Origin of the sequence: Pseudoalteromonas ostreae (assembly GCF_018069805.1) — a bacterium.
Taxonomy (GTDB): Bacteria; Pseudomonadota; Gammaproteobacteria; order Enterobacterales; family Alteromonadaceae; genus Pseudoalteromonas; species Pseudoalteromonas ostreae.
Genome location: NZ_JAGPYN010000010.1, coordinates 1 through 115,343, shown reverse-complemented (window position 1 = coordinate 115,343; position 115,343 = coordinate 1). Strand labels below are relative to the sequence as shown.

At 40.5% G+C, this 115,343-nt stretch carries 94 protein-coding genes, 3 tRNA genes and 1 pseudogene (1 of these 98 running past the window's edge); 32 read left to right on the top strand and 66 right to left on the bottom strand.

Annotation, left to right across the window (positions count from 1 at the left end; genetic code table 11):
- A protein-coding gene (gene gyrA / locus J7338_RS09965) for a DNA topoisomerase (ATP-hydrolyzing) subunit A (RefSeq protein WP_210796921.1) crosses the window boundary here: on the bottom strand, positions 1-1,172 show its 5' end (the start). Its footprint begins 1,528 nt before the window's first position; the window shows 1,172 of its 2,700 coding nt (coding positions 1-1,172); it begins with the start codon at positions 1,170-1,172; its stop codon lies beyond the left edge, outside the window.
- A gap of 179 nt (positions 1,173-1,351) precedes the next feature.
- Between gyrA and ubiG the strand changes: the two genes are divergently transcribed.
- The 5 genes from ubiG (at position 1,352) to yfaE (ending at position 6,901) form a co-directional block, all read left to right on the top strand.
- On the top strand, positions 1,352-2,062 hold the full coding sequence (gene ubiG, locus J7338_RS09960; RefSeq protein WP_210796920.1) for a bifunctional 2-polyprenyl-6-hydroxyphenol methylase/3-demethylubiquinol 3-O-methyltransferase UbiG: 711 nt from the start codon (positions 1,352-1,354) through the stop codon (positions 2,060-2,062).
- Positions 2,062-2,745, top strand: a complete 684-nt coding sequence (locus J7338_RS09955) for an HAD family hydrolase (RefSeq protein WP_210796919.1) — start codon at positions 2,062-2,064, stop codon at positions 2,743-2,745. Before ubiG ends, J7338_RS09955 begins: the two co-directional genes overlap by 1 nt.
- 401 nt (positions 2,746-3,146) lie before the next feature.
- A complete protein-coding gene (gene nrdA, locus J7338_RS09950; protein WP_210796918.1) occupies positions 3,147-5,429 on the top strand; it encodes a class 1a ribonucleoside-diphosphate reductase subunit alpha in 2,283 nt (760 codons plus the stop codon).
- Positions 5,430-5,498: 69 nt separating this feature from the next.
- Positions 5,499-6,629: a class Ia ribonucleoside-diphosphate reductase subunit beta gene (gene nrdB / locus J7338_RS09945; RefSeq protein WP_210796917.1), complete on the top strand. Its 1,131-nt coding sequence runs from the start codon at positions 5,499-5,501 to the stop codon at positions 6,627-6,629.
- Positions 6,629-6,901 (top strand): class I ribonucleotide reductase maintenance protein YfaE, encoded by a 273-nt coding sequence (gene yfaE / locus J7338_RS09940; RefSeq protein ID WP_210796916.1) that lies wholly within the window; start codon positions 6,629-6,631, stop codon positions 6,899-6,901. The genes nrdB and yfaE overlap by 1 nt, the downstream gene beginning before the upstream one ends.
- Positions 6,902-6,904: 3 nt before the next feature.
- Here the strand turns inward: yfaE and J7338_RS09935 are convergent, their stop codons facing one another.
- Entirely contained in the window at positions 6,905-7,432 is a 528-nt protein-coding gene (locus J7338_RS09935) for a YaeQ family protein (RefSeq protein WP_210796915.1), read from the bottom strand.
- Positions 7,433-7,582: 150 nt separating this feature from the next.
- Here J7338_RS09935 and J7338_RS09930 point away from each other — a divergent pair, with 150 nt between their 5' ends.
- On the top strand, positions 7,583-9,967 hold the full coding sequence (locus tag J7338_RS09930) for a TonB-dependent receptor (protein ID WP_210796914.1): 2,385 nt from the start codon (positions 7,583-7,585) through the stop codon (positions 9,965-9,967).
- Between the two features lie 70 nt (positions 9,968-10,037).
- Here J7338_RS09930 and J7338_RS09925 read toward each other — a convergent pair whose 3' ends face one another.
- From J7338_RS09925 to J7338_RS09895, 7 genes are all read right to left on the bottom strand, one after another.
- The gene (locus J7338_RS09925) at positions 10,038-10,655 is read right to left on the bottom strand and encodes a BamJ family beta-barrel-assembly machinery protein (protein ID WP_182717447.1); all 618 of its coding nucleotides are present in this window, start codon (positions 10,653-10,655) and stop codon (positions 10,038-10,040) included.
- 104 nt (positions 10,656-10,759) lie between these two features.
- Positions 10,760-11,146, bottom strand: coding sequence for a hypothetical protein (locus tag J7338_RS09920; protein ID WP_210796913.1), 387 nt, complete (start codon positions 11,144-11,146; stop codon positions 10,760-10,762).
- A gap of 49 nt (positions 11,147-11,195) precedes the next feature.
- A tRNA-Ser gene (locus J7338_RS09915) sits at positions 11,196-11,286 on the bottom strand.
- A 101-nt stretch (positions 11,287-11,387) separates the two neighbouring features.
- Positions 11,388-11,765, bottom strand: a complete 378-nt coding sequence (locus J7338_RS09910) for a hypothetical protein (RefSeq protein WP_210796912.1) — start codon at positions 11,763-11,765, stop codon at positions 11,388-11,390.
- A gap of 201 nt (positions 11,766-11,966) precedes the next feature.
- On the bottom strand, positions 11,967-12,515 hold the full coding sequence (locus J7338_RS09905; RefSeq protein ID WP_210796911.1) for an NAD(P)H nitroreductase: 549 nt from the start codon (positions 12,513-12,515) through the stop codon (positions 11,967-11,969).
- Between the two features lie 107 nt (positions 12,516-12,622).
- A complete protein-coding gene (locus J7338_RS09900) occupies positions 12,623-13,300 on the bottom strand; it encodes an HvfX family Cu-binding RiPP maturation protein (RefSeq protein WP_210796910.1) in 678 nt (225 codons plus the stop codon).
- A 64-nt stretch (positions 13,301-13,364) separates the two neighbouring features.
- Positions 13,365-15,326, bottom strand: coding sequence for an oxidoreductase (locus J7338_RS09895; protein WP_210796909.1), 1,962 nt, complete (start codon positions 15,324-15,326; stop codon positions 13,365-13,367).
- Positions 15,327-15,544: 218 nt separating this feature from the next.
- Here J7338_RS09895 and sppA point away from each other — a divergent pair, with 218 nt between their 5' ends.
- Both sppA and ansA read left to right on the top strand, forming a co-directional pair.
- Complete coding sequence (gene sppA / locus J7338_RS09890; protein WP_210796908.1) at positions 15,545-17,410, top strand: signal peptide peptidase SppA; 1,866 nt, start codon at positions 15,545-15,547, stop codon at positions 17,408-17,410.
- An 83-nt stretch (positions 17,411-17,493) separates the two neighbouring features.
- Positions 17,494-18,504 carry an asparaginase gene (ansA, locus tag J7338_RS09885; RefSeq protein ID WP_149982498.1) on the top strand — a complete coding sequence of 337 codons (1,011 nt, stop codon included), beginning with the start codon at positions 17,494-17,496 and terminating at the stop codon, positions 18,502-18,504.
- Between the two features lie 74 nt (positions 18,505-18,578).
- On the opposite strand, the gene gndA is transcribed toward ansA, so the two are convergent.
- Complete coding sequence (gene gndA / locus J7338_RS09880) at positions 18,579-19,952, bottom strand: NADP-dependent phosphogluconate dehydrogenase (RefSeq protein WP_210796907.1); 1,374 nt, start codon at positions 19,950-19,952, stop codon at positions 18,579-18,581.
- A gap of 402 nt (positions 19,953-20,354) precedes the next feature.
- On the opposite strand from gndA, the gene pyk reads away from it, so the two are divergent.
- Positions 20,355-21,788, top strand: a complete 1,434-nt coding sequence (pyk, locus tag J7338_RS09875) for a pyruvate kinase (RefSeq protein WP_210796906.1) — start codon at positions 20,355-20,357, stop codon at positions 21,786-21,788.
- 264 nt (positions 21,789-22,052) lie between these two features.
- Complete coding sequence (locus J7338_RS09870) at positions 22,053-22,832, top strand: thioesterase II family protein (protein ID WP_210796905.1); 780 nt, start codon at positions 22,053-22,055, stop codon at positions 22,830-22,832.
- Between the two features lie 133 nt (positions 22,833-22,965).
- Here J7338_RS09870 and J7338_RS09865 read toward each other — a convergent pair whose 3' ends face one another.
- From J7338_RS09865 to thrS, 6 genes are all read right to left on the bottom strand, one after another.
- Positions 22,966-23,790 (bottom strand): LytR/AlgR family response regulator transcription factor, encoded by an 825-nt coding sequence (locus J7338_RS09865; protein WP_210796904.1) that lies wholly within the window; start codon positions 23,788-23,790, stop codon positions 22,966-22,968.
- Positions 23,787-24,860, bottom strand: a complete 1,074-nt coding sequence (locus J7338_RS09860; protein ID WP_210796903.1) for a sensor histidine kinase — start codon at positions 24,858-24,860, stop codon at positions 23,787-23,789. The genes J7338_RS09865 and J7338_RS09860 overlap by 4 nt, the downstream gene beginning before the upstream one ends.
- A gap of 173 nt (positions 24,861-25,033) precedes the next feature.
- Positions 25,034-25,396, bottom strand: coding sequence for a 50S ribosomal protein L20 (gene rplT, locus J7338_RS09855; protein WP_008110477.1), 363 nt, complete (start codon positions 25,394-25,396; stop codon positions 25,034-25,036).
- A gap of 15 nt (positions 25,397-25,411) precedes the next feature.
- The gene (gene rpmI / locus J7338_RS09850) at positions 25,412-25,612 is read right to left on the bottom strand and encodes a 50S ribosomal protein L35 (RefSeq protein WP_004587840.1); all 201 of its coding nucleotides are present in this window, start codon (positions 25,610-25,612) and stop codon (positions 25,412-25,414) included.
- Between the two features lie 208 nt (positions 25,613-25,820).
- Entirely contained in the window at positions 25,821-26,384 is a 564-nt protein-coding gene (gene infC, locus J7338_RS09845; protein ID WP_215909054.1) for a translation initiation factor IF-3, read from the bottom strand.
- A 59-nt stretch (positions 26,385-26,443) separates the two neighbouring features.
- Positions 26,444-28,354, bottom strand: a complete 1,911-nt coding sequence (gene thrS / locus J7338_RS09840) for a threonine--tRNA ligase (protein ID WP_210796902.1) — start codon at positions 28,352-28,354, stop codon at positions 26,444-26,446.
- Positions 28,355-28,612: 258 nt separating this feature from the next.
- Between thrS and J7338_RS09835 the strand changes: the two genes are divergently transcribed.
- The 3 genes from J7338_RS09835 to J7338_RS09825 all read left to right on the top strand — a co-directional run bounded on the left by J7338_RS09835 (position 28,613) and on the right by J7338_RS09825 (position 32,087).
- Positions 28,613-29,626 (top strand): endonuclease/exonuclease/phosphatase family protein, encoded by a 1,014-nt coding sequence (locus tag J7338_RS09835; protein WP_210796901.1) that lies wholly within the window; start codon positions 28,613-28,615, stop codon positions 29,624-29,626.
- Positions 29,627-29,692: 66 nt separating this feature from the next.
- The gene (locus J7338_RS09830; protein ID WP_169021129.1) at positions 29,693-30,139 is read left to right on the top strand and encodes a DUF3010 family protein; all 447 of its coding nucleotides are present in this window, start codon (positions 29,693-29,695) and stop codon (positions 30,137-30,139) included.
- A 202-nt stretch (positions 30,140-30,341) separates the two neighbouring features.
- On the top strand, positions 30,342-32,087 hold the full coding sequence (locus J7338_RS09825) for an AMP-binding protein (RefSeq protein ID WP_210796900.1): 1,746 nt from the start codon (positions 30,342-30,344) through the stop codon (positions 32,085-32,087).
- Between the two features lie 82 nt (positions 32,088-32,169).
- Here J7338_RS09825 and J7338_RS09820 read toward each other — a convergent pair whose 3' ends face one another.
- The 5 genes from J7338_RS09820 to J7338_RS09800 all read right to left on the bottom strand — a co-directional run bounded on the left by J7338_RS09820 (position 32,170) and on the right by J7338_RS09800 (position 41,451).
- A complete protein-coding gene (locus J7338_RS09820) occupies positions 32,170-33,099 on the bottom strand; it encodes an alpha-E domain-containing protein (protein ID WP_210796899.1) in 930 nt (309 codons plus the stop codon).
- Position 33,100: 1 nt separating this feature from the next.
- Entirely contained in the window at positions 33,101-34,555 is a 1,455-nt protein-coding gene (locus J7338_RS09815; protein ID WP_210796898.1) for a circularly permuted type 2 ATP-grasp protein, read from the bottom strand.
- A 43-nt stretch (positions 34,556-34,598) separates the two neighbouring features.
- Positions 34,599-35,477, bottom strand: a complete 879-nt coding sequence (locus tag J7338_RS09810; protein WP_210796897.1) for a transglutaminase family protein — start codon at positions 35,475-35,477, stop codon at positions 34,599-34,601.
- Positions 35,474-37,993 (bottom strand): circularly permuted type 2 ATP-grasp protein, encoded by a 2,520-nt coding sequence (locus J7338_RS09805; protein ID WP_210796896.1) that lies wholly within the window; start codon positions 37,991-37,993, stop codon positions 35,474-35,476. The genes J7338_RS09810 and J7338_RS09805 overlap by 4 nt, the downstream gene beginning before the upstream one ends.
- Positions 37,994-38,139: 146 nt before the next feature.
- A complete protein-coding gene (locus tag J7338_RS09800) occupies positions 38,140-41,451 on the bottom strand; it encodes a transglutaminase family protein (RefSeq protein WP_210796895.1) in 3,312 nt (1,103 codons plus the stop codon).
- Between the two features lie 580 nt (positions 41,452-42,031).
- Between J7338_RS09800 and J7338_RS09795 the strand changes: the two genes are divergently transcribed.
- Both J7338_RS09795 and J7338_RS09790 read left to right on the top strand, forming a co-directional pair.
- The gene (locus J7338_RS09795; protein ID WP_210796894.1) at positions 42,032-42,826 is read left to right on the top strand and encodes an SHOCT domain-containing protein; all 795 of its coding nucleotides are present in this window, start codon (positions 42,032-42,034) and stop codon (positions 42,824-42,826) included.
- A gap of 86 nt (positions 42,827-42,912) precedes the next feature.
- Positions 42,913-44,088, top strand: coding sequence for a zinc-binding metallopeptidase family protein (locus tag J7338_RS09790; RefSeq protein WP_210796893.1), 1,176 nt, complete (start codon positions 42,913-42,915; stop codon positions 44,086-44,088).
- Between the two features lie 106 nt (positions 44,089-44,194).
- On the opposite strand, the gene J7338_RS09785 is transcribed toward J7338_RS09790, so the two are convergent.
- From J7338_RS09785 to J7338_RS09765, 5 genes are all read right to left on the bottom strand, one after another.
- On the bottom strand, positions 44,195-44,665 hold the full coding sequence (locus tag J7338_RS09785; protein WP_210796892.1) for a hypothetical protein: 471 nt from the start codon (positions 44,663-44,665) through the stop codon (positions 44,195-44,197).
- Between the two features lie 14 nt (positions 44,666-44,679).
- The gene (locus J7338_RS09780) at positions 44,680-45,111 is read right to left on the bottom strand and encodes a hypothetical protein (RefSeq protein ID WP_210796891.1); all 432 of its coding nucleotides are present in this window, start codon (positions 45,109-45,111) and stop codon (positions 44,680-44,682) included.
- A gap of 216 nt (positions 45,112-45,327) precedes the next feature.
- Positions 45,328-46,725 carry a M28 family peptidase gene (locus J7338_RS09775; RefSeq protein ID WP_149982512.1) on the bottom strand — a complete coding sequence of 466 codons (1,398 nt, stop codon included), beginning with the start codon at positions 46,723-46,725 and terminating at the stop codon, positions 45,328-45,330.
- A gap of 203 nt (positions 46,726-46,928) precedes the next feature.
- Positions 46,929-48,281, bottom strand: coding sequence for an NADP-specific glutamate dehydrogenase (gene gdhA, locus J7338_RS09770; RefSeq protein WP_210796890.1), 1,353 nt, complete (start codon positions 48,279-48,281; stop codon positions 46,929-46,931).
- 334 nt (positions 48,282-48,615) lie between these two features.
- The gene (locus J7338_RS09765; RefSeq protein WP_210796970.1) at positions 48,616-49,089 is read right to left on the bottom strand and encodes a YehS family protein; all 474 of its coding nucleotides are present in this window, start codon (positions 49,087-49,089) and stop codon (positions 48,616-48,618) included.
- 135 nt (positions 49,090-49,224) lie between these two features.
- On the opposite strand from J7338_RS09765, the gene J7338_RS09760 reads away from it, so the two are divergent.
- Positions 49,225-49,569 carry a class I SAM-dependent methyltransferase gene (locus J7338_RS09760; RefSeq protein ID WP_210796889.1) on the top strand — a complete coding sequence of 115 codons (345 nt, stop codon included), beginning with the start codon at positions 49,225-49,227 and terminating at the stop codon, positions 49,567-49,569.
- A gap of 54 nt (positions 49,570-49,623) precedes the next feature.
- Here J7338_RS09760 and J7338_RS09755 read toward each other — a convergent pair whose 3' ends face one another.
- The 5 genes from J7338_RS09755 to J7338_RS09735 all read right to left on the bottom strand — a co-directional run bounded on the left by J7338_RS09755 (position 49,624) and on the right by J7338_RS09735 (position 54,318).
- A complete protein-coding gene (locus J7338_RS09755; protein WP_210796888.1) occupies positions 49,624-50,157 on the bottom strand; it encodes a DUF924 family protein in 534 nt (177 codons plus the stop codon).
- Between the two features lie 9 nt (positions 50,158-50,166).
- Complete coding sequence (locus J7338_RS09750; RefSeq protein ID WP_210796887.1) at positions 50,167-51,411, bottom strand: lipoprotein-releasing ABC transporter permease subunit; 1,245 nt, start codon at positions 51,409-51,411, stop codon at positions 50,167-50,169.
- Positions 51,401-52,099 (bottom strand): lipoprotein-releasing ABC transporter ATP-binding protein LolD, encoded by a 699-nt coding sequence (gene lolD, locus J7338_RS09745; RefSeq protein ID WP_210796886.1) that lies wholly within the window; start codon positions 52,097-52,099, stop codon positions 51,401-51,403. The genes J7338_RS09750 and lolD overlap by 11 nt, the downstream gene beginning before the upstream one ends.
- A complete protein-coding gene (locus J7338_RS09740; RefSeq protein WP_210796885.1) occupies positions 52,092-53,309 on the bottom strand; it encodes a lipoprotein-releasing ABC transporter permease subunit in 1,218 nt (405 codons plus the stop codon). Before J7338_RS09740 ends, lolD begins: the two co-directional genes overlap by 8 nt.
- A 139-nt stretch (positions 53,310-53,448) precedes the next feature.
- Complete coding sequence (locus tag J7338_RS09735; RefSeq protein WP_210796884.1) at positions 53,449-54,318, bottom strand: LysR family transcriptional regulator; 870 nt, start codon at positions 54,316-54,318, stop codon at positions 53,449-53,451.
- 117 nt (positions 54,319-54,435) lie between these two features.
- Here J7338_RS09735 and J7338_RS09730 point away from each other — a divergent pair, with 117 nt between their 5' ends.
- Together J7338_RS09730 and fghA are read left to right on the top strand one after the other, a co-directional pair.
- The gene (locus J7338_RS09730) at positions 54,436-55,557 is read left to right on the top strand and encodes an S-(hydroxymethyl)glutathione dehydrogenase/class III alcohol dehydrogenase (protein ID WP_210796883.1); all 1,122 of its coding nucleotides are present in this window, start codon (positions 54,436-54,438) and stop codon (positions 55,555-55,557) included.
- Positions 55,558-55,616: 59 nt separating this feature from the next.
- Positions 55,617-56,462 (top strand): S-formylglutathione hydrolase, encoded by an 846-nt coding sequence (fghA, locus tag J7338_RS09725; protein ID WP_210796882.1) that lies wholly within the window; start codon positions 55,617-55,619, stop codon positions 56,460-56,462.
- 95 nt (positions 56,463-56,557) lie between these two features.
- Here fghA and J7338_RS09720 read toward each other — a convergent pair whose 3' ends face one another.
- From J7338_RS09720 to J7338_RS09690, 7 genes are all read right to left on the bottom strand, one after another.
- Positions 56,558-58,069, bottom strand: a complete 1,512-nt coding sequence (locus tag J7338_RS09720; RefSeq protein WP_275074473.1) for a BCCT family transporter — start codon at positions 58,067-58,069, stop codon at positions 56,558-56,560.
- 130 nt (positions 58,070-58,199) lie between these two features.
- Positions 58,200-59,810 (bottom strand): ABC-F family ATPase, encoded by a 1,611-nt coding sequence (locus tag J7338_RS09715; protein WP_210796881.1) that lies wholly within the window; start codon positions 59,808-59,810, stop codon positions 58,200-58,202.
- 265 nt (positions 59,811-60,075) lie between these two features.
- Positions 60,076-61,632, bottom strand: a complete 1,557-nt coding sequence (locus J7338_RS09710) for a SulP family inorganic anion transporter (protein WP_210796880.1) — start codon at positions 61,630-61,632, stop codon at positions 60,076-60,078.
- Positions 61,633-61,755: 123 nt separating this feature from the next.
- A complete protein-coding gene (locus J7338_RS09705) occupies positions 61,756-62,214 on the bottom strand; it encodes an Lrp/AsnC family transcriptional regulator (protein WP_169020487.1) in 459 nt (152 codons plus the stop codon).
- Between the two features lie 89 nt (positions 62,215-62,303).
- A complete protein-coding gene (locus J7338_RS09700; protein WP_210796879.1) occupies positions 62,304-62,945 on the bottom strand; it encodes an MBL fold metallo-hydrolase in 642 nt (213 codons plus the stop codon).
- Between the two features lie 3 nt (positions 62,946-62,948).
- Positions 62,949-64,751: a M14 family metallopeptidase gene (locus J7338_RS09695; RefSeq protein ID WP_210796878.1), complete on the bottom strand. Its 1,803-nt coding sequence runs from the start codon at positions 64,749-64,751 to the stop codon at positions 62,949-62,951.
- A 184-nt stretch (positions 64,752-64,935) separates the two neighbouring features.
- Positions 64,936-66,843, bottom strand: a complete 1,908-nt coding sequence (locus J7338_RS09690) for a beta-ketoacyl synthase (protein ID WP_210796877.1) — start codon at positions 66,841-66,843, stop codon at positions 64,936-64,938.
- A 126-nt stretch (positions 66,844-66,969) separates the two neighbouring features.
- On the opposite strand from J7338_RS09690, the gene J7338_RS09685 reads away from it, so the two are divergent.
- Positions 66,970-67,983, top strand: coding sequence for a GlxA family transcriptional regulator (locus tag J7338_RS09685; protein WP_210796876.1), 1,014 nt, complete (start codon positions 66,970-66,972; stop codon positions 67,981-67,983).
- A gap of 113 nt (positions 67,984-68,096) precedes the next feature.
- Here J7338_RS09685 and J7338_RS09680 read toward each other — a convergent pair whose 3' ends face one another.
- The 6 genes from J7338_RS09680 to J7338_RS09655 all read right to left on the bottom strand — a co-directional run bounded on the left by J7338_RS09680 (position 68,097) and on the right by J7338_RS09655 (position 73,459).
- The gene (locus tag J7338_RS09680) at positions 68,097-68,588 is read right to left on the bottom strand and encodes an MgtC/SapB family protein (protein WP_169020483.1); all 492 of its coding nucleotides are present in this window, start codon (positions 68,586-68,588) and stop codon (positions 68,097-68,099) included.
- Between the two features lie 14 nt (positions 68,589-68,602).
- Positions 68,603-69,709, bottom strand: coding sequence for a GNAT family N-acetyltransferase/peptidase C39 family protein (locus J7338_RS09675; protein ID WP_210796875.1), 1,107 nt, complete (start codon positions 69,707-69,709; stop codon positions 68,603-68,605).
- Positions 69,709-71,103, bottom strand: coding sequence for a RimK family protein (locus tag J7338_RS09670; RefSeq protein ID WP_210796874.1), 1,395 nt, complete (start codon positions 71,101-71,103; stop codon positions 69,709-69,711). The genes J7338_RS09675 and J7338_RS09670 overlap by 1 nt, the downstream gene beginning before the upstream one ends.
- Before the next feature lie 257 nt (positions 71,104-71,360).
- Positions 71,361-71,837 carry a GreA/GreB family elongation factor gene (locus J7338_RS09665; protein ID WP_210796873.1) on the bottom strand — a complete coding sequence of 159 codons (477 nt, stop codon included), beginning with the start codon at positions 71,835-71,837 and terminating at the stop codon, positions 71,361-71,363.
- 154 nt (positions 71,838-71,991) lie between these two features.
- Positions 71,992-72,660, bottom strand: coding sequence for a DUF2987 domain-containing protein (locus J7338_RS09660; protein WP_210796872.1), 669 nt, complete (start codon positions 72,658-72,660; stop codon positions 71,992-71,994).
- The gene (locus tag J7338_RS09655) at positions 72,653-73,459 is read right to left on the bottom strand and encodes a glucosaminidase domain-containing protein (RefSeq protein ID WP_210796871.1); all 807 of its coding nucleotides are present in this window, start codon (positions 73,457-73,459) and stop codon (positions 72,653-72,655) included. Before J7338_RS09655 ends, J7338_RS09660 begins: the two co-directional genes overlap by 8 nt.
- Positions 73,460-73,635: 176 nt before the next feature.
- On the opposite strand from J7338_RS09655, the gene J7338_RS09650 reads away from it, so the two are divergent.
- The 6 genes from J7338_RS09650 to purB all read left to right on the top strand — a co-directional run bounded on the left by J7338_RS09650 (position 73,636) and on the right by purB (position 80,896).
- Positions 73,636-74,922 (top strand): anti-phage deoxyguanosine triphosphatase, encoded by a 1,287-nt coding sequence (locus tag J7338_RS09650; protein ID WP_210796870.1) that lies wholly within the window; start codon positions 73,636-73,638, stop codon positions 74,920-74,922.
- Between the two features lie 19 nt (positions 74,923-74,941).
- Entirely contained in the window at positions 74,942-75,253 is a 312-nt protein-coding gene (locus J7338_RS09645; protein ID WP_210796869.1) for an Mpo1-like protein, read from the top strand.
- Between the two features lie 113 nt (positions 75,254-75,366).
- Positions 75,367-77,214, top strand: a complete 1,848-nt coding sequence (locus tag J7338_RS09640) for an ABC transporter ATP-binding protein (protein WP_210796868.1) — start codon at positions 75,367-75,369, stop codon at positions 77,212-77,214.
- A gap of 576 nt (positions 77,215-77,790) precedes the next feature.
- Positions 77,791-78,891 (top strand): tRNA 2-thiouridine(34) synthase MnmA, encoded by a 1,101-nt coding sequence (mnmA, locus tag J7338_RS09635; protein ID WP_210796867.1) that lies wholly within the window; start codon positions 77,791-77,793, stop codon positions 78,889-78,891.
- Positions 78,891-79,493, top strand: coding sequence for a high frequency lysogenization protein HflD (gene hflD / locus J7338_RS09630; protein ID WP_210796866.1), 603 nt, complete (start codon positions 78,891-78,893; stop codon positions 79,491-79,493). Before mnmA ends, hflD begins: the two co-directional genes overlap by 1 nt.
- A 32-nt stretch (positions 79,494-79,525) precedes the next feature.
- Positions 79,526-80,896, top strand: coding sequence for an adenylosuccinate lyase (purB, locus tag J7338_RS09625; protein ID WP_210796865.1), 1,371 nt, complete (start codon positions 79,526-79,528; stop codon positions 80,894-80,896).
- Between the two features lie 55 nt (positions 80,897-80,951).
- On the opposite strand, the gene J7338_RS09620 is transcribed toward purB, so the two are convergent.
- Genes J7338_RS09620 through J7338_RS09610 form a run of 3 tightly spaced genes read right to left on the bottom strand, consistent with a single transcriptional unit; the run spans position 80,952 to position 83,862 of the window.
- Positions 80,952-82,163: an NAD(P)/FAD-dependent oxidoreductase gene (locus J7338_RS09620; RefSeq protein WP_210796864.1), complete on the bottom strand. Its 1,212-nt coding sequence runs from the start codon at positions 82,161-82,163 to the stop codon at positions 80,952-80,954.
- On the bottom strand, positions 82,160-83,551 hold the full coding sequence (locus J7338_RS09615) for an FAD/NAD(P)-dependent oxidoreductase (RefSeq protein ID WP_210796863.1): 1,392 nt from the start codon (positions 83,549-83,551) through the stop codon (positions 82,160-82,162). The genes J7338_RS09620 and J7338_RS09615 overlap by 4 nt, the downstream gene beginning before the upstream one ends.
- Entirely contained in the window at positions 83,548-83,862 is a 315-nt protein-coding gene (locus J7338_RS09610) for a 2Fe-2S iron-sulfur cluster-binding protein (RefSeq protein WP_210796862.1), read from the bottom strand. Before J7338_RS09610 ends, J7338_RS09615 begins: the two co-directional genes overlap by 4 nt.
- A 347-nt stretch (positions 83,863-84,209) precedes the next feature.
- Here J7338_RS09610 and J7338_RS09605 point away from each other — a divergent pair, with 347 nt between their 5' ends.
- Together J7338_RS09605 and J7338_RS09600 are read left to right on the top strand one after the other, a co-directional pair.
- Positions 84,210-85,355, top strand: a complete 1,146-nt coding sequence (locus tag J7338_RS09605; protein ID WP_210796861.1) for a ribosomal protein uL16 3-hydroxylase — start codon at positions 84,210-84,212, stop codon at positions 85,353-85,355.
- A 12-nt stretch (positions 85,356-85,367) separates the two neighbouring features.
- The gene (locus J7338_RS09600) at positions 85,368-85,826 is read left to right on the top strand and encodes a GNAT family N-acetyltransferase (protein ID WP_210796860.1); all 459 of its coding nucleotides are present in this window, start codon (positions 85,368-85,370) and stop codon (positions 85,824-85,826) included.
- Positions 85,827-85,912: 86 nt separating this feature from the next.
- Here the strand turns inward: J7338_RS09600 and J7338_RS09595 are convergent, their stop codons facing one another.
- The 5 genes and pseudogenes from J7338_RS09595 to J7338_RS09575 form a co-directional block, all read right to left on the bottom strand.
- Positions 85,913-86,377 carry a DUF4826 family protein gene (locus tag J7338_RS09595; RefSeq protein ID WP_215909053.1) on the bottom strand — a complete coding sequence of 155 codons (465 nt, stop codon included), beginning with the start codon at positions 86,375-86,377 and terminating at the stop codon, positions 85,913-85,915.
- Positions 86,378-86,517: 140 nt separating this feature from the next.
- Positions 86,518-87,296: pseudogene (locus J7338_RS09590) on the bottom strand (SDR family oxidoreductase).
- A gap of 19 nt (positions 87,297-87,315) precedes the next feature.
- Positions 87,316-87,819 carry an Mpo1 family 2-hydroxy fatty acid dioxygenase gene (locus J7338_RS09585; RefSeq protein WP_210796859.1) on the bottom strand — a complete coding sequence of 168 codons (504 nt, stop codon included), beginning with the start codon at positions 87,817-87,819 and terminating at the stop codon, positions 87,316-87,318.
- 88 nt (positions 87,820-87,907) lie between these two features.
- On the bottom strand, positions 87,908-88,327 hold the full coding sequence (locus J7338_RS09580; protein ID WP_210796858.1) for a hypothetical protein: 420 nt from the start codon (positions 88,325-88,327) through the stop codon (positions 87,908-87,910).
- 80 nt (positions 88,328-88,407) lie between these two features.
- Positions 88,408-89,085 carry a Crp/Fnr family transcriptional regulator gene (locus J7338_RS09575; protein ID WP_210796857.1) on the bottom strand — a complete coding sequence of 226 codons (678 nt, stop codon included), beginning with the start codon at positions 89,083-89,085 and terminating at the stop codon, positions 88,408-88,410.
- A gap of 51 nt (positions 89,086-89,136) precedes the next feature.
- Here J7338_RS09575 and J7338_RS09570 point away from each other — a divergent pair, with 51 nt between their 5' ends.
- Both J7338_RS09570 and J7338_RS09565 read left to right on the top strand, forming a co-directional pair.
- Positions 89,137-90,447 (top strand): amidohydrolase, encoded by a 1,311-nt coding sequence (locus J7338_RS09570; RefSeq protein WP_210796856.1) that lies wholly within the window; start codon positions 89,137-89,139, stop codon positions 90,445-90,447.
- Positions 90,448-90,667: 220 nt separating this feature from the next.
- Entirely contained in the window at positions 90,668-91,834 is a 1,167-nt protein-coding gene (locus J7338_RS09565; protein ID WP_210796855.1) for a DUF3103 family protein, read from the top strand.
- Between the two features lie 309 nt (positions 91,835-92,143).
- Here the strand turns inward: J7338_RS09565 and J7338_RS09560 are convergent, their stop codons facing one another.
- The 9 genes from J7338_RS09560 to J7338_RS09520 all read right to left on the bottom strand — a co-directional run bounded on the left by J7338_RS09560 (position 92,144) and on the right by J7338_RS09520 (position 109,119).
- Positions 92,144-93,007, bottom strand: coding sequence for a PhzF family phenazine biosynthesis protein (locus J7338_RS09560; RefSeq protein WP_210796854.1), 864 nt, complete (start codon positions 93,005-93,007; stop codon positions 92,144-92,146).
- A 164-nt stretch (positions 93,008-93,171) separates the two neighbouring features.
- Complete coding sequence (gene blaCARB / locus J7338_RS09555; RefSeq protein WP_182734283.1) at positions 93,172-94,038, bottom strand: CARB/PSE/RTG family carbenicillin-hydrolyzing class A beta-lactamase; 867 nt, start codon at positions 94,036-94,038, stop codon at positions 93,172-93,174.
- Between the two features lie 135 nt (positions 94,039-94,173).
- Positions 94,174-96,147, bottom strand: coding sequence for an exodeoxyribonuclease V subunit alpha (gene recD / locus J7338_RS09550; RefSeq protein WP_210796853.1), 1,974 nt, complete (start codon positions 96,145-96,147; stop codon positions 94,174-94,176).
- Entirely contained in the window at positions 96,144-99,764 is a 3,621-nt protein-coding gene (gene recB, locus J7338_RS09545; protein ID WP_210796852.1) for an exodeoxyribonuclease V subunit beta, read from the bottom strand. The genes recD and recB overlap by 4 nt, the downstream gene beginning before the upstream one ends.
- Entirely contained in the window at positions 99,751-103,059 is a 3,309-nt protein-coding gene (recC, locus tag J7338_RS09540) for an exodeoxyribonuclease V subunit gamma (RefSeq protein WP_210796851.1), read from the bottom strand. The genes recB and recC overlap by 14 nt, the downstream gene beginning before the upstream one ends.
- A 167-nt stretch (positions 103,060-103,226) precedes the next feature.
- Positions 103,227-104,291 carry an alkaline phosphatase D family protein gene (locus J7338_RS09535; RefSeq protein ID WP_210796850.1) on the bottom strand — a complete coding sequence of 355 codons (1,065 nt, stop codon included), beginning with the start codon at positions 104,289-104,291 and terminating at the stop codon, positions 103,227-103,229.
- A complete protein-coding gene (locus J7338_RS09530) occupies positions 104,288-105,415 on the bottom strand; it encodes an alkaline phosphatase family protein (RefSeq protein WP_210796849.1) in 1,128 nt (375 codons plus the stop codon). Before J7338_RS09530 ends, J7338_RS09535 begins: the two co-directional genes overlap by 4 nt.
- Positions 105,416-105,481: 66 nt before the next feature.
- Positions 105,482-107,851: a TonB-dependent receptor domain-containing protein gene (locus J7338_RS09525; RefSeq protein WP_210796848.1), complete on the bottom strand. Its 2,370-nt coding sequence runs from the start codon at positions 107,849-107,851 to the stop codon at positions 105,482-105,484.
- Between the two features lie 224 nt (positions 107,852-108,075).
- Positions 108,076-109,119, bottom strand: coding sequence for an alkene reductase (locus tag J7338_RS09520; RefSeq protein WP_210796847.1), 1,044 nt, complete (start codon positions 109,117-109,119; stop codon positions 108,076-108,078).
- A 145-nt stretch (positions 109,120-109,264) separates the two neighbouring features.
- On the opposite strand from J7338_RS09520, the gene J7338_RS09515 reads away from it, so the two are divergent.
- A complete protein-coding gene (locus J7338_RS09515; RefSeq protein ID WP_210796846.1) occupies positions 109,265-109,846 on the top strand; it encodes a TetR/AcrR family transcriptional regulator in 582 nt (193 codons plus the stop codon).
- Positions 109,847-109,918: 72 nt separating this feature from the next.
- The gene (locus tag J7338_RS09510) at positions 109,919-110,314 is read left to right on the top strand and encodes a DUF2750 domain-containing protein (protein ID WP_145233101.1); all 396 of its coding nucleotides are present in this window, start codon (positions 109,919-109,921) and stop codon (positions 110,312-110,314) included.
- Positions 110,315-110,396: 82 nt separating this feature from the next.
- Here the strand turns inward: J7338_RS09510 and J7338_RS09505 are convergent, their stop codons facing one another.
- Positions 110,397-110,909: a gluconokinase gene (locus tag J7338_RS09505; RefSeq protein WP_275074474.1), complete on the bottom strand. Its 513-nt coding sequence runs from the start codon at positions 110,907-110,909 to the stop codon at positions 110,397-110,399.
- A gap of 150 nt (positions 110,910-111,059) precedes the next feature.
- Between J7338_RS09505 and gntU the strand changes: the two genes are divergently transcribed.
- A complete protein-coding gene (gene gntU, locus J7338_RS09500) occupies positions 111,060-112,403 on the top strand; it encodes a gluconate transporter (RefSeq protein WP_210796845.1) in 1,344 nt (447 codons plus the stop codon).
- Positions 112,404-112,446: 43 nt separating this feature from the next.
- On the opposite strand, the gene gntR is transcribed toward gntU, so the two are convergent.
- The 4 genes from gntR to J7338_RS09480 form a co-directional block, all read right to left on the bottom strand.
- On the bottom strand, positions 112,447-113,466 hold the full coding sequence (gene gntR / locus J7338_RS09495) for a gluconate operon transcriptional repressor GntR (RefSeq protein WP_338052511.1): 1,020 nt from the start codon (positions 113,464-113,466) through the stop codon (positions 112,447-112,449).
- Positions 113,467-113,686: 220 nt separating this feature from the next.
- Positions 113,687-113,776 (bottom strand) — tRNA-Ser (locus J7338_RS09490).
- 148 nt (positions 113,777-113,924) lie between these two features.
- On the bottom strand, positions 113,925-114,965 hold the full coding sequence (gene nadA, locus J7338_RS09485) for a quinolinate synthase NadA (RefSeq protein WP_210796843.1): 1,041 nt from the start codon (positions 114,963-114,965) through the stop codon (positions 113,925-113,927).
- A 208-nt stretch (positions 114,966-115,173) separates the two neighbouring features.
- Positions 115,174-115,249 (bottom strand) — tRNA-Lys (locus J7338_RS09480).
- Positions 115,250-115,343: the final 94 nt, after the last annotated feature.

The window sequence follows — 115,343 nt, the reverse complement described above, 5'->3', positions numbered from 1 at the left end:
TCAATGTTAGCAAGTGCAATTGCTAAGCCTTCGAGCATGTGTGCACGGTCGCGGGCTTTACGTAAGTCAAATACCGTACGTCGGGTAACAACTTCACGGCGGTGAATAATAAACTCTTCAAGCATTTCTTTTAAGTTGAAACACTTAGGTTGATTATTAATTAATGCAACCATGTTCATACCAAACACAGTTTGTAACTGAGTTTGTGCATAAAGGTTGTTTAAGATCACTTCGCCTACGTCACCACGTTTGATCTCGATAACGATACGCATACCGTCTTTATCTGATTCATCACGTAATGCACTAATGCCTTCAATCTTCTTATCTTTAACAAGCTCAGCAATCTTTTCGATTAAGCGGGCTTTATTTACTTGATAAGGGATCTCGTGAACGATGATCGTTTCACGATGGGTTTTTTCGTCAACTTCAATTTCCGCACGTGCACGCATGTACACTTTACCACGGCCTGTTAAATAGGCTTGTTCAATGCCTTTCTTACCGTTGATAATTGCCGCAGTTGGAAAATCTGGGCCCGGAATATAATCCATTAGTTCATGAATGGTTAATTCTGGGTTTTGAATAAGTGCTAAACAGCCATTTACAACTTCAGTTAAGTTATGAGGAGGAATGTTTGTCGCCATACCTACCGCAATACCCGATGAACCGTTCACTAATAAGTTAGGAACTTTGGTCGGTAATACGTCAGGAATTTGCTCTGTACCATCGTAGTTAGGTACAAAATCAACCGTCTCTTTTTCAAGATCAGCCAAAAGCTCATGAGACATTTTCGCCATACGGACTTCGGTATAACGCATCGCAGCTGCCGAGTCACCATCAACAGAACCAAAGTTACCTTGGCCGTCAACTAACATATAACGTAAAGAGAATGGCTGAGCCATACGTACGATTGTGTCATACACCGCACTGTCGCCATGGGGATGGTATTTACCTATTACGTCACCAACCACACGGGCTGATTTTTTGTAAGGCTTATTCCAATCATTATTAAGCTCGTTCATAGCAAACAAAACGCGGCGGTGAACAGGTTTTAAACCATCACGTACGTCTGGTAGTGCTCGTCCTACAATTACGCTCATTGCATAATCTAAATAGGAGTTTTTTAACTCGTCTTCAATATTGACTGGCAGAACTTCATTGGCGAAATCAGTCATTTGATATCACATTCCTTCAGTATTGACCCACGAAAGTGCCACATACGGGCGCTTGCGGGGATTTAGTTATTATTACCAAGTCATGCTACCACAATTAATTTAAATTTACAGGCGCTAAATCTTTGCGATTTATTAATTTACCCCTATATAATGGCCTGAGATTGACGAGGAAGTTTTTTATGACCGAACATCAGAATGTAGATAGTGCAGAAATTGCAAAGTTTGAAGCCATCGCTGAGCGATGGTGGGACCGCGATGGGGAATTTAAACCCCTTCATGAAATTAACCCATTACGATTAGATTTTATTGCCGACAAGGCCAACGGCTTATTCGACAAAGAAACTCTAGATGTAGGCTGTGGTGGTGGCATCCTCAGTGAAAGTATGGCGCGAATGGGCGCACATGTGACTGGTATCGATATGGGCCAAGAACCATTAACGGTTGCTAAACTACATAGTTTAGAAACCGGTGTGAAAGTAGAGTACATAAAAATACCTGCCGAACAGTATGCAGCAGAGCACCCTGCTCGCTTTGATACGATTACGTGTATGGAAATGTTAGAGCACGTTCCAGACCCTGCATCTATCATTCATGCAGTAGCAGAATTAGCGAAGCCTGGTGCCGATGTATTTTTTTCCACACTCAATAAAACCCCAAAAGCATATTTGTACGCAATTATCGGGGCAGAAAAATTATTGAAGATGGTGCCTGATGGAACCCATGATCACAAAAAGTTTATCAAACCAGCACAACTCATTGCATGGGCTGAACAAGCTGGATTAAAAGTACGTGCAAGTGCTGGGCTCAGTTATAACCCGCTATCAAAGCAGTACAGCTTAAATACTGACGTTAGCGTTAATTATATTCTCCATTTTGAGAAACTTGCGTAATGGCTGATTTTAACACAGCAACATCAGTAATTGACTACGACGCCTTTATTTTTGACCTTGATGGCACTTTACTGGATACTGCAGGTGACCTTGGCGCTGCACTAAATAGTGTATTATCAGCGCATGATCAGCCTACTGTTAGCGCCAATGTTTATCGCCCTGCAGCATCGAATGGTGCTGTCGCGCTGCTAGAAGCGGGATTTGGCCAACACTGGCCCGCACATCCGCAACAAGATGCTTTGCGCCAACAGTTACTCACGGCCTACGCTGATAATATTGCCACTCATAGCCAATGCTTCTCTGGCATCGCACAATTATTAATTGCCCTTGATCAGCAACAGATCAAATGGGGGATCATGACCAACAAGCCTGAATTTTTGACTACTCCCTTAGTGGCTGCAATCTCTGAATTAAGTGATGCGCAAGCAATTGTCTGTGGTGACACACTAAACGTGGCAAAACCCTCACCATTACCTTTACTTCATACAGCGCAACTATTAGATGTCGACCCGAGTCGCTGTTTGTATATTGGTGATGCGCAGCGCGACATTATCGCAGCTAAAGCTGCGAACATGCACAGCGCTGCTGCGTTGTGGGGCTACATCCCTAGTGAAGCTGAGGCATTAAGTTGGCAAGCCGATTTTAATTGGCATTCACCTATTGATGCATTTAACCATATATAGTGCCATGTTAAATTTTAACCACTACATATTGTGATTGTGTTACTTTTTGCACATTGTTTGTTGATAAAAAAAGCAGCCAGAATTTATTTTTAAAATGCGTAAATTTAATCGATCATGAGTTGATTTTTATAAATTTCATTTTAATCAGATGGTCAAAGGTTAATGGCTACTAACACAAGCATGTTATCCCAACGTTATCCACAATGTGGGGCGTTTATGCCCCTTGCAAATGATCGCATACCACACTATCTTGTGATCTAGAATTTGATGAACACCAGATGTTGTGGCTAAATGTTATTCAATTAAATTCGCGCTAATACAGTTTTATTGCAATAAAAAATTTATTTTAAGAAAAATGTGTCACTAAAAAATATTATATCCCAAGGAATACAGGCAAAACTATGAACCAACAGCTATCTGTAAGCAAACGTGACGGCCGAAAAGAGTCACTTGATTTAGATAAAATCCATCGCGTTATTGCTTGGGCCGCCGAAGGTCTAAATAATGTGTCTGTCTCACAAGTTGAGCTAAAATCACACATCCAGTTTTATGATGGTATTCGTACTGAAGACATCCATGAAACGATTATTAAAGCGGCCGCTGATCAGATCTCTAAAGAATCGCCTGATTACCAATATTTAGCCGCCCGATTAGCTGTATTCCATTTACGTAAAAAAGCTTATGGTCAGTTTGAGCCACCGCGCTTATATGACCATATCGTTAAGTTAGTTGAAGATAAGCGTTACGATGCACATTTATTAGCTGACTACACCGAGCAAGAAATTGATCAACTGGATGAATACCTTGATCATGGACGTGATTTAAACTTCAGCTATGCTGCGGTTAAACAGCTTGAAGGTAAATACCTAGTACAAAACCGTGTAACGGGTGAAATTTATGAAAGCGCACAGTTTTTATATATTTTAGTTGCGGCAAGCTTGTTTTCTGATTACCCAAAAGAAACGCGTTTAGATTACATCAAGCGCTTTTATGATGCGGTATCAATGTTTAAGATTTCGTTGCCTACGCCAATTATGGCGGGGGTACGTACTCCTACGCGCCAATTCAGCTCATGTGTATTAATTGAATGTGGTGATAGCTTAGATTCAATCAACGCAACCTCATCTGCGATTGTAAAATACGTATCACAACGTGCAGGTATTGGTATTAATGCGGGTCGTATTCGCGCGCTTGGTAGCCCTATTCGTAATGGTGAAGCGTACCATACGGGCTGTATCCCATTTTATAAGCACTTTCAAACAGCAGTTAAAAGCTGTTCGCAAGGTGGTGTACGCGGTGGTGCAGCAACCCTGTTCTATCCACTATGGCATTTAGAAGTTGAAAACTTATTAGTGCTTAAAAACAACCGTGGGGTTGATGATAACCGCGTTCGTCACTTAGATTACGGTGTACAGTTTAATAAACTAATGTACGCCCGCTTGATCAAAGATGATTACATCACATTATTCAGCCCATCTGATGTGCCTGGTTTATATGATGCATTTTTTGAAGATCAAGATGAATTTGATCGTCTTTACGTACAATATGAACAAGACGAGTCAATTCGTAAAAAACGTATTAAAGCTATTGAGCTGTTTTCAATGTTTGCACAAGAGCGTGCCAGCACTGGCCGCATCTATTTACAAAACGTTGACCACTGTAATACACACAGCCCGTTCATTGCTAAAGTGGCTCCAATTCGTCAATCTAACTTATGTTTAGAAATTGCATTGCCAACAAAACCACTTAACAATGTTAATGATGAAGAAGGTGAAATCGCCCTGTGTACGCTATCAGCCTTTAACTTAGGTGCCATTGAGTCATTAGACGAACTTGAAGAGCTTGCAGAACTTGCGGTACGTGCACTTGATAACTTACTGGATTTCCAAGACTACCCAGTACCAGCTGCACATAATGCAACAATGGGCCGTCGTACGCTAGGAATAGGCGTAATCAACTACGCTTATTACCTCGCTAAAAATGGTAAGCGTTATTCTGATGGCAGTGCCAATGCATTGACTCACAAAACATTTGAAGCAATACAGTATTACCTAATGAAAGCCTCGAATGAGCTTGCTAAAGAGCGTGGTGCATGCCCTAAATTTAACGAAACAACGTATTCGCAAGGTATTATGCCAACCGATACGTACAAACGTGATTTGGATAAAATTTGTGATGAACCATTGCATTTAGATTGGGATACATTACGCGCCAATATTAAAGAGCATGGTATGCGTAACTCAACGTTATCTGCGTTGATGCCTTCAGAGACATCGTCGCAAATTTCAAATGCAACGAATGGTATTGAGCCACCACGAGGGCATATTAGTGTTAAAGCCAGTAAAGACGGTATCTTAAAACAAGTTGTACCTGAATATGAACGCCTTAAAAATAATTATGAATTATTGTGGGATATCCCATCAAATAAAGGTTATTTAGAATTAGTGGGTATTATGCAAAAGTTTGTTGACCAAACAATTTCTGCCAATACTAACTACGATCCAAATAAATTTGAAGGTGGTAAAGTACCAATGAAGGTATTACTACAAGATTTATTAGGCGCATATAAGCTTGGCGTTAAAACCCTTTACTACCATAACACCCGTGATGGTGCATCTGATGCACAAGATGATACACCAGAAGTGGAAGATGATGATTGTGCAGGCGGTGCGTGTAAAATCTAATCGGTAACAACTATAAATTGGAAGCGGGCTATACGCTCGCTTTGCCCTGTTCGTTTTTTGAGTGATCTTATGTCTTATACTACTTTTAGCCGAAACCATAATAACCAACTACAAGAACCGATGTTTTTCGGCCAAACCGTTAACGTATCGCGTTATGATCAACAGAAGTACCCTATTTTCGAAAAGTTAATTGAAAAACAGCTATCGTTCTTTTGGCGCCCTGAAGAAGTCGATGTGAGCAAAGATCGCTTAGATTTCCAAGCCTTACCGGATCACGAAAAGCATATCTTTTTAAGTAACTTAAAATATCAAACCCTGCTTGATAGTGTGCAAGGTCGCTCTCCGAATGTGGCACTGCTCCCTATTGTATCAATTCCTGAACTTGAAACTTGGATTGAAACGTGGGCGTTTAGTGAAACCATTCATAGTCGTTCATATACACATATCATTCGTAACGTAACGCAATCACCTGAGCTTATTTTTGATGATATAGTTAGTAATGACAAGATCAGCGAACGTGCTGATGCCGTAACTAAATATTACGATGAGTTAATTAATAAAGTTGCGGTATATAACTTATACGGTGAAGGTAAGCATGAACTTAATGGCGAAACAGTTCACATCAGTTTATTTGAACTTAAAAAGCTTTTATATCTTGCCATGATGTCAGTGAATATCTTAGAAGCGATCCGTTTTTATGTCAGCTTTGCCTGCTCATTTGCGTTTGCAGAGCGAGAATTAATGGAAGGTAACGCTAAAATTATTAAGCTGATCGCCCGTGATGAAGCGCTTCATCTGTCTGGTACTCAGCATATTTTGAATATTATGCAAGATGGTAAAGACGATCCTGAAATGGCTATCGTAGCAGCTCAGTGTCGTGATGAAGCGATCAAAATGTTTGTTGATGCCGCTGAACAAGAAAAAGAATGGGCTGAATACTTGTTTAAAGATGGCTCAATGATTGGCTTAAACAAAGATATTCTATGTCAATATGTTGAATACATTACTAACGCACGTATGAGTGCGGTAGGCTTACCGACGCAATTCAAAACCAGCAGTAACCCTATTCCATGGATCAACTCATGGTTGGTATCAGACAATGTGCAAGTTGCTCCACAAGAAGCGGAGATCAGCTCATACCTTGTTGGTCAAATTGACTCTCAAGTTGATGCATCTGACTTTGGTGACTTTGATCTCTAATGAGCAGCAACAAAACTGCAAAGGTTCACTTTGCAGATAACAGCCAGTGTGTAGAATTTACCACTGGCTGCCATTCTCTTTTAGACTGCCTTGAACAACAGCAATATGATATCCCTTTTCAATGCCGAGAAGGCTACTGTGGTGCTTGTCGCGCTATACTGAGCCAAGGGCAAGTGATCTACAATGAAGAGCCACTTGCGTTTGTGCGTGACGGCGAAGTGTTACTATGCTGCTGTAAACCCGATGGCGATATTACCCTCAGCTTTAAATAAACTTTAATGCCAATCAAATTGTTTTGTTTCATAACAATGTACTTTGTCAGTGATCATTAAACTGCTCTCATCTATGGTCACATTCCAATTTAAACTACGTGTTAAGTCCGTTTGAATATCGTCCACAAATTGCTGATCAATTTCGATAATATGGCTATTTGAAAATAACTTTAACCGTGACTCAGATTGCGCTAACCATTCACTATTACCCATTGTTAAAATTAATAATTCGTCCACTTGCTTTGCTATTTTGAGCAGCTGATCAAGGTTGGGCTGATCCACACTTAACCACGTTTTATAATGCTCATCCAGCGCCTTTATACCGACATCTGGTTGCAGTCTATCTGAAAATTTATTTAGCACTGCATGGCTGTCATAAGATAAAAGGCAATATCCTAATAGCTTTAAAACAAAATGCTCTAGCGTTTCATTTTTTGTTAAAGCCGTGGTAAACACCTCTTGATGATTTCGCTGCTGACGCAAGTCTGCAATGCTAAATCGTGCTTTAAAGATACGTGCTTTATCAGACATAACATTCACCAAACTAGTGATTATTTCTACTTGAGTATAGCGCTTACTAATGAAAATGCGTTTATTTTAAAGTTATGGTATAACATTATTGATTGGCTTAAATGATGGTGTTATATTATATCACAACATAATAACCACGATGTAGTAACCATGATCCGACATTCTTTAATATCCACAGCAATAATTACTGCTCTAAGTTCTTTTTCTGCTCATGCCGCAGTGGTAAAAGGTCAAGTTTTAGATGATAAAAATCAACCGATCAGCCAAGCCGACGTCCATGTACACGGTAAAGCGCAATCAATAAAGACTGACAACGATGGCCAATTTAGTATTAATATCGATGCGAATAGTCAGTTACATATTAGTAAAAATAATTATGTTGATGCTAGAGTTCAAGTAACTGAAGCCAGCTCAGCTCTAAATATCACCCTTATACCTACGTCAGTTGAATCAGTCGTTGTGTACGCCTCTGCCCTGCATAAAAATAGCTTAGAGATGATTTCACCAGTGAGTGTGCTCAGTGGTGATGAGCTACGCAATAAAGCAAAACCCACGTTAGGCGAAACACTTAAAGGCCTTCCCGGTGTTAATGCCAGCTATTTTGGCCCTGTTTCTTCAAGTCCTATAATCCGTGGCCTAGATGGCCCCCGTGTAAAAATAACTCAAAATGGTTTAGACAGCAGCGATGCATCACGTATTGGCCCTGATCACGCCACCTCTAATGACAGCCTAGCAGCTGAACAGATTGAAGTTTTACGTGGCCCTGCCACCTTACTTTATGGCTCTGGTGCAATTGGCGGTGTTGTTAATGTGGTTGATAACCGTATTCCTACTGATAATATTGAACAATTGACCGGCGCAGTTGAATACAGTCACGATACGGTATCAAACGCCAACACCTATGCCGCCAAGCTTGAAACAGGCCATAACAACTTTAATTTCCATTTTGATGGTACCAAACGCACTGGTGATGACTACCAAACTCCACGTTTTAACTTACCTGAAGAAGAGCACGAAGATCATGAGGGCCATGACGAAGAAGAGCATGAAACAGCAACGTCAGTTAAAAATACCTTTATTGATAGCCAAACCGTAAACTTTGGTACTAGCTATGTGGGTGACCATTTAACGTTAGGCGTCTCTTATGGCCGTATAGAAACAGATTACGGTATTCCAGCACATAGCCATGAACATGGCCATGATCACAAACACGAACATGCCCATGAAGAAGGTGAAGAAGAAGCCGTTTATGCACGTGTTGAGCAAGATCGTTGGCAAGGTTTAATGAGCTATGCATTGCATAACAATTGGATTGAAACCATTAATTTACGTCTTGGTTATACTGATTATCGCCATGCTGAAATTGAAGATGGCGCGATCGGTACTATCTTTAGTAATGAAACCACTGAAGCACGTTTAAATATCGAGCATAAGTTAGGTAATTGGCATGGTATGGCTGGTTATCATTTTAGTGAATCTGATTATGATGCCGATGGTGAAGAAGCCTTCACACCCGCTAGCAAAACGACTACTCATGCATTATTTATCCTCGAAGAAAAACAGTTTGGCGACGTGACATTAGAATTAGGTGCGCGTATTGAAGATTATAATATTGATAGTAATATCGGTGCTGCTGCGCATGACCATGAAGATGATCATACTGATGAACACGCCAATGAAATAACGCCTTACAGTAAAAGCTTTACTAATCTGAGCGCTTCAGCAGGCGCTATTTGGCAATATACACCCGGACAAAGTATTGCGCTGAGCGTGTCACACTCTGAACGCGCACCGTTATCAGCCGAGCTATTATCAAATGGTGTCCATATTGCAACTGGCACCTATGAGCTTGGTTTAGGCTACGCGATAGAAGACGGTGAAATTCACTTCGAACCTGAAAATATCAAACAAGAAACATCAACCAATATTGATTTTGGCTTTAGACGCTTTAGTGGCGATTTTGGTTATACGGTTAACTTTTTCTATAACGACATTGCCAATTTTTACTATCAGCAAAACACGGGGTTAATGTTTGATGAAGAGCACGGCCTTGAAGCTGCAGAGCCTGGCCACGATGATGGTATGGCTGTTTATCAATTTGTCAGTAAAGATGCGAAATTATACGGCATTGAATTTGATGCACATTATCAATTAAATTCAAATGCGATGGTAAAAGTATTTGGTGACTCAACCACTGCAAAACTTGCTGATGATGAAGGGTATTTACCGCGTATTCCGGCAAATAAGTTAGGTTCAGAATTTCAGTATAATATCAGTGATTGGCAGTTCAGCTTAACTGGCACACACTACTTTGAACAACGTGATATTACGGCTTATGAAACCGCAACTGATGGCTATACACTGTTTGATGCGCAAGCAAATTATCAATTAAGTGTCGGTCCGGTAGATACACAGTTTTATATCAACGTTGATAATATTACGGATGAACTGGGTTTTGTACATAGTTCATTTATTAAAGATGAAGCGCCACTTCCTGGGCGTAACTTTAGAATTGGTCTACGTGGTTATTTCTGATCTCAGTAAATAACCATAAAAAAGCCGCGCTAATAGTTATTAGCGCGGCTTTTTATTACTCAATTTCTAATTAAAGAATTTCGTGTAGCTCAACGTCAAATACCAGTGTTGAGAATGGTGCAATTGCAGCACCGGCACCACGTTCTCCATAAGCAAGCTCATGAGGAACATAGATACGCCATTTGGTGCCTTCAGGCATCATTTGTAATGCTTCAGTCCAGCCTTTGATCACGCCACCAACTGGAAACTCAGCAGGTTGACCACGCTCATAAGAGCTGTCAAATACAGTACCGTTGATAAGTGTACCGTGATAATCAACACGCACTGTTGACTCAGCAGTTGGCTTGTTGCCTTCACCTGTTGCTAGTACTTCATATTGAAGACCAGACTCAGTCACTGTGATTTCAGCACGTTTTGCATTTTCTTCTAAGAATGCAATGCCTTCAGCTGCAAGTACTTTCGCCTCTTCTTCACGACGTGCTTGGATTTCAGTGTTGATTTTTTCGAATGCAGCTTGGATCTCAGGGATCTCAACTTGGAAATCGCCGCCCACATACGCATCTTTCATGCCTGCAAATACTGAATTTAAGTTTAAACCTTCGAAAGGGTTAGCTTTAAGTTGCTCACCCATCTGTAGGCCAATACCGTAACTTGCTTTTTCAGCATCTGTAGTAAAATTATCTGACATAATATGTTTCACGTTTTGTTTATACCAAGCTTAATAACGCTGGTATCAGTTAAAAGACGCGCCTATGCTATCATAAAAAAAAGCCCTTTTGGGCTTCTTTAGAGCTAGTTTTTAGTGAGTTTTCGCTTTATTAAGCGCACAGCAAAAGTCAAGATTGGCAAGCTGATTAAAATACCAGCAAGTAATGGACGACTCAGTAATGCCTGCGTACCAACTAATAACACCGGCACGACTAATAAACCGATACAACCAATAAATATTGCCGCAATTTCTGGCCAGTATTTATCATATTTAGTAATTAAATGCCCAGCTAATAGATTAAAACCTAGGCAGTAAAGCATAGCTGTGAGCAATACATGCTCTGGTTGTGCATCCATCGCCATTTTAACGAGTAAGTTAATAGCACTGTGATAACAGTAGCCAAACACCGACCATAACAGTACGTGTTTTAGCACCCGCTGTGTGGTGTTTAATTGATTGTGTTGTGACATCTTAAACTCCAGATAGCAAAAAGCCGCCCATAAGGCGGCTTTTTAAATATGGTGGAGAGATAGGGATTTGAACCCTAGAGGGGCTATAAACCCCTGCCGGTTTTCAAGACCGGTGCATTCGACCACTCTGCCATCTCTCCGTACGGCGCGGATAATAGGGGTTACTTGCCTTGTTGTAAAGCCCTAAAAGTAAAAAAGTTTAAATTAATCGTTACAATTACTCAAAGCGCTTAAAAATACATCAATAATACTGTTTTGGACGTTTTGCTAGCCACGAACACAGCAAGCAGACTAATAAGCTAAAAGTTACAAAACTTAAGCTCTGAAAGATTAAATCAAAACGGTTAAGATCATCACTTGGTACAAGTACCAAGACAAAGGCGGGTAAAATACTCACAAACAATACATAACAACACACTTTAAACGCTCTACCAAAATCAAATCGTCTTGTGCGTTGCATCCACCACGCTAAAATAACCACACTAGCAGTTGATGAGATCGCGATTAAATGAGGAGTCTGTGTACTAAATGCTGTGTAAAGAGTGATAGCCGCACCAACAAAGCCCCATAAGGACCACGTTAACCATTTTTCTTTTTCACGTAAAAATAAATTTCCCATTATCCTCGTCTTCTTGTTGTTATTCTAATTAAGACATTCCATACATTAACAAACTGCAGAAAATAACAAACCATTGTATTGAGGGTTATTGCATCCAAGCGCTTCAGACAGTCAAACTACCTGATGATAATAACAAAGGTAGCCTTAATGCACTCTGACTAAAATAAGAAGATAAAGTTCCAATTAATTACGTTTTGGCAACTATAAGTGTGTGAAAAAGTGTTCTGGGCTATGACGAACAGCCTTCTTACAGTCCATTTCTGGAGTGCCTAAATACAGATAACCGACAATCTCATCTTCATTATCAAGCTTTAACGCCGTCTTAACCGCCTCGCTTTGTGCAAAGTAGCCAGTACGCCATACACCACTAAGTCCTTGCGCAAAAGCTGCTTGTTGCATAGCTAACACAGCACAACCAGCGCTTTGTACTTGTTCGATGCGCGGTACTTTTGGGTGCGCTTGATATTTTGCAATGGCGATGATGATCATCGGTGCACGCAGTGGTAATTCCTTGGCACGATTAATGACTTTTTCATCTTGTTGTTCTGCAACTGCACTTTGATAATAAATTTCGCCGAGTCGTTCACGCGCATCTTCTGCGACAACAATAAACTGCCAAGGTGCAAGGCAACCATGATCAGGCACACGAAGCGCTGCTTGTTTAATAATATCAAGTTGACTGTTGTTTGGGGCAGGTGCAATCAGTCGAGGATCTGACTGACGAGTCAATAAAAGCTCAATGGCGTCCATAGCGATTCTCTAATTAAAAAAAAGAAACTAGCATAGCATTGTAGGGATTGCTAAGAAACTTAGAAAGTTTGCGACGGACGTCGCAAACTGACAGGTAGAGATTTAGATTATTCGAATCTTTTCCGTAACCAGTGATCAAGGCTAACAAAACGGCCACCCCCGGTAAAAAATAAACTCAATAACATCGCAAAATAAATTGCTGAAAACTCAATGCCATTATTCAAAATGGACGGTTTGCCCTTTTCATAAAGGTAATCTGGGAAACCATGCTCTTGTACAAGCCCTCGAATTTTCTCAATCCGTTCTTTTACTTCACGGGAGTTATCTAAACTTTCTTTCGCACCGGGGATCGCCAACCAATCAAGTACTTGTGCAGCACTGGTATCTGGATCTGTCGGCGCAATCGCAAACCAGCCATTGTGCCAATGTACAGAGGTTGCGGCAACGACCATAGTAAACATCAGCGGTATGCTAACCAAACGGGTTAATAAACCAACTAGGAGCAGCCAGCCACCGAGAAATTCACTCCACCCAGCTAAAAAAGCCAGTAAATCAGGAAAAGGTAAGCCTAAGCCCCAATCTGGGTTACCAAACCAAGCAACAACATCTGGAGAAGCTAAAAAGAATTCAAAAAAACCATTACCATCACCACTGATATTTAGCTTGTTATAACCTGCGATGATCATAACTGGCGCCAGTATCAGTCTAAATAGTAAAGCAGGGATACCATCAAAAATGGCTATTTTTTGTAGAGAAGTTTTATAGAAAGTGATTAATGTATTCATCGTAGCAGTCTAGTCTTTTGAAATGTATTAAACAAAGACCGCTACGATTAGAAGTTTATTTCAGTTAAATTTTACGCGCGACCTGAAGCGCTTCATAAATAGCTCGTTTTGCATCAATTGCTGATGCTAATTTGGCCCCGCCAATTACATGTACTTTAGAATTATCGATTAACCCCGACATTAATTCGTTATTAGAGACTTGCCCGATACAGGCGATCACTGTATCAACAGGTAGCACCTGCTCCTCTCCTGCCACAGTAATTTTTAGACCTTGCTGATCAAAATGATGATACTGACAATCAGCGATCTGATTTACACCATGTTGCTTTGCAACTTGACGATGTATCCAGCCCGTTGTTTTACCAAGCTCACTGCCAAAACGCCCGGCACTGCGTTTTAGCATAAACAATTGACGATTATCTTTATCTGGACTTGGCTGACACTCAATTCCCCACTGCGATTTAAAATCAGCAATACTTTGATCTTTATGTTCACTTAAAAAAGCAACCATATCAAAGCCAATGCCGCCGGCACCTAAAATTGCAATCGATTGCCCTAATTCAACTTCACCACGAATAACTTCATCGTATGAAAAAACACGTTTATTATCCGCGCAGGTAAAGTTTGCCTCACGCGGGCGCACACCCGTTGCAAACACCACGTCATCATATTGCTCAAGCATTTTATCGGTAAAAGCAGTATTGAGTGTTACCGTGACCTTTAGGCGTTCAAGTTCATTAATAAAATAACGCAAGGTATGATTGAAATCTTCTTTACCAGGAATTCGCATCGCTAAATTAAATTGGCCGCCCATATCTGTATTTTTATCAATCAGCGTTACCGTATGGCCTTTTTGCGCTAAGTAGCAACTGGCAGATAAGCCCGCAGGCCCAGCACCTACAACCAACACATTTTTAGCCTTGTTGGTCAGCTCAAGAGGATAATCTAGCTCAAACCCCGCTTGAGGATTCACTAAGCATGTTGCTCGTTTACCTTTAAATACATGATCTAAACAGCCCTGATTACAGCCGATACAAATATTAATGTGTTTACTTTGTTGTGCTTGGTATTTATTAAAAAATTCTGGATCGGCTAATAGTGGTCGTGCCATCGAGATCATATCGGCATCCCCTGCGGTTAAAATTTCATTGGCAATCTCGGGGGTATTAATACGATTTACAGCAATGACAGGAACCGCTACCACTTCCTTTAAACGTTTTGAAGCTTCTTTAAATGCACCTGCTGGCACCATACTCGCAATAGTAGGTACTCGTGCTTCATGCCAGCCTATGCCTGTATTTAAAATATCAACTCCAGCCTGTTCTAACGCTTTGGCTTGGATCGTAACCTCTTCAGGTGTTGACCCATTCGGAATTAAATCCATTACCGATAATCGAAAGATAATTAAAAATTCTTTATTTACTTTTGCCCGAACCGCGTTGACAATCTCTAATGCTAAACGCATACGGTTTTCTAAGCTACCACCATATTCGTCCGTGCGTTTATTGGTATGCGGTGCCATAAACTCATTAATCAAATAACCTTCTGAACCCATTACTTCAACGCCATCGTAGCCAGCCTTTTGTGCTAAATAAGCGGAATGAGCAAAGTCTTTGATGGTTTTTTTAATTGCACTGAGCGACATTGCTTTGGGTTGATATGGGTTAATAGGTGCTTTAATTGCACTGGGTGCTTGATTAAATGGATGATACGCATAACGTCCAGCATGTAATAATTGTAAGCAAATCTTACCGCCGTGTTGATGGACAACATCAGTGTATGCACGGTGCTTAAACACATCATAATAGCTATTAAAAGACGATGAGATTGGGGTTAATTTGCCACGCAAATTAGGACTGTAGCCCCCCGTAATGAGCATTGCAGTACCACCTTTAGCGCGCGCTTCATAAAAAGCACGCAGGCGTTTTCGGTTATGCCATCCCTCTTCAAGCCCCGTGTGCATTGAGCCCATTACCAAACGGTTACGTAGCTTTGTGTGTTTCAATTGTAATTGTTGTTCTAACATCCTCTGCCCCAATGAACTGGTCTAACCTCTATACATTAACCAATTTTGCTCGATTGGCAAGCAATAAGCAACAAAAGCGATAAATTAGCTAATATTTTCACATTCTCACGGTTAAAACCTTGCTCATAAATACTTAGTTACGATTTAACAGTTAAATTAATTTTTATTCTGGGCTAAGATGGTGACAGATATAAGTTGTACCAGACTAAGGATTTATTTTGATTGCAAAGCTATTTAAAGGACTGTGGGCAGGAATTAACTTTTCTCGTCGTTTAGTCCTCAATTTTTTATTTGTGTTACTCGTTATTCTTTTCATTGTTTCAATCGCAAGCGATGACAATGAAATCAATGTAGCTGACACATCGGTGCTCAGGCTAAACCTCAATGGTCCAATCGTAGAAGAAAAAGTTTACGTCGATCCAATTGAAGCTGCCATCAATGATGCAACACAGAGCAACGACGAGCCGGCTGAAATTTTACTTGATGATATTATCGAAGTAATTGATCAAGCCACTGAAGATAAACGCATTAGTGTGATTTTGCTAGATTTACAAAAAATGCCTAGCGCGCATTTAAATAAATTAAAACAAATCACTCAAGCGTTAGAGCGGTTTAAAGCGAGCGGTAAAAAAGTAATTGCCTCTGGTTATTATTACTCACAAGCACAATATTACCTTGCTGCGCACGCTGATGAAATATCGATGCACCCTTATGGCGGTGTAGAGATCCAAGGCTTTGGCATGTACCCATTGTATTTTAAAGATGCCCTTGAAAAACTCGGTATCACTCAGCATATTTTCCGTGTTGGTACATTTAAATCGGCTGTTGAACCGTTTATTCGTAACGATATGTCAGATGCAGCAAAAGAAGCTAATAATGTATGGCTAGGTGCATTGTGGAAAGAATACAAACAAGACGTTGCCGCTGTGCGCCCATTTGATGAAGCAAACTTTGACGAAACAATGGACGTGTTTCTGGCAAAAATGCAAGCAGTTAATGGTGATTCAGGTAAATATGCATTAGAACATCAATGGGTTGACTCTTTAAAAACCAATCAACAAGTGCGTCAAGAGTTAATTGCCTTAGTAGGCACTGAAGAAACAGGTAAAACCTTTAACCAAGTATCATTTAAAGAATATCTCTCATTAGTTAAACCGCCGCTTGAGTTTGATAACCCAATGACAGAAAAAGTCGCTGTTGTGGTTGCTCGCGGTACAATTTCTGATGGTGAACGCAAAGCCGGTGAAATCGGTGGTGACTCTACAGCCGCACTACTTCGTAAAGCACGCTTAGATGATAAAATAAAAGCGGTTGTACTTCGTATTGATTCAGGCGGTGGCAGTATGTTTGCCTCTGAAGTTATTCGTGCTGAAGTGCTTGCTCTTAAAGCAGCTGGTAAACCAGTGGTTGCTTCAATGAGCTCAGTAGCAGCTTCTGGCGGTTATTGGATTGCCTCAGCAGCTAATGAAATTTGGGCCGCACCTAGCACCATTACTGGTTCAATTGGTGTATTTGGTAACTTTATGACCTTTGAAAATACTATGGCTAAATTAGGTGTTTATTCAGATGGCGTTGCCACAACTGAAATGGCAGGCCTATCAATCGCTCGCCCCCTTAATGAAAAAATGGCGCAGGTCATTCAACTAAGTGTTGAAGATGCTTATCAACGTTTCTTAGAAGTTGTTGGTGAAGCGCGAAACATGACCCCTGAGCAAGTTGACAGTATAGCACAAGGCCGTGTTTGGATTGCAAGTCAAGCGCAAGAGCTTGGCTTAGTTGACAAATTAGGCAATAAGCAAGACGCTATCAAAGCGGCAGCGGAACTGGCTAAGCTTGATTTTTATGAAGTTAAAACCATAAAACAGAGTCTATCGGCGGAAGAGAAATTAATCCAGGATATTTTTGGAAATGCATCGATTAGATCGCTGATTGGCTCACAAAGTACGCTACAAAATGCACTCTCAAACCAAGCATCTATCAATGGTTTAGTTAAGCAATTAACAACTGAGGTTGAAGGTCTAAAAGATTACAACGATCCGCAAGGCATTTACGCACGTTGTTTAGTGTGTAATATTTCACAATAAGTAGTGTATAGGCTTTAATCGCAGGCTGTAATCACAGCAACTAACCGTTATACTAAGCCCAGTTTTTTTACTGGGCTTTTTTTATGAAACGTAAACGTATTTATATCGCATACACTGGCGGTACGATTGGGATGAAAAAATCGAGTCGAGGCTATATTCCCGCTGAAGGTTTTTTAACACAAACCGTAGAAAACAATGCAGAGTTTAATCGTGATGAAATGCCCTTATTCGATATTCATGAGTATTGCCCGCTGATTGATTCGTCAGACATGTCCCCTGCTCATTGGCAACTAATTGCTGACGATATAAAAAGTAAATACCAAGATTATGATGGCTTTGTCGTGCTTCATGGCACTGATACCATGGCGTATACCGCATCGGCTTTGTCCTTTATGTTTGAAAACTTAACAAAGCCAGTGATAGTGACAGGCTCGCAAATTCCACTGTCGCAATTGCGCTCTGATGGCCAAGTGAATTTACTTAATGCGATGTATTTAGCGGCTAATTATCCAATTGCTGAAGTCAGTTTATTTTTTAATAATCAATTATTTCGCGGCAATCGTGCGACAAAAGCACATGCCGATGGCTTTGATGCCTTTGCATCCCCTAATCTAGACCCATTAGCACTGTCAGGAATTAATATTCAATTATTAAAAGGCCAATTGAGCCCGTATGTTGAAAATGAGCTACAAGTCACCAACATCACGCCGCAACCTATTGGTGTTTTATACTTGTATCCAGGGATCAGTCATGCTGTAGTTAAAAGCTTGGTAAACGACAATATCAAAGCCCTCGTATTATTGAGCTTTGGTGTGGGCAATGCACCACAAGATCCAGACTTTTTAGAGATCCTCTCCAGCGCAAGTAAGCGCGGTATGGTGATCGTTAATTTAACCCAGTGCTTAAAAGGGCATGTAAATATGGGCGGCTATGCAACTGGTAACGCATTACTTAACATTGGTGTGATCAGCGGTTACGATATGACCTTAGAGGCATGCTTAACTAAATTACATTATTTATTTAGCCAAAAGCTTGAAATTGAAACTATTCGCCATTTAATGCAAGACAACTTGCGTGGTGAGTTAAGTAGATAAGCTGAACTCTGGCAACTTTTAAACTAAAAAGGCACACTAAATAGCGTGCCTTTCATTTAAACCTAGTGGTCTAATTAACGTACTTTCGCGTCAATCTCTACTAAATCAGTTAAATGGCAAACTTCACCACTATGAGTTTTAATGCCATGCTCACCAAAATAATCTCGCTGTGCTTGTACTAAATGACCATTGCTTGGTGTCGTCAACGTCGCAAAATACGTTTGCGTTGAGCTAAGTACCGGAAATGCTAATCCAGTCATCATTGCTTGACCTGTTATTTTACGCAGCGCTAATGACTCTTTTTCTAAAGTGTCGATAAACTCAACACCTTCAGCGATATTATCTAAGTAATCAGCGCGGATAATACAACCAGCACGCCATGTTTGCAGTGTTTTAGATAAATCGACTTTCCATTGATGTGCTCGTGATGCACCTTTTATCAGCGCAAGACCTTGACGATAAGCCAGTAAACTTGCAAACAAGAAGGCATCTTTAAGTTCATCTAAATCTAATTCAACCTGTGAAGTTGATTTAGCTGCATACGTCATTTCTTTCGCTGCATGTGTGTCACCCGTATTGGTTAAGTGACGCGCTTGCACAGCTGCAACCAATGAAGGAACGGCGATACCCAGCTCTAATGCATTTTGTGCCGTCCACAAACCCGTGCCTTTAGCGCCTACTTTATTATCAATCAAATCAACTAACGCTTCACCCGCATCGGTTTCTAACGATAAAATATGACTTGAGATAGATAATAAATAGCTATTGAGTGCGCCTTCAGACCATTGATTAAAAATCTCTGCAACTTCATGTGGTGTACGGTTTGTACCTAAACGCAGTAATTGATACATTTCAGCAATTAGTTGCATTAACGCGTATTCAATACCATTGTGTACCATTTTTACAAAGTGACCACTGGCTGATTGACCAACACGGGCAAAACACGATTCGCCTTTGTAGCTTGCCGCTACTTTTTCAAACCATGGCTCGACACGCTCCCAGCCACCTTCTGAACCACTTGCCATCATCGCAGGACCATGACGCGCGCCTTCGGCACCGCCAGAAATGCCCATAGTGGCAAATTCAAATTTATTTTGATATTTAAGTTTACGCGATATGCCGTCTTTATAATTACTATTGCCGCAATCAACAATAATGTCGTCGCAATCAACGCCCGCTTCAACTAATTCGTTACACACTTTATCAACTAACTCACCTGCTGGTACTAATAACAAAACTGAGCGAGGCGGCGTAAGCCGTTTTACCATATCACCTAAATCAGACACAATGTGCAGACGATCTGCCATGCCTTGTAATTTAGCACAGCTTAATAGCTCTTCGCCCGCGTCTGGGTTTTTATCATAAGCTACTAGCGTCATACCCTGTTCTATCAAGTTCAGAGCAAGATTTTTACCCATAACGCCTAACCCGACTAATGCAACTTGCATTTAGTGTCCTCCTCGGTAACAACTATTGGTTAGTAAATGAAAATAATACCGCGCGCATTATATACCCAAGCCACGTAAAAATGCGAGCCTAGACAACAGATACAACGCTTTGCGCAAGACAAACACGCAAGATACAGTGATTATATCAAACAACCGTTCCCTCGGGCGATAAATTTTCCTGATATGGATTACTGGGTCGAGCATTGACGAAAACTGACACCGGTGTCATAATGAAGTTATAATTTTTTTGTATAAAATAATGGCAGCATGGTAAATTACATTACTTTCAACAATCTATTAGCTGCCTGTAAACTGTATTATGCGTGTTAGTTAAAATGGCACCTATTAATAACGAAAAACCGTCAACCTGCTTACAATTTAATAAGCCTACAGGAGAATTTGATGCTTAGACGCACAAAAATAGTCGCGACCCTTGGACCTGCAACCGATCGAGATAACAATTTAGAAAAAATAATTCGTGCCGGTGCAAACGTAGTGCGCTTAAACTTCTCACACGGGATTGCACAAGATCATAAAGATCGCGCTCAAGCTGTGCGTGACATTGCCAAAAAACTAAGCAAGCACATTGCTATTTTAGCTGACTTACAAGGCCCCAAAATTCGTGTATCGACATTTAAAGATGGCAAAGTAACGCTATCTGTTGGTGCAAAATTTATTCTTGATGCAAAAATGGAAAAAGGCCTAGGCGATATCAACGCCGTAGGTATCGATTATAAAGAATTACCACAAGATGTTGCCCCTGGTGACTTACTGCTTTTAAACGATGGTTTAATTCAATTAACAGTAGTAAATGTTGAAGGCCATTTAGTGCATACCACAGTAACTGTTGGTGGCGTGTTATCTAACAATAAAGGCATCAACCGCTTAGGTGGTGGTTTAACTGCTCCAGCCTTCACTGATAAAGATAAAGAAGATTTATTAACTGCAGCAGAAATTGATGTTGATTATATCGCAGTATCGTTCCCACGCAGTGGCGACGATATGCGTTATGTGCGTTCACTAGCTGAAGCGGCAGGCTCTAAAGCACAGCTTTTAGCTAAAATTGAGCGTGCTGAAGCCGTTGAAACGGTGGAAGCAGTTGATGATATTATCCTTGCCTCAGATGCGGTGATGGTTGCTCGTGGTGATTTAGGTGTTGAAATTGGTGATGCTGCCTTAATGGGTAAACAAAAACTCATTATTCGTCGCGCTCGCTCACTTAATCGTACCGTGATCACAGCAACACAAATGATGGAATCAATGATCGATAACCCAATGCCAACCCGTGCCGAAGTTATGGATGTTGCTAATGCTGTACTTGATGGTACTGACGCAGTAATGCTATCGGCTGAAACAGCGACTGGCGATTATCCAGAAGAAACGGTGGCAACAATGGCGCGCGTTTGTTTAGGGGCAGAATCACAAAAAGAAACTCACGTTTCTAAACATCGCTTAGACAGCCGTTTTTCATCAAACGCTGAATCAATTGCATTGTCAGCTATGTATGCGGCAAACCATTTAGATTCAGTAAAAGCGATTATTACTTTAACTGAATCAGGTAGCACAGCAAAATTAATGTCACGCATTAGTTCCGGTTTACCTATTTATTCATTGTCTCGTCATGCCAGTACGCTTGGTCAAACAGCCTTATATCGTGGTGTTTACCCGGTATTCTTTGACTCAACACAATGTGAAAAAGAGAGCATGGTAAAAGATGCTCTTAACACTTTAGTTGCAGCAGGTTCATTACAATCTGGTGATACCGTTATTATTACTCACGGTGATGCTATGGAAACGGTTGGTGCAACCAACACCATGAAGATTGTCACTGTATAATCGTTGACGAGGGTAACATTTCCTGTTGCCCTCTCTCCTTTTATCATTCAACTTCCAGAGGAATAATCTACAAGTAAATAGATTAAACCCCGTCCCAAGGGGCGTGATCACTCGAATATCATAAGTTGATTTGTCACCATGTCTACTTACAATATTAGCAAAGAATCCATCCAACCAAAACTCACAATAGATTTCTTTTTTTTCGATAACACGATAGACTATAAACATATTTTAAAACCCAATAATTCGAAAAAGGATATTAAAATGAATTACTTATCAAAAAGTCCGTGGTTATATATCCCAAAACCCAACGTTAATGCACACGTAAAGTTAATTTGCTTTCCCTATGCAGGTGGCAGTACCAGATCATTTAGCAATTGGGTTAAGATTCTACCTGACTACGTCGAGTTAATAATGATCGCAATGCCTGGCCGTGGAAGCCGATTTAGTGAGGCGTCAGCAGATTGTATGGATACGTTAACAGATACATTGCTTAACGAATTAAGTCCTCATCTGAGCCATGAGACTATATTTTTTGGTCACAGTTTAGGCGCCAGAGTCGCTTTTGAAGTGTACCGCAAACTGAAAAAGTCTGGCGTCCAAGGCCCTTGTCATTTTATTGCCTCAGGCAGTGCAAACCCAGGTAAAGACAGAAGTGCAGAAAACACCCACTCGTTAAGCGATACTGACTTTATAAAAAAATTAAGAAACCTTAATGGTACACCACCAGAAGTTTTAGAAAACGAAGAGTTAATGACCCTCTTTATACCTGTTTTGCGTGCTGACTTTAAACTCGCTGATACTTATTGTTACAACGGCTCAGAACAACTTCCTTGTAATGTAACTGTATTTATGGGCCTAGATGATGAGATCTCAGAGCAAGAGCAACTAGCATGGCAGCACTTCTTCAGTGGTCAATTGACATTCAAAAAGTTTAATGGCGATCACTTTTTTATAGATAGCCATAATGAAATTGTTGGCAATGCTGTGTGTGATCTTATTCAAGAAATATTCATAGATAAAACATTAACACATGTTGGCTAAGCGAAAGTCTGTTAAAGGTTTAAAAGGCTCTTATTTATAAATGTCAGTTTGACGAGTAGCACAACTCGTCAATTTGCTATCAAATCAAAAATACACTAATTAATAGCAGTTATCCTGAATCTGTTGCAAACGCTTAATTTGCTAATGCAGCTTTAACCTTATCGCGATAGCTGCGACTTACTTTTAACTCTTGACCGTTATCAAGCACTAATAAATACTCACCGCTTACCTGAGTAACAAGCTTGCTAATTTGCTTAGTATTTACAATCGCACTACGGTGGACACGAACAAATAGCTGTGGATCAAGCTCTTGCTCTAGTTCTTTCATGGTTTTTCGTAAGATATGCGTTTGGCCATCTTGACAATGTAAACACATATAGTCACCTGCGGCATCAACCCATTGAATTGTCGCTACAGGTACACGAATTATTTCACCCTGCTCTTTCACCGCTAAAGATTCTGGGTAGCGGCGATCTGTTAATGTATCGCCTGTTGCCAGTTTTTTCAAAATCTCTTCACAATTATTACCAGTAATTCCAGCTACAAAACTCGCCAATTTCTTTTTATGGGCGTTGTCTTGTTGCGTCTTTAAGTAGGTATGCACTTTTTCTACCGCCTGTTTTAGTCTGTTGTCGTCGACTGGTTTAAGGATATAATCTAAAGCATGGATCTCAAATGCTTTGACTGCGAACTGATCAAATGCGGTTACGAATACAATAGCAGGTAAGGCTCTGACACTTTCACTAAGTGCTCGGGCAACCTCAAATCCATTCATTCCAGGCATTTGAATATCTAAAAAAACTAAATCTATTTTACCTGCTTGGCATGCATCGATTGCCTCTTGACCAGAGTTACATAGTTTAATGACTTCGATATCATCAAATTCCGCCAACCTTACAGCTAACCCTCTACGGGCTAATGGTTCATCATCGACAATCAGGGTCTTAATCTTGCTCATTTCTTCACAGCCTTCTCAAACGGAACGCGCAGATTCACTTTCAATCCACTTGGCGTATTATGTGATAATACAAACGAATAGTTATTTTCATACAAAGTTTTCAGGCGGTCTTTGGTATTTGCCACCCCGACACCTTGTGAATTAACTAATTGGCCATTAAGTAATTCAGTACCAGGGCCATTATCGCCTACTTCCAGTAATAGTTCATTAGCAAAAACTTGTGCTTTAATATCAATCACCCCACCTTCGCTCAGATGAGCTATCGCATATTTAATCGCATTTTCGATGATCGGTTGCAATATTAAACTCGGCACTAATGCATTTTTTGCTTCATCACTGATTTGCACATTCACTTGCAACCGTTCATCAAAGCGTACTCGCTCTATTTCAAGATAAAGCATCAGTGCATGCAACTCTTGTTCAAGTGGTACTTTTTTTATCGGATCGGTATTGAGTGTATAACGTAAAAAGTCACTCAATTTCGACACCATTAAATTAGCATCTTTATTCTCTTTTACCAAAATCAACGTAGATATAGCATTAAGAGTATTAAATAAAAAATGAGGGTTTAACTGATAACGTAACATTTTCAGTTGTGCTTCATGCGCCATCGTTGTTGCTTTAAGGGCTTTTTGGCGCTCACTTTGCAATAGCTGATAATATTTAATGCCAAAATACAAACCACTCCAACAAAGAATGATATAAACCGAATCTAAGCCTTGTTGCAGATAATAAAACCATTCTGTGGGACGATAACCATGGCGATAAATCTCCCATAAATTAAACTTTTGTATTACCGCCCATAAAGTACCAGTAATGTACGAAGCACCGAACACCACTAACATTAAAACCCAAGGCGATGCATTCCAAGCTTTGCGATACATATAGCGCAATGGCACAGTCATTAAACATCCGGCGTAAGCGTTGAGTACGATCACAAACACATAAATATCGCGCATCTCAAAGACTTTAGAGCCAATGTAGTTAACAAGTGCATAACCGACCCAACCCGCAATCTGTAATACCCAGAAAAAGCGTTGGCGGTTATCAACTAAGGATTGCCAATTCAAAATAGTTAATTACCTCATTTATTTGTAATTATTATATAGTGTTAGCGCGGTCGGGATCACTACCGACTATCTCGCTTTTCACGAGCCTTACCGCAAATAATTGTTGCTGAAAACTTTATTTTAGCCACAAAAAAAGGAGCCATAGGCTCCTTTTTAATACTTATTTTAAAAGCTTAAGCTGCCGCTAGGCCTTCTTTTGCTTTTGCAACAAGCGCTGCGAATGCAACTTGGTCATAAACAGCGATATCTGCAAGGATCTTACGATCGATTTCTACAGATGTCTTTTTAAGACCATTGATAAAACGGCTGTAAGACAGACCATTTTGACGTGAAGCAGCATTGATACGTGCAATCCATAATTGACGGAAAGTACGTTTCTTCGCACGACGGTCACGGTAAGCGTATTGACCCGCTTTAGTAACAGCCTGGAAAGCTACGCGGTAAACACGTGAACGTGCTCCGTAGTAACCTTTTGCTTGTTTTAAAACTTTTTTGTGACGTGCACGTGCGACAACGCCGCGTTTAACTCTTGCCATTTCTAAAAACCCCTATTAAGCGAATGGTAACATACGTGAAACTAGACCATGGTCGTTCTTATGAACCATCATCTTAGGACGTAGGTGTAACTTACGCTTAGAAGTTTTCTTAGTCAGAATGTGACGAAGATGCGCTTGTTTACGCTTGAAACCGCCAGAAGCAGTCTTTTTGAAACGCTTAGCTGCGCCTCTGTGACTTTTTAGCTTATAAGCCATTGCAATAACTCCAAATGTATTGCTTTAAAATTAGTAAGCAGGCGTGAGATATATTGCTATAGCTCCACTTTTAGGCCTAACTTACTGCCATATTCCGGTGAAAACCCAACATAAATGCTGCAGTTTTACTTTAATACCGGTTAGCACAGGTGAATATTTTCATATTACTTGGTGACCTGAGCTAAATTCGCTGCGTATCTTAGCTTGTTTATTGCTTTTTAGCAACAGGCGCCATCATCATAACCATTTGGCGACCTTCAACACGATTAGGGAAAGACTCAACAACTGCAAGCTCTTCTAAATCGCCTTTGATACGGTTTAATAATTCTATACCAATTTCTTGGTGGGCCATTTCACGACCACGGAAGCGGATGGTAATTTTAGCTTTATCGCCAGCTTCTAAGAACTTACGTAAGTTGCGAAGCTTAACCTGATAATCACCTTCATCCGTACCAGGACGGAATTTGATTTCTTTTATCTGGATTTGCTTTTGCTTCTTCTTCTGCTCTTTTAGTTCTTTGCTTTTTTCAAAGATGAACTTACCGTAGTCCATGATTCTACAAACAGGCGGCTCAGCATTTGGGCTAATCTCTACTAGATCAACACCAGCGGCATCAGCCATAGTTTGCGCGTCTTTTAATGACTGAATTCCAGCTTGCTCGCCTTCGATGTCAATTAAGCGAACTTCTTGAGCTGTAATTTCTTCGTTAATACGATTTTTTTGGGCTGTTTGTTGCCCTTTCTTGCCGCCTCTAATAGTACGTTCCTCCAAGAATATCAAATAATAAGCGTGTAGTTAGCAATTAAATGTATGCCCTACACGCAGAGTTTTTATAGTCGATTTTTAATTTCTTCGCTAATTTTAGCGACAAATTCATCAACATTAAATTTGCCCAAGTCTTCACCTGTGCGGGTACGTACAGCAACTTCTTGTTGTTCAACTTCTTTATCACCAACAACAAGTAAATATGGGATACGTTTTAATGTATGTTCACGGATTTTAAAGCCAATCTTCTCATTTCTCAAGTCAGCAGCGGCTCTAATTCCAAGTTTATTTAATTTTTGTACAATTTCCTGCACATAATCCGCTTGTTTATCAGTGATATTCATAATCACCACTTGCTTAGGTGCAAGCCAAGTCGGGAATAAGCCCGCATATTCTTCTGTAAGAATACCGATAAAGCGCTCGATAGAGCCCAATATTGCACGGTGGATCATAACAGGTGTACGACGTTCGTTGTTTTCAGCAACATAAGTTGCCCCTAAACGCCCTGGTAATGCAAAATCTAGTTGCACTGTACCACACTGCCACGCTCTGTCTAAGCAATCGTACAAAGTAAATTCAATTTTTGGGCCGTAGAAAGCACCTTCACCCGGTAAATAATCAAATTCGATGTTATTTTCTTTCAGTGCGTCAGCTAAAGCAAGCTCTGCTTTGTCCCACATATGATCTTCGCCAATACGCTGTTCAGGGCGTGTTGACAGCTTAACCACAATTTTTTCAAAGCCGAATGTTTCGTACGTATCGTAAACCATTTGGATACACGCAGATACTTCGTCCATGATTTGCTCTTCAGTACAGAAGATATGCGCATCATCTTGAGTAAAGCCACGTACACGCATTAAGCCATGCAATGCACCTGATGGCTCATTACGGTGACAACAGCCAAATTCAGCCATACGCAGTGGTAGATCACGGTACGACTTTAAACCTTGATTAAAGATCTGTACGTGACCTGGGCAGTTCATTGGTTTGATCGCATATTCACGCTTTTCAGATTCAGTGGTAAACATTGCCTCTGAATATTTTTCCCAGTGACCTGATTTTTCCCACAAAGAACGATCCATCATCATTGGACCTTTTACTTCTTCGTACTGGTACTCGCGTAACTTTTCACGCACAAACTCTTCAAGCTCACGGTAAATGCTCCACCCATCGTTGTGCCAAAATACCATGCCTGGTGCTTCTTCTTGCCAGTGCCATAAATCAAGTGCTTTACCAATACGACGGTGATCGCGCTTTTCGGCTTCTTCTAAACGTTGTAAGTAAGCCTTAAGTTGCTTTTTATCGCCCCATGCAGTGCCATAAATACGCTGCAACATTTTATTATCTGAATCGCCACGCCAGTAGGCACCTGCTACTTTCATTATTTTGAAATGTTGGCAAAAACGCATGTTCGGTACGTGTGGGCCGCGACACATGTCGATGTATTCTTCATGATGATATAATCCTGGACGGTCATCTTTAGCGATGTTTTCGTCAAGGATTTGAATTTTGTACATTTCGCCACGCGCTGCAAATGCATCACGGGCTTCTTGCCAGCTTACGGTTTTCTTAACCACGTCGTAGTTTGTTTTAGCAAGTTGCAACATGCGCTTTTCAATAGCTTCTAAGTCATCTTGACTCAGAGAATGTTCCATATCAATATCATAGTAAAAACCGTTATCGATGGTAGGACCAATTGCCATTTTTGCCTCAGGAAACAATTGCTTGACTGCATGACCAAGCAAGTGAGCACATGAGTGACGAATAATTTCAAGGCCGTCATCATCTTTTGCGGTAATGATTTCAAGGCGAGAATCGTCTGTAATTAAATCGCAGGCATCAACACGGGTGCCATTAACACGACCAGCAATGGTTGCTTTGGCGAGGCCTGGGCCAATATCGTTGGCTACATCAAGAGTGCTTACTGGGTTTTCAAAACTACGCTGACTACCGTCAGGGAGAGTAATAACTGGCATTATAAATCCTTACTACAGTGGTGACGCCTACAATGCATCACATGTATTTATTAAATTAAAGTGAATAACTCTACAACGCTTTTACGAATAAGCATTGTTAATTTTAACCATCACAGGTTAATGTATTTGTTGAGTCTTACCAAACACAAGCAGTTATTGTCGCGTTTGGAGCCACTAAATACAAGTATTTAGCCAGACAAATTGACAAATAACCCTCGCATTTCATACTTAATTTAATTTCAGCTGTTGGATCACCTAATGACCACGCCTAATCGTATCCGTTTTGCCACGTTAAATTTACTTAATTTTGCGGCGCCACCTTACTCTTTTTATCAATTGCATGAGCGTTACAACGCCACACAATGGCGACAAAAACAGCAATTCATTACTGACTTTTTACAGCAAAGCCAAGCAACGGTGGCCGCTTTCCAAGAAGTGTTTAGCCCCAAACAATTAGCAACTTTGTGTAAAGAACAAGGCTATGATTACTTTGCTACTGTTGCCAGTCCGCGCAGTGATAGCCTCTACCCACAGGTGTTATTTAACCCTGTGGTGGCAATTGCCGCAAAAATCCCTTTTCAGGCGTGCCACGAACTCACCCCGTGTCCAGAACTACTTGAGTATTTAAATAATCAAAATGAATTTAAATTTAATCGCACGCCTATTAAATGCAGTTTTGATGTACCTGAATTTGGTGATTTAACTTGCTATGTGGTGCACTTTAAATCACAACGGGTGCATTCAATGGCGCATATTTTGAATATTCACAACCAAGACGATCCTTTATTAAATCTATTACAACAAACCGTTGGCATGATGCAATCGCAAATATCACGCTCATTGGAGGCTTCTATTGTTTATTATGATGCGCTAAAAACCCAACGTGAAAAAAACTGTGCAACATTAGTAATGGGAGATTTTAACGACAATATTGATAGCCCAGCGCTGTCATTTATGACCCAAGGGTTTCACCCTACTCGTTGCGAACCCTGTTTAGAGCTTGAACAACCCATTGTAGGGTTAACAGATTCGTTTGAATTAAGTAGCGAAGCGGCAAATGGTAAAATAAAACCAGCGACACATTACTACCAAGGTCGCGGTAATGTGCTTGATTATATTTTAACCTCAGGACACTTTAATGCTAATTGTGCATTATCACGAATAAAATCGTTACACTATTTAAGTTTTGATAAACACTTAAATCCAAACCAAATTGATGAAGATATCTGCGTAAGCGATCACAGTGGCATTGGGATTGAAATCGGTTTTTAAAATGCACTGTTTTTAAGGCGTTTAATTGATATAATGCTGCTCAAATTAGTTATTTAGAGAATGACAATGAGAACATGCGGTGTAGAAATTACCGGTAGTGACGTACTACTGTGTATTTTAACAAAAGATAACGATGTATTTGATATACGAGATATTCGCCAAACTCGCTTTACCTTAGGTAATGGTAATGACACTGAAGTAATGCGTAAATTCCAATTTGATTTTGCAAAACTGATGCAGGACTATCAAATTGACTCCGTTGCTATTCGTCAACGTGCCCCAAAAGGTAAGTTTGCCGGCAGTGCAAACGGCTTTAAAATGGAAACCGCGATTCAATTAATTAAAGAACTCGACGTACACTTATTCACAGTGACCGAAATTAAAGAGCAATTAAAACGTAATCCTATTCCTATTGATTTCGCTGAAACGGGGCTTAAAAAGTACCAAGAAAATGCGTTTGTAAATGCATATGTACATTTAATGAAAAAAACCTACCGCAGCGAAGAGCTTTAATTTTTAATTAGAGTTCGATTTATAATCAGATACTACGCTAGTGTGTACTGCAATGTTTTTGTTGTAGCTACAGCTAGCGTTTTTTATTGCCTAATATTTATCATTTTTATTACTACATTGGTCGTATAGCGCTTTCATTTGTCGACAATTTGTGTTTTTCTAATTGAAGTAGACTCTCACAATATTGACACGGAGACCGTACATGCAAATAAGTAACAATAATACAACTGCAATCGATGCGAATAAAACAGTCAAAGATACAACGGGCTTAGAGCATAGCTACTATAAAGGAGCACAAAGCCCAGCATTGATCAATAAAACCATAGGTGATTACTTTGACTCCATTGTCGACAATAACCCAGACCACCCTGCAATAGTGCTGCATCATCAAAACATTCGTTTAAGCTATAAAGAATATCAGCAGCAGATCAACCAGCTGGCAATGGGGTTACTGGCTTTAGGTGTAAAACCAGGTGATCGTGTTGGTATCTGGTCACCTAACAACCTTGAGTGGTGCTTAACCCAATTTGCGACCGCCAAAATTGGCGCCCTCATGGTCTGTATTAACCCAGCGTATCGTCCAAACGAACTACAATTTGCACTAAATTCAGTCGAGTGTTCAACTCTTATAACGGCTTCGAGTTTCAAAGCCAGTAATTACCTAAGTATGCTCAATGAATTACTGCCTGAACTTGCCGCTGCAGAAGCTGGACAACTGCAAGCAAAAAACCTCCCCTATTTAAAAAATATTATTCGCATTGGTGATGAGCCTGCCGCTGGCATGTTTAGTTTTAGTCAAGTTATGGCAATGCCAACTGCCGTCCACCGCGTTGAACTCAACGCCATTGGTGCAGCTTTGCAACCAGATCAAGACATCAACATTCAGTTTACCTCCGGCACAACAGGCAACCCTAAAGGCGCTACGCTCTCCCATAAAAACATTTTAAATAATGGTTTTCTTATGGCTAATGCAATGCGCTTAACTGCAGACGATAAGCTGTGTATTCCAGTGCCGTTATATCACTGTTTTGGAATGGTATTAGGTAATTTAGTATGTATAAGTAAAGGAGCTACGGCAGTATTTCCAGGAGATTCTTTTGATCCAACAATCACGCTTGAGGTGGTTGAAAAAGAACGCTGTACTGCACTGCATGGCGTACCTACGATGTTTATTGCTGAACTGGAACTAAAAGATTTTGCTCGTTTTGATCTATCAAGTTTACGTACCGGTATCATGGCAGGCTCTACGTGTCCTGAGCAAGTAATGCGTAAAGTACAATCGCTGATGCATATGAATGAAGTTGTTATCGGTTACGGCCAAACGGAATGTAGTCCAATCAATAATGCCACGGAGATTGACTCATCCATTGAAAAACAAGTTACTACCGTCGGTCGCGCGCTGGCGCACACAGAAGTAAAAATTATTGACGAAGTGGGTAATATACAAAAAATAGGGCTTGCTGGCGAAGTATGCAGCCGTGGTGCGGGTATTATGCGTTGCTATTGGAATGATGAAGAAAAAACCGCCGCAACTATCGATAAACAAGGCTGGCTACACTCTGGTGATTTAGGTGTAATGGATGCGGAAGGTTTTGTTGCAATAGTGGGCAGAATTAAAGATATGATCATTCGTGGTGGCGAAAATATCTACCCGCGCGAAATTGAAGAAGTACTTTACACTTACCCTGGCGTGCAAGATGCTGCTATTTTTGGCATCAGTGACGACAAGTACGGCGAAGAAGTATGTGCTTGGGTGAAGCCTAAAGATGATACCGTGTTAACAGAGCAAGAAATTCGCAGCTTCTTAAAAGATAAATTAGCTTATTTTAAAATACCAAAACACATTCAATTTGTTGAAAGTTACCCTATGACGGTTACCGGAAAGCTACAAAAGTTTAAAATGCGCGAACAAATGCAAACACAATTAAAAGACAACGCGTTTTCATAATTAGCCAAAGCTCATATTAGTTAATAACGCCCAATGTAATTTAAAACCTTGGGCGTATTATGAGATTAATAGCTTAACAGGTCTATTCTGGCGGTTTTAAAAAATACGTTTGCGCTAATGCATTATGAATGCCCGCTAATTCAATTTGGATTTGATCCATATAATTGTGTAAATGACCATTTTTAAGTGCTCTTACATCTTCAGCTTTCAATTGTTTTATTACTGCTTCTATTAAATTAATAATATCCGTAGAGTTTGGCAAAGGTGAAATCAGCGTTTTCAGCTCTATTAAGCAAAACAAAATTGACCGTGGAAATACTTCACTGTGCATCACAAACTCTAATACATCGGCACGCTGTACTCGAACCCCCATCTCTTGTCGATACATTTGATAAGCACTAAGCGAGCGTAATAAGCTGATCCACTGAATATTTTCATAAGGTTTTGCTTCATCACTGGTGATCAACGTTTCTGAACGAATGTCTAATATTCGTGACGTCATATCAGCACGTTCTATTAACGATCCAAAGCGAATAAACGTAAAACCATGATCATGATTAATGGTCGCATCTAAGGCACCAAATATTTGATGGGCTGATTCGATGATTTTCTTTAGATAAGTAAATCGGCCACGCTTAGCAAGTCCTTCTTTTTGATTATCTTTTACATAGTAATAAAGGGAGTTAATTTCTTCCCATACATCGCGAGGCATCACGTCTCGAATGGTTCGCGCGCTCTCTCTTGCATAGATAATAGAATTTAAAATAGACGAGCCATTATCACTGCCAACAAGCAAATAACGCAGCGCTTTTTGCTCTGTGTAATCAGCGTGTTTATCTTGATACGCCTGACGCGCACCAATAATATCTATTAATGGCTCCCAGCCTGTACATACGCCTTTAGGTAAATCCAACATCAGCATGTTGTTGACATTAATTAACCGTGCAACATTTTCTGCACGTTCAACGTAACGAGCTACCCAATATAAAGTTTCACCTACTCTTGATAACATATTATTTAGCCTCTTCGTCAACAATCCAGGTATCTTTACTACCACCGCCTTGAGATGAATTTACCACTAATGAACCTTTTACCATCGCAACACGGGTAAGGCCACCTGTAGTGATCTGTGTATCTTTACCTGACGACAATATAAACGGTCTTAAATCAACGTGACGCCCATCTGGCTCAGTGCCGTCAAGGGTGGGAACCGTTGATAAAGCAAGGGTTGGTTGGGCTACCCAATTCCGTGGATCGGCTTTTATTTGTGCAATGGTTGCTTGTTGCTCTTTTTTAGTGGATTTAGGACCAATCAATAAGCCATAGCCTCCCGACTCGTTTGCAGGTTTGACGACTAGTTTATCGATATTTTTAATAACGTAATTACATTCTTTAGGATCTAAACATTTATAGGTTGGCACATTTTCTATCTTGGGTGCTTCATCCAGGTAATATTTTATTATATCAGGTACATAGGCATAAACCACCTTATCATCCGCAACCCCTGCACCGGGGGCATTGACTAACGCCACATTACCTTTCGACCATGCTCGCATTAAACCGGGTACACCTAATTGTGATTCAGGTAAAAAAGCGTCGGGATCTAAGAATAAATCGTCGATGCGTCGATAAATGACATCAACGCGTTGCAAGCCTGTAATTGTGCGCATATAGACACAGTCGTCTTTTTCGACTACTAAATCGCGCCCCTCTACTAATTCACAGCCCATCTCTTGAGCAAGGTAACAATGTTCAAAATAGGCGGAGTTAAATACACCGGGTGTTAATACAACCACTTCAGGTTTATCGTCTGGACGAGGTGACATTGCAGCTAACATATCAAACAATTGTGAAGGGTAATCATCAACAGGTAATATTGATACTTGTTCGAATAACTCAGGGAAAACACGTTTCATCACTGAGCGGTTTTCAAGCATGTATGATACCCCTGATGGCACGCGTAAGTTATCTTCGAGTACAAACATAGTGCCATTTGCATCGCGCACTAAATCAGAGCCACAAATATGTGCCCATATATTATTTGGCGGAGTAATTCCAACGCATTGAGGGCGAAAGTTAACTGACTTTTCGAGTAAGCCTTTTGGAAAAATACCGTCTTTTATTATTTTTTTATCATGGTATAAATCATGTATAAACAGATTCAACGCTTCAACACGCTGTTTTAAACCTACTTCAATAGTTTGCCATTCTTTTTTACCAATAGTGCGCGGAATAATGTCAAACGGCCACGCTCTATCGATCATATTGCCTTCATTATAAACAGTAAACGTAATGCCCATTTCTTTTATGGCTAAATCTGCAACAGCTCGGGCTTTAACTAATTCTTCTTCAGATAAGCTAGAAAAAAACTGTGCTAACTGTTTACCGTGCGTTCGAACATTTCCTTGTGCGTCTATTAATTCATCAAAAAAGCCATTTGTTTGATATGCTTTCCAGTCAATTTTCATACATCCTTCCGCCTTATCCATAATTAATATTGAATTGTTTTAATCACTCCAATCGAATCATATCAACCGCTACATCAAGCAATTGTGTACCACCACCAAAAACAACACCTTTCAAAGGAGTAACATCAGAAAAATCACGCCCAACAGCAAGTGTTATATGCTGATCATTAGGCATAACATTGTTTGTTGGATCAAAGTCTACCCAACCAAACCTTGGCACAAACACAGAAAACCATGCATGGGTCGCATCTGCACCTTCTAGTTTTTCTTCACCTTCGGGAGGCATTGTTTCTATATACCCGCTAACATAACGTGCCGCTAAACCCATACTACGTAAACACGCTATAGCAAAATGTGCAAAATCTTGGCAAACACCCCTTTTTTGTGCAAACACAACACTCAAAGGCGTACTGATCGTGGTAAACCCAGGATCATACTGAAACTCATGAAAAATCCGCGCCATGAGATCTTTACAGCCACAAATCAAGCTAATATCAGCTAAAAACGACGTTAAAGCGTATTCCTTTATCCCCTGCACAAAAGGAGTATATTGAGATGGTAAAATAAACTCCGATATTTTTAACAGCTGGTAAGTATTTGGCTTTGCAACGATATCGCGAGCCTCTTGCCAAGGCATATCAGTGTCGGCAAGGTTAATATTGGCACTTAATAAAAGTTCCACTTCACTGGTCATAGTCACTTTCAATTTTTTATGTTGTGTGGCTATTTCAAACGCTGTTACTTTATTATCAAAATAATCCGTAAATTCTTGTAGATAATTTACTGGCGGCTCAATATCTATACGGCTACTGTGGCATACCTGAGCACGATTTGTTTTTGGTGTTAACCGTGCTTGATTTTGGCACAGACTAACAAAATCGGCATAACTGTAAGTTGTAGAATGCTTTATTTTATATTTCACGATTGAGCTTGCCCAATATTAGTCCAATTCAATTTATTCGCCGTTTGTGTATGAGAAAAATACTGCAACAATAATACGTCACAAAAGGTATTTAAGTTCAGACGAATATTATGGTTAAACTCGATTAACTGTTTTCGAATTCCAGCGTCTGTCCTTTGCAGATAATCTTTTTCTGTGACGTAGCAACTAGTTTTAGAAAGTAAAATTGCTTTTTCATGTGCTGCTATCACTCCCTGTCTGCGTTTAGTCGGTAAATGCTTGCATAACTGGTTTATTTGCTCTAACTGAAAAAGCAATGAACGTGGATATTCGGCATCAAGTAATAACAGCTCAAGCCCAGTCCCTATACTTTGATACATTCTGTAGCGGCGCTTATGGGTCACTAAGCTGACTTGACAGCTCAAAACCGCTTCGAGTAAACCAAGCTCTTCAGCTTGCTCAAGTTCTTGGGTTAATAATGCCCCTGTTAATGAGGTAATTTGTAAGCTTCGCTCAACTCTGCGACCCATCTCAAGTAAAAACCAGCCATTGCTGTTTGGCATACAATCCACTAACGAGCCATTAAAGGCCATGATCAAACCAATCACTTTATCTAAAATACTTTGCATCGCATGTGATGAAATATTGATATTGATATGCTTTAGCACTTTAACTTGTTCATTGATTTCATCAATAATACGACGACTATCATGGGACAATAATTCTTGGATCTGTACTGATGCATTCGCTAAATAATGCAACGTATTTATTATGCTACCCGCGCGTAGCTCATCAGCGAGTAAAGCAAACGCTGTTTGCTTAGACACTGCGCTGTCAAATTCTTCAAGCTTGATAGCTTGCTCTACATAAGGGTAAACAATATGCTGAGCGCTGATAGCAGCCAATAAACGAGCAACAGTACTGCGGCGTATTAAATCTGGATAAATGGCCAGCTCAGTGTAGCGATCAATAAAGATACGTAATATTCTTATGGTATTTTCACAGCGCTCTAAATAACGACCGAGCCAAAATAAATGTTCTGCAGTACGACTTGATATAACCCCTTCAAGTAAGCTTACATCCATTCTTTTTTTAATTGGTGTTGGTACACTTGGCTCAGTTAAATCAATATCTTTACTGGTATTTATCCAAGTATCTTTGAGCCAACCAGCCCCCTTAACGTTAGCACTATTTTGATAAGAGAAACACAGTGCCGATGGCAGCACTTCGATGTCATTTTCTGTGATTAATACGTAACACCTAAATACCACCGGTTTTGCAATTAACTTACCGTCATCCCAAAATGGTGCGCTACTAAATGCGGGCTTATCTTGAAAATAATAATCGCTAGGTTGCTTAGTTATAAGTTGTTTAATTTTATCCGCGTCTAAATGGCCATCAAGTGTTAGTTTAGGATCTTTATAACTACCAAACACTAACTGTGACCAATCCGATGATTTAACATCTTCAATGCTGTGGTACTTAGGGCAATCTAGTAATAATGGTTGTTGTAAAAGTTGCTCTGACAGCTGGGCTAAATTACATTGTATTGCCGGTGATGAGAGTACCCCGCTACCAAAAGGATTTAATACTTTTACTGAGCCCTCACGTACAGCTTGTAATAAGCCTGGAATACCATGTAACGAGTACTGTGTTTGTTCAAGTGAATCGATGCTTTGATCTGGGATCCAACGTAAAATCACATTGATTTTCCCCAACCCTTGTAATGACTTTAAACACACTTCGCCATTACGGACAGTTAAATCAGCGCTTTGCACTAAAGTATAGCCAAAGTAAGTAGATAGAAACGCATGCTCGTTGTAATTTGGATCATCGATCCCTTGAGTTAAAATAACAATGCGAGGATCATCCATATAATGAATAAACTCGTTAATGCCTTCTTGAAAAAAATTCAAAAACTCTTTAATTTGTTGCACGTTGCATTCAGCAAATTCTTCAGCCATAACGCGCCTAGCTATAATGCGGTTTTTAAGCAATAGCCCTAGACCTAACGGACATTGGCAATGATCAGCTAAGACTTTAAATTCACCCGATGGTGCGCGATACACATCAACTGCGGTAAAAAACAATTTAAGCTCATCACTTGGTAAGCTAAATCCTTCACGTAAGTAATGATTATTTTGGTACAGCTGCTGCGGTGATATTTGCCCACTCAAAAGCAGCTTTTGCTCAGAATAAATATCTTTTTGGATCTTATTAAGTAATAAAGTTCGCTGTTTTATACCTTGCTCTAACGTATTCCAATCTGCTCGAGAAAACATAAAAGGCAGTGGATCGAAGTGCCACTGTTGATTATTCTCACTTTTAATATTGCCATTTTGCAAAAGTTGCGTAATTTCAATGGCACGACTACTGACATCTTCAGCGGTTAAACTTGCTAAACGATTAAATAAAGTATCCCAGTGCTCAGGATTTAAGCCACTGTGATCTGCCAATTCATCATGACCGTGGCGTTTATCAAGGTATAAAGACAACCAATTAGGCAACTCCGGCATCGCATTATTATTAATGTACAAGCTAAAAGCGCTCCGCTATGAAAAGTAAACTATCATTCTAGTCCTATTTGCTAATAATTATATTAACAAATACGTCTGTTAAATAATGACTCTACTTTGCGTAATGTCAAAGTGGAGCAATACCATTAACAACCCAACAATATGATTTATTTGAACTTAGGTTGTCTCCTTAAATCGAGCGTATTAGGGTAATCTGAATTAGTATTTTCTTCATCGGGAACAACAAATTCACTCACCGATTGTGCTGATTCAAAGCTTCGTGTCGCAGCCGATGGGCTCCAACTAGGCTGATCAGATGCTAATAATGATGGTGTGTGGCCATGCTCCCAAAATCGTGCAACTCTTCGCCCTTCAGCTTCAAATGCATTAACGGGTAATGTTTCTGGATTTCGCCCACCAGCATGACTAACATGGTAGACAAAACCACCCATTGAACGGCCTTCCCAGGTATCGATCAAATCAAATACTAACGGTGCATGTACACCAATGGTAGGATGCAGCGCTGTTGGTGGCTGCCATGCACGGTAACGGATCCCAGCAACCATTTCATCTTTCGCTTTGCCTTTAACAATTTTAAGCGGCACGCGTCGGCCATTACACGTAACGATATAGCGGTCACTCATTGTGCCAATTACTTTTATTTGCACGCGTTCTAATGACGAATCAACATACCGAGCAGTACCAGATGCACTAGCTTCTTCACCAAGTACATGCCAAGGTTCAATCGCGGTTCTAAGCTCTAACGTCACATCATCGAGTTCTCGGGTGCCGCAAACAGGGAACCTAAACTCAAAAAATGGGTTTAGCCAACTTACTTGGAATGCAAAACCAGCTTGCTGCAGATCTCTAACAACCTCAGCTAAATCATTTTCTACGTACTGAGGTAATAAAAATTTATCATGTAATTCGGTGCCCCAACGGATCAACGGTTTGTGATAAGGCTTTTTCCAAAACCAAGCTAATAAAGTCCGTAATAACAACATTTGCACTAAGCTCATTTGTGAGTGAGGTGGCATTTCAAATCCCCTAAACTCGACAATGCCTAGTCGTCCTGTTGCTGAATCGGGTGAATATAGCTTATCAATACAAAACTCAGCCCTATGCGTATTACCTGTCAAATCAACAAGTAAGTTGCGTAACAAACGATCAACCAGCCATGGCTCAGGCACTTCCCCTTCAGGCATATGTGAAAATGCGATTTCAAGCTCATAGAGCAACTCATCACGTGCTTCATCCACACGAGGTGCTTGGCTTGTAGGGCCGATAAATAAACCTGAAAATAAATAAGATAATCCAGGATGGTGCTGCCAATAAGTAATAAAACTTCTTAAAATATCTGGGCGGCGTAAGAACGGGCTTTGCTGCGGTGTTTCACCACCTAAAGTGACATGATTCCCCCCCCCGGTGCCAGTATGACGACCGTCCGCCATAAACTTATCTGTGCCTAAACGTGTTTGTTTAGCTAGATCGTAAAGTGTCGTTGTTCTATCAACTAATTGCTGCCATGACGAAGATGGGTGGATGTTCACTTCAATGACACCTGGATCAGGTGTCACGGCGTATTTTTCTACACGACTATCTTTAGGCGGGCTATAGCCTTCAATAACAACCGGGATTTGCAGGGCTTTTGCGGTGTTTTCAATCGCATTTAATAGCGACATATAATGTTCAAAATGGCTCGTTGGGGGCATAAAGATGTACAACCGCCCTTCTCTTACTTCCAATGCCATTGCGGTTTTGATCATCTGTTGACCAATAAAGCCTTTTTGCAGTTTTTTAGCTTTTGTAAAATTATCTGGAATATCAAACGGATCTCGCTCAATAATGTTGTTTGTCCACTCAAGGCTATCAAGCGGTAATCTATAACCAAGGGGTGATTCACCTGGTAATAAAAAACAGTATTCGCGTTTAAATTCCCATTTACATGACTGCCAGCAATGTTTCACTTGATTAAACTGCAGCGGCAATGCATAACCAACAGGCTTTTCAATACCTTGTTCCATTTTAGCTAAAAAGCCTTTACGGCTCATTGCACTAAGAAGTTCAGGCTGTTTAGGCCCCACCTCTTTGGGTAACGATGCCTCTTGCCATAAATGATATAAAATATCTTCATAGGCTGTAGTGATAGCTTTGGTTTCAAGGCCTATTTCTACACATAACTGCTCTGTAAAACGCTTGGTATCTTTATGATCTAATTTATAATCTTTATTCGGATCAGCTAATAAACTGGCATCTTGCCATAAAGCTTCACCGTCTTTTCGCCAATAACATGCATATTGCCAGCGAGGCAGTGACTCTCCCGGATACCATTTACCTTGCCCATAATGTGTAAAGCCACCTTTGGTATATGCTTTGTTCATCGCAATAAATAAGGTTTGTGCTAGCACTCGTTTTTCTTTACCGTCGGCTGCTGTGTTCCATTGGGGATGTTCCATATCATCAATAGAAATAAACGTCGGCTCACCGCCCATTGTTAAATGAACACCTTCCTTAACATATACATCATCAACTTGCTGACCCAAGCGGTTTATTGCAGCCCATTGTGTTTCTGAATACGGCTTTGTAACACGAGGGTCTTCATGTACCCGTTTTACTTTGTTATAAAAACTAAATTCTGATTCGCACTTATCTATGCCACCAGAGACAGGTGCTGCTGAGCTAGGTTCAGGTGTACACGCAAGCGGAATATGGCCTTCGCCAGCAAATAACCCGGAAGTAGGATCAAGCCCGATCCAACCTGCGCCGGGAATATATACTTCCGTCCATGCGTGTAAATCAGTAAAGTCTTCATCAGGACCACTTGGGCCATCAAGTGATTTTTGATCTGATGTAAGCTGGATTAAATAACCAGATACAAAGCGAGCAGCCAAACCTAAATGACGAAACAGTTGTACTGACAACCACGCAGAATCTCGACATGAACCGGTTTTTTTTGTAATGGTTTCGTTTGCTGTTTGAACTCCAGGCTCTAAACGAATGCCATAGCCAACAAGATTATAAATTGACTGATTGACCGCAACTAAAAAATCAACACTTCTGATTGGTTTTTCTACACGTAACGAATCAATCAATTCTAAAAACTTAGGACTCGCCTTACGTTTTTTTAAATAGGGATTAAGCTCAGCCTTTGCGACTTTATCGTATTCAAATGGAAACTCTTCAGCGTAATCTTCTAAAAAGAAATCAAACGGGTTAATTACCGTCATTTCAGCCACTAAATCAACAGTAAAACTAAACTCAGTTGTCGGGCTATTAAACACCACTCTTGCCTGATAATTACCAAAAGGGTCTTGCTGCCAATTGATGTAATGATCTTCCGGCACTATTTTTAATGAATAGCTTTTAATTTTAGTTCGGCTATGCGGTGCTGGACGTAAGCGGAAAATATGCGGCCCCATATTTACTGGACGGTCGTACTTATATTGAGTATGGTGCGCTATGCCAACAGTAATTGTCATCAATTAATCCCTCTTTAATTTTTGTATAGCCATTTCTGTAATACTCACTACATCCGTTGCTTATTTGGGCAATATATTCCACTAGATTACATAGTAAGATTAGGCTATTAGCCTAAACTTTGGTCACTATTGACTGTTTAAAATCAAAGAGCAAACACTGTGAAAAGTTATTTGGTACATGATGCGCATCAAATTAGCACCAAGCTAAGCATTAAAAACCATACAATGCTTACTATTTATTGTATGCAATTCATCAATAAAGCATGTCTGCTTTTTCTAGCGATTAAATGGCAAAGAAAAACACTCCCGACTAACCACAACACCACTTAAATGTTTTGCTAAAACAAACTCAAAAAATAGTTCATAATAAAATCACGAATAAGCGTGATAACAGTGTTATAGTAGCTTGATTTTTAATCAACCTGAAAGACAAACTAGCAAGCTTAGTACCTTTAAACAAGTAATGTTGGCATTTTATTGTACTAATTTATGATTAGCATCAATGCTTAAGGTAGATTATTCACAGTGATTTCATGACGTAATACACATCCCGCCTATTTTCATATTAAGGACGCTATTTATGCAAACATTAACAAACATTGGTGACAACTTGGTTAAAGGGATATCTGCCCGTTATGGTTTAAGTTATGAGGCAGTAGTACATATGTTAGTTGCAGTAAATAATGGCGGTGGTTCAATGGCTCAGTTCAATTGCCCAGAGCTTGGCGGCTCAGGTCAATGGATGCGCGGAGGAATGACCATGGTAGGCGACATGTTCAATAACGGCTTGAAAAACACCGTTGATAACTTATGTAACGAACTTGCCACTATTTTAGCAAACAACCACGTTTTCCCTGTCATTCCTGCCGGTACTTTAGGAAGCAACCAATGGTGGCCAATTAATTTAGGGAACCCATCAAGTACCGGGTCACAAAACAACACCCGTTATGCTGTTTTCCCTAATCGCTTAGCCGTTGAAAAAAATGGTCAAATCACAGTTTATGATACCCTAGACCACCAAATTAGTGGCGTAAGCCAACAACAAGGAAACAATGAATCACTGACCTTTAATAGCCAATGGGGGAATATCAGTGTTAATAGTTTACCAATCGTTACAGAAAATAATTACTCTCATACAGAATCAAATCAAACCACTAATTTTGCCCAGTCAGATGACCTAGCAAAACAACCTACAACAGAGGTTATTGCTCCTGACATAATGACTAATAACACATCTACTGCTATTAATGCTTCGCAATACTCAGTGAATGAAACCCTCGACATTATTGAAAAATTAGCACAACTACGTGATTTAGGGGCACTCACTGATGCTGAGTTTAATGAGAAAAAATCAGCTTTATTGCAACGAATTTAATGGCTAGTACGCTCAGGCTGATTAGTTTTATAATTTGCTAACTTTATAATTTGTCATTGTATTTATCAACGGATACGGTAAAAAATATGAAAACGTTTATATGTAACTGCAAAGATAATCAAATATTGTTTTTTGAAAGTAGTCACTGCCTTGCCTGTGGCAAAACTGTTGGTATTGATGACTATTTTAACCTTGTAGAACCCTACGAATTTAATGACACAACAGGCTTATATTACAAAGCGTCAGCCCCTGATGTGCCTTATCAAAAATGTGATAACAATACACACTATAAGGCATGCAATGGCATGGTTGATATTGACAGTTTTGTACCAGCGCCAGACACTGAAGAAGTGCTGTGTTTCGCATGCCGCTTTAATGAAACAATCCCAGATCTAAGCATTAAGCAACACATTCCACTATGGACCAAAATGGAAACAGCAAAACGCCGAGCATTGTATACGCTTAAAGCGCTTTCTTTACCATTAAATAACCTCAGCCAAGATGCCGAAGGTGGCCTTAGTTTTGATTTTATAACCGACCGCAGTGTTAATGACCATTTTGTGACTAAATTAGCAGGTCAAGAAAGTGTTTTTACTGGCCATAACTGCGGTCATATTACTATTAATTTGGCTGAAGCTGATGATGTCGCTCGCTCACAAACAAAGCATGCTATGGGTGAGCGCTATCGCACTTTGCTTGGTCATTTTCGTCATGAGTTAGGACATTATTATTTTGACCAGTTAATTGCAAATTCACCGCAAAAACATGCTTTATGTAAGCAATATTTTGGCGATGATTCTTTAGATTACCAACAAGCGATTGATGCTCATTATAAAAATGGCGCTCCTGCTAATTGGCATGAAAACTATATTAGTGAATACGCCACCATGCACCCTTTTGAAGACTGGGCAGAAACTTGGGCGCACTACATGCATATTATTGATACCTTAGAGACCGCAAAAAATTTCTCTATTACAGGTTCTACACTTGGTAATGAATATGAGACTGAGGACACTGATGAGCTAAGGCTACCACAAAACTCGTATTACTTTAATAGCCAAACATCAATCTCAGTAATGTTGGATAGTTGGATGGAATTTTCGATTATTTTAAACTCGTTAAATCGCAGCATGGGTTTAGCTGATGCTTATCCATTTGTTTTAACACAGGCAGTACACACTAAGCTCTCATTCGTTCATCACGCGATCCATAACAGGCTTCACCTTATACCAGATTTAAATATAAAAACGGGGAACACATAATTAATAATTTAATTTCGTTAAATGCTACAGAGCGTATTGGTTTTCAGATTAAAAGCATTGACCGAACTAACATATAGCAAAGCGCAGTACGTTATATACTTAGGTATTATAAACTAAAGCTTGCCTGATACTTAGTTGAAATTAATCGTACTCGTTCAAATGGCCAATGCTCAGCGAGCCAATGTAAGATGCATAACCGTAAGGTATTATTTAATTCCTGACTATCATTACGTAGCCAAAAAGTAATCTCACTATCAAATTCATTGTTTACCCCAGGATCGATATACACAGAGCCTAGGCAGCGTGTTTTTTTCGGATTTAATATTGCATAAGCAAATGCTTTTTTTTCGTTAAACTCTGCGGCATGTTGAGCTAAGCTTTGACGATTATCTTCAAGGGTCATATCAGCTTTTGGCCAATCAGGCTTGGGGGCGAATATACCTTTTAGCTGCGGCACACTTGACATAACAGCTGTAAAATCAAGCTCGACTACCTGCTCATTTAATGGGGTAAAATAAAACGCAGTTGTTTGCAGCGCTTCTGGGGGGTTAAAATCCGTCGATACAAATAAAGACATTGCTTCCTTCCTTGCTAATATTTAACTGATAAAACCAGCCATTGTTGTTTTAATCCTATAAAATGAAAGCCGCCAATCAGTAAACAAATGATCGAGCTCCAAAGCCAAAACATCTCACTGCGTCCTAGCGGATTAGTCATTAAATATAATCCTGCAATACCGCGAAATAAATAAATCGCAGTTACCACAACTAACACAAAGCGTATGAAAGGTAGCTGTTTGAACAAACCCGCGGCTGAAAAAGCATATAACGACCAAACGCTTAATACAAAAGCGATGAAGAAAGTGATCAGCGAAGGCGTCGACTTGCCCTGCTCTGCGAGCATTGCCATGTGCTCACCAGCACCGAAAAAGCGATACCACGGCGCACCAAAAACAATACAACCAAGGTGAGCGAGTGCGGCTAAAGCACTCAAGCTGCCTGCAATCAGCAAAAATAGGTTCATACACTGTCAACTAATTCACATTTAATTCCACCATAATACGAAAAAGCCATTAATTTCAAGTATTCACTGAAATTATTGTGTAAAAAGTGTACTTTTATAAACTAAGGTCAACATAAAATACAACTATTGCTGTTCAATTGCGAAGCCCGCTACTAAATTGTCTTGCCTGATATTCAAGCGCAACTGTAATTACACTTGAATATCAGACGCTACACATTACTTTAGTGTTTGCTCAAACGCACCTACATCGCCAGGGAAAACCACCGGTGATTCAATACCGTCTTTATTAACCGCAGCAACCCCAAAATAATAATTATCAATGACTACATTTTTAAGAGTCGCTTCACTTACATCACCCACATAGCGGCTAAACTGCCATTGTGGTTCACTGGTATAACGCCAATAGAGTCTGTACCCCGTGGTCGTTTTATCATTATTTTTTTGCCATTTTAAGGTCGTACTAGGTTGCACAGCACCTGATATTTCAACGTTATTAGGTGGTGCCGGTGCCCATGCCATTGACGCTAAACTTACCGCATTAAGCGCTGTTAATTTTGCGGTATAATCAAAATCAACGCCATCAATGGTATCACCATAAACAATACCATCCTCAGTGCGTAAGTCTTGATGTTGATGGTTATAATTTTCGTTCGTTTCCATTACTCTTACAGCAGCATAACCCATGTCGTTAAACGGGCGATGATGCCCTCCTCGACCAAAGCGATCGAGTCGATAAACTAACAATGTGTCAAGATTGGGAATATAGCGATCGGCAATGGTATCGATATAACGGGCTAAATTACGACTAGCTGAATCGACCTCGCCACCGGTAAAACGGCGTTTATGCGCTTGCTCTTTAGTTTCGATAACCCGCGTACCTTCAGAGAAAATACGTGCAGTCGTGTTATCAGTAACGCCATTAATACCAGTAATATTACCAATCATGTCATTATTGAGTACACCGTGTACTTGCCAGCCTTGCTTTTGTGCATAGTCGGCTAAAATTTTACCACCAAAAAGTCCTTGCTCTTCGCCTGAAAGCGCGGCATAAACAATTGAGCCATTAAATTTATATTTAGATAACACGCGAGCTGATTCAATCACCCCAGCAACACCCGATGCATTATCATTCGCCCCTGGTGCGTCGCTGGTAAAATCCATTACATCGCTGACCCGTGAATCAATATCGCCCGACATCATCACCATCCGGTTTGGCTGATCAGTACCGCGTTGAATAGCAATAATATTCACCACTTCAACAGGATTTGGAATACGCTTTTCGCCAGAAATGGTATCTTTAACTTCTATTACTTCTAAACAGCCACCGCATTGCTGAGAAATTTTCTCAAACTCAGCCTTGATCCAACGCCGAGCTGCACCAATTCCTCGGGTGTTTGATTTTGTATCTGATAACGTATGACGAGTGCCAAAATCAACAAGTGTTTGAATATCACTGCCAATACGTGTTGCTGAAACATCAGCGGCAATATCATGAAGCTTGGTTTGATCTTGATAATTTAGCTCAGCGGCCAAGGTGCTTGTTGAAATAAACAATGTAGTTATTAAAATTGCGGGCTTGAGGGTCGAGAGCTGATAGGTTTTATGATCAGACATAGTGTTGATGCTCTTTATTATTTGATAAATATACAATACGTGAGCAGTTACCTGCTGCAAATAATTTTGAGACCAATACCTGTTTAACTCGTTCAATCACTGATTGGTTAGATAAACGGGATAATAATCGCGGTATGAACAAATATACGTCAATAAAAAACCCACCAATATAGTGGGCTTATGCATAGTAAAACTATCGTATGTTAAACAACACCTTGCTCAATCATAGCATCTGCTACACGACGAAAAGCAGCAATATTTGCACCTAACACTAAATTACCAGGTTGATCAAATTCAGCGGCTGTATTACTTGCAGTATCAAAGATATTTTTCATTATTTGTTGCAGCTTAGTATCGACCTCTTCGAACGTCCACATTTGCATACTGGCATTTTGCGCCATTTCTAATTGGCTCGTCGCAACACCACCCGCATTAGCTGCTTTGCCAGGACCATAGGCTATTTTAGCAGCAAGCAACACATCGACCGCTTCTTTAGTACTTGGCATATTTGCGCCTTCACAAACTAATATACAGCCATTGCTTATTAACGTTCGCGCATCAGCTTCAGTTAACTCATTTTGCGTCGCACAGGGAAAAGCGGCATCAGCAACAAAACGCCATACCGCATGTCCATCACTTGGGTAATCTGCACAAGCAATATACTTCGCATCGCTGTGGGTTTCTAAATAGACAACTAAACTTTCACGCGCACCTTCTTTAAGCTTTTTAACAAGCGCAACATCAATACCTGATTCATGATACAGCGTACCGCTTGAATCACTGCAAGTGATAGGTGTTGCCTCTAATTGATAAAGTTTTTCCATTGCGTAAATTGCCACGTTCCCGGCACCAGAAACTAAACAGCGCTTACCTTTAAGTGAGTCATCATTGTCTTGCAACATGTAATTGGCAAAATAAACAGCGCCATATCCTGTCGCTTCTTTTCGAGCCAATGATCCACCCCACAATAAACTTTTGCCGGTAAACGCACCGTCGTAACGTCCGGTCAACCGTTTATATTGACCAAACATATAGCCTATTTCGCGTGCCCCAACGCCAATATCACCCGCAGGCACATCAGTGGTTGGGCCGATATGACGATACAGCTCGTTGATAAATGATTGGCAAAAACGCATTATTTCGCTGTCAGAGCGACCCTTAGGATCAAAGTTTGCGCCGCCTTTACCACCACCAATCGGTAAGCCAGTTAACGCATTTTTAAAAATTTGCTCAAACCCTAAAAATTTTATGATGCTGGCATTTACACTTGGATGGAAACGTAAACCACCTTTGTATGGACCTAAGCTTGAGTTAAATTCAATTCGATAGCCTTTATTGACATGAATGTTACCTTCATCATCAACCCAAGGGACTCTAAACATAATTTGACGTTCAGGTTCAACTAGACGTTGAATAATCGCATTTTTTTGATAGTCGGCTGAGTTTTCAAGAATAGGTTCAAGTGATTCAAGCACTTCTTCAACGGCTTGATAAAATTCGCATTGTGCTGGGCTAGTTTGTTTTAAATGTGCAATGGTATCATGGATATAATTCATAATTATTCTTCCGTGTTAAAAGTTATGCTTGTCTCAGATGTTAAAATAGACGTGATCAAGTTTATGGGTCACCTAGTTAAGAGCCTTAAAAATTGTAATATTTTTAACACTGTAACATGATAAACCTATATATTTAACGTTCGATAACGTGAATTATTTTTGAGTTTATACGCAAGAGCAACAATTAACGCTCATTAAAACAGAATATAAATTTATGAAATGTGAATAAATAAAAATTTAAATACTAACGCAGAGAGCAGCTTAAAACACCGATGCTTAAAGTGGGGTTAAAAATCATATCCGTACGATATAAATACGGATATGAACACGTAAATTATTCGCCGCTTGCCTCTGGACGAAATTGTAGCTGTAAACCAGTTAAAAAGTTACGTAATATTTGGTCATTACATACACGATAATGCTTGTTATCGGCTTTACGAGAAAACGCACTTAACTCATGCTTACTCAAACTAAAATCAGTTAAGGCAAGGACATCGATCACGTCTTCCGTTTTCATATTTAATGCGATACGTAATTTCATTAAAATAATATTATTATTTAATTTACTTTCTGGCGCTGGTTGCTCACCGTCGCGCTTACCGCGCTTTGTATTAATAAAACCATTTAAAAAAATGGCAAACTCAGTATCACTTGGATCTACGTAACCCTCTTCCCCTTCTCTGGTTAGCCAACCAATCACTTGTTGTTGAGTCACGTCATGATCTGCTGCAGCAAAAATTTCAATCATGGTAGTATCAGCTAAATAAAAGGTATAGCGAAGGCGGCGTAAAATATCATTATTAGTCAAAGTAAATTCCAGAGTAAGATAAGACAACCAAGCAGGTATTGCTGGCTTATGAGTAGCCATACAGTTTAGCAGAGTTAACAAGGTCACCCTATTGATTTTTTGTTTTGCTCGACATCCCCATTATGAAGGAACGGCATGATTGATTTAACGTCATTTACTACCGATGCATACCTAGTAGCAACGATCCAAAGTAAGCAAGACACGCTAAAGGTTTTTGAAAATGCTGATTATCGTTGGCTTACACTCGGGGATGAGCTAACTTTACAAGGTGTAATGGAAAAGTCACAACCGCAGCAAGTATGCAATCCGGTAAATCAAGCTATGCTGCTATTTTTGCTTTGTAGCGAGCCTTCCTCACAGATATTAAATTTAGGTTTAGGCAGCGGTTGTTTTGAACGAGCAGTGACTAATAAAGCCGGATTTGAATTAACGACTGTAGAAATTAATCCGAATGTAATTAAAGCAGCACAACGATTTTAGCTCGCCTGATTTAGCTGCTGAAATTAAACAATTACTTTATATACCTAAGCTTGATTAAAAATGTGAGCCTGGTTGAGCTAAAAACGCAACTTCCTCGGCGCTCGACTGACGCCCTAAAGTAGCATTGCGGTGTGGGTAGCGACCAAACTGATCGATAATATTTTTATGGGCAAGTTCATAATCTTCATTACTCAAACCTTTAAATAATACCATCGCCTGTTGGTGTATAAAGCTCGATTCGCTGTGCATAAACGGCATATAAAAAAACACCCGCTGCTCAACAGGTAATAATTGATCAAAGCCTTTTTCGATTGCCAACTGTGCCAATGTTAACGCTTGCGGATCTTGACTAAACGCGTGAGGGGTATCCCGGTAAATATTGCGAGAAAACTGATCAAGCACAATCACTTCAGCTAATGCACCTAAGGCAGTCACTCGCCAAGACGCATACTCGCCTTTTGTAATAGCTATCAACAGATCACTAAATGTATCTCGTATCTTAATATCTGTAGCATCAGATTTTTTATACCAACCAGATGGACCGAGTTCATCAAACCAGTAATCAATTACTACTTGATAACTAAACATAAATTTCCCTTAGTTGCCTAATACCTTGGCTGGATCCACTCTTGTTGCCTGCCATGCAGGGTAAATAGTGGCTAATACTGCCAACACAAAAGTTACAATAACAGTGATCACAATATCTTGCCATACCAGCTTACTGGGTAAAAACTCAATAAAATACACCCCTTCCAGCGGGTTTGAGCCTAACAACTGACTCAGTAGAGTAAAAAGCTCACTGATGTTCAGCGCCAGTATCACACCTATAAATGAGCCCAGTACCACGCCAAAAAATGCTTGGCTAAGTCCTTGTAAAATAAAGGTCGCTAATATCGTACTGTCTTTAGCGCCCATGGTTTTTAATATCGCTATGTTGGCCTGTTTTTCACGTACTTCCATCACTAATGACGAAACAATATTAAAACTTGCCACCGCAATGATTAAAAACACCACAATATAAACAATAGTTCTGACCATTTGTATATCTTGGTACAAGCTACCTTGGGTTCTAAACCAGCTAGAGATATAAACATAATCATCAATTGTTTGGCCTACCCGTAGCCCAATTTGATGCGCTTGGAATACATCGGTTACGGCTAAACGAAGCCCTGTTACTTGCTGCTGTTCGTAGCCAAGCACAGACTGCGCTTTTCTTAAATGAACAAATGCCGCGCTACTATCAATTGGCCCACTCATTTCAATAATACCGGCTAAGGTTAAAGTCACCCTTTTTGGCGCTAATATTTCAGTACTGGTTTGATTTATTTGGGGGATCAATAGCGTAATTAACTCACCTTGCTTAACACCTAACTTTTTAACAATTTGTTGGCCTAAAATAATTTCGTCTTCACTTATTTGGCTGACCAACTTGCCATGGGTAAACTGATTAACCGCCGATACGTCACTTTCTAGAGCAGGATCGACACCGCGTACTTCAACTGCTTTAAGTTCACTGTTGTATTGCGCCATGCCATTGACACTAATAAAAGGTGCTGCACCGGTTACACCGGGTTGCTCTGAGAGCTTTTGGACTTTTTCAGGCCAGTTATCAATAGGACGATTAGGCGCAACATATTCAACTTGTGGCACAACGCTTAATAAACGATGTACTAGTTGTTGTTCAAAGCCATTGATCACTGATAAAGCAACGATAAGCACAGCAACACCGAGTAAAATACCAATGGTGGATGCTTTGGCAATAAAACTTACAAAGCCATTTTTTTCATCACTGCTGCCGGAGCTTGCTCTAAAACGTTTACTTAAATAGGCACTAAGCAACATGGCTGGCCTCTTTAATTGCCAATTTCCCATCATCAAGGTAAGCAATTTTACCCAGCTTATCGGCTAATTCTAGGTCGTGCGTCACCACCACAAAACTGGTATTCAAACTGCTATTAAGCGCTTTGATCAAATCGTAAATTTTAATCGCATTTTGTTTATCTAAATTGCCTGTTGGTTCGTCAGCCAATACCAGATCAGGCTCTGTTACTAATGCACGAGCGATTGCCACGCGTTGGCGCTCACCACCTGATAGCATTGATGGTTTATGACTACTACGATGAGATAAGCCAACTTTTTCAAGCATTGCTAGGGCTTTAACATTAGCCTCTTTAGCAGTTAGTCCTTTTATTAATAAAGGCATCGCAACATTTTCTACCGCATTAAATTCCATCAACAAATGATGAAACTGGTAAATAAACCCTAAATGATCGTTACGAAACTTAGCTTGCTCAGCACGAGATAATTTAGCAACTTGCTGGCCTTTGATTTTAACAACACCAGCAGTTTGTGAATCCAAGGTGCCTAATATATGTAACAAGGTGCTTTTGCCAGAACCAGAGCTACCAACAATTGCCAACATTTCACCTTGCTGTAAGGTTAAGTCTATCCCTTTTAATACCTCTACTTGACTGGCACCATCTTGATAGACTTTGCTTAACTGTTCACACTGGATAACTAAATCATTCATAACGCAATACCTCTGCGGGGCTAACATTGGCAGCTTTACGTGCCGGATATAAAGTGGCTAAAAAGCTCATGGTAATACTGCCAACGGCAATAATCGATAAGCTCATTACGTCAAATTTTACTGGTAAGGCAATCCCTTTTAACAAGTTTAAACCTATGCCTGCCAGCACTTCGTTGATATAAGCACTGAGTAATAAGCCAAGAGCTGCACCTATACTAGTGCCAATCAAACCATTGTATAAACCTTGGATCATAAATACTTGCTGCACTTGTGCCGGCGTTAAGCCAAGCGTTTGTAAAATAGCCACTTCACTTTGTTTTTCGCTCACCATCATGGTCAACGCAGAGACAATATTAAACACGGCCACTAGCACAATAAGCGCGAGCAACATAGACATAATGCGCTTTTCCATCGCCACAGCGGCAAACAAAGTGCCTTGTGACTGGCGCCAATCAGTTACCGAGTACTGACTTAAAATATTACTCGCTGAAGCGCTAAAGGCATCTAGTTGAAAAGGATCGTTCAGTGAAATACTCAAATTAGGAGCGCTCGTTGCGGGTAACTTTAAGATCCGCTGTAACGAGAGGCCACTGGTAAACGCCAAACTCATATCTATTTCAGAGCCAGTTTCATATATTGCAGCAACCGTGAATAAACGTTGGCTTGGTACGCGACCTAAAGGTGTATAGGTTGACGCATTCGGCATGATCACCCGCACTTTATCACCTAAACCAATTCCCAGTTTACGTGTTAAATAACGACTAACCGCAATGTGATAGCGCGATGTCATAACAGTTTGCCAATTACCTTGCACAACTTTATCGCTGATCTTATATAAAGACGCGTTATCGTCATACAAACCTTGCAATAGCACGCCATGTAGATCGCGATTGGTTTGCAAAATAGCTTCGCCATGGCGATATAAACTGGCATGTTTTACAAACTTAGATGCAAGGATATCATTTTGTAGTTGCGTCATTTGTGCCTGTGTTTGTCCCTCAGCTGCAATTTCAACATGGGGAATAAGGCCAAGCATGTTAGTTTTAAGGTTATTTTCAAACCCATTCATCACTGAGCTGACAGTAAATAATGCCATTAACCCTATGGCGATACCGGCAATGGAGAAAAACGAAATAAACGAGATAAATGCGTTCCCTTTCGAGGAGCGACTGTATCTCAGCCCGATAAACAGGCTAACAGGTTGAAACATAATTATTTATGGTTACATTTAAGGCCAATTCTGGGCTCATACTAGCATAGATAAAGTGCGATTGGGTATGCGCAAAAATGTAAAAATTAATGACAAATCAAATGCCGACGCTAATTTACTGACATATTTTCAATAATCGTTAGTTCAGTGAAGCAATCAGATGGTCAAGTAATGCGCGCACATTGGTCGCCACAAATTGCCGTGGTGGATACACCCCCCATACACCTTCTGGCTTTGGCTGATTATTGGTTAAAATCGGCACTAAATCTCCCGCAGCTAAATCGCTTTCAATGTAATAATTGGGTAATTGAATAATACCCAGCCCTTTTTTAGCCGCGTCTGCTAACGCCCAACCACTGTTACACTGCAATCGGCCTGCTATTTTAATGTGTTTATCACGCCCTTGTTCACATACCCGCCAGTAACTGCTGTTACCCACTAAGCATTGATGATACTGCAGTTCTGCCAAGGTATGTGGTTCACCAAAACGTGCTAAATACGCTGTTGAGCAGCAAATGACAAAATGGCGTTCACTAAGACGGCGTGCTTTTAAGCTAGAGTCTTTTAAATGACCCAAGCGAATAGCCAAGTCAAACCCACCTTCTAGCAGGTTTTCTTGTTCATTACTTAATGCCATTTCAACTTCAACATCGCTGTGCTGCTGCATAAATGTGTGTACAGCTGGCATCACAAAACTTTCTCCATACATGACTGGCGCCGTGAGTTTGATTTTCCCTTTTGGTGTGCTTTGTTGTTGTGCAAGTACCCCTGTGGCATCGTCTAGTGCATGCTGTAAGAGCTTAGTTTGGTGTAAAAAGACTTCGCCTTCTTTGGTCAGTACAACTTTACGGGTAGTACGCGTTAATAATTGGGTATTTAAGCGCTGCTCTAATTGCGTTACATGGCGGCTTATGTGTGCAACAGATACCCCTAATGCGGTTGCAGCGCGGGTAAAGCTGCCTTCTTCACCAACTGCAATAAACTCATCTATACCTAACCAACGACTCATTATTACTATACTGTAAAAGTGTTTTATTAAAATGAAGATTAACATTGTTTGAGAAACAAATAAAATACCGCTATTGTTTTCAAGTCATCTTCGTATTTAACCAGCAAGAGAGTTACTATGTCTGAATTTATAAAATCAAAAGCCGCAATTGCTTGGGGTCCAAATCAACCACTATCTGTTGAAGAAGTAGATGTGATGATGCCAAAAAAAGGCGAAGTCATGGTTAAGATCACTGCAACGGGTGTTTGTCATACCGATGCGTTTACTCTATCAGGCGCGGATCCTGAAGGAATTTTTCCAGCCATTTTGGGGCACGAAGGCGCAGGTGTTGTCTATGCTATCGGTGAAGGTGTAACAAGTGTAGAAGTGGGCGATCATGTGATCCCGTTATACACCGCTGAGTGTGGCGTGTGTAAAATGTGCACATCAGGTAAAACAAATCTGTGTTCAGCAGTACGCGAAACCCAAGGTAAAGGCTTAATGCCAGACGGCACGACTCGCTTTTTCAAAGATGGCCAACCAATTTATCACTACATGGGCACTTCTACGTTTTCTGAATACACCGTATTACCGGAAATTTCATTAGCCAAAGTAAATAAAGAAGCCTCTTTAGAAGAAATTTGCTTACTGGGCTGTGGTGTTACAACTGGTATGGGTGCGGTCACAAACACTGCAAAAGTTCAAGCCGGCGATACCGTTGCTATATTTGGTTTAGGTGGTATTGGTTTATCAGCAATTATCGGCGCGAAAATGGCTGGTGCCTCGCGTATTATCGGTATTGATATCAACACCTCTAAGTTTGATCTAGCCACTAAATTAGGCGCTACAGATTTGATCAATCCAAAAGACTTCGACAAGCCAATCCAAGAAGTCATTGTCGAGATGACCGATGGCGGCGTTGATTTCTCATTTGAGTGTATAGGTAATGTTGATGTCATGCGCTCTGCCCTTGAGTGTTGCCACAAAGGTTGGGGTGAGTCGGTGATCATCGGTGTTGCTGGTGCAGGCCAAGAAATTTCGACACGCCCGTTTCAACTAGTTACAGGACGCGTTTGGCGCGGCAGTGCTTTTGGTGGGGTTAAAGGTCGTTCACAACTACCTGAGATTGTTGAACGTTACATGGCTGGCGAATTTGCATTAAATGACTTTATCACTCATACCATGGGTCTTGAAGAGATAAACGACGCGTTTGATTTAATGCATGAAGGCAAAAGTATTCGTACTGTGATCCACTACTAATATTAAAAATACAGATACCACATAGCGTGTAAGCTATGTGGTATTTTAGCGAGGAATCCATGTTAGATAATTTAAGCGCCACAAAAGTCAGCGGTGGCTGGCACAAGCAATACAGCCATACATCTATAAGCACCCATTGCCCAATGCGATTTGCTATTTTCTTGCCACCCGGTGCCAGCCAAACTAATAAAGTGCCGGTGTTGTATTGGTTATCAGGTTTAACCTGCACGGATGAAAACTTTATGCAAAAAGCCGGCGCCTTCAAAATGGCTGCTGAGTTAGGCATTGCCATTGTAGCCCCAGATACCAGCCCTCGCGGTGATAATGTACCTGATGAAGACAGCTATGACTTTGGCCAAGGTGCAGGCTTTTATGTAAACGCCACCCAAGCGCCTTACAACACTCACTACAATATGTATGAGTATGTGGTTAATGAACTGCCCGCTTTAATTGAGCAACACTTTCCAGTGACTGACAATAAAGCAATTAGTGGTCATTCAATGGGTGGCCATGGTGCGTTGATGATTGCCTTGCGTAATCCACAAAATTACACCAGTGCTTCGGCGTTTAGCCCAATTGTGAACCCTATTGACTGCCCATGGGGACAAAAAGCGTTTAGCCACTATTTAGGCCATGATAAATCGGCGTGGGCCCAATACGATACTTGTGAGTTGATGAAAAAGGCCAATGAAAATGATTACCTGCCAATGCGTGTTGAACAAGGTGAAGCAGATAACTTTTTAGTTGAGCAACTTAAAATTGAAAACTTATTTAAACAAGTGAATGAGAAAAACTATCCTGCGGAAATTAATATGCATGCAGGTTATGATCATAGTTACTTTTTCATCAGTAGCTTTATTGACGAACATCTATTATTCCATCAATCGTATTTACAGGCTCAATAATCTTCTTCGCAGTGAGGTTGTCAGCCATTATTTCATCTGCTGTTGTATAAATAGTGCTGTCGACAAGTACACCTACAACCGTGCATGCGCTGAGCTTAGTCTTGTAGCTCAGCCATGAATTCTTTCACAAACCCAGTTAGTTGCAAAATAAAAATAAACAAAAATGGAACTGCACCAATAACCGCCAAACTGCGATTAAGAAGTTCATTATTTTCTAATAACAATACCCAACTACTCAATGCAAGAAGAAAAGACCAAGTGTATAAGCTTAGCCTATGACTGCTTTTTGCTCCCGCTAAGTTGCGGATCACTAATATTGCCGAGTCTACTGAAGTTGCAACAAAAATCAGCAACAACAGTAAACTTGCCCAGATCAGGACCCCACCTTGCCAACCGAGTTGTTTGAAAAATATAAATAAACCTTGGGTATAATCAACTTTAATGGCGGCCATAATGCCGTTGCTATGGCCACTGTCCCACGCAATAGCAGATCCAGAAAAAACACTAAACCATAAGATAGTTACACACGTTGGCACAACGACAACACCAACAATATACTGCCAAACTGGCCGACCTTGACTTATTTTAGCTAAAAACACCCCAACAAATGGCCCCCACGCTAACCACCAGAAATAATAATTATAGGTCCAACTATTTGCCCATGTGGGCTCATTTAATTGACTTGAAAATTGCCAAGTTCCAGTTACTAATAAGTGGATGTAATACTTACTGCCCTTTAATGCAACATCAATAATCGGTTGTAATGGCACCATCATCATCAGCCAAACAAGGACAAAAAATGCCAAAAACACATTAAATTGACTCAATGTCTGTACACCTTTTTTTAACCCTAATCGCGCAGACAAACTATACAGTAGTGCTAATAACACGATAATAATTAAACCCACCAACCACGGCGAATCAACACTCAACTTAAGTTCAATACCTTTACGCAGTAACAATGTGGAATTAGCTATTGTGCCTACTACACCAAAAAAAATAGCCAAAATAGCTAATAGTTGGATCACAAACTTAAACTTTAATTGGGTAATTCTACTTACATGTCCGCGTGTTAAACTCAGTACAGGGGCACTAATATCGCCCGCTTTGCCGCTATTATGGCTTAAACCACCTAGCACTAAACCAAATACGGCGTACAAGGCCCATGCATGTGCCCCCCAATTCACTAGTGTGGTAGCGAGTGCGGCGGCTTGGCGATCAGGGTATAAACTTTGTTTTAAGGGCGGTTGTAGTACATGCATTGCAGGCTCCGCTACGCCCCAAAATACTAAACCAGAGCCCATGCCTGCGGCAAACAACATGGAAAGCCAACCAAAGGTTGAAAATTCAACCGTTGCTTGCTCGCCACCAATTTTTCGCTGCCCAAGTGGGCTCATCGCCAGCACAATAACACTGATCAATAAAAAATTTACCAACAGAAAAAACGGTCCCCCCAATACAGCTAACACATCAATGATCAGTGGCTGGATAGTCGCAGTAAGCATGTCTGGAAATAAAAAAGCCCCTGCTACTGATACTAAACACAATACAAGTGCAAATTTTTCAAGATTAGCGGTGAGTTTAAAAAAATGAGGTCGAATTTCCACACTGATACCTTAAAAATTATCAATACTAACAATATGGCGCTTTTAGATTGATATCAAATTAACCTATATTTAGGGAGAAGTTGTTAGACACAAAAAAACCGACCTTGGTCGGCTTTTCAAGCGTACTACCTTACTTAGCCAACAGCTTTGCTTGCTCTTGCTGACTCGCCATAAATTCATTAAAAGTGCCGTGAAAATTAACCACTGCTTTGTCACGAATATCAATAATACGGGTTGCCAGTGATGAAACAAACTCACGGTCATGGCTAACAAAAATCAGCGTCCCTTCAAAGCCTTTTAACGCATTATTAAGCGCTTCAATGGCTTCCATATCCATGTGGTTTGTCGGTTCGTCCATCACCAAAACATTTACGTCTTGCATCATTAATTTACCAAACAATAGGCGATTTTTCTCACCACCTGAGCAGTTTTTAGCTTTTTTATTCGCATCATCCGCAGTAAACAATAACCGACCTAACATGCCACGCACCATTAAATCGTTATGCTTAGCTGTACGCCACTGTGACATCCAATCAAATAAAGTTAAATCGTTATCAAAATCTTTGCTGCTATCTTGTGGGCAATAACCTATCGATGCATTTTCTGACCATTTTACAACACCGTGATTAGCTTCAAGTTCACCCACTAAACAGCGAATAAAGGTTGATTTACCAACACCATTCTCACCAATAATCGCAAGTTTTGAACCCGCTTCTAAAATCAGCTCGCCGCCTTCAAACAATACTTCACCGTCAAAACCATGGCCAAATTCTTCTAAGATCAATGCTTGACGGTGCATCTTTTTACCTTCATCAAAATACAATGACGGCGCCATTCGGCTTGACGACTTCACTTCATCTAAGCTGATTTTATCCATGCGTTTAGCACGTGAACTCGCTTGTTTTGCTTTTGATGCATTAGCACCAAAACGATTTACGAAATCTTGTAACTCTTCAATTTCAGATTGCTTTTTAGCATTACCAGCAAGTAATTGTTCACGAATAAGCGTTGATGCTTCAATATATTTTTCGTAGTTGCCAGGATAAATACGCAGCTCACCGTAGTCAATATCAGCCATATGAGTACATACTGCATTAAGAAAATAGCGGTCATGAGAAATAATGATCATGGTGCATTTACGCTGGTTAAGTTCATGCTCTAACCAGCTTATAGTATGAATATCTAGGTTATTAGTAGGCTCATCCAGTAATAAAATATCTGGGTTAGCAAACAAAGCTTGCGCAAGTAATACGCGCAGCTTCCAGCCAGGGGCTACTTGTGACATTAGACCAAAATGAAATTCTTCTTCAATGCCCGCTTTTAATAAAATATCACCCGCGCGGCTTTCAGCACTGTAACCATCCATTTCAGCAAAAACACTTTCAAGCTCAGCGACTTTCATACCATCTTCTTCACTCATTTCTGGCAGAGAATAAATACGCTCACGTTCTTGCTTTATTTTCCATAATGCAACGTCACCCATGATCACAGTGTCAACCACAGAGTATTGCTCAAAAGCAAACTGATCTTGGCTTAAGTTACCGACTTTCAGTCCAGGGCCAATTGATACGTTACCTGAAGTTGGCGCAAGCGAACCATTGAGGATTTTCATGAAGGTTGACTTACCGCAGCCATTGGCGCCAATTAAGCCATAACGATTACCGTTACTAAATTTAGCGGAGATATTTTCAAACAAGGGTTCGGCACCAAACTGCATGGTGATATTAGCGGTAGAGATCAAAATGAATTTCCTAAGCAAATACTGACAAGTACACTATTCGCTGAATAAGGAAAAGTTAATACAGGCAATAAGACGGTATAAAGAGGCCGCGAATTATACAGGCACTAGCTGCACTAGTCGAGCTTAGTCTCAATAATTGACTCACCGATCACTGGTTTTTATGTGACTTAAATAAATTTTAATGTTGTCTACAGATCCTGCTGATTATTGATTAAATAGCAATAAAAAGCGAAGGCATTGCCTTCGCTTTTATCAAACGTATCCTTTAAGCAAGTTTATCTGAGACGACTTTATAAGTAGGGTCTTCAATTACATTCACTTCGACTAAGTCGCGCGCTTTGTGTAATAACTGTGTACAGTCTTGGCTTAAGTGGCGTAAATGCAACTGCTTACCTGCCTTGGTGTATTTATCAGCTAAAGTATCAATTGCTTCAATGGCGCTGTGATCTGCCACTCGGCTATATTTAAATTCGATGATAACGTCTTTAGGGTCATTTTTAACATCAAACAACTCCGCGAACTTTTTCACTGAGCCAAAAAATAATGGTCCGTGAAGTTCATAGACTTTAGAGCCCTGCTCATCAATATAGTTTGTTGTAAAAATATGTTTCGCATGTTGCCACGCAAAAACTAAGGCAGACACAATCACACCCACACATACTGCAATTGCTAAATCCGTTATCACCGTTACACCCGACACTAATACAATAACAAACGCATCTGATTTTGGTACGCGCTTCATCATTTTGAAACTCGCCCATTCAAAGGTGCCTAATACCACCATAAACATCACGCCAACCAAGGCTGCCAGCGGCACCATTTCAATCAAACTGGCGGCAAAAATAATGAATGCTAGGAGCATTAATGCTGCTGTAATACCAGATAAACGCGAACGACCACCTGAGTTAATGTTGATCATTGATTGACCAATCATCGCGCAACCTCCCATCGCCCCAAAGAAACCACAGGTAACGTTTGCAGCGCCTTGACCAATGCATTCTTTATTACTGTGACCACGGGTTTCTGTGATTTCATCAATCAGGCTAAGGGTTAATAATGATTCAATTAAACCAATTGCCGCTAAAATAAGTGCATAAGGTAAAATAATTTTTAATGTTTCAAAGGTAAATGGAACCATTGGAATGTGAAATTGTGGTAAACCACCAGCAATAGTTGCCGCACTGTCACCGGTCATATCTTTTAAGAAATCAAGTACTGTACGCGCTTCTAAATCAAACCCGATCACAATAGCGGTTACTGTAACAATAGCCACTAATGTTGATGGCACAGCTGTAGTCAACTTTGGCAAAAAGTGAATAATAGCCATCGTTAAGGCGACTAATCCTAGCATGATCATCATCGGCGTGCCGGTCATCCACTGCATGCCACCTTGGCCATCGGATACTTTAAATTGCCCTAATTGGGCTAAGAAGATGACAATCGCTAAACCATTTACAAACCCGAGCATCACCGGATGAGGAACCATACGAATAAACTTACCGAGCTTAAACACCCCTGCCAGTATTTGTAGTATCCCCATCAGTAATACAGTCGCGAAGAGGTACTCAACCCCATGATCTAGCACTAAACTTACCATAACAACGGCAAGTGCACCGGTTGCACCGGAGATCATACCTGGGCGGCCGCCAAAAATAGCGGTGATCAAGCCAACAATAAATGCTGCATATAAACCAACTAAAGGCTCAACATTTGCTACAAACGCAAATGCAACAGCTTCAGGAACAAGCGCTAAGGCAACTGTTATACCTGATAAGATATCGTTTTTAGCAGAGCTTGGCGCCTTGCTTAATAAGTTAAACATTTAATTCCTCTTCGGGGTGTGGGATCAAAAAAACACTCAATTCTAACAAATTAAGCTAAAGTTAACAATTACAGTAAGAGGGACAAGCTAACGCCTTTATAGCGCTAGCTTGATTAGATACGATTAAAGTGGCAACGATGTACTGCGTTTTACACAAGTCATAGTGACGTTTGAGTGAACTTCTTGTACAAATTCAAGATTCAATAAATTGTCACGCACAAACTGTTCATAGCCTTCAATCCCTTTAGAAATGATCCGCAACATAAAGTCCATAGTGCCAGCCATACTGTAACATTCTGTTACTTCATCATAACTTAGGATAAGTCGTTCAAACTCAGCTAAGTTTGTACGGCCATGATTTGATAAACGAACATGAGCGTACACGAGCATATCAAAACCGAGCTTTTTCTCATCCAATAAGGCAACTTTGCCTTTGATATAACCATCTTGCTCAAGCTTAGCAATACGACGCCAACAAGGTGATTGAGATAAACCGACTTTATCAGCAATATCAGCGGTCGAAAGACTTGCATCTTGCTGTAACAGTGCCAAAATTTGGCGATCAACATGATTTAGAGGCATTTTATTTCTTATTTATTTTACTAAATTGATTAAATTATACATTGCTTTGAGAGTTGAGTCTTGTACTTTTATGCATTTATTATGCGCAACTAACCAAATTTACCACTTATAAATGGATTCGATATGCGTTCAGTCAGCACTTTCGTGTCAGGTCCATGTCCAGATAGAATTCGCGTTTCATCAGGCAGTGTCAAAATATGATTTTTAATCGAGTCAAGTAACTGCTGGGTATCCCCTTTAGGGAAGTCTGTACGCCCTACTGAGCCTTTAAAAATAACATCACCGACTATCACTAACTGATGTGTTGCTTCATAAAATACAATATGCCCAGGGGTGTGGCCCGGACAATGACGAATTTCAAATCGCAATTGACCCAATGTAAACGTATCCCCGTGGCTTAACCAATGCTGAGGGTGAAAAGGCGTAATCGCTGAAAAGCCAAACATTTGCGCTTGCATAGGTAATGCATCAAACCAAAATAATTCGTCTTTTTGTGGCCCGACAATATCGACAGAAAAATGCTCAGCAAGCACTTTTGCCGCACCAACATGATCAAGATGGCCATGGGTGAGTAAAATACACTGCAAGCTTAACTGATGCTTGGCAAGCTCAGTAATGATTTTATCAGCGTCGCCACCGGGGTCGATAACCGCTGCGTGGCGTGTTTGTTTACAAATAACCACTCGGCAATTTTGTGCAAAAGCGGTCACCGGTACGGTAATTATTTCCATATTTTAATTCTTTATTTGCGATTTAGTATCAAATGTCATCAACACAGGATACTTTAAATAAGCTTGATCATAAAATGGCGTATGCTCATAGAGCCAGTTTAATCGTGCTTGTGCATTTTTAGCAAAAGCGACATCCTCACGAATTTTTTTATCAAACTCAAGTGCAAGAGCCGATTTATCTTTTAGCATATGGCGAGCATACGGCGCTAATGCATAGTTTTCCATGTATTCAGTACGTTGAAAAATGGTATTAAACTCACCCCATGCAAAAAATGAATCCGGTGCTTTGGGGTGTAAAAGATGAGTTGCTAATTCACCGAAAGGTTGAGCAGTTTCAACTTTAGACCAACCGGTCAACGACTTTTCCGGCACATCTACAAAATCAAAATCTGCATTTACTCGAAAGCGTCCTTCAAACGGCGCTTTATCAAATTCATGCTTTGTTACTACCGCGACTTTTAAATTAGTTACCAGCTCATCACTACTCACGTTTTCTACTGTAATACCATGTAATTTGAGTTTTTCGACAATGTGTGGATAAGCAGGTGGAATATAAAACGAATTTGGTACGGTGATCACGGTTTTTGCGTCCTTCTGCCAGTAAATAGGCAGCGCATCATAGTGTTGTTTTTCACCTAAATACTTTACTTCTATCTGGCCACTCAAGGCGCTCATACTGCGTGAATATTTGATCCCTGCAAATGCGATAGTGTTTGGCTCTTTTGCATAACCGCGTTCAACAATAAGCTGACTTGGTACAAAATCATGTTCTTTTTCAACCGCTTCGGTTAATTGTTGATGATGTTGTGCCAGTGCTGAAATAGCTCCATCTAAAAATACATAAGTACCGAGTACACGTTGTTTGTACGGTTTTAATGAATGATTTTCGACTAAAATTGTGGGTAACGATCTTAAATCCCCCCAACCATTCGAATAACGAGGCGTGGCAACCCAGCCCGCTAAGCCTTTTTTAAACTCGCGCTTATCCATTACAAATACCAGCGGCCCAGGTATATGGCCTTGCTCTTGTAATTTTGTGTCGATGATAGGTTTAAAATAATTATTGAGCGCATCTGACACACTTGGCGATTCACTAGCAAATACGGGGTTGTACCCGTAAGTTACATCGTATTGATAATCTGCACCGTCAGTCACATGCACATCGATATATAAATCTGGGTTAAACTGCTTGATCACCTTTAATACACCACGTACTTCCGGCGTATCTAGTTTGGTGAAATCACGATTTAAATTTAAATTATTAGCATTGGTTCTAAAGCCCATTTCAACTGGGCCACGCTGGTTTATGCGATTAAACTGACTACTACGCTCATGGCCATCAACATTTAAAATAGGAATAAATAAGATGTTCACTTGGCTTAAAATATCTCGACGTTTTCCGGTTGCAATATCGCGTAGCAACATAAACATCGCATCTTTACCGTCAATTTCGCCGGCATGAATTCCCGCTTGAATAAAAATAGTCGGCTTGGCGTTTTGCATTAACTGCGAAGGTGTAAATGCACCATCTTCGCTGGCTACCATCATGTTGATCGCACGGCCACTGGCACTATGTGCAATAGTTTGCACTTGGAATTGGGTAGGGTTTGCTGCAACAAGACGATCTACAAAGGCCATAGTTTGCTGATAATTTGGTGATTTTAGCCCTTCACTTAGTTCGAAATCTGTGGTTAATGGACCTTTTTGTTGTATCAATGCCAGACTTTGACCTTGCCATGGCAACAATGGCGGTAAATGGCTATCTAATGTAATACTGGCACTGAACAATAATAAACTGGCGATCATAAGACTCTCAAACCTTGGCCTCTGCAATAGCTTCAATTATAACAAGGATAAATGACAGATTGCATAAACTGCGGTGATTCAACAAAAAAATGCAGCCAATGACAATTTGAAAACTTTATAGGGCTAATATTCACGCATTAAAAAAGGCGCTATAAAAGCGCCTTACCACTCAAGAATAATGTGCTTAAAACATATCTTGATAAGGATTCGTTTTACTAAATGCAATGGCTTTATCAAAACCTGGAATATGCATGTCGGTATCAGAAATGACGATTTCATCTTCATCAATCATGCCATCACCAAAGCGATAAATTAGCTCATATTGTCCTAAGTCAGCTTGTTGCTGATAATTTGCCTGAGCGGCTGAAACAGTTTTATTGCTAAATGCATATGCATCCATCACCGCGCTGCCATGGCGTTTTGCTAACATTTTCATGGTCACGATGGGTGACAAAACAGTGGCTGTGGCATTATTACCGCCAAAGCCTTTTGAATTAATAAAGGCAATATCCATATCTTCGCATTGATAATGCTCAGTACGAATATCTAAATACTGGTTATGCACATCCTTGGCCACTTTATCTATGGTGGTTATACCCGGCATAATATTATGTGCAAAGACACCCAGCGCCATCGCTAATTGGTCGCCACTAGCTGGCGCAATTGTGTGCCCTACATACGCTTTTGGTGCAGCTACTTTCCAATTATCAATGGCAAACGTTTGTGCCACCTTATGATAAATTAATGACTCTGTTACGCGGTTTTGCGGTGTGCTTGAACCATGCGCTAAAATAAAGCTACGTTGTTGTAATGCTTCTTTACCTAATAAGCTCGTGGCTAATGCCGCCGACTTCGCCATGGTTATATAATTACCCGGTCCTGGTGATGTAATTGATTTTTTAACGCCATCAGCATTTACAAATACATCAGGCACGCAGCCTAGAATGTCGGCACCCAACTCCAGTGCTAACGCATCATCCATTAGAATCGCTACTTGTGCCCCTTCACCTAAAGTAAAGCCGCAGTTTTCGCCAAATGGGCGGCTACTTTTACGATAATCAGGCTCATCATCATTGCTTAAGTTATCCAAGCGGCGTAAACCTTCAGTATTCGCCAGCGCACTCATATTGCCAAAGCCTTCAACCACTTCAGGAGTAATTGCGCATTCAACACTTGCCACAATAGCAACACGAGTACGCCCTGCTTGTATATCGTTTACTGCAGCGCGCAAGTTATATAAAAATGTTGCACACGCGCCAGAAGTTGAAAACGTAGTGCCTACATTGCCCGTCACATAGGCATTAATGAAATCGGTCGACATTGTATTTAAGCCAAGCGCTAACTGCTTAGTGCTGACACGATCACCTTGCTGGCGGGCTTTTACTAAACCACCTAAGCCCTTGTCATCCATTTGACCAATAACCGACGCTGAATAAGTGCCAATTTTATCCGGCTCAACACTATTCATAATGTGTTGCCAATCAAGTCCGGTTGATTTAATCGCGTCAGTTGCAGCAAAAATAGTTGCTTGTAAACCACGTGGCTGATAGCGGCTGTTGTACATAATTGATGGATCAAACCCTGTTGGTAGTTGCCCAGCCGATTTAATCGGATTATCGCGAGTAGAAGCATGTTTAATATCAAACTGAGCCGCAATGGTTACTTTTACTTTTTTATTTTCAAGCTCTTCTACGTGCCAACTTGCAGGGACTGGCGAAGGTAAATCTCGACGACGTGTTTCAAACACAATCGCGCTTTCATCTGACGCGGTTAATGTCATTTTTTGCTGCCATGGTGTTGCATCGACATCAAAATGCTCTTTTTCAATTTTACGAATTAACGTACCGGCAATAATTTGCTCACCAAAGCGTGCTTCTATGTCGCTTTTTTCAACAGTATTACCTTGTAAATCTTGCAGTTGCCCATTCACAATACTCACTAAGTTCATTAACGTGGCGAGGCCTAAAAATGTTTCTTGGCGAGCTTGAGTATCTAAGTTGTTTAACACGATACGACGATAACCTTGATGAAAAGAAGTACGACCTGCGGCGTTAATTCCACCCATGCCGATAATAACGGGTAATGCTGTCATAATTTACCTTGAGAAAACGTGTTATAGGAGATACTTGCAGTTTAGATGGATTTAATTATCAACATTGTGCTTAAATAGCCAAATAATGAGCCTATGAGGCCAAATCAAACTGGTCGGAGCAATTAAATGGACAACAACTTGGTACTTAGCCCTTTGCAAATAAGTATTTTGGTATACCAGCACTTATTGATCACCAGTGTCACCTTGCCAATTGAAATGCTCAGAGCCGGTGAGGCGTACGCCAAAGGGCATCTAAACAGCGGAACTTTTCGGCCATTAACGATTAATTTAATCGCTGAGGACGGCGAAGCTATCAAAAATCGCAGCGGCTTAGCAATATTACCGGATCACACTTACGGCACAGCACCTTACAGTGACTTGATTATTGTGCCCGGTATTTGGCGTAATCCTCGCCCTGTTGTCAGAGCAAACTCTGGGTTAGTTCAGTGGCTTGCCAGCAGCTGGCAAACGGGTAGCTCAATCATTGGCGTGGGTACTGGCAATTGCTTAGTCGCTGAAGCTAAGTTATTAAATGGTCACCCCGCTACCACCCATTGGCATTATGCAGAGCAATTTAAGCGCAACTACCCACAAGTGCTGCTCAAGCCTGATTTTTTTATCACCCAATCTGAGCGCTTATACAGTGTGGCAAGTCTAAATGCCTTAGCAGATGTGATCGTGCATATTATTAGCCAATACTACGGACAGGCCGCCGCTCAGCATGTTGAGCGCAACTTTTCTCACGAAATTAGGAAACCTTACGAAGATCAGCGCTACCTTGAAGGCGCCGTTGATCGGCATCCAGATGAACTGATTGCGCAAATTCAATTTTGGTTAAAAAACAACTTAACCACAGAGCAAAGTTTAACAGAGGTTGCTCAACTATTTAGTTTGAGTTACCGCTCTTTTACTCGCCGCTTTCGCATTGCGACCAACCAAAGCCCCATTGAGTATTGGCAGCAATTACGTGTACAAACAGCCAAGGAGCTACTTGCATCATCTAACTTATCAATTCAAGAGGTTGCTTTAGAGGTAGGTTACAATGATCAAGGCCATTTAACCCGCGTGTTTAAAAAAGTGCTCTCGCAAACCCCTAGTGAGTATCGAAAAGTGGTTAGAAGAAAGTTATTTGGGAGTTAATCGACGCGAATAGCTCACGAATGAGCTTGGTCATCATTTTATTCAATAACTGTTTGCGCAGATACAAGTCATGTGTTCTCTACTTTGTATCGGCGCAGGATTTGCAGCGTAGATTAACGCTTTTTGTAGTACAATTTAGAATAGCGTTTAACCTGAGCATGAACACCGCGCCCTAGGCTTTTAAACTTAGCTTCAAGGACATCAACACCATATAAAATACCCACCACTAAAATGGATAGTTTAATAGCTGCCAATAAATTATCGGTTGCAATCACTACACCAATAGATGCCAAAACCCAGATAGTTGCCGCCGATGTTACTCCAACCACAGCGCCATCTTTAGCGAGCATCACTCCAGCACCTAAAAAGCCGATGCCAGTAATAATTTGACCAACCACGCGCGAGTGGTCAATCACATCACCATGGAGCATAAACGCCGTAGCTAAAAACAAATAAGTACCTAATATAATCAGTACTGAGGTTCTTATTCCTACTGGTTTGCCCCGTAACTGGCGTTCCATACCAATCAAAGCGCCACAAAATGCAGCACTGCCTATTGCCGACCACGAATAGGGGGCGATATCTACTAATTCAAAAAAAGTCACTCAAGATCCTAAAATTACTGCATGTGTATAGCCAGTGCCGTACTCAAACGAGAACTACCGAAACTGGCCATTTTTAAAAAGTCACTCTTAGCGATGGGGACATGTTGACAATCAATCGCCAGCTGTTTATCGCTTTCACAAAAAGGGTCATGGACATATAGACAATGCTCATCTAAATGCGTTACACACACCCAATGCGGTGACTTTTTACCATCAAAGCGATACGTACTGATCAATAGCACCACGGCCATTTTTGCTGCTAACCAGCGTTCTATGTGCTCAAGGGTTAAGTCTTGATACTTCACATCTAGTTTGTGATTAATTGCCTCAACCACAAATTGATTATGAACCGTGTGTAAAATTGCTTTCTTCTTATCACTTCTTACGCCATCAACAAACAATGTATCACGTGTGTTAATAATCACATCGGCTATAAAACCGCGTTTATTGGCAGCTAAAGCAAGTCCTAATGGATGACAACCGCCATGACCAGAGGTCATAAAAATAGTGGTTGCTTCACGCCAAATATCAAGCTCATTCACTTGTGAAATAATCGCTTTTTTTATTGATGACATTGCCATTAATAATGCCGCTGGCCCACAAGTAAATTCGGTTGTTTGCTGATACCAAGGCGTTACACGCGAAAACTCAAGCTCACTGGTTTTGCGAATGTTTTTTTGCATCCGCAAGGCATCACTATGATCATCATAATAGTCACTGTATTGCCCAAATACTCGGTATCCAAGCTTTTCATAAAGTGCGATTGCAGCTTTATTATTTACCGCCACTTCAAGACGCATAAATAACCGCCCGCGTTCAGCCGTTGCTCTTTCTAGTGCTTTCAAAAGCTGCTGAGCAACGCCTTTGCCTTGTGCATTTGGTGCAACTGCTAGCGAATATAAACGTGCTAAACGAGTGCCTTTATGACACCACACTAAGCCATAGCCGAGTATCTGTTGATCTAACTCTGCAACCATTAAAATACCATGCTTGGCTGCAATCCAGCGCTTTAAGCTACGCGCACTTAATCTATCTTGATTAAAACTTTGCTGCTCTATCTCAAGTAACGCTTTTAAATCGCTATCTGTGGCAGCGCGAACTGCCACACTCTGCTCGGTCATTAACTTCGGCCTCGTGCTTCGAGGCGTTGTTTAAATTCTTCCATAATGATCATATAGAGCTCATCACCTAAGTAACCATCTTCTACTTTATGGTCAATACTTGGGTTATCGTTTACTTCAAGCACATATGCACGACCTTGGTGTTCTTTAACATCCACACCATAGAGCCCTTTGCCCACAGTTTTACATGCTTTTAATGCTGCATCTAAAACTGCTTTTGGCAACTCAAAAGTAGGCAGTGTTTCAAAACCCCCAGAGAAAAACCGTTTTGCATCATGGTTATAAATTTGCCAATGATTACGAGCCATTAAATAACGGCATGCATAGATAGCACGACCATTTAAAACTCCTACTCGCCAATCGTATTCTGTGTACATATATTCTTGGGCTAAAACTAAAGCGCTAAATTCAAATAACTCAGTCAATTTTGCTGCCAGCTCATTACGATCAGTTACTTTGTAGACACCTTTTGAAAACGACCCTTCCGGCATTTTAAGCACTAATGGATAAGTAAATGCCTCTTCAAGCTGACTGATGGTTTCATCACTTTGATCAGCTACCACTACGGTTTTTAAGCTCGGTACTTTTTGATAATTAAACGCATCATGCAAATACACTTTATTACAACAGCGTAGAATAGACTCTGCATCATCAATCACCACTAATCCTAGGCTCTGCGCCTTACTTGCCAAACGATAAGTTGGGTGGTCAATTGCAGTTGTTTGACGAATAAATAGCGCATCAAATTGAGCGATATTATCTATTTCATCAACGCTTAGCGCTTGAGCATAGATACCATGTTTAGCTGCCGCTTTGATAAAACGGGCTATTGCATCTTTATCGCTTGGTGGCACTTTTTCATTGTGATCAACTAAAATAGCCATATCCCAGCGGTAACGTTTTTGCGTACTGCTTATACGCCACTGTGTTTGCGTAAACTCAGTTAATTTAGCAACAAAGTCTTGATGCTGCTGAGCATTAAGCGACGCCAATGAACCTTGCTGTAATAGTCCAGCTTCATCTACAAATAAAATAGGCGCTGGGTATTGTTTAAATACCATTTTTGCCGCTTTGTTTTGTAATTCATTTACTGCGTGCCCAAAGTATAATGCATCATCAAGATGACCAACATTAAGCATCAAAGTTTGGCCACTACGTAGCGCATTAATCGTTTTTACACTAGGTAATACCTGATGTTTACGTGCCTCAGCAAGTAATGAGCAATAATAGCCTTTACTCAAGTATTGGCTTGAGTCGCATAGATTAATAATGCGCGTTTTAGGCTCATTATGCTTTGGGTAATCTCGTAAGTAAGTATTGAAGGTAATTACGTTTTCGAATGAATGAGCAAGTGCATGCTCGTTGTTATCAACCACAATCAAGGTTTTAAACACGACTTTTCCTAAAATAAGTCAAAATACAAATATAAGAGTGAATGTAAATAGAAACACCCATACTGCTAAGTCATTGTTGTGCTACTGGTGTACTTAACAGGATGGGTGCTTTAGATTCAGCTACTGCTTAATCTACAGGTGATTTATAAAGGGTTTTTCGCTACCTTACCAACGAGTAATTTTTAGCGTTAAGATAAGTAAATTTAATCAACCATAGTAAGGTCTAATAAAGCTGATTAAAGCGCCTTTCAACACCACTAACTTATTGAAACAATTTCTAATAACAAGGATTTATTCGCGATTGTAAAACTAAACTCATCACCTTGTTGCTTGTTCATCAGTAATTTACCTAATGGCGACAGTGGGGTGAGAACATACACTGTAGTGTCTTTTATTTTAATGCTTAAACCACCTGATAGTGGTCCTAAAAAATACCATTTTAGATTTTCGTCTTCATCACAGATGCAGACCAGTGAACCAATGGCAACTTTACTTGATACAGCGATTTTAAATGCCTTTTCAAACTCGATAATACTCAAATGGCAATCATTCACTCGCTGTGCTTGCCCTTGTGCTAAATAGGCAGCTTCTAGGCCTAATGTATCGTATTTATTTTCAGCAATATTTTCTTCATGAGTGGCGGTATCATGGGCTGTCTTTGCAGCAGCCTGCGCGGTAGTAAGTTGCGCTTCTAAAGCAAAACGCAGGCATTCAATCACATGGGGTTTATTCATATCTAAGGAATTACTTTAAATCTATAATGACTGTATTTTAACGTGCTTTGGGCTGCGTGTAACTCAATTGCCTAAAAACAAGGTTATTCACAGGCATTGATTAATAACATAAATCAAGCGCTGCTGTTAACAACGCTTGCTGAACTGTTTTTTACTACTTAGCTATCCATGGCGTTACTTTTAGTAATGGCACCGACACAGCAAATGCGCTTTTATCGTCTTCCCACTGCTCAGTAACTCTGACATGACAAATTGCCCCTTGGCAATCAAAAGCAGGATCGGCAATTGTGACTGGCTCTGCAAAAGTCAGCACTACACCTTGTTGTTCAGGCAATAAAAAGCTCATCAATTTGCTAACAAAAAATCCCGACAGATCCGACAATAATTCATCAAACTCATTATTAAGCTGATACAACTGGTGTTTATTCAAATTACTATTATTAAACTCACGCGCTTCAATTTGCAGTTTTAACTGGCAATCATGGTTTTCGTTTTGAGGCTCGATAACCACCACAGCTTTATTTGTATCAAGTTGTTTATCAAAAGGAAGTAAAAGCTGAGCGTGCTCCGTGTAATTAAGTGGAAACTCCTCTCGCTCAGTAATAATGTGCCCAGTTTTAATTAAACATTCATCATTACTAGCAATGTCGGTGATGTAAAAGTTAACCTGAGCAAATTGAAAGTCACCTTTATTAACGACTTTTAAACGGTCATAAAAGCCATCATAGGAGACCACAAACTCTTTTGCTTGGACAGTAAATGTTGCTATTAGTACAACGGCAGCTGCCATAATATGACTGATATTACGTACTGGGTTATTCATCAAAGTAGGCTCTATTTTGGTTGATCATTTGATTTAATTCTTCGATATACGCCTCACCACGCTCAGAGTATGAGGTTAATCCGTAGCTTAGTTTAGTCGCTGAAATTGGCTTTTCTTGTAAACGTAAATCGGCGCGGATACTACGTAAGTGTTTATAGGCGGCATGAGTATTAATATTCTTAAAATAAGAAGTCACGGCTGCGCGCACAGATTTAAATGCCGCCACCTCATGATCTGCACCGCTATTACGACGATTAGGCACCATACCGCAACCTTTGCTGTAACACCACTGACCAAAAAAGTTTAAACCTATTCGAGCAAACCGAGACGTCCCCCATGCTGATTCGTTGGCCGCTTGCATCAGCGCCAATTCTTTAGGAATAATATCAACTCGGCGTAATGCCTGACGCAAAGACAAACTATCTATCGTTTCTGGTAATTTATAGCGATTTAAAATCGTTTTAACTTGCTTGGTTTGCGTGCGACTTAATGGCTCATCGTATTGCAGCATCATCACTGCAATCTCCAACGTTGCCCGCTGCTGCAGAATTTTTTTATTTTCAGCCTCAACATGTGGTCGAATAAAGTTAAAAAAAGCATGTTTTTTTTCTTTTACATCACTAAAACCATCAAAATCAGGAAGTTTAATATTATGTAAGGGCTTTTCTTTCTTTTTGACTGGTGGCTTGATTGAGGTTGTTTCGTCCTCAATAGTTGGATCCGACTTTTCAATAAATGGATAACTCAATGCCCAAATGAAAAATAGGCTAACAATAAAACGAAAAAGATACTTAAGCATGTATTCTCTCAAAAAAACTAACATTTATGCATGGTAGATCCACACGCATCTGACCATTCATTATACCTAAGCCCTTCAATAAAGGCGAATATACCCATTTGAAGGATTTATAATCTTAAAAAATCAGCTACAATTAAACGCATAGAAACGCTAAAAAAGTTACCGGATACTCATTAATGGAATTAGACTGGCAAAGCCGCATAATAAATCAAAACAAGTTTCGCCCTAATGACAACCGCTCAGCGTGGCAAGTAGACCGCTCCCGGATAATCCATGCAGCTGCATTTAGACGTTTGCAAGCTAAAACTCAGATAATGGGAATTGGCCTAAATGATTTTCATCGTACACGCTTAACTCATTCTTTAGAGGTATCGCAAATTGGCAGTGGGTTACTTCGCCATTTAGAAAAACAACACCCTGATTTCACACATTTTCCCGACCCTAGTTTACTTGAAACACTTTGTTTGGCCCATGATATAGGCCACCCACCTTATGGGCATGGCGGTGAAATTGCTCTTAACTACATGATGCGTGAACATGGTGGTTTTGAAGGCAATGCACAAACACTGCGCATTGTTTCAAGACTCGAACCATACAGTGATGGCCATGGTATGAACTTAACGCGCCGCACTTTGCTTGGCTTTATAAAATACCCAGCTTTTATTGATGACTTATGGCACACCATCCCACATCATGATCCGCAACGTGCATTTATAAAAGCTGACGACTGGCGCCCAGCAAAAGGCTTATACAAAGATGATAAAGCGACCTTTGACTGGATTGTTGCGCCTTTATCTGACGCTGATAAACAACGCTTAGGCGATTTTAAGGCCGTCGATGAGTTTAGATCTAAAACCAGTTTTAAATCCCTTGATGCAGCCATTATGGAACTTGCCGACGATATTGCTTATGCCGTGCATGACCTTGAAGACGCAATTGCAACAGAGCAAATCACCCTAAAAGAGTGGCAAAATCATGCATTACCCGCACTTGAGCTTGTGCAATGTGAGTGGCTTGGCGACAGTAACTTAACCGAGCGGCTATTTTTAGGTAGTGAAGCACAGCGTAAAGATGTGATTGGTGAGTTAGTAAACTTATTTATTACTCAATCATCCATCGTCCACACTGAACTTAAGTTTGAAAATCCAATTTTAAATTATACCGTTGAACTACCGCATAGTTATCAGCATTTACTTGAGACTTTAAAGTCATTTATTTATCAACGACTCATTCGTGCTTCACATATGCAGCAAATTGAGTTTAAAGGACAAAAATTAATTATTGAATTATTTGAAGCGTTTGCCTGCGAACCATTACGGCTCTTACCTGAAACCACAGCAAATGTGTTTCGCCAAGCACAACAAAATGGTAATACTCACAGGGTAATTTGTGATTATTTAAGTGGCATGACTGACGAGTATGCGTTTAAAACACACCAACGCCTTTTTTCAAGTAATAGCTAGCATTAACAAGATATGTGATATGAAAAGTACACCTGAATTTACTAGCTTTAAAAAGTTTTACCCATACTACTTACAAGAACATAAAAATATTACCTGCAAACGGTTACATTTTTTTGGTAGCTCTTTGGTGCTTATTATCGTTTTGTATGTGCTGTATAGCCAACAATTTATGCTGTTGTGGTTGCTACCCATTATTGGTTATGGTTTTGCCTGGGTTGGTCATTTCTTCTTTGAGAAAAACCGCCCTGCTACCTTTAAATACCCCTTTTATAGTTTATGGGGAGATTGGGTAATGTTTAAAGATATGCTGATTGGCAAAATAAAATGGTAGTCCCTGTTGTTTTGTAATAACCGACAAACAACCAAAAAGATCATTCTGCACACCTGTTTTTGTCGCTTTTCAGTGATATAGTTAACGCCATTTTTGCTATTCAAGATATTAAAATGTATCGATTATTTGAACGGATGACTAAGCCGTTTCCGGAGCAACAACCGACTCAGCCTCCGACAACGCTATTTGCGTTTTGCCGCCATTACACTAAGGGCATGGAAGCCTCGCTTTTCTTTATGTCGCTCAGCGCAGCATTGCTCGCAATTTTAGAAGTATCACTGTTTAGCTATATGGGCCAACTTGTTGATTGGCTTAGTGCTTATACACCCGAAACATTATTTGTTGAGCAAAAATCTGAACTCATAAAAATGGCGGTAGTGCTGCTTGTTATATTGCCGACCGTAGTGTTTTTTCATTCAGCTATTTTGCACCAAGCACTACTGGGTAATTACCCAATGTCAATCCGCTGGTTAGCTCACCGCTACTTGCTGCGCCAAAGCGTTAGCTTTTATCAAAACGAATTTGCTGGGCGTATCGCCACTAAAGTAATGCAAACATCGCTGGCAGTGCGTGAAACCGTAATGAAACTACTTGATGTACTAATGTATATAGTGGTTTATTTTGGAGCCATGGTGTTTTTAGCCGCTGAAGCAGATTGGCGATTAATGTTACCGCTATTAGTGTGGCTTACGCTGTATGCTCTCATACAAATGTATTTTGTACCAAAACTTAAACGTATTGCCAGCTCGCAAGCGGATGCTCGCTCCGAAATGACCGGTAGAATCGTTGACAGTTATACTAATATTTCAACAATTAAACTATTTTCCTATACCCAACGCGAAGAGCAATACGCAAAAGACAGCATGGATGTATTCTTACAGCCTGTATATAAACAAATGCGCCTAGTGACTAGTCTAAACTTTTGCATTAATAGCCTTAACTATTTATTGGTGTTTAGCGTTGCTGCGCTATCACTTTATTTATGGTCATTAAGCGCAATCAGTGCAGGAGCAATTGCCGTAGCTGTAAGTTTATCACTGCGTTTAAATGGCATGGCACAATGGATCATGTGGGAAATTAGCAGCCTATTTGAAAATATTGGTACAGTAAGCGATGGTATGAAAACCCTTTCAACGCCTATTGATGTTGATGACGAGCAAAACGCAAGTACACTTGCTGTGAGTCAAGGACAAATTACATTCGATAAGGTGTTTTTTAACTATGGTAAAGCCGCCAACGAAACCAACCGAGGCCCTGTTATTAATGGCTTAGATTTAAATATAAAACCAGGCGAAAAAATTGGTTTAGTGGGGCGCTCTGGTGCTGGTAAATCAACACTTGTAAACCTATTACTGCGTTTTTATGATGTCGACAGTGGCGCTATAAAAATTGATGGTCAAGATATTTCAAAAGTAAGCCAACAAAGCCTTAGACAATACATTGCGATGGTCACCCAAGATACATCACTGCTGCACCGCTCAGTAAAAGAAAACATACTTTACGGCCGCCCTGATGCAACTGATGAACAAATGCTAAATGCCACCAAGCAAGCAAAAGCCATGGAGTTTATTGCAGACTTAGAGGACAGTAAAGGTAATAAAGGCTTTGATGCACAAGTGGGTGAACGCGGCGTTAAACTCTCAGGGGGCCAACGTCAACGTATCGCAATTGCACGAGTTTTACTAAAGAACGCTCCCATTTTGATTTTAGACGAAGCAACCAGTGCGCTTGATTCAGAAGTTGAAGCGGCAATCCAAGCGAGTCTTGATGATTTAATGACTGGTAAAACCGTCATTGCCATCGCACATCGACTATCCACTATTGCACAAATGGATCGGCTCATCGTACTTGATGAGGGCGGCATTGTAGAGCAAGGTAGCCATGAGGAACTGCTAGCACAAAATGGTATTTATGCCGCGTTGTGGACACACCAAACCGGTGGGTTTATTGGTGTAGAATAATTTTTACCTAGCCATAACGCCTTAGTTAAGTTTCAAAATCCAAGCGCTTTTTTTGAAACTTAACCAGCCAAATGTCCTTACAAAAAATTTTATCGTTTTTAATCCAACTTAAAAACCACCTCTTCCCTGCCAATTTGGCTACGAAACTGTTCCCTACAAAACTCATATTTTGGGTGGCTTGGCTGTCTATATACCCAAACCACCTCAAGATGCGAGCGTCGTTGGAATTAAAAGCGATTTAGTCAAGGCATTGATTGCAAGGAATAGTGGTTCTATTGTTAAAATCAATAACACAGTATAAATCGCTTTTAAACCAACCCGTTGGGCGTTTCACAGGCACTTACTCTCAGCGTTGTTACTTCTTAAAAGGGACTGCCATTGTTGCAAAGTAACGCCTTGATATTAAGCCCCTGTGAAACGCTGAATTCTGCATCTTGAGGTGGTTTGGGTATACTGCTATAATCGCGGCCTTTCATAGCCTGCGTAATTTGTCAGAGTGTCTCCTTTTAGCTCTGTAATACGACGCGTATGCGCTAGTAGTTTAAATGACAGCAACCTGTATAAGCGAAATTATCCATGAGCGAAAATAGTCACATTAAAGTCATCGTTGGCATGTCCGGCGGTGTTGATTCTTCTGTATCAGCTTATTTATTAAAACAACAAGGCTATCAAGTTGAAGGCCTGTTTATGAAAAACTGGGAAGAAGATGATAATGATGAATATTGCGCTGCTGCCGACGATTTAAAAGACGCGCAAGCAGTCTGTGACAAGCTGGGGATTGAACTACACACAGTTAATTTTGCCGCAGAATATTGGGATAACGTATTTGAGTACTTTCTTGCTGAATATAAAGCAGGCCGTACGCCAAATCCTGACATTATGTGTAATAAAGAAATCAAATTCAAAGCTTTTTTAGAATTTGCAGCAACGGCGCTTGGCGCTGACTTTATAGCCACAGGCCATTATGTACGCCGTGAATTACGCGATGATAAATACGCTATGTGTCGTGGTCTTGATGATAACAAAGATCAAAGCTACTTTTTATACACATTAAGTCATGAACATATTGCACAAACGCTGTTCCCAGTTGGTGATATTGCCAAACCTGAAGTGCGTCGCATTGCTGAAGAGCAAGACTTAATTACCCACGATAAAAAAGACAGTACCGGTATTTGCTTTATCGGTGAGCGTAAGTTTAAAGACTTCCTACAAAAATTCTTACCTGCACAACCGGGTGTTATTGAAGACACAGACGGTAACAACGTTGGTGAGCACGAAGGCTTGATGTATCACACTCTCGGTCAACGTAAAGGTTTGCTAATTGGTGGCATGAAAGAAGGCTCTGGCGAACCATGGTATGTGGTAGATAAAGACTTAGAACGCAACGTATTGATTGTTGGTCAAGGTAAAGACCATCCACGCCTTTACAGCAATGGACTAAATGCCAACCAATTACACTGGGTTGATCGTATTGGACCAAAAGGCACCACCCGCTGCACGGTAAAAACTCGCTATCGTCAAGAAGACCTTAACTGTACGCTGCTCGTTGGTGATGACGGTTTTGCCCGAGTATTATTTGATGAACCACAAAAAGCAGTAACCCCAGGACAATCTGCGGTGTTTTATGCCAACGAAATATGTTTAGGTGGCGGTATTATTGATTCGGTGATCAAATAATGAATGAACACCAAGTCATGGCATTAGCAGCCATGTGCCAAGTTGCTAAACAAGTTCAAAAAATAGCGCAGTACGGCAGTAGCAACGATTACGAATTAGAAAAACTATTAACCAGTATTGTACAAACCTCCCCTGATTCACCCAGTGATGTGTATCAAGGCAGTGAGAATCTAAGAGATGGTTATAAAATCTTACTTGATCAACTCAGTGCAGGTGCAAAGAAAGATGTTGAAATCGTCAAATACGTTGGCGGTTTAATGCAACTTGAGCGTGCACTGAGCGCAAAAGCAAGTAGCTTAGCAGAGCTTGGTAAAAGCATTGATGATATCAAGCGACGTCTTGATCACTTTGCTATTACTGATGACACTGTTATTACGGCACTTGCCGATATTTATTCAAAGGTGCTTAGCCCCCTAGGGCACCGAATTCAGGTTTATGGCAAGCCTGACTTACTAAAACAGCAATTAGTACAACACAAGATACGTGCATTATTATTAGCAGGTATTCGCAGTGCAGTATTATGGCGACAAATGGGCGGTAAACGCCGTCACTTTTTCTTTGCGAAACGAAGAATTATCGCCATTGCTAAAAACCATATTTAATTATCGTTCAAAACTAAAATTTAGGAGTTATTATGGAGCTTTCAGCGTTAACAGCTATCTCTCCGGTGGATGGTCGCTACGGCAGCAAAACCACTGAACTACGTAGTATTTTCAGCGAATTTGGCTTGATAAAATACCGTGTAACAGTCGAAGTTCGTTGGTTACAAGCCCTTGCAGCAGCTGATGCGATCAAAGAAGTACCGGCATTTAGCGACGAAGCCAATGCTTTACTTAACGCGATTGTTGATAACTTCAGCGAAGCCGATGCGCAACGTGTAAAAGATATCGAGCGTACTACAAACCACGATGTTAAAGCCGTTGAATACTTATTAAAAGAAAAAGTAGCTGATAACGCCGAGTTACATGCGATTAATGAATTTATTCACTTTGCATGTACATCAGAAGACATCAATAACTTGTCTCACGGTTTAATGCTCACTGAAGCACGTAACGAAGTATTACTTCCTTACTGTGATCAACTACTTAATGCAATTAAAGAAAAAGCCATTGAGTACAAAGCAGTACCAATGATGACACGTACTCACGGTCAACCTGCAACACCTTCAACTATGGGCAAAGAATTTGCCAACGTATATATGCGCTTAAAGCGTCAACGTGACCAAATTGCACACGTTGAAATGCTAGGTAAAATCAACGGTGCAGTAGGTAACTACAATGCTCACCTCAGTGCCTACCCTGATTACAATTGGCACAATCATGCTGAGCAATTTGTAACTAGCCTTGGGTTAACATTCAATCCATTTACAACGCAAATTGAACCGCATGACTACATTGCCGAGTTATTTGATGCGATTGCTCGCTTTAACACAATCTTATTAGATTTTGACCGTGATGCATGGGGCTATATAGCGCTAAACCACTTTAAGCAAAAAACCATTGCGGGTGAAATTGGTTCATCAACGATGCCACATAAAGTTAACCCGATTGATTTTGAAAACTCAGAAGGTAACTTAGGCCTAGCAAATGCTATTTTCGCTCATCTTGCACAGAAACTACCTGTTTCTCGCTGGCAGCGCGACCTTACTGACTCAACAGTACTGCGTAACTTAGGTGTTGGTATGGGCTATGCGTTAATTGCATACCAGTCAACACTTAAAGGCGTGAGCAAGTTAGAAGTAAATGAGCAACGTTTGGCTGACGAGTTAGATCAAAATTGGGAATTGCTGGCAGAACCAATCCAGACCGTTATGCGTAAATACGGCATCGAAAAACCATACGAAAAGCTAAAAGAGTTAACTCGTGGTAAACGTGTAAATCAAGAGATCATGGCTGACTTCATTGATGGTTTAGATTTACCGGAAGAAGCAAAAGTAGAAATGAAAAAACTAACACCGGCTAACTATATTGGTCGTGCAGTCGAGTTTATTAACGATTTAACTTAATAACTGATCAGTAAAAAAAGCGAAAGATTTTCTTTCGCTTTTTTGTTTCTATTGTTTACCCTTCTAAAAAGCGTGCAACACTAAATGGAGTCAGATCTAAGCTAGTTGGCTGACCTGTCACTAATTCAGTTATTAATTGTCCAGTAATAGCCGAAGTTAAAATACCGGTTCTAAAATGTCCACATGCATTTAAATAGCCTTCAACTCCGGGCACTTCACCTAAAATAGGTAATTCATCTGGCGTACCAGGACGTAGTCCAGCCCAACAGCGTTTGATATTACTTTCTTTTAAGATAGGCAAGCATTTCATTGCTCCCTGTGAAAGCTCCGTTATCTTATCTAATGTATTCGTCGTATCAAAACCCTTCTCTTCGGTCGTTGATCCGATCAATATTTCACCATTATCTTTTTGTGCAATATAGCAATCACTGGTACTGATACACCCATTAAGAATTTTAGGCATACGTTCAGACAACACAATTTGTCCTTTAACAGGGTAAACAGGCATATTGTATCCAGTAGCTTGATGAAATAATTCATCAGCCCAAGCACCTGCTGCGTTGATCAAAGTATTACATTGAAAAGTGCCTGATGTTGTTTCAACTCCCATAACTCGACTTCCTTCTCGAATCACAGATGTTACTTCGGTATTGAGTACTAGTTCAACACCGTTTTGACGTGCGCTTTCCGTATATGCATCAACCAAGCGGTAAGGATTTACTTGATGATCACAAATAAAATCGATGGCACCAATAGCATCAGGTGTTATATAAGGCTCTTCTTTTTTGAGCTGTTCAGCATCTAACCATCGAATTTGATCTGCCAGATGGGGAATGCCGCTGGTGATCTGATCAGCATAAATTCTGTCATCTTCGTTATACATGATAAATTTCAAGCCAGTACGCTCAAATTTAAAATCAACACCATGGCGCTCTAACATCTCTTGATGCAGCGCGGGATACATATCATTTGATGTTAATGCAAACTCAAAAAAACAATCAGGCAGCTGATGAGGTCGCATTACAGGAATTTCTTTACCATTAGCTTCACTTTGCAACTTAGATAACGTTTTAAAGAATATAACGCCACATCCAAGTCCAACTGACTCACCAATTGCCCATAAGCCACCAGCAGATGCTCGTGAAGCATTGCCAGGTTTTTTAATATCAATCAGAGCAATTTTTAAATCTGTATCTCGGCTTAAAAAGTAAGCGCATGCTGCACCAATAACGCCGCCACCGGCAATTACAATATCAAATTTTTTCATACGTGTTCTTCCAACATAGCAAAAGGAATAGGATCAAGTGGAAAACGAGGTTTTATTACGCCAACATTTTCTGTACAGCCGGCTTGGTGTAGCCTATCTATGGCATAACTAGAACAAGTTTTACCTTGGCAATCTCCCATACCAATCCGAGTCCGCATCTTCAAACTTGTTATATCTTTTACTCCTTGAGCAATAGCAATATCAATTTGTCCACGTGTAGTTTGTTCACAACGACAAACAATAGTGTCAACCTCGGCTAAATCCATCAAGCCAACTTGCCTTGTTGAGAAACGATCAAATCCATATCGAAAACGTTTGATACGATCTAGCTTTTTAATTATTTTACTTGCTTGTTGAGTCGCTTGTTGAGCTGTTAACTTACCACGATTTTGTGCAATCCGGAGCGCAGCTATTTGACCTTCACAAATAGCCGCATCAGCACCAAGTAAGCCACTGCTATCCCCTGCAACATATACGTTATTAACGCTACTATGCTGCCACTTATCTAGCTCGGGAACATTACCACTAACATTACTGTAGCTATGCTCAACACCTAGTAACATAGCTAACTGGCTACGCGCTACAAATCCATAGCCAACGCCAACAGAATCAACATCAATAGTTTTAGACTTTTGTGTATCTGCTTGCCATTGTTCATTGTAAGGAGCAACAACAAGTTGGCTTAATTTCTGCTCCCCTTTTGCCTTAACCACACCCCACCCATAATGAAATGGTATATTGTGTTTTTTCAAATAACCCATCATACTCAAACCTGATAGCGTCAGCTTTGGTTTGTTTAGTAAGGCAACGGCCTCGCGTGCAAGTTTACTAAACTGGCTGGCCTCATAAACACCAACCACCTCAACACCTGATTTATGTAACTGACAAGCAACAAGTGGTAATAAAGGCCCAGTACCAACGAGTGCCATACGGTTACCAGGTTTCACTAAACCACTTTTAATTTGTAATTGAACGCCTCCCATCAACATCACGCCTGGCAACTGCCAACCAGCAAAAGGGACACTTCTTTCATGGCAACCTGTAGCTAATATTAGCTCTTGGTAATCTATAGTATTAAGTACTTCATCGTTATTTAACAATAACTTACTTTTTCCTTCAGGCCCTAAAACCCGTGTATTTAATTTTAATTTAATATTAGCACGCTGATTTTCATAACGTGTTTGTAAAGCAGCCATTGATCTTTTTAAATTATCATCTAAATGAGGTAAAGTGGCCGTATTACGTAATGGACCACGATAAATCACCCCTCCTATTTTTGAGGCTTCCTCGATAATCTCACTTTCAATACCAAACTTTCCTAATTGAGCAGCCGCAGCCGTACCAGCAGGACCGCCGCCAACAATAATAACAGGGTATAAATCACTCATTTTATCCCCTCCTCTAAAAAGCGATTCGTTAATGTTTCGACTACCATATTAGGTTGTACGACGGTCTGACATGCTCTTTTCTTAAAGCGCTGGTTAACCTTGACATGACAACAATGACATACTCCCATACCACAATAAGCACCTGATACAACTTGGTGATCATTGCTCATGAGCCCTGTCTGTTCTGTTGCTAATAGGACTGATAAAATAGTTTCACCGTCACTCACTTCAACCATTTTTTGATTAACCTTTATCTCAAAAGAAGGTTTTGTAATTGGTGTAATGTCCCTTGTCCGTTTTAAGCATTCCATAATTTTCCTTGATATAATTAATGTGTGAATTAATGTTATTTGGGGTGTGCAGGGTAAATATAAATAAAGTGAGTGACAAATATAAATAATAAATACTTATATTTTATGACAGTTTATTGATCTAGATCATGATATCAAAACTATAAAGCACATTTTATAAGCATTATCATGTTGTTAAGTAACTTTCATAAGTAGACATTGACCCAAATCTATTCTAGTTTTAAACTGCGTAGCTTTTTGTTTTATTTGATATCTTAGTGTCAATATAACGTAACTTGGTTAGATTAATCCTATCGTCAAATCTAGCCTTTCTTATTTTAAACGTACCACCCTTTTCGGTAAAAAGTATGTATCAATTAGTAATTAACAATTTATCTGAGCAAGAGTTTCTGAATGATTTTTGGCAAAAAAAACCACTATTAATCACACAAGGTTTTGCAGACTTTGTCGATCCACTCGATGCAAATGAGCTTGCGGGTCTTGCCATGGAAGAGAATATTGAGTCGCGTATAATTACCAATCACAATAATGATTGGCATGCTTACCATGGTCCATTTGAAAGTTTTGAATTACTTAAAGAGCAGCATTCTACCCTACTGGTACAAGCTGTAGATCATTGGCACCCAGCGGCTGCACAATTGCTTGAACCATTTCGGTTTATTCCTAATTGGCGTATTGATGATTTAATGATCAGCTTTTCAACGCCTCAAGGAGGAGTCGGTCCACATTTAGATCAATACGACGTATTTATTATTCAAGGTGAAGGCAAGCGTCACTGGCGTGTCGGTATGCCAGATAATAACCTAAAACAATTTGCACAAAATAAAAGTTTATTACAAGTTGAGCAATTTCCAGCTGTGATTGACTGCATCCTTGAACCTGGCGATATTTTATACATCCCACCGGGCTGCCCGCATGAAGGTTACGCTGTTGAAAACGCATTAAACTACTCAATTGGTTTCCGTGCACCAAACCAACGTGATTTATTGTCAAATTTTGCTGATCATATTATTGATAAAGAAGCGGGAAATAACCGTTATCAAGATCCTCACATCATGCTTCGAGACTCTAAAGGCGAGATCCAACCAACGGAAGCCGATAGCGTTAAGCAATTAATGCAAGCTATGTTAAATAACGAGGCATTATTTAAAACGTGGTTAGGTACTACCCTGAGTCAACCTAAACATGAGATGGATTTAATACCACCAGAAGACTTATTTGATAATGAACAAATAGCTGAGCTATTGAATGATAATGATGTGGTTTTTGAACGCCTCGGTGGCACCCGTGCGTTATATCAAGTTTACGAAAATGAAATACTTTTAAGCGTCAATGGTGAGAATTATAACCTTCCTATTAGTGATCTAAACGCGGTTAAATTACTCACGGATCACACCTCGGTGACAGCGGAGCAACTTAATAGTTCAAAAAATAGTTTAGTTTTCGTACAAACATTTACTACACTTTTAAATGAGGGGATTTGGTTTTGCTAGGAGTGTGTTTTTATGGGCTATCATATCAACAAAGTAGAATGGGAGTTGGGTAAAGAATTACTCCAACATGTCAGAGAACGGGTATTTGTATGTGAACTGCATATACCCAAACATGTCGAGTTTGATAACCTTGATCAGTATGCTCATCATATTCTTGTAACTGACGATAGCCAAGTGGCAATCGCCACTGGTCGGTTATGTAGCGACGGCCTTATTGGACGTATTGCAGTGTTGCCAGAGCATCGCAATCGCTCTGTATATAGCTCACTACTTACATATATTGTTGAGCTTGCACAGCAACAAGGCTGTGATTGCGTCAGTATTAATTGCATTTTAAATGAAGTAGAACGATTTAAACGCAATGGCTTTGAACAACAAGGCCATGTGTTTATGGAAGCGGGTATTCCAAGGCTACGGATGCAATGCCCAATAAATAGATTTGATACAAAACCATTTACTCTGGTACATTAAATTAAAACTAAAAAGCGAGCTTATTACTCTGACAAGTCAGATAATAAGCTCGCTTTTATAACTAATTTATTTACCCTGAGTCCAAGTTATTTAGCTTCGTTAAGCCACAACTCTTCTTTTTCATACATTTCGTAAAGACCATGAGCGCGATTAATTAGCAGATTAGCGAAATCAACTTGAGTTTTATCTCGCGCACCACCACTATACATAATTTGATCAGCTTTTAGCTGCCATTGTAGAGAAAAATATCGCAGTGCATCACGGGCAGTTGCCGCAACCGATGCTAACGCATGATCAGTTGGTAAGCGACCGGTGATCACCCAATAACTTTTACTATCTTGGCCTTTAAACTTCCATAGGGCACATAATGGTGCAATAAAGCGGCTTTCTTTTTCTAGTAAAGTTTTTGGCATTACGCCCTTTTCTGCTAAATGCTTTTGTGCATTTTGAAAACACTCACGTTGCCATGCAATACTTTGCTGCTTTGCTTGCTCTTGTTCATCTGATGTTAGCGGTTTAGCTTGTTTTGATTCCACTTGTTCTTGTTCCATTACAATAGTTACTCTTTCACAACATTTTTTACACTTTAAGGGCATATAACTTATGGTGCAAGTAATAAAAGACGAAACGTCCTCGTTGTCCGTGTGTTTGTTTGCAATTCAACCAATAGCGTAAAAAGAGCTACCTTATTTTACCGATAGCTGGTTCTTGCTGTTAAACGGTTAAATAAGCTCGGAAAAAAACGCTTTATAGTGGGTGCCAAGCCACTTAGTCCCTCACCTATCACAACTTCATCTTTTCCTTTTGCGATAGCACTTATCATCTGCCTAACAGCAAGCTTGACATCCATGCCATTTTCAATGGAGTGCTCCGCTTTATTTTGTGCAATACCATGTTCATTAAGTGAATTATGAGCAATAGCCGTTTTTATCGAGCCTGGGCAGATAGTCAAACAATGAATGTTTTTATCGGCCACTTCAGCTCGTAAACAATCCATAAAACCTACTACAGCGTATTTAGAGCCTGAGTAACCGGTCCTAAATTTAGAGCCAACTTTGCCTGCGATACTACTGAGCCACCACCATTTTTAACCATACTCGGTAATACTGCTTTAGTTAACGCAATCAAACCAAAGTAGTTCACTTCCATAAGTTGGCGGTATACAGTAAAGTCATTTTCTAAAAATAAACTACGCTGTGATACACCGCCATTATTAATTAAAATATCCACTTTACCAATGTCATTGATGTGTTCTGTTACGTATTCAAGCACTTGTTCTGGTTCAGATAAATCCAATGGAATAATTTTGTGTTGAGTGCCATTTAATTCACTACTCAGCAGCTCTAGCTTAGCGATATTACGCGCAGATAAAATAACGCGAGCGCCCAACTGTGCAAATTGAATTGCTAACTCTTTGCCAATACCTGAAGATGCACCAGTGATCCATACTGTTTTATTATTAAAATTCATTATTTACCTTTTCAGCTGTTTAAGGTTTAGTTGGACCTGCAATTTCAGTCACTTCATGTTCAAGTGTTTTATAGAAACCCAACATAAAAAGTAGCTCGGCAAGAACAAATAAAGGTCCAATCACTAGACCTACTATATCGTCAATAAATGCTGGTTTTTTGCCTTCATAATAATGACCGATAAACTGTAATACCCAACCAAACACAAAAAGCCCCGCACTGATCTGCAACCAATGACTAAAAATGAGTTGCGCGATTGGGGCAGCGGCAATCGAAAACAATACTAACAATATGGCCATAATTAATCCCAATGACACACTGAGCATTAAGTAATAAACCACAGATACGAATACCACAATCTGCGCAGCATTTATAACAAACTCTCCAAGTGGAATATGAATACGTGCAAGTAAACAAATAACTGCAAATACAATCAAAGGTATGCCAAAAAAGTGCGTTAAAACATTTCGTTTTGAGCGATGATATAAACCATAATTACCTAGTTGTTGCTGTAGGGTTTTCATCACCTATCCTCGCTTTATTATGTAATAAAACTACTTTAGCAAATAACTATAAAGTAACAATGTCTGCTATCCGACATTTAAATAAACACTATACGAATGCACTTATAATTTTACCTTTGTCGTGATCAGGTGATTTAGGTTGTAGCTCTCGGCCTTTTTGATACTCTTGTTCAAGCATCTTTTGTAAATCTTCCATTTGCTCAGCCAGCGTGCTTGTATCACCGTCGTGATCTTGTATTTTTTTAGCCAGCTCTTCTATCGCCGCCTTAAGTTCAGCTATCTTTTCTTTATCGACACCTAATCGTTGATAAATAAGCGCTTCATTTGCCTGTTCAAGAAAACTTTTTTCATAGTTTGGGTTTTTAAGAGATGTTGTTGTATCAACTTGGCTAGTATTTGCCATATCCGGCAATTCAGTTGCCGCTTTAGGAGGTATAACTGTTTGTGTTTGATCAGGCGCACGATATGGCTGCGTTCGGTACTGGTTATGAAAAGTAAGTAAGCTCATTGCCTCAATTCCATTGAAAAGATGGGTCACCCCCATGCTAAGCAATTATGAAGCCAGTTAGGTGCAAACGGATAAGGAATTTACTGCGTTAATGCCGTAAGCTTTGCGTTATCAATAATTTCGATGCGTTGATAATGTAAAGATACGATATTTTTTTCGCTCAGCACTTGGAGGATTTGATTAATCGTTTGCCGAGTTAAGTAAGTCATATCTGCAAGTTGCTGCTGCGATATCATTACAACCGCGCTATTATTACTCGCCAGTGAAGCTACGCTTAGCATTAGCAGCCGTTTACAGACTTTTTGCTGTGCGGTTAATAGCGCATGATCTTCTAGTGATGTAAACAATAAACGCATTTTGTGCGATAACAGTACACCAAAGTCATGCCAATACACGGGTTTAAGGGCCAGTAATTGCAACAGTGTGCGATGCGGTACATGCAGTAATCGGCTAGGTATTTGTGCATGTACATCATGAGTGCGCAGGCCACCATCAAATAATGCCACTTCGCCAAACCAAATAGCAGAGTCAATGAAACTCAAAACCGCCTCTTTGCCATCGCTATTTGCGCCACTGACTCGCATTAGCCCATTAAGTACAGCGTATAAACCAGAATTTTCATCACCACGTAAAAATAACGCTTCACCAGCGTCGAGTTCAATTACTTTTGCATGTTGCAATAACGACTGCTGAAATTCGTCAGCGCGGCTACTAAACCAGTTTCCTTGGTTAATTATCGCACGGTCCTGTTCTTTCATATCGGTTTACTCTACAGTAGTTTTAATACTCAAATAACAAAAGGGATTGCTATGTTAAACAAAATTATTTACAGCAGTATATTGCTAAGCACGTTATCTTCAACAAGTTTTGCCGCTGTTCCGGATCAGCAGCTCAACAATAATCTTAAAAAAGCCAACCACAGTGTCAGTGAAAAAGTGATCACGTGGCGACGTCATCTGCACCAGTACCCTGAGCTGAGTAATCGCGAATTTGAAACCGCTAAATACATTACTAAACATTTAAAAGCACTGGGTCTCGAAGTTCAAACTGGGGTAGCTCATACTGGTGTGGTGGCTAAACTCAAAGGCGGTAAAAAAGGCCCTTTAGTGGCGCTGCGTGCCGATATGGATGCCCTCCCTGTTACTGAGCAAGTTGATCTACCGTTTGCTTCAACTCAGACTTCAACCTATCGTGGCAATGAAGTGGGCGTTATGCACGCCTGCGGCCACGATAACCATGTCGCTATTCTAATGGCTGTGGCTGAGTCTTTGACTAAAATTCAAGATGACTTAGCGGGTGATGTATTATTTGTCTTTCAACCTGCTGAAGAAGGTGCGCCAGAAGGTGAAGAAGGTGGTGCTGAACTCATGCTCAAAGAAGGCTTATTTAAAGAAAAACCTGACGCCGTGTTTGGTTTACATGTAACCAGTTCATTAAACACCGGCCAAATTGGCTTTCGTGAAGGCCCGCTGATGGCCAGTGAAGATTCATTTACAATCAATGTACAAGGGCGCCAAACTCATGGTTCACGACCTTGGAATGGTGTTGACCCGATTGTCGCGTCCTCACAAATAATTATGGCTACACAAACAATTTTGTCTCGCCAAGTTGATGTTACTAAATCGCCATCGGTTATTTCATTTGGTGCTATTAATGGCGGAATACGTTCCAATATCATTCCGGATAGTGTCGAGTTAATTGGCACTATTCGCACCTTTGATCAAGCAATGCGCGCTGATATCAAAAAACGATTAGTGACAACCGCCGAAATGGTCGCTGAATCCGGTGGTGCTAAAGCTGATGTACATATCGACCACGGCTACCCGGTCACCGTAAACGATGTAAAACTCACGCAAAAAATGACGCCAACGCTGACTAAAGTTGCTGGGGCTGAGAATATCATTACCACTGATTTAATCACCGGCGCTGAAGATTTCAGCTATTACGCGTTAGAAACTCCTGGACTGTTTTTCTTTTTAGGTGTTACTCCGCAAGGTCAAGATGCAAAAACGGCAGCAAGTAATCATTCACCACGATTTTATGCTGACGAACAAGCACTGCAATTAGGCGTGAATGCTATGACGCAGTTAGTTGTGGATTACTTTGCAATAAAAAAGTAACCAGCATATCAACGTAAATGCAAAATCATTTTGTAAAAATAAGTTTTTGTAATAAATTCCCTATTTATAAAAAACTTACTCAATAATAGCTGCTTTGTATTTTTGTAGTCAAAGCACAATCAAAAAACCAATACCAATTACGTATTTTATAAATTTTGTTTGAGTATTTATTGTAAGTATTGTTTTATAGGGTTACTGATCACGGAACGGTAGAATTTATATGATGAATAAAATAACCAAATGCTTGGCAACCTTAGCTCTGTTGAACTGTATCTCAGCGCCCGCTTTTTCAGCTCAATATGAAATCGAAAAAGGTGAAAACTTATCCAAGTTGGCGCAATACAAAGACGTAACCACCATTAAACGCAATTTCGCAAAACAAATAGCGCTTAATTACAGTGAATTAAACGCTGATCTTAAACAAACGCTAAGCCAATATAAACTGGTTTTGAATGCGGATCAGCTACCGTCTTTAGGCATGCACACACAACAAAATACTCGTTTAGCAAACAGCGCGTTACAACAACTTAAAGGTTTACCACAAAACACCGGTAGTTTGTTACAAGTGCGTTTAGCTAGCGATGAAATGCTTAGCGCTTGGCAGCAAGGCGAACGCCCTTTATTTGCATTTGCACCTGCTGGTGACGATACGCAATGGAGCGAGATTGAAGCGTTCGATCAGTTTGGTGACATTCATTATCTTAGTGTTGACCAAATGCCGACCCAACCTGTATTTATTGTCGAATTAGATCAACAAAAAGTACAAGATGCGGGTATTGCGGTAATGAGAGGAATTTTATCTGCTAACAAATTCAGCAAAAGCACGATTAGTCCACAAAACCAGTTAAGCAATGAACAACCCCTGCAAACCAGTGTATTGAAAAAAATACGCTTAGAAGATGACAAAGAACCTTGGATCTCAGGTGGTGCTGAAGTTTATGCCATTGTAACGGGTATCGACCCGACCCGAGATGAACCAATATTAGATATCGTTGATTTACCTTATTTAGATCATGACAAAACTGATTACAGCCCTAATCAAGTACTCATTCATTGGCAGCGTTATCGTTGGCAGGCGGTTGATTTACTCTTAATGGAACAAGATGACAACACCAACTATAAAACTTTAGCAATAAAATTATTAGAAATATCAGAGCAAGTGATGGCGAGCATTCCTGATTTACAAGCGCAGGGTTATGCCATTATCCCTAAGCTGACCAATGAACTGCTAAAAGCAATGCCAGATGAATGGTTTACTAATAATGACGATTATGTTGATGTTTTTTACACCCTGTTTGAAAACAAAGACTATCAAGAATATAAAGGAGCAAGCAGTAATGCGACCATTACACTGTCTCCTTTAGAAATTAACCCAAGACTAAACTAAGTCATCCCATTCGCTTAATTATTATTGCGGATGCTATCTTCAGTAGCCACCCATTTGCGCTTTAACGTTAACGGGTGGCTTTATCTATTTAAATTTAATTAAATGAGTAGCTGCTTCAGCAAAAGCAGAATTAGAAAAAATAGCAGCAAAATTAGTAATGAAATTTCAATCTTCATCGTGATGCTCCTAGTGTACAAACGAGCCTGTAAATAGTGCTCATTTTTAATTTGTTTTTAGTATTGACCGTCTCTTTATAAAAGCGAACAATAAGAATGCTAATGTCTATTACCAGAGTTAATGCTATATTTGTTATAAGGTAATTAATACTTTACCAATACTATTTGCAAAACCACCCACCTTTACGCTGTTTATTATTGAATTATTAGACTCAACAGATGCTGTGATTATTGAATGGCAATTCATAGCCCTACCTTGTTCAAAAACATATTCACACCCTAACTCAGCAAGATGCTCAGTTAGGTAACATGCTAAAGCCCCACAAGAGCTTCCTGTTGCTGACTCTTCAGAAATACCAAACAAAGGAGCAAAGTTACGGCAGCTGGCTGTATGTTTACTTTGCACTTCACAAAGCTCAAAAACATGAAAGCCAACTAGGTTGTGCTTTTTACAAAAAGCAGCGATACGTTCATCGTTTGGCTCTATTGCATCTAAATAGCCATGAGGAACAGCAATAATGACATCGGCTAGTCCTGTTGAAATAGCTTCAATAGGTAAGTTTGTGCTTTCAAGTATATTACTTTCAATACCTATCACATGGGCAATTTCTTGATATGAAAAACCAGCTATTTTTTCAGGTAATTGCTGCTCCATGACAACCTTACCATTTGGTTCAATACTCACTGATAACATGCCAGCCTTGGTGCGCTGAACATACGTGCCCGCAGTAAGCATACCTTCTTGGAACATAGTAGAAAAAGTAGCTAACGTAGCATGGCCACAAAAATCAACTTCTGCTGTTGTAGTAAAAAAAGACACCTCAAAATCAGCTTTATCATCACTAGCAACAAAAGCCGTTTCTGAATACCCAACAACTTGAGCAATTTTTAATTTTTGAGCACCTGTGAGCCTGTCAGCATTAAAAACAACGCCAGCAGGGTTGCCACCTTTGCCATTTACTGTAAACGCGTTTACCAAAGCAACTTCAATATCCACCTGTACCAACATCCTCTATAACGAGCCTTAAAAGTGACTCGTTTTATTTATCTTTTAATCCATCAACCATAGCCGAGTTGCTATTTTGATTCAATGGTTTAGCTGTTCTGGCAGGAGCATCAGACCTTACTCTTTATCCATGAAAGACCTCAACGTTAGCTTTATCAACGAGACTGCGATGTATAAACTTTAAAAATGGAGTTCCCTAGTTTAGCGATCACCTCATTGCGTTCTTTCATTGAGACCTCAGTTTGCGCTATATAGATGCTAATTATGATCGGTGATTGATGTTCACTCCATACTACAGCTGTAATGCTTCGAGCACCAAAGCCACCAGCCCCGGAACGATCGGCTATGTTCCAACCTTCAGGCAACACTGAGCGCAACAAGTTACCAGTTACTTGGTTATTGACCATCCATGCTTTTAACTTTTCTTGGCTCATTGGAGAAAGTGTTGAGCCGAATAATAGTTCATTTAAAGTGTTTGCTATTGATTTAGGAGTCGTTGTATCCCTTAAGTCTCCTGGTATTCCTTCATTTAACTCGGGCTCAAAACGGTCTAAGCGAGTTTTTTCATCCCCTGTGTGCCTTACAAAATCAGTTATGCTTTCTGTGCCCCCTACTGCATTTATGATGATGTTTGCCGCGGTATTATCACTTGTTTTCATGGTTGCAGAGCACACATCATCGAGGGTTATTGCTTGTCCTACATACTTTTCTATAACCGGAGAATACGTCACAAGATCTGTCTTTTTAATTTTGACTGTACTATTAAGATTAATATCCCCTTGCTCAGAGTCATACAATAACTTTGCACAAGCAATTGTTTTAAAAGTACTTGTCAAAGGGAAGCGTTCATCACCTTTGTAATCCCAGTATTCTCCATTTTTAGTATCAAGAACCGTTACCCCTATCCGGCCCGAAAGCGTCACTTCGATTAACCTAGCTTCTTGCTCCACTTGTTGAAATTTTGGGCTATGTGAAAATGCCACAAATGGTATTAAAAGCAAAATAACCAATAAAGAATTCATCTATTTAATCCCATGATTCTGATTAACCAGCATTTTATATCAAAGCATCTGTGACAACAAAAAAGCTAAAGCTTGACCTACATGATAAATTTAATGGGGTCAGATCAAGCAGCTTAAAACTTAAAGCTTTCCCTTTCAAAGCTCCACCAACCTCTCATACAATCCTGATGCCCTGCTGACTGATTTATTCATTGCCATTAACAACACTTTTTTATCAGCCACCAGCTCGAAAGTGTTTTTAGCGCGGGTAATGCCGGTGTAGACTAACTGGCGGTTGATGCCGGCAGTTGCTTGGTTTTGTGGTGGCAGTACCATAGCCGTATAGGCAAACTCGGAGCCTTGTGATTTATGAATAGTCATTACATAAACTGTGTCATGGGCTGGTAGTCTGGCTGGTGAAAATGCCCGTTGATTGCCCTGCTCGTCAATAAATAAGGCTTTGAGCTGGGCACTGTCGTCGTGCATGAAAATCCCAATATCTCCATTAAATAGTTTTAGCTGATAATCGTTTTGCGCAATCATAATCGGCATGCCCAAATAATGCCGCTGATTTGAGTTTACATTAATCAATCCTTGCTGGCTTAATTGCGTTTCAATGCGTTTATTTAAACTATGAACGCCGTAATCGCCTTCGCGTACTGCGGCTAACAACTGGTAACTGGCAAAAGCTTTATGTATGTCTTGTACGCTCGCGTGTTGTTTAATTAAATTAAGATACTGAGCGTATTTACTGGCGGCGCTTTGTACTAGTTTATCAATCGGTTTATTTACAATGTCATAGTCTAAAATAACGTCTTTAAATTGGCCGCTGCTCAGCTCTTGCTCTACATAATTGAGCTTGCCGCTGTTATTGGTATTAACCGCTAATGCTAATTGACCTATGCCGCTGTCGGCTGTGAAACGGTAACTGTGCTGTAAAAACGCGATACAGTCGGCCAGTTTGAATTGACTATTACCTGCGACTAATTTGCGCTGGTTATTAAAGCATAAGCTGTTTAGTTCAGCGCAACGCGCCTCTGAATAACTTGGTGTTTGGCCAAGCACTAAACCTTGGCATAAATCGCTCATTACACTGCCGGTATCAACCGAGGCAAGCTGATCTTTGTCACCGAGTAATATAAGTCGCGCATGCTCTGGTAAGGCCTCAATTAGTTTAGCCATCAGCGATAAATCAACCATCGACGCTTCATCAATGATCAATACATCTAAATGCAATGGATTACTGCGGTTATGTCTAAACTTATTAGTAAACGGTTTTACCCCCAGTAACCGATGAATCGTTTGCGCGCTTTCTGGGATCAGCGGCGTAATAGCAGCGCTTATTTTATCTTTTAACTGTTGTTTTGCCCCAAGGATTGATTCACTTAATCGCGCAGCGGCTTTACCTGTCGGTGCCACCAATTTAATACTCAGTGGGGCATTTTGATAAAGCGATTGTAAAATGGCTAGTAGCTTAGTCACGGTCGTGGTTTTACCTGTACCTGGGCCACCGGTAATAACGCTAAAGCCTTTGGTTGCTGCCATCGCACAGGCGACCTTTTGCCAATCGAGCCCTTGCTCTGGTGCATCTTGTTCGGGGAAATAGTCACAAAGTAACTGAGTTAACTTATCGCTATCAATATCGAGCTTACGCTCACTCATTAACAACAATCGTGATGCCAGTGTTTGCTCATAACCGCTTAGACGTGCAAAATAAAAACGTTGTTCAAGTAACTGTAACGGTTTAGCCTCCCCGACACTAGGATGGTTTTGCAAGCAATTAATTGCCTCTGCGGTGGTAAATGTGTCGCTAAACGGGCTGAGTGTGTCAGGAATTATGCCCGCTAGTTTGGTAAAATCACTTTGGCGTAAATTAAACGGATTACGCCAATCTACCTGCGCTAAATCTAAACAGCTGTGCTGACTTTGCTGCGATAAACAAAGTAATAAAAGCAGTGAATAAACGTCGTTTGGTCGTTGAGTTTGCTCACTGCTACACAGTAATTCTGCCAGTTTTATATCAACCATTCGTAGCCGGTTTTCGCTAAGTAGGTAATCAAATAATGGCACTATTTGTACGTCGTTCGTCGCTGCTGTTGCAATGGCTGTATTGGTATCTAACACGCTCATAGCATTGCTCCTTGGCTATTTTCGGTTGCCTTATCTATGCTTTGAGCAACCCTGCCTTGACTAAAAAGCCCATCTAAAATAATAACTTGCTCGGCGGTCAACTTTTTAAAGTACACACCTTTTCCATCGGCCATACCACGTAAAAAGGTGTAATATACGCCCCCTAAATGCTGCTCAATGCTGTAATTGTTGATCCGTTGTTTTAATAACCGATGCAAGGCCACGGTGTAAATTAGATACTGTAAATGGTACTGGTGGCTACTCATAGCTTGCTCTAAATGCTCTTGCTCATAATCAGTTGGCTGGTTGCCTAAAAAATTAGACTTATAATCCAAAATAAAATACTGCCCGTTATGACAAAATATTAAATCGACAAACCCTTTTAATAAGCCTTTTACATCATAAAAATCGAGCCTACTTTGATTAAAACCAAAGTGCTTGATCAATGTTTCATTCAAGCCTTTTGCCGTTAAACTGGTAATTGGCAGATTAAACTCCATTTCAACCAAACAATCCCGTGGCGTTAATTTACTTAAACTTAAACCGTTTTCATTCAATGGGCAGTTTAACGTGGCAAGCACCCATTGCTCAGTTGTCTCTTGCCATTGCTCACTAATATGGTATTTGTTCAAGCTGCGCTCAACTACCACGCTTAGGTTTTGCTCATGGTTTGTGGGGTGCTGCTCTGGGCTGGTGAAATCCAGTTGCTCAAAAATCTCGTGTAAACAACTACCCGGTTTTGCCCCCTTGGGAAAGCTATAAGGTGAGCGAATATCGTCTTGTTGCGTGGCAAACTCATCTTTTTGATGATCTTCGTCGCTGCGCCCAGGTTCTAAATGCTCGCTATGACTTTTAAAACTCAGCGCACTAAAACTGGTGGTGCGCCAATCACGTTCAATTTTAACTTTAACCTTATTAACACTCACACTATGACTTTGTGTTTGGCTTGATTGCAGTGATAATGCCCCCTGCTGAAATAACTCTTCGCTAGTAAACTGTTGATAACTCATGGCTGGTTTGTCTGCACAAAACTCTTGCAAATGCGTGCGCCACACTAAACTACTGGTGATATCAAGTCCTGCAAATAATACATGCCCTAAGGAGCTACTTTGAATTGCCAACCGACTACTCTGTCCTTGGCCTAGGTTATACATACCAATTGCGCAGTAATGAACGGCGCGAGTGAGTGCAACATACAATAACCGTAAATCTTCAGCTAGGCGTTCTTGCTCCGCTTTTTGTAACGCATCGTCGTTTTTACTGAGATCGTAAATCAGCTGGCCATCCTGATGATACAACGCATCTTTCGTTTCACGATAACCGCTGGCAAATGGCATAAATACCAGCGGGTATTCAAGCCCTTTTGAAGCATGCATAGTGACTATTTTTACCAAATTGGCATCACTCTCAAGGCGAACTTGCACGGTTTCGGCATCTTGTTGACTTACTTGCTGCGCAAACCAACGTAATAATCGTAAAGTACCCTCTAGCTCGATTTGTTTTTGCTGCAGGATCTCGCCTAAATGACGAAAATCGGTCAGCCAACGCTCAACGTTGTAACCCAACCCTTGCCATTTCGCGCTTAATTGATTGTGACTGAGTAAGTGCTCAAGCATTGCCATAGCACCTTGTTTGTACCAAATAGAGCTCAAGTAAGCAAAAAAGTTAAGATGCTCTTGCCACTGTGCTTCATCATCAGCTAAGGCATAAATGTCATTATAACTTAAGCAAAATAGTGGCCCAGCTAACACGCCGCGCAACAGTGATTCGTTGTATTGGCCATGTAAAGCCGATAAAAAATTAAGTAAATGATGGCTCAGCTCTTGGCTAAATACACTCTCACGGGATAAGTACACGCTCGCAATTTTGGCATCACTGAGGGCTTTTTTCATAATTTGCGCTTCAACCCGATCACGCACCAAAATACAAATATCTGCCGCCGTGACAGGCTTATTCGCAATACACGCACGCCCTTGCTGTGCTTGCTCAAGTAAGATCACTATTTTATTGGCAAAATAGCTAGCTAAATGTTGCTGGCCAATGCCTTTATTAGTTGGTTTATTTTTTTCATCTGCGGCGCTATCTGCAAGCACACAAAACTCAAAGGCGGTGGCAGGTTGGCCATCAATTAAAAACGATTTATCGGCTTTTTTACCTTGTGCCGCCACGCGATTAAACGGGATCGCATCGTTATAAATAAAGCTGTTATCGTGTTTACTAAACAGTGCATTGACGCTTGCAACCACATCGCTACTGGAACGAAAGTTAGTACCAAGGGTAAATTGCTGCTCCTTTGCCACTTCGTGTTTAGCACCAATGTACGTAAAAATATCCGCGCCCCTAAAACCGTAAATAGCTTGTTTAGGGTCGCCTATCATGGCAAGCGTGGTGTTTTCTTGGCTATAAATTTTACTAAAAATACCGTACTGAATGGGATCAGTATCTTGAAACTCATCAATCATCGCTACCGGGAACAACTGCGCTATTTTTTCTGCCAGTGCTGCGCCTTGCTCTGTATTGAGTGCACTGTGCAAATTAGTTAATAAGTCATCAGGAGTTATAACGCTTTGCTCTTGCTTGCGTTTTACAATGGCTTGTTTAACCCAACTTGCCGCATGTTGCACAATAGCGATTGCCAAGCCTTGATTAACGGTGTTAACAAGCTTAGCCATTTCATCAAACTGGCTAAGCATTACATGACTAAACAAAGGCTGATTTTTTTTATAATTAGTTTCTTCACTGAGGTTTTCAGTACTCCATATTTCATACGAGTACTTGTTTGTACCAAACTCAAAAAACAGCTCATCACCAATACAAAATGCCTCAAGCGCTGCAAGGCTGCCTTTACGTGCAGGTGTTTTGGCACCACTTAAGCCTGAGCTTTTTACAGCTGCAATAAATTCGCTATCAAGGCAGGCTTTTTTAAAGCTCGCGACTTTACCAAGATATAGCTCGCGTGCTTGCCACACATCATCTAGTTTTATTTGCGGAGTAACCTGTGCATTGCCTTTATTAAGTATGTTCGCCACTTTACTAAATAACGCTTCAGGGGCTGCAAATACCTCTAAAATTGCATCGGTTTTTTCTTTATTGAGTGGATATACAAACACTCGCCAAAAATCTTTGATGGTTTCAAGCAAGATCTCCCGTTGATCTAAAATAAACTCCAAATTAAACGCCACACCAGACTCAAACGCATGCTGTTTTAACATTCGTTGGCAAAAACCATGAATGGTGAATATTGCTGCTTCATCCATCGATTTAGCGGCGGCATCGAGCAAATCAAATGCACGGTGTTTATCATCGATTGTGGCGATCACAGCATTGATCAGCTTATCCTCTGTTGCTTGGCCAAGCAGTGCATCACGTGCGGCTATAATACGAGTGCGCACACGGTCTTTAATTTCTTGGGTGGCGGCATCGGTAAACGTAACGACCAATATTTGTTCAACACTCAGCGGAGTATTTACGGGCGATGAGTGTTGTTGCGCGATTTGCATGCCGAGTAAATAACGTAAATATAAACCTGTAATAGTATACGTTTTACCGGTGCCTGCACTGGCTTCAATGAGACTTTGCCCAATAAGCGGCATGGTAAGTGGATCAAGCGCTTGCATGGTCACTCTCCTTTGCATGTGCAAATAACGGCGCAAGTAGCTTTTCGCTCCAGCGTATAAATTCCTCTTGGCACTCATTCAACGATTGCGTTGTTAAGCGAATATAGGGGTTCTCGCCCTCGCCTCGGCCAATATATTGTGGGCTAAATTTGCTCATTGCCTTGCCAATATCGCCACCACTTTTTACGTACTCATAGCCACTCACAGGAAAAAACGCTACGGGTTCTTTAAGTAGCGCGTTATATAAAGTAAACCAATCTTGCAACAGTGCTTGGGCATCTGCTTTAGCCAAAGCAGCAAAAGTGATTTGTTTATCAAGCCCAAGTAATACAGTTTCTACATGTTGATCCACGCACTGCGCAACAAGGTGATATATAAAGCCCTTGATGAGATCTTTTGCCTTGATACTGGCACTGCGATAAAACACTTGTTTGTGCTGATAAAAATGATTTAACCAGCCTTCAAGCTCAGTACTGTTGCTATCACTGTAAAGTGTTAGCGCAACTTCAATCGGTTCATTTTTGCCGCCCTTGATGTGCTCTTTAACTTGCCCTGCCAGTGCATCAACCCGGTGCTGCATTTTCTCAAAGATCAAATCTCCAACATGCGCCTGCGGTAACTCGCCTCGTTGCAGTATTTGCTCACGACTAAGGGGCTGCTCAAAAATAGCCGCTTCGAGTATTTCGTCGAGATAAAAATAACGCTGCAGTGCGTCTAAACTAAATGGCTCTTCATCTTTAGCTATTTCGTTAAATTGTGCTAAACGCAACCCTAAACTTTGCTGATAAAAACTCTCTTGTGCATTGCATACGCTGCGGATAAACATATCCAGATCAAGATGTTCAGGTGCGCTGACCTCAAGCGCCGTCAGTGGCTCTGGGATTATTGCCTGAGCGGGTAACCAAATTGGATTATAACTGTGATTTGATTGCAGCGTATTAGTGGTATCTGCCTGATAATTTAGGCTATTAAAAGGCTGTAAATGCTGTTTATTGATCAAACACTCAGGCAAGCTTTGCTCACTTGGCTCAGCAAATTTGAAACTGCGGCCAATGTATTCTAGTAATTCACTCACTAAGGTTGATGGCATACGCGGTTGATTATCAAAACATGAACGGCCAATATAGCTCATGTATAAGTTATCACGGGCGCTGAGCAGCGCTTCTAAAAATAAGTAACGGTCATCTAATTTGCGCGATCGGTCACCTTTTTGCTTTTTCGAATAAGGCACTAAATCAAAACCAATCGGCTGCACCGTTCGTGGGTAATCGGCATCGTTAAGCCCTAACATACACACCACTTTAAATGGCACAGCACGCATTGGCATTAGCGTACAAAAGTTCACTTGGCCGACTAAAAAGCGTTGCCCTACACCTTTTTCTTGAATGCCTTGTTTAATTAAATAACTCACAATACGCTGCGACACTACTTGCGTGTAATCGCCATTATCATGGTGCTTTTGCAGCTCTTCGAGCACCTTTTGCAGTACCAGTAAATCCCAGCTATCGTCGCTTTCGCTCTCGTAAATAGCCGTTAATAGTTCACTCAGGATAAGGGTTTTATTAGTGAGCGTGTCGTCTGGGGTGAGCCTGTGTTTAAAGTGTTGCAATACATCAATAAAATGCACTAATTTATTGAGTGTATCAAGTGCCATCCCTTCCACTTCATCAGCGCTATATATACCATTAAACGGACATTGTTCATCACGTTGGGCAATACCTAACAATAAGCGGTTTAAGCCATGTTGCCAGGTATTTAATTCTATCGCGGGTAAATCAAAGCTATGCTTATGCTCGGCGTTTATTCCCCACTTGACGCCAACCCGCTCAAGCCAATATTGAATTTGCTCATATTCGTGCGCTTCAACACTAAACTTTTCAGCTATTTGCGTCACTTGCAGTAAATCAAGGATATCTGACACACCAAAGCGCGAAAACGGCAGATCAGCTAAGCTTGCAAACGAACTCAGTACCGGTTTTTCTTGCTCAATGGCTAGATCGGCTAACGCATAGGGAATAAAACGGTTACCCTGCGCACCACCAAATACCGCTTCGATGTAAGGGCTATAAGTGCCAACATCCGGCATCATTACTATAATATCTTTTGGGGTGAGTGCGGGGTTTTGATTAAATAAATTAAGTAAGTAATCGTGCAAACGCTCAACTTCTCTAAGTGGAGTATGGCAATCACTTAGAGCAATGCTGGTATCGGTAGTGCTTATTGCAAGCTTACCTTCATCGTTTATAAACCATTCTTTATTGTCAGTAAGGGATTCACCTTTAAACGCTAACTGGTAAATTTCGCTTTGAATTTGACCAAGTAAACTGTCGTCAAACACATCAATAAAGCCATCAATCCAGCTTGCGTCACGCTGTACCAGTTGTTCAAAGTAATCACGGCCTAATTTACCCCACGATGATAACAACGGATTACCAATAAAATAATAGTCTTGCTCTGGCTCACTTGACTTTTTTTGCTGCGCTTCCAGCAATGGCATTTTGGCGTATTTAGCCGTTATTTTAGCTGCCGTTTTTTCATCAATTAAATCCCCCCAATAATGTTCGCTGGGATTAAAAAAGAATAAAAATACCTCGGTTTTTTTACTCAATGCATCAAACACATCAAGTTGCGAACTGGCAATGGCTGAAATACCAAATAAACTGATCCGCTTTGGTAATAAGCTACTATCCATTTTATCAAGCGCGGCTAATAACTGCCCTTGCATATTGGCACGATGAAACTGGCTTTGCCCAAGCACTTGACTATGCGCTACTATTTTTCGCCACAGATCAGGCTGCCACGGCGCGATACTAATATCTACATCATCTAATTTATCAGTGCCGCTGTCCCATGTTGCTATCCAGTGCGGACGGTACATTAAATATTGGTCATATACATCGGCTATTTTTTCACATAAAGCAAAAGTTTTTTGACCGTCAGTGTCACCTGCTAAGTAGGTTTTAAGGGGTAAATATAACGGTTCATCAATGCAGTTTGGTAAAATAGCAAACAACTTCCAAGCAAGATTAGGTTTATTAAACGCCGACTCTTTGGGTACATTCGGTAATAGCTGCTGGTATAACTGCCAAATGAAACTCGACGGCAATGGAAAATCTACCTGTGCTGCCACCCCCAAACTTTCACTTAAACCAATTTTTAGCCACTGCGACATACCCGGAGATTGCACCAACACCACTTCTTTATCAAACGGGCTGTTTAATGGGTTTACTTTTAAAAGCTGATGAAACTGCGCTTGCAGGGCTTCCATACGGTTAGATTGAATAATATTGAGCATTGCGACACTGTTCTTGCTTGATATAAAAACAGTGTAAGATATTTTCAATTATAGGGGTAGCCATTGTCGCTAATTGGCATTAATAAATCAGCGAGTTAGCACAATAATTAACTCAATTTTTATACGCACAGTATAGAGACTGTGCGTTTTATTTTCTGAGGGAGTCATTATTTATATGGGCTAATACTTGATAAGCTAAATTGGCTTTGCATGATCACATCGCCATCAATGCCTTTTAGCTGGAGTGAAATAGCTGGATCTATTTGTTGCCAATCAATGCTTAAATCACCGTAATTAACGTCATGTGTGAACTTCCCCACGCGGTGTTTATTAGGACTGACGTTTTTCCATTTTTCAGTAAGGCCTGAGCTGGTCATTTCAATCAGTGGATAATCAAGGTTTTGTTCATACCTTGATATCTCGCCCCAGTGTGTGTCGCCACTGATAATTACCACGCCGTTTACTTTGTGTTTTTTAATTAACGCAAATAAACGGTTTCTATCCTCCGGAAAATTAGCCCACGACTCCCAGCCGGTAAAGTCAGGCAGTAACTGTAAGCTCGAAGCAATCAGTTTAATTGCAGCAGGCTTTTTAAGCTCTTGTTCAAGCCATTGCCACTGCGCTTCACCTAACATCGATGCGCCTTTTACTTCACTTGGGCTATAAGGCCCTTGATTATTCGCTTTACGCTCAGTCTTGTATTGTGTTTCACTAACGTGGTTAAGTGCATCGCGGTTCCAACGCAGATCAGGCATGATCACTTGTATCGTGTGCTCACCTTCGCCATACATATACGAGGTATAAATCCCATCGGCACGTGTGCGACGCACTGAACCCGTTGGCTCTTGCCAAAAGTCGAGCATAATTTCCCGAGACTGTTCTTTATGTGGGTACTCTTTACCTGCATCATTTTGGCCAAAATCATGATCATCCCACATGGCAATAAGGGGAGTCTGTGCTTTTAACGTTTTAAAGCCGGGCTTAGCAGCTAAGCGCTGATATTTATCGGCAAGTACGCGCATATTGTTGGTGTCGCCGTAAATATTATCACCCAAAAAGATAAACAAATCAGCCTGCTCTTTATTGATCGCGTCAAAAATCGGAATATCTTTATCTTGATGCCCACATGAGCCAAACAGTATTTTTTGCGGCGTTAGTTTTTGCGGTGTACTTAATACTGAAAAACTCGCAACAATGCTTACCAATGCGGCCGCTTTAATTAAATGCTTCATTTTAAAATCTCATCAATTGCATCCGCCATAGCGGGATTAAGCTGCTTAGGGTTTTCGCCAAGTACGGTTAAAATCGTTGCCGCAACTTGTGCTTGTTTGAGCTCTGTTGTTGTTTTTAATAAACCTTGCGGTTTAATATCTGGGCCAATTGCAGCTAACCAAATATGCTCAGAGCCAATAATTCCCTCAGGAAAAGCTTTACGACCTTGCTCCGATTTTGCCATTGCTTGTTTTGAACTATGATGCTGCCAATCATTAGCGTTACTGCCACGGCCATGATCTGTGGTGATAATAAGCGTTGTGTTATTTTTATAGCCAGGTGTAGTCTGAATGGTTTGCCATAAATCTTTGATAAAAGCGTCACTTTGTTTAGCCGACTGCAAATAGTGATCGTAATGGCCATCATGGGCAAAATCATCGGTTTCACCTAAGCTGATCACTAATAACTTAGGCTTTTTTGCCAGCATATAAGCTTTGGCAAAACGATATGTAAAACTGTCTAAACGCACATTATGCCAAGGACTTGGGATCTCCTGTTGTAAAGCATTTAATAGTGGCGCATCGGCAAATAAGTCTGCCTCAATTGGCATAAAACCCGCATTTACATATACGTCGCTGCGTTTGGTATTAACAATAAACGGAAATACATCCCAACTGCCAAATAAGGCGGTTTTATTTTTATAGTTAGCGCGTTGATCTAATCGCTCTAAAATAGTTTTATTTGGATTTGGCGTTTTATCATTACTGTTAATTGCCTCATCAACACTGCCAGTTAAGATCTCACTGTAGCCTGGGTATGAAAAATACCACGGGTTACTCACCGACATTGTTGAACCATTTTCTCTATCGCCAATTAACACACCGTGTTGGGCAATCGTATTGCTAATAAATGGCATTAACTGAGCTTGTCGGGCGTGTTTGTCATCGCGCCAAAACTGTTGCTTCAATTGCTCTGGCTGTTTAACAAAATCGGGATTTGCTAACAATTTTTGATCGGCGCCGTTAAATACCTCTTGCCAGCGCACACCATCAAGCGTCACAAGCACGACATTATCACTGGCTTTGACAATATGACTTATCATTAATGTACAACCTATTACGGCCAGTTTAGCTATTGCTTTCATAGTATTCCTATCAATAAAAACCCATCAACAAGGATGGGTTTTGGTTATTATTTTTATAATTAGGGCTTAAAAATTAGCAGTAAATGTAAGTGCTGCAGTTCGTGGTGCACCAATAAAATAAGTGCTGCCATTACCTGTTCCACCCGCTAAATACTGTTTATCTGTTACGTTAGTGACAGCAAAAGCAATATCGATTGATTTAAATGGGCCGGCATTGACGTCTGCAGCATAACCGGCATTGATATCAAGCACGGTATAACCATCAACTTTATTACGTGTACGAGTTTGCTCATCTAAAAATGCACCTAAGCGTTCACCGGTATATTTAGCGGATATACCAAAGCGGAAGTCGCCACTGTAATAATCGGTCGAAAGCACAAACATATCGCTTGGTGAATCGATTACGTCATCGCCTTTTTTAAAGCTTGGCGGTAGCGCTTTTCCGTCTTCATCTTTGAGGATAACACCATCGGCATCGTAGGCACTTGGATCGTGCGATGCGTATTCAGAGCTGTTATTAGTGTATGAAGTATAAATATTCCATTCATTTGTAAGCATATAACTTGCTGATAGTTCAATACCTTGCGAGTCAATACCACCTACATTGATGTAAGAGCCATTTGTACCTATCGTATAATCAATCCCGCCGGTATCACTGCCAGGTGCGATAAAGGTGATACGGTTATCAAAGGCAATAGAATAAGCGGTCGCCGTTAGGCTCAAGCGGTCTGCTTTATAACGTACACCAAAGTCGATATTTTCAGCTGTTTCTGGTTCAATTTCTGTGAATGTAGAACTATCACGCTCCAGCACACCATCTTTAATTGCTGAGAAATTCTCACTAAAACTGGCGAATAACTCTGTGCTGCTAGTTAGCTGGTACAAAGCACCTGCACTAAATAACACATCTGAATCACTGTTTATTTTATCTGAGCGTAGATCTGCAAAATGATCGTATTTTTGTAATTCAACTAAATACTGTTTAGCGCCAAGATTAACTGTAAAATCGCCTAGGCTGATAGAATCTTGTATGTACCATTTAAAGGTATCTGTTTCAAAAGTATTTTTGTATTGCGTCCAGTATGGAGTGCTATCAAAGTGATGATACACGCGAGCATCAATAACTTTATGCCAATCACGAGATTCGTCTCGATCAGTTTGCTCAAACCAAATACCTGCTTCAATATCGTGCATCCCTAAAGTTAATTTATAATCGGCAGTCAAACCTAAACGGTCCTTGTCATAGTGTGTATGGCGATATGACATTACCGGTATTGCCGAATCAGGGTAACACGCAGGATTCAACCCTGTGCCTGAATCCCATGGCCAACTGAGTGTGTCTGTACAGTTTGCATTAGGCGTTAATGGCTTACCTTGGCTATCTGCAAAACCATATGAACCAGCATTTGTGCCGCCTTCAGTTGTTGGATCACCGTCTTTATCGACAGGTGTTGTTAAATAAGGTGGGATCCAATCGCCACGCCCTGAGTTTTTATGGTAATAAGGGCTGATTGTTAATAATGACGAAGGTGAGATTGCGTATTCAAACTTTACGTAACCTAACGCATTTTCACGCAATGTACCCCAACCTTCTGCAAACATTTGGTCAAAGTGTGGTACGCCGGTCCAATTCCAAGTTAGTTGATCCCAATCGGGTGTTTGCGCAAATTGCTGCAAGCTCACACTGTTATAGTTGGTCTCACTTACATCATCATACGATAAACGCCCTGTTACAGTCAGCGCATTAAAGTTAGATACAAATTTAGCCTCCGCATGTTGATTATCTTTACCGCCATTACTGCCATCACCTATCCAGCGGCTAGTATTGGTTTGTGAATAACTCACATAAGCTTGCGTGTTGTCAAAGAGAGTACCTGTTTCATGCTTAAAATAATAACGGGTCGCATCGTGATCACCATTGGTGTAAGCAAATGTAGTTCCTCGCTCAAGACTAGGATCTTTACTAACAAAATTAAACGTACCACCGAGCGCTTCAAGTGATGCTGAAGCAATATCTGAAGTCCCTTGGCCAACTTCTACAGTGGCTAAGTTTTCGCTGTCTAGGTAACGATTCGCTTTTGCACCACCGCCATAGTTAGATCCACCGTTTGGTATACCATCAACCGTCATACCTAACTGCTGTTGGTTACCATCGATACTAAAGCCACGCATCGTAATAGTGGTAGACCAATCATCACCACCAAATGCATCACCTTCGTTAATGCTAATTCCCGGTAGGTTATCCATTACCGATAAGACACTTGATACCGAACTCTGCTGCTCAATCATTGATTGTTCAATCACACTATTTGCATAGCTCGTTGGTTTTGCCACGACCGTGATTTCTTCTATTTCGTTGCTACTTGCAAAGCTATTAGTTGAAAACGCTAAAGCGATTGCTAAGCTTACAGTCGATCTTTTAGTAAAAGTACGCATTGTTGCCCCATTTGCAATAATTGTTTTGTATACGGGCACAGTATGGAGGGAATATATGACAAAAAAGCTCGAAAAAATTGACGTAACAGTGACAAAAATATTGATTATTTATGACAACAATGCCAAGCGCATATAAACACCTAAACGAGTTTGTAATCAGCATGTATGGCGTTAATGCAACCACCTACGGGCGTAGGTGGTTTAGTGGCTAAAATACACTACGTTTAAACTAGTTCCGCCAGCATTTCATCACTATAAGGAACCACTTCTTCAGCATTTTTGATTTTACTGATGTAATCTGGGTTTGCGATAAACGGGCGACCAATAGCAATTAAATCAAACTTATTGGCGTTAATCGCAGCTTTAGCCGTGTCAAAATTATAGCTACCAACCCCCACTAAAGTACCTGAATAAGCCGCACGTAAATATTCTGACGTCGTTTTATCTGCAAGGCTTGCAAAGCGCATGCTATCGTCAAAAATACCGCCATGTAAGTAAGCGAGTGCTCGGCTATTCAACTCGTTTAAGAGGTAATCAAATACCGCTTTATCGCGGCTATCTTCGCACATATTAAAGTAAGCGCCAGGAGATAAACGTAGCCCAGTTTTATCTGCGCCGATGACGTTAATTACCGCATCAACAACTTCAAGTGCAAAACGCGACATATTCTCTGGAGTTTGCCCGTATTCATCATCACGCTCATTGGCTGCATAATGTAAAAACTGATCGATTAAGTAACCATTCGCACCATGTATCTCAACGCCATCAAACCCAGCTTCAAGCGCATTCTCTGCAGCCTTTGCATAATCTGCAATTAATGACTTAATATCGGCAGTGGTTGCTGCTTTTGGGGTAATATAAGTAAGCTCACGCATACGTGGTACAGAGCCTTCAACACCAATCGCAGATGGGGCTAAAACGTCGCCATCAAAAAAGTGTGGATGTGCAACCCGACCAACATGCCAAAGTTGTGCAAACATTTTACCGCCCTGCTCATGCACAGCATCGGTTACTTTTTTCCAGCCTTGAATTTGTGCGCTGGTAAATAAACCTGGCGTATTCGGGTAACCTTGCGCATCAGGGCGAATAATCGTAGCTTCACTAATTATTAAACCGGCTTCAGCACGGCGTGCGTAGTAATCAACCATCGCTTGGGTTGGCACTAAGTTATCGTCAGCCATACAACGCGTTAGCGGTGCCATAAGTATACGGTTTTGTAATTCAATCGTGTCATTAAGCTTAAACGGTTGCAGTAGATCAGTGATCATTCTTATCAATCCTTATCTTGAGTGTACATTCAAGATAAGGGCGAACAATAAAACATTCAAGTCTATTTTTGAATATTTGTTCAAGATTAAGTAAACTAACCCCACCTACACCTTATAAGTCAAATAGAATGCAACAGAGCGCCCTATGAGAATAGCCGAATTTGACCGTGAATTTGTACTTCGCCAAGCGATGCTGGCTTTTATGCAACACGGTTATGCTAAAACCAGTATGCAAAAATTAACGCAAGTTACAGCGCTTCATCCGGGATCTTTATATGCTGCGTTTGGCAATAAAAAAGGTATTTTCTTAGCGGCTATTGAGCAATATCAGGCTGATCGAAATCAGCAATTTACGGCACTTTTTTGTCAACATAAACCCGTTTTACCAAGCCTACGCCAATACTTAGACTCAATAGTCAACGAGTGCATCAGTGGTGATGCGATGAAAGTATGTTTACTGACTAAAAGTATTAGTGAAGTTGAAGGGCAAGATTCACAGATCAGCCACGTACTGATGACAAATTTAAATGCCTACGAAAACGCCCTCGCCGAACAATTTGAGCGCGCGATAAAAGCAGGTGAAATCCCAAACACACGCACAGCTGAGCATCTAGCTCGTTTTTTAGCAATGGGCCTTTACGGCTTGCGAACCTATGCACTGACTAACCGCTGCGAACAAGATCTAAGCCAACTCGCCGACGATTTATACCACGCAATGTGTAATTAATTTTTAACTAACCGACATTTTGTCATATTAGTAAATATACTATACCTAAGCCATTCTAGAGAGAGTCTATTAATGAGTAATGCAACTGCAACCGCATCTGAAAAATTCGAGACAATCTTAAATTTAGGAGCCAAAAAAAGATTGGCTTTTATGTTTGAGACCGTCCAAGAGTTCAAACAAGTGTGGATATTAAATGACGACGATGGCTGTGTTATGCTCGCCAACGAAGATGATGATTGTGTACCGGTATGGCCTGAACGTATTTATGCCGAGGCATGGGCTACCGGTGAGTGGGAAAATTGCACAGCTAAAGCAATTCCATTGAAAGATTGGACAACCCGATGGACACCCGGTCTTGAACAAGATGACTTACTTATCGCCGTTTTTCCAACCGAAGAAGACGACGGCACGATTTTATTTCCTGATGAATTTGATTCACAACTAAAAGCACCTAAAAAGCGTTACTAATTGAATATGTATCAGTCGCAGGTTACTTGGTTTCCTGCGACTTTTATTACTCACACACCCTCTGAAAGAAGCACTTTATAGTTTATTTTAAGGTCGCTTTAAAACAACTTTCAACGACGTCTGCAAATGGTTGGTCTATATCGATAGTAATAACATTGTTTTCATCCGGCATTTCAAGCGTATCAAATTGGCTTTTTAACAATTCAACTGGCATAAAGTGGCCTGTTCTATCGTGCATTCTTTTTTTTACTAGTTCAAACTCACCATGAAGGTGTAAAAACGTAATTCCCACATTGCCATCACATATTTGCTGACGGTATTTTTGCTTCAAGGCAGAGCATACTATCACTGCGACTTCATTTTTCTTTTCAATACTAAAAGCAGCATCACGAATTCTTTCTAACCACGGCGTTCTATCATTATCATTAAGTGGCTCCCCAGCAGACATTTTTAATATATTTGCTTTTGGATGCAGGTCATCACCATCAATAAACTTAACATTCATTTTTTTTGCTAATGCAGAACCAACACTTGATTTGCCAGTGCTTGATACGCCCATAATAATAAATATACGCCCAGTTTTTGTTTGGCTCACTTGATTAACCTCTATTTAATTTTAAATTCATTGCTGTTCAATGTATTTATTATTTTAAGTTACAGGTAGTATGTTACCCGTAACAATTGATTATGTGAAGTTAAACAAAATTAACCGAAAAATGATTAAGATCGTATTAGTAGGAAGTATATGTCAGATTTATCTTTAATTTTAACTGCAGTAGGCTCTATCTTTTTATTACTTTTTCTCGTAATGAAAGTAAGGCTTCATGCCGTTGTATCTTTGATATTAGTCTCGATGATCGCAGGATTGTGCTCAGGCATGAGCCCTGAAATGATCACAAAAACAATTGAAAAAGGCATGGCTGGCACACTCGGCTTTGTAGCTGTAGTGGTTGCCTTAGGTGCTATGTTTGGCAAGGTTATGGAAGAAACGGGTGCACTGGATCGCATTGCACATACTCTTTTACACAGGTTTGGTGATAAAAATGCCAATTGGGCACTGACCTTTACTGGTTTCATTTGTGCTTTACCGTTATTTTTTGATGTTGCTGTAGTGCTTTTAATTGGGATTGTTTTTGCTGTGGTCAGAAAAGGCGGCGGCAGTGTAATTAAAATTGGCATTGGTTTACTAGCAGGAATAGCATCTTGCCAAGCATTTTTAATTCCCGCGCCTGGCCCTATTTTAGTGGCTTCTGAATTAGGGGCTGACTATGGCTATATGATTTTGTTCGGCTTACTTGCAGGTATTCCCGCGATGCTAATTGGCGGCCCTATCTGGGGAGCGTTTATCTCTAAATCTATTCATGTTGAACTGCCTGTCCATGCTCAAACAGAGAACGAAATAAGAGAAGGTAAAGGCACTCCTAGCTTCGCTCTTGCCCTTGGTTTAATTGCCCTACCTTTGCTTATGATCAGCTTAAACACACTAGGTGGTCGGTTTGTGCAAAACGACTCGAACATCGCACATTGGCTTGCATTTATTGGTCATCCTTTTACTGCCATTTTAACCGCTTGCTTAATGGCTTTTTATCTTCTGGGTGCCAGACGAGGTGTGCCTAATAGCCGAATAATGGCGATCTGCGGTAGTGCGCTGCAACCCGCGGGAGTCATTATTCTTGTAACCGGTGCTGGTGGTGTGTTCAAACAAGTATTAATTGATTCTGGTGTCGGTGATGCACTGGGTAATTATCTTGCAGGTTCAGGTTTACCAATTGTTATTTTAGCGTTTGTTTTATCCGCGGCAGTTAGAGTAATTCAAGGTTCTGCAACCGTTGCTATGCTAACAGCATGTGGCTTAATTACCCCAATGTTAGCGCCTCTTGGGCTCAGTGGCGCGCAACTTGCTGCAATTACGATTGCGATAGGTGGTGGCTCTATCGTGCTTTCTCATGTTAATGACTCGGGGTTTTGGCTGGCAAGTCGCTATCTTGGTCTAACTGAAATGCAAACTCTTAAAACGTGGACCGTGATGGAAACAATTATTGGTACATGTGGCGCGATAGTCGCAATATTGATCTCGCTGTTTCTATAGCGACTAAATGCTCAAGCTATATTCGCTTGAGCATTTTTTAATACTAAGTACTTTCACCTAAATTAATTTTATAACCCACATCAAAAACCCGGTCTTTAGCTATAATATCAAGCTTGTTATCAATCGCACTTAGTAACGTTTCACCAGCAAGATTACCAATCCGTTGACGTGGCGTTATTACACTGGCAAGTTGCGGCACCATAGATTGACCGACATCGTGACCATGAAAGCCAACAATAGCCATTTGCTCTGGTACTGCTATATTACTTTTTTGACACTCGAAAATCGCACCAATCGCCAAGTCATCATTGGTACAAAAAACACAGTCTGTATCAGGGTAATCCTTGAGTGTTTTCACTATAAGCTTGGCACCTAAACTATACGACGATGGTTTATCTGTCATGATACTTTGTGGCGTCAATCCCCTTTTAGTCATCGCAGCGGTATAACCTTGCAGTTTCAGTTTGGTTCTCATATCGAGCCTGGCACCTAAATAAACAATATGTTTATAGCCTTTATCTATAAGAGCGCTGGTCATATCAAAGGACGCTTTAATATTATCAAAGCCAATTGAATACTGAATGGGTGGATGGTTAATATCCATTATTTCAACAACTGGAATACCTGCCATTTTTATCATTTGCCGTGTTCGTTCGGTGTGAATTGTCTCAGATAATATCAATCCATCGACATGATAAGACAATAAATACTCCACCCTTTTCTCTTCAATCTCTGGGCTATAACCATAATGCGCGAGCATGGTTTGATAACCTGCTGGTTCAGTTATTTCTTCAATTCCTCGGATCACTTGCGCAAACACTTGGTTAGTCAATGATGGAACAAGTACACCAATAGAAAAGCTTTTCGCATTTGACAATAAATCGGGGGCTTTATTAGGTATATAACCAAGTAAATCAATCGCTGCACTGATTTTACTGCGCGTATCTTCAGATACTTTCGTAGGACTTTTTAAATAACGACTTACCGTCATTTTAGTCATACCTACCGCATCGGCTATATCCTGCAAAGAGGAACGTTTATTTTTTTTCATTACAGATAATATATTTTAATTGTTACCTGTAACATAACAATTTCGGTTGCGATTAGCCACTGCCGCCATCTTTATTTAATATTGACCAGCCTACGATAGAAATGCGTATAGGGTTACAAAAGAATATTAAAAGGGGTAAAGGAAAGTACACACCGATATAAATGCAAGACTACTTATTATCAGACACTACAAGCACAAAAAGGACGCCATGAGGCGTCCTAATATTGAATGATGGCGGAGGAAGAGGGATTCGAACCCTCGTTAGGGATTAACCTAAACACACTTTCCAGGCGTGCGCCTTCAGCCACTCAGCCATCCCTCCGCAGGTTACCATTTGGTAACGCGGCGTAATAGTATGAAATCACGCCCTGTGGTGCAAGGTGTTTTTCCCTTTTGCCAGTTAACTGCCTAGTAAATAAACAAAAAAAGCTGCTAATTGTGATATCAGCGGCTTTTTTCTGCAAACTAACTTAGCGTTGTAGTGACGCTGAGAAGTCGAGCATACGATTAAGCGACTTGAGTGCGCCTTCACGAAGGTCCATATCTACAAACACCTCTTTGCCAGTTGCATCTAATAACGCTTCCTCAATCGCTTTGAGGCCGTTCATTGCCATCCACGGGCAGTGCGCACAACTCTTACATGTTGCGCCTTCACCAGCCGTTGGTGCAGCAACAAATTCTTTATCAGGGCATAACTGCTGCATTTTATAAAAAATGCCGCGATCTGTAGCTACAATAAACTTTTGGTTATCCATTGTTTGCGCTGCTTTGATCAATTGACTGGTTGAGCCTACCGCATCAGCTAAAGCAACAATTTCAGCAGGTGATTCTGGGTGTACTAAAATGCCAGCATCAGGGTACAGCGCTTTCATGTCTTTCAGGGCTTTGGTTTTAAATTCGTCATGTACGATACATGCGCCATTCCACATGATCATATCAGCGCCAGTATTCTTTTGAATATAGGCACCTAAATGTTTGTCTGGGCCCCAAATGATTTTTTCACCCATTTCATCTAGGTGCTCAACAATCTCTAGGGCACACGATGAGGTAACAATCCAATCAGCGCGAGCTTTAACGGCAGTTGATGTATTTGCATATACAACTACTTTACGATCAGGGTGCTGATCACAGAACGCAGAGAACTCATCAATTGGGCAACCAATATCAAGCGAACAGGTCGCTTCTAGTGTTGGCATAACCACGGTTTTATTCGGTGTCAGTATTTTTGCTGTCTCCCCCATAAAACGTACACCCGCGACAATGATCATGTCAGCATCGTGTTTTGCGCCAAAGCGCGCCATTTCTAGCGAATCGGCAACGCAGCCACCGGTTTCTTCAGCAAGTGCTTGAATTTCAGGATCAGTATAATAATGGGCAACCAATACAGCATTTTTATCAATCAATAATTGTTTGATACGTGCTTTGTATTGTGCCTGCTCATCATTATTCAATGGAGCTGGTTTAGGAGGAAAGATATAACCTTCAGGCATAATAGTTTGAGCTAAACTCATTTCTCGACCACTTAATCTACAGTGCAATTATGGGGCGGATTATACGAGAATATAAAACTAAATAACAGTGGTGGTCATAAATAGCAATTTGATTAACGCATTTATATTTAGCTTGGCGATGATTTTTGTAAGTGTTTTTTGTTTTTATATGAAGCGATGTGAATTTACTAACTGGGAGTCAGATAAACTGAAATTGAATAAACCAGAATGGTGGGTCATGATGGACTTGAACCATCGACCAATGGATTAAAAGTCCACTGCTCTACCAACTGAGCTAATGACCCGCTCTGATGTGCTTAAGCACGCTGCGTAGATCCGCCGATTACAACCACTCTACTATTCGTTACAAATAAAGAATGGTGGGTCATGATGGACTTG

Excerpts from the sequence above, each read along its gene's own strand:
- J7338_RS09700 (WP_210796879.1), bottom strand. The coding sequence starts at position 62,945 with ATGGAAATAATTACCGTACCGGTGACCGCTTTTGCACAAAATTGCCGA.
- J7338_RS09835 (WP_210796901.1), top strand. The coding sequence starts at position 28,613 with ATGACCACGCCTAATCGTATCCGTTTTGCCACGTTAAATTTACTTAAT.
- J7338_RS09640 (WP_210796868.1), top strand. The coding sequence starts at position 75,367 with ATGTATCGATTATTTGAACGGATGACTAAGCCGTTTCCGGAGCAACAA.
- J7338_RS09955 (WP_210796919.1), top strand. The coding sequence starts at position 2,062 with ATGGCTGATTTTAACACAGCAACATCAGTAATTGACTACGACGCCTTT.
- J7338_RS09740 (WP_210796885.1), bottom strand. The coding sequence starts at position 53,309 with ATGTTTCAACCTGTTAGCCTGTTTATCGGGCTGAGATACAGTCGCTCC.
- nrdA (WP_210796918.1), top strand. The coding sequence starts at position 3,147 with ATGAACCAACAGCTATCTGTAAGCAAACGTGACGGCCGAAAAGAGTCA.
- J7338_RS09785 (WP_210796892.1), bottom strand. The coding sequence starts at position 44,665 with ATGTCTTTATTTGTATCGACGGATTTTAACCCCCCAGAAGCGCTGCAA.
- recB (WP_210796852.1), bottom strand. The coding sequence starts at position 99,764 with ATGCAAGCGCTTGATCCACTTACCATGCCGCTTATTGGGCAAAGTCTC.
- J7338_RS09565 (WP_210796855.1), top strand. The coding sequence starts at position 90,668 with ATGATGAATAAAATAACCAAATGCTTGGCAACCTTAGCTCTGTTGAAC.
- J7338_RS09870 (WP_210796905.1), top strand. The coding sequence starts at position 22,053 with ATGAATTACTTATCAAAAAGTCCGTGGTTATATATCCCAAAACCCAAC.
- J7338_RS09695 (WP_210796878.1), bottom strand. The coding sequence starts at position 64,751 with ATGATCGCCAGTTTATTATTGTTCAGTGCCAGTATTACATTAGATAGC.
- recD (WP_210796853.1), bottom strand. The coding sequence starts at position 96,147 with ATGAGCGTGTTAGATACCAATACAGCCATTGCAACAGCAGCGACGAAC.
- J7338_RS09755 (WP_210796888.1), bottom strand. The coding sequence starts at position 50,157 with ATGTTTAGTTATCAAGTAGTAATTGATTACTGGTTTGATGAACTCGGT.
- J7338_RS09645 (WP_210796869.1), top strand. The coding sequence starts at position 74,942 with ATGAAAAGTACACCTGAATTTACTAGCTTTAAAAAGTTTTACCCATAC.
- J7338_RS09800 (WP_210796895.1), bottom strand. The coding sequence starts at position 41,451 with ATGACAATTACTGTTGGCATAGCGCACCATACTCAATATAAGTACGAC.
- J7338_RS09580 (WP_210796858.1), bottom strand. The coding sequence starts at position 88,327 with ATGAGCTTACTTACTTTTCATAACCAGTACCGAACGCAGCCATATCGT.
- rplT (WP_008110477.1), bottom strand. The coding sequence starts at position 25,396 with ATGGCAAGAGTTAAACGCGGCGTTGTCGCACGTGCACGTCACAAAAAA.
- J7338_RS09825 (WP_210796900.1), top strand. The coding sequence starts at position 30,342 with ATGCAAATAAGTAACAATAATACAACTGCAATCGATGCGAATAAAACA.
- J7338_RS09790 (WP_210796893.1), top strand. The coding sequence starts at position 42,913 with ATGAAAACGTTTATATGTAACTGCAAAGATAATCAAATATTGTTTTTT.
- J7338_RS09865 (WP_210796904.1), bottom strand. The coding sequence starts at position 23,790 with ATGAGCAAGATTAAGACCCTGATTGTCGATGATGAACCATTAGCCCGT.
- J7338_RS09665 (WP_210796873.1), bottom strand. The coding sequence starts at position 71,837 with ATGAATAAACCCCATGTGATTGAATGCCTGCGTTTTGCTTTAGAAGCG.
- J7338_RS09930 (WP_210796914.1), top strand. The coding sequence starts at position 7,583 with ATGATCCGACATTCTTTAATATCCACAGCAATAATTACTGCTCTAAGT.
- J7338_RS09520 (WP_210796847.1), bottom strand. The coding sequence starts at position 109,119 with ATGATCACTGATCTACTGCAACCGTTTAAGCTTAATGACACGATTGAA.
- J7338_RS09620 (WP_210796864.1), bottom strand. The coding sequence starts at position 82,163 with ATGAAAAAATTTGATATTGTAATTGCCGGTGGCGGCGTTATTGGTGCA.
- J7338_RS09750 (WP_210796887.1), bottom strand. The coding sequence starts at position 51,411 with ATGTTGCTTAGTGCCTATTTAAGTAAACGTTTTAGAGCAAGCTCCGGC.
- J7338_RS09660 (WP_210796872.1), bottom strand. The coding sequence starts at position 72,660 with ATGAATAACCCAGTACGTAATATCAGTCATATTATGGCAGCTGCCGTT.
- gntU (WP_210796845.1), top strand. The coding sequence starts at position 111,060 with ATGTCAGATTTATCTTTAATTTTAACTGCAGTAGGCTCTATCTTTTTA.
- J7338_RS09760 (WP_210796889.1), top strand. The coding sequence starts at position 49,225 with ATGATTGATTTAACGTCATTTACTACCGATGCATACCTAGTAGCAACG.
- J7338_RS09705 (WP_169020487.1), bottom strand. The coding sequence starts at position 62,214 with ATGCCTCTAAATCATGTTGATCGCCAAATTTTGGCACTGTTACAGCAA.
- J7338_RS09905 (WP_210796911.1), bottom strand. The coding sequence starts at position 12,515 with ATGGACGCCATTGAGCTTTTATTGACTCGTCAGTCAGATCCTCGACTG.
- J7338_RS09730 (WP_210796883.1), top strand. The coding sequence starts at position 54,436 with ATGTCTGAATTTATAAAATCAAAAGCCGCAATTGCTTGGGGTCCAAAT.
- ubiG (WP_210796920.1), top strand. The coding sequence starts at position 1,352 with ATGACCGAACATCAGAATGTAGATAGTGCAGAAATTGCAAAGTTTGAA.
- J7338_RS09650 (WP_210796870.1), top strand. The coding sequence starts at position 73,636 with ATGGAATTAGACTGGCAAAGCCGCATAATAAATCAAAACAAGTTTCGC.
- J7338_RS09610 (WP_210796862.1), bottom strand. The coding sequence starts at position 83,862 with ATGGAATGCTTAAAACGGACAAGGGACATTACACCAATTACAAAACCT.
- blaCARB (WP_182734283.1), bottom strand. The coding sequence starts at position 94,038 with ATGAATTCTTTATTGGTTATTTTGCTTTTAATACCATTTGTGGCATTT.
- J7338_RS09795 (WP_210796894.1), top strand. The coding sequence starts at position 42,032 with ATGCAAACATTAACAAACATTGGTGACAACTTGGTTAAAGGGATATCT.
- rpmI (WP_004587840.1), bottom strand. The coding sequence starts at position 25,612 with ATGGCTTATAAGCTAAAAAGTCACAGAGGCGCAGCTAAGCGTTTCAAA.
- J7338_RS09895 (WP_210796909.1), bottom strand. The coding sequence starts at position 15,326 with ATGTTAGAACAACAATTACAATTGAAACACACAAAGCTACGTAACCGT.
- nadA (WP_210796843.1), bottom strand. The coding sequence starts at position 114,965 with ATGAGTTTAGCTCAAACTATTATGCCTGAAGGTTATATCTTTCCTCCT.
- J7338_RS09920 (WP_210796913.1), bottom strand. The coding sequence starts at position 11,146 with ATGTCACAACACAATCAATTAAACACCACACAGCGGGTGCTAAAACAC.
- J7338_RS09600 (WP_210796860.1), top strand. The coding sequence starts at position 85,368 with ATGGGCTATCATATCAACAAAGTAGAATGGGAGTTGGGTAAAGAATTA.
- J7338_RS09595 (WP_215909053.1), bottom strand. The coding sequence starts at position 86,377 with ATGGAACAAGAACAAGTGGAATCAAAACAAGCTAAACCGCTAACATCA.
- J7338_RS09530 (WP_210796849.1), bottom strand. The coding sequence starts at position 105,415 with ATGAAAGCAATAGCTAAACTGGCCGTAATAGGTTGTACATTAATGATA.
- thrS (WP_210796902.1), bottom strand. The coding sequence starts at position 28,354 with ATGCCAGTTATTACTCTCCCTGACGGTAGTCAGCGTAGTTTTGAAAAC.
- fghA (WP_210796882.1), top strand. The coding sequence starts at position 55,617 with ATGTTAGATAATTTAAGCGCCACAAAAGTCAGCGGTGGCTGGCACAAG.
- J7338_RS09615 (WP_210796863.1), bottom strand. The coding sequence starts at position 83,551 with ATGAGTGATTTATACCCTGTTATTATTGTTGGCGGCGGTCCTGCTGGT.
- J7338_RS09910 (WP_210796912.1), bottom strand. The coding sequence starts at position 11,765 with ATGGGAAATTTATTTTTACGTGAAAAAGAAAAATGGTTAACGTGGTCC.
- yfaE (WP_210796916.1), top strand. The coding sequence starts at position 6,629 with ATGAGCAGCAACAAAACTGCAAAGGTTCACTTTGCAGATAACAGCCAG.
- J7338_RS09775 (WP_149982512.1), bottom strand. The coding sequence starts at position 46,725 with ATGTCTGATCATAAAACCTATCAGCTCTCGACCCTCAAGCCCGCAATT.
- J7338_RS09605 (WP_210796861.1), top strand. The coding sequence starts at position 84,210 with ATGTATCAATTAGTAATTAACAATTTATCTGAGCAAGAGTTTCTGAAT.
- J7338_RS09815 (WP_210796898.1), bottom strand. The coding sequence starts at position 34,555 with ATGAAAATTGACTGGAAAGCATATCAAACAAATGGCTTTTTTGATGAA.
- J7338_RS09655 (WP_210796871.1), bottom strand. The coding sequence starts at position 73,459 with ATGCTTAAGTATCTTTTTCGTTTTATTGTTAGCCTATTTTTCATTTGG.
- gndA (WP_210796907.1), bottom strand. The coding sequence starts at position 19,952 with ATGCAAGTTGCATTAGTCGGGTTAGGCGTTATGGGTAAAAATCTTGCT.
- J7338_RS09675 (WP_210796875.1), bottom strand. The coding sequence starts at position 69,709 with ATGACCGAGCAGAGTGTGGCAGTTCGCGCTGCCACAGATAGCGATTTA.
- gdhA (WP_210796890.1), bottom strand. The coding sequence starts at position 48,281 with ATGAATTATATCCATGATACCATTGCACATTTAAAACAAACTAGCCCA.
- J7338_RS09685 (WP_210796876.1), top strand. The coding sequence starts at position 66,970 with ATGGACAACAACTTGGTACTTAGCCCTTTGCAAATAAGTATTTTGGTA.
- J7338_RS09935 (WP_210796915.1), bottom strand. The coding sequence starts at position 7,432 with ATGTCTGATAAAGCACGTATCTTTAAAGCACGATTTAGCATTGCAGAC.
- J7338_RS09710 (WP_210796880.1), bottom strand. The coding sequence starts at position 61,632 with ATGTTTAACTTATTAAGCAAGGCGCCAAGCTCTGCTAAAAACGATATC.
- lolD (WP_210796886.1), bottom strand. The coding sequence starts at position 52,099 with ATGAATGATTTAGTTATCCAGTGTGAACAGTTAAGCAAAGTCTATCAA.
- J7338_RS09515 (WP_210796846.1), top strand. The coding sequence starts at position 109,265 with ATGAGAATAGCCGAATTTGACCGTGAATTTGTACTTCGCCAAGCGATG.
- J7338_RS09735 (WP_210796884.1), bottom strand. The coding sequence starts at position 54,318 with ATGAGTCGTTGGTTAGGTATAGATGAGTTTATTGCAGTTGGTGAAGAA.
- J7338_RS09830 (WP_169021129.1), top strand. The coding sequence starts at position 29,693 with ATGAGAACATGCGGTGTAGAAATTACCGGTAGTGACGTACTACTGTGT.
- J7338_RS09525 (WP_210796848.1), bottom strand. The coding sequence starts at position 107,851 with ATGCGTACTTTTACTAAAAGATCGACTGTAAGCTTAGCAATCGCTTTA.
- ansA (WP_149982498.1), top strand. The coding sequence starts at position 17,494 with ATGAAACGTAAACGTATTTATATCGCATACACTGGCGGTACGATTGGG.
- pyk (WP_210796906.1), top strand. The coding sequence starts at position 20,355 with ATGCTTAGACGCACAAAAATAGTCGCGACCCTTGGACCTGCAACCGAT.
- nrdB (WP_210796917.1), top strand. The coding sequence starts at position 5,499 with ATGTCTTATACTACTTTTAGCCGAAACCATAATAACCAACTACAAGAA.
- J7338_RS09575 (WP_210796857.1), bottom strand. The coding sequence starts at position 89,085 with ATGAAAGAACAGGACCGTGCGATAATTAACCAAGGAAACTGGTTTAGT.
- J7338_RS09570 (WP_210796856.1), top strand. The coding sequence starts at position 89,137 with ATGTTAAACAAAATTATTTACAGCAGTATATTGCTAAGCACGTTATCT.
- recC (WP_210796851.1), bottom strand. The coding sequence starts at position 103,059 with ATGCTCAATATTATTCAATCTAACCGTATGGAAGCCCTGCAAGCGCAG.
- J7338_RS09900 (WP_210796910.1), bottom strand. The coding sequence starts at position 13,300 with ATGAATACATTAATCACTTTCTATAAAACTTCTCTACAAAAAATAGCC.
- J7338_RS09780 (WP_210796891.1), bottom strand. The coding sequence starts at position 45,111 with ATGAACCTATTTTTGCTGATTGCAGGCAGCTTGAGTGCTTTAGCCGCA.
- J7338_RS09820 (WP_210796899.1), bottom strand. The coding sequence starts at position 33,099 with ATGTTATCAAGAGTAGGTGAAACTTTATATTGGGTAGCTCGTTACGTT.
- J7338_RS09690 (WP_210796877.1), bottom strand. The coding sequence starts at position 66,843 with ATGACAGCATTACCCGTTATTATCGGCATGGGTGGAATTAACGCCGCA.
- J7338_RS09925 (WP_182717447.1), bottom strand. The coding sequence starts at position 10,655 with ATGTCAGATAATTTTACTACAGATGCTGAAAAAGCAAGTTACGGTATT.
- J7338_RS09585 (WP_210796859.1), bottom strand. The coding sequence starts at position 87,819 with ATGAAAACCCTACAGCAACAACTAGGTAATTATGGTTTATATCATCGC.
- purB (WP_210796865.1), top strand. The coding sequence starts at position 79,526 with ATGGAGCTTTCAGCGTTAACAGCTATCTCTCCGGTGGATGGTCGCTAC.
- J7338_RS09510 (WP_145233101.1), top strand. The coding sequence starts at position 109,919 with ATGAGTAATGCAACTGCAACCGCATCTGAAAAATTCGAGACAATCTTA.
- J7338_RS09535 (WP_210796850.1), bottom strand. The coding sequence starts at position 104,291 with ATGAAGCATTTAATTAAAGCGGCCGCATTGGTAAGCATTGTTGCGAGT.
- hflD (WP_210796866.1), top strand. The coding sequence starts at position 78,891 with ATGAATGAACACCAAGTCATGGCATTAGCAGCCATGTGCCAAGTTGCT.
- mnmA (WP_210796867.1), top strand. The coding sequence starts at position 77,791 with ATGAGCGAAAATAGTCACATTAAAGTCATCGTTGGCATGTCCGGCGGT.